This is a genomic window from Sphingobium sp. JAI105 (assembly GCF_015752145.1).
Lineage (GTDB): Bacteria > Pseudomonadota > Alphaproteobacteria > Sphingomonadales > Sphingomonadaceae > Sphingobium > Sphingobium xenophagum.
In genome coordinates, this window is sequence record NZ_JADOUC010000001.1 from 1 (window position 1) to 112,434 (window position 112,434).

Genomic DNA, 112,434 nt, shown 5'->3' on the forward strand with positions numbered 1-112,434 from the left:
TGCCTATCTGCCCGAAGCGACCGCTGTTCGGCGACGATCTGGGCTTTGCCGGTGTCGATCCTGCCGCCGCTGGCTGCCGTTGATTGGGATGAGCAGCCCGGCTGATGGCGGAGGACTGGCCGAACTGGAACGATGGCTTGGCCGTATCATGGCGGGCCTTGCGCCCGCGCGCCGTCGCTCTGCCACACTGAAGCTGGGGCAGGCGCTGCGCCGTGCCAACATCCAGCGCATCGGTGCCAATGTCGAGCCGGAGGGCGGCGCTATGGAAAAGCGCAAGCCGGGCAGGGTCCGTCAAAAGGCAGGCGGGCGCATGTTCCGTCGCCTTCGTCTGGCGAAGGCCTGGAAGATAGACGCCAGCGCCGATGGCTTGGAAATCATGCCTTCGTCTTCATCCATCGACCGTGTCGCCGCAGTCCATCATTTCGGAGAACCGATACGGTGGGTCGCCTGCGCGATGGCCGCGTGATCCGCACCAAATATCCCCAGCGCCGCCTGCTCGGCTTTGCTGATGAAGACCGTGCTCTGGTGGCCGAAATCGCCGCATCGATGCTCGATCCCGACGCCGATTGAAGCTACCGGCGGTAGCAAGGCCTGCTACCCGGCCAACCCCTTCGCGCGCGCGTTCCGGCGGGCAACAAGCGGCCCATGGCTTCATCTCCCTCCATCGTCACGGCTGTAGACCTGTCGCGCCTGCCTGCCCCGGCGGTAGTCGAACAATTGTCCTACGACGCGATCCGCACCCTGATGATCGCGAAATTTCAGGAATTGATGCCCGAACATGATGCGATCGTGGAAAGCGATCCGGTCATCAAGGCGCTGGAAGTCGGCGCCTACCAGGTGCTGCTGCTGCGCCAGAATTTCAACGAGCGGGCCGTGTCGATGCTGTTGGCGAAGGCGGCAGGGACCGACCTCGATCATCTCGCCGCCTTTTACGGTGTCGCCCGACTGGAAGTCTCACCTGCCAACCCGACCACCGGTGCTACGGCGGTCATGGAAGATGACGATCGACTGCGCCGCCGCGTCCAGCTTGCGCCCGATGGCTTTTCAGTCGCCGGTCCCGTTACCGCCTATATCTTTCACGCCCTGACTGCTGACGCGACCGTTCTGGATGCCAGCGCCACCTCGCCCGTGCCGCGGGAAGTGGTGGTCAGCCTGCTCGGCAGCACAGGGGACGGCACGGCCACACCGCAGCAGATCGCCGCGGTTGAAGCTGTGTTGACCCATGACGAAGTGCGTCCGCTCACCGATCTGGTCGCTGTCCAGAGCGCGACGATCATCCCTTTTGATATCGTTGCAACCTTGTTCCTCAATACCGGGCCAGATCCGGCGATCATCCTTGCCGCCGCGCAGGCCGCCTTGGCTGCCTATCTCGCCTCGCGTCGAAAAATAGGTCGCCTGATCAGCGCGACGGGCATTGCCGGTGCCTTGCAGGTCGAAGGCGTCGAAACCGTGCAGCTCGTCAGTCCGGCGGCGGATATCATCATCGGTGATACGCAGGCCGGTCACGCGGCCACCATCAGCATCGGGGTTGCCTGATGCCCGTCGAACAGCTCCTTCCCCCAATGCGACAAAGTTGGAACGGGCCATGGTCGGCGCGTTTGACGCGGCGCTGGCCGACGTGCCGGTGGCGATCGACCGGCTCTGGAATCCTGCCACTTGTCCTGTGGAATTATTGCCCTGGCTGGCTTGGGGCCTGTCGATTGACCTGTGGGACGCGGATTGGACCGAGCCGGTCAAGCGCGCCGCCATTGCCGACGCTATCCGCTTCCAACAGATGAAGGGGACCAAGGCGTCGCTGCGGACTGTCCTCGATCGCTTTGACCCGCTGATCGGCATTGTCGAATGGTTTGAGGATCGTGATAATCTCGACCCGGCGACCTTCCGGCTCGAACTGCCGCTCGCAGCGGACAGCGACGTACAGCTGGACGAAGCCATGGTCGCCCGCATCCTTCGTGACATTGCTGCTGTCAAACCTGCCAGCGCCCACATGTTTGCGGTTCACCGCCTGCGCGCGCAAGCGGAAGCCTGGCTTATTTCGGCCGCATCGCTGGCGGGCTTCGAGCGGTTCGACATGGCGGCGGACATCAGCAGTGCGCTCAGTCCGAACTGGCTCAATTATCTGCAGACCGAAGATGGCGAACCGATCGAGGCCGAAAACGGTCCATTTCTGGAGGTTGTGTGATGGCGATCGAGCTTTTGATCACCACCGCTGGTCTCGACGCGTTGGTGGATGCCCAGGCTGGCGAAACCGATGCTATCAGGGTGATAGAGGTTGGCCTGACCGCCAATGCCTTCACCATGGCCCCGACAATCACGGTACTGCCTGGCGAACTCAAGCGGATCGATGCCGTGTCGGGACAGGCGGTCAGCGAAACCATCATCCACATGACGGCGCTGGACAGCTCGAACGATGTCTATGATCTGCGCGGCATCGGTCTTTATCTGGACGACGGCACGCTGTTTGCCGTCTACGCCCAGCCTGATCCGATCTTCCGCAAGGTGTCGATCGCCAGCTTCCTGCTGGCGCTCGATGTCGCCTTCGCCAACGGCGCGGCGGCCGACATCATCTTTGGCGAATCCGCATTTCTGTTTCCCCCGGCAACCGAAACGGTGAAGGGCGTCGCGGAAATCGCAACCGGTACCGAAGTGGCAGCCGGAACCGATGACAGCCGCGTTGTCACACCGCTCAAACTCAAACAGCGGCTCGATACCCTGTTGGATCCGCTCGGGATCAGTCTGGATGCGATCAATGCCGCTCTTCTCGCTTTTGGCGCTCGCACCATCGTCGGGGAAGGCCTGGCGACTGGCGGGGGCGATCTGTCAGGCAACCGTGTCATTACAGTTGCCGGAGCGTCTACGGCGGAGGCAGCTGCCGGTTCATCGGTGGACAAAGCGGTCACACCTGCCAGCCTGATTGGCGCACTCAGTCAGTGGGGGGGGTGGAATGCGACCATTCCGCTCTTCAAAATCCCCGGCACACCGATCATCGTTCAGCTGGGCTATTATCGTGCGATCCATACGGCTGAAGTCGTAGTGCCGATCACCTTTGCGGACGCATTTCCCAATTCATGCCTCTTTGTCGCACCGATCCCCTATATTTCTGCCGCTGACAATCTGCGCGACATGTTCGTGCAGATGCGTGATCGCAGCTCAACCGGGTTTCAGGCCTACATTCAGGCACCAGACGCGGTCGATAACCGGATCGACGGCTTCGACTGGCTGGCGATCGGGGTTTGACATGAAGCTGTTCTTTTCCCCTTCGACGTCCGGCTTTTATTCGACGGACCTGCACGACAGCATGCCGGCGGATGCTGTGCAGATTACTGCAGCGCGTCGTCGCTCCTTGCTGGAAGGACAGGCGCAGGGACGCAAAATCATTGTCGGGGCTGACGGCCATCCAATGCTGCAGCGGCCTTCCAGTTCGACCTTGACCCACAAGCGGCTGCTTCGCTCCCAAGAGGTAAAGCGCGCAGCCGCACTAAGGATCGACGCGATTTCGCCGCTGTGGCGCCAGTGCAACGATCTGCGTGCGCCATCTGCCGCTGGGGATGGCCGTTTCGCTGCGATCGACGCCATCCGCGCAGCTTCCGACGCCATCGAAAAGCAGATCGAACGCATGACCGGCGCCGAACTGGAGGCGCTGGACATTGGCGGTCACCCCGCGTGGAAAGAAGCAGAATGAGCAAGATTTCCGACTTGCCGGCAGCCGTGCCCACCGGCGGTGAACGGGTGGTCATGGTCCAGAACAACAAGACCGTTGGCGCGCCGCTGGGGAGCATCGTCAACGCGCTGGCGCAGCCGCTGGTCGAAGCGGCCGAGGACAGTGCGCACCGCGCCGAACTGGCTGCGCTCGCTGTCCAGCTCTCGGCTCCCCTGTTTGACACATTGGCCGAAGGTGAGGCGGCGACTGCCAATGGTGACATTTTCAGTGTCCGGGGCGGTGGCGAGGAGTTTGCAACCCTGCATCGCCGCACTGTGTCGGGATCGGAGGAACTGGGCAGCTATCCGTCATCTCTGGCGGTGGCCCATCGCGTCCGTCTTTCAGATTTGCAGTCGAACGCAGCCGACAAGGGCGCGGCGCTGGTGGGTTTTGACTTCAATGCCGAATATCCCGACGGCTCGTTAGGAGCAGCGATCAAACTCTATCGCGGGACCTTCGATTACGGCATCTGGACGCCCGACGGCGAAGTCGTCGATCTGGGAGAATGGGCCTCGCTCAAAGCGCCTTGGACGCTGGGTTTCCCTGCGCGCTCTATCTTCGTTGCTGTGGTCGCCATCGTCTTTGCCGAGACGGTCGATGGCCAGACGGTGAGCGCTGAGGGGTTGAGTTATGTGCGAAAGAGCGGGGCAACGGCGATCCCCGATTTGCCGGGCTGGGTGCCAGCAGGCCCTGTTCATGCAGGGCACTTCGGCTTCGTTGGCATCGGGACGCGCGCGGATACGCTCAAGCTGACGACCAGCGCCTTCGCCTATCTTCATTCGCTCGGCGGCGGCACCCTGCATTTCACCGCCGGTTTGTTCCTGATCGGCAACACCAATAGCGACACGACGCGCAGCGGTGGCAACTGGGACAACCAGGCCGGGCTGTGGGTGAAGCATGATAATATCCGCCTGAAAGGTGCAGGCGAGAATGTTACGATCCTGCAGCTGGCCGATGGCCAGGACGCCCACGTTCTCAAATTCGGTCAGCGTGTCGGCGCGTCGATCGCAGTCAAAGGCTGCGGTTTCAGCGACCTGACGATTGACGGCAATCGCGACAATCAGACGCCAGCCAATCAGGCTACATATTTTAATAATTCCGGCGTGGATATCTCAACCGGCTGCACGGACTTCCTGGGCGAACGGGCGACCATCAAGGAATGCCAATGGTACGGCATCGGCGTCCAGCGCGATGACTTCCATAATATCATCCTGCGCCAAATCACCTTTTACCGCACCGGCTCGGATGCAGTCGATGCAAAGGGCGACAGCAGCAGAAACACCCGCAATGTGCTGGAAAGCCCGCGCGCCAGAGAGTGGGGGCTTGCCGAACCAGGCACGCAATCGGCGGCGTATGACATGCGCTCCGGGTGGCTCGTCATCGATCCGTTTTTGGAGATCGATGCAGACGACCCGATCACCTATCCGCGCGACGGCATCCGCATCCAGGACTCCGCCAGCGACCCAGACCCGACCCCCAAGCAAGCGACGGCGATCGTCAATGGCAAGGCTTATGGCGGGAGATCGCAGACGACGACGATTAGCGGCAGCGCGGGCGTGCGCGCAAAGACACGGTGGGCGCGCATCCAGGGCGGCGAATATGTTGGCTGGAACCACGGTTTTGACCTCGCCAATCCAGATTGCTTCGTCACGGACGCGATCGTGCGCAGTTGCTACAAGGGCGCATATCTGTGGCAGGACAGCTACTCCGATGTGGGTGCGGAGGCTGATCAGTCCCGTCTGCGCTTTGTCGCGCGCAACAACGTCTTCGGCGTCCACCTCGACAGTGTGGATAATGCCACGATCGACTGTGTGATCGTAGGCAATGGCACCAATCTTTGGATCGGCGAGGGCTGCACCAAAATTCGTGTGCGTGGCGAGATATTTGGCGGCACTACTGCCAATCTCGTCAATGAAGGTACCGGAACCTCGTTGCTCAACGTCGCCGGTATCAGCACAAGTTCCAAACGCGTCGTAGCTATCCCCGTCGACAGCATCGGCCTCAAAACCGGATCGGTCGAGCACCATCTCGGGGTGGAGCCGAAAGCCGACGATGTACTCGTCTCCCCTCTACGGGGCACAGATGTTTCCGACTATGCCTACGCTTTCTTCCGCGTCGCATCGGTGGATGCGACGCACATTGATTATGAGGTCATGATTTCAACTGCTTCCGCGACCGCAGATGCGAATATGAACCTGCTGCTCGTCACCCGCGCATTGGAGTTTTAAGAATGGCGGAACTTCGCGTTTCACGGGGATACTCGGCAGTACTATCCGGCCAGCTGTTCAAGCCTGGCGCATTTATCTTCGATATGGACCTCGAAAGGTTTCGTGGCGGCACGGGCGGCAAGTTCGGCGGCGAAGTGCTTGCGACCTGGAGCGACTTGGCCGTAATCACCCTAACGCCGATGCAATTCGGCGCGACCGGCCTTGGGACCGGCAACGATGGCCCCGCGCTCAATGCGATGTTCGATCGCGTGCGTGAGCTGCTCACCGAAAACCCATTCACCATTATCGTCGTCAATGGCGGTAACCGCCTGTATCGCACGACCGACAGCATCAATGTCACCAACATTTCGGCATGGAACCTGACCGTCGAGAATCTGTACCTCGTTGGGGCTTGCACCGGCAAGGCGGTGATCGACGCGATCGGGACGCGCGGCTACACGTTCAAGAGCGTCGGCATCTGGGGCGAAAAGGCCAACCGTCCCGCCGCTGGCTTTCAAGCGCAGCGCGGCACGGCCGGCGGCTTTTGCGATAATGCCAGCTTCAAGGAATGCTTCACGGACGGCTATTTCACGCGCGCTGCTGCGCATGATTATGGGCAGGAAACAGTCCAGTGGGACCATTGCACGATCTACAATCGCGACCATACCGCCCGCGTCGCCATCCATGAGGGCTATGACGCCCATGAAATGACGTCGGACTATGCGTCGGTGATGACCGGGGCTACCAGCTTCATCAACAAGCAGTTCCTCAATTGCGACTGGCGCTATCTGCCAGCGGATGAAAATATCGCGGCGATCACCAATGTCGTGAAGGGCGCAACGACCGTGGTGACAGCGCCGGGACACCAGTTCCAGACCGGCGATAAAGTCTGCTTCCAGTATGTCGGCGGCATGACCAACATGATGGGATCGAGGCCCACGGTCATTGCGCGCACGAGCACGACACTGACCGTCGATCTCGATACGACCAGCTATCCGGCCTATACGGGCGGCGGCGTCGTCATCCGGCAAGCGGAACAATCGCCAATCTATATCGCGCGCACAGAAGGCTTTTCGACGGAAAGCTGCTATGTCGTGTCCTATGGTCAGCCGCCGGTCGAGGTAGGATTCCCTGATCCCGGCTTCCCGCGCTGCGAGCAATTGCAGCTGCTCAACATACTGTTCGAGGGAGCGGGGCAGGAATGCGCGGTCAAATTCAGCAATGAAAATTCCGTCACAGTTCAGGGTTTTGCTCTGACGACCTATAACGGGCATCAGTATGGCTCCCTGCTGGGCGGTGGTGCTGATGGCGAAGTGGTGACGTTGTATGCCCCGCGAATCGAGAGCGTCGATCCGATCTTCAATGTCCCGCTGGTTCCTGACCCCAAAAACCGTTTCGCGGCATTCGGGGCCAGCATGCTCTACTACAGCCTCGGCTTGGTCGCGCCGCAGGATTGGGCCGATTTTAATGGCCAGATAACATCCATCGTGACGGGCAAGAACACACTCTACGTCTCCGACGCGCTTTATCTGAATGATCATAAGACCAAGCTGGTCGGCACGTTTGGCACTGGCGCAGCTGTGCCAACGTTGGGCGCGAACAAACCCGGCACCACCAGCGATCCGGCATTGTGGATGGATGTCGAAATTGAAGGCGTGACTTACTGTTACCCGGTTTGGAGCAAGACATGATGACAGTGTTTGAACAGCTCGTTCGCAAGGCCGAAACGGGGAAACTCGACGAAGCGCAGCTGGAGGCTGACCTTCCCAAGGTGCAGGCGGAAGTGCGCGCCAATGCGGTCAGGACAGTCGAAGCCCCTGTCGAAACCGACACGCCGGACTGAACGGCGGTAACAGCGCTTTTTACCGCCAGACACCCTTCGCGCGCGGGAACCCATGCGCCATGCCAGCGGTCAGCCGACGAAAGCGAGACCGCCATGAAGTTTGAAGACATTATCCTCTGGCTGGTTTCCTTGATCGGCGGGCTGGCGATGGTCGGGGCGCGGCTTGGCTGGATGTTGTTCGGCGTCGCCCCTGAACCGCCCGACGATCCGGTGGCGTTCGGCATGTGGCAGCGCAAGCGGCGCTGGCTGATTTTTTCCGAACTCTCGGCGCTTCCCGCCTTTGCGATGTTGGCTGTCATGGTCGGGCGGCTCAAGGGCTGGCCCGACCTTGCCGTGATCCTGTTCGCCATGGCGTTGGGCGGGTTGGGCTTCGCTTTTCTCCTCGACGCACTGCAATTCCTTTTCCGCAAGCGCCTGGGGATCGGGGGAGATGTCCGGTGAGCGACCTGTCTGCCATCCTGATTATGCTGGCATCGGCCATGTGCGCTGCGCTTGCCTATGCCCGCGCCCGCCATTTCCATTCCCGTGTCTTGCGGATCGATCCGCTTTGCGCGTGGAAACGCCGCAATCCCTTTCGCCATCATTGCCGCCAGCGCGGCTCTAAGGACCGGTAATGACTATCGAAACCCTGATTGATGAAGTGATCGGCCGCGAAGGCGGTTATAGCAACCATCCCGCTGATCGCGGAGGCGAAACCAACTTTGGCATCACCAAGGCGGTCGCCCGTGAAAATGGTTATGCCGGTGACATGCGCGCCTTGCCGCGCGCCACGGCGGTCAGCATCTATCGGCGGCTTTATTGGGAACAGCCCGGCTATGGCCTGGTCGCGCAGGTTGCGCCGACGATCGCCTTTGAATTGTTCGACACTGCCGTCAACATGGGCGTCGCAACTGCCAGCGGCTTTCTTCAGCGCGCCCTGAATGCCCTTAACCGTAACGCCCGCGATTACCCCGAACTGAAAGTCGACCGGGCGATCGGGCCTCGCACGATCGAAGCGCTCAAGGCGTTCCGGGCGTTGCGCGGGCCAGCAGGTGACAAGGTGTTACTCAAGGCGCTGGAGGCGATGCAGGGCGAACGGTACATCGCGCTGGCCGAAAGCCGCCCGGCCAATGAAGCCTTCCTCTATGGCTGGCTGGCCAATCGGGTCGGTCTGCAATGATGCCATTCTTCGCCGGGGTCGGTGCCGTCCTGCTGGTCGAAGGCGGGCTGCTGGCGATCCTGGTCTATTCCGTCTGGAAAAGGACACTGAAATGGTGACCCGTCTTCTCCCGCTGCTGCTGCTCCTTAGTGGCTGCACCACTGCCCGCTCCTACGCTACCTGCGACAATGCCAGGGTTGCGGCGGAACTGGCGCAGCGGGCGGTCGCGCGGATCTGCCCCATCGCGCCGTGACGCGGGCGGCAGAGGATATTCCGGCCGACCTGTCGGAACTGATCCGCCTTGGCACGATCGCCTCGGTCGATCTGGCCGCCGCCACCTGCACCGTGCGATATGGCGATCCGGATGATGACGATGGCGGGGCCGAAACACCGTCTATCCGCTGGCTGGCCCAGCGCGCAGGCAAGACGCGCATCTGGTCACCGCCCAGCATTGGCGAACAGGCGCTGCTTCTCGTTCCGGACGGACAGCTGGCCGCTGCCGTCGCCCTTGTCGGCATTTGGCAGGACAGCTTTCCGCCGCCCGGTGCCACGTTGGCGGAACTGGTCGAATATGAGGATGGCGCGCAAGTCGCCTACGACCCGGAAAATCACGCGCTCACCGCGATTCTGCCCGACGGCGCGACCGCGCTGGTCGAAGCCCCCGGCGGCCTGACCATCCGCGCCGACGTGACGATCGAGGGTAACGTGACCCTGACCGGGCGGATGGACGCCAGCGATGATGTGACCGCCGATGGTATCAGCCTGAAAACCCACAAGCATGGCGATGTTGAAGCAGGCGTTGCGCAGACCGGTGTCCCTACGTTCTAAACAGAATTTATGGCCAATCAAGCGCCTGCACAGATTGTCAGCGTTAATCCTCTAATAGAGCTGAGAACTCCTCAATGATTTGGTAAACTGAATCATCGCAATGAATGCGAAATGGTTTCTTAATGCTAGATCCGGACTTTATTGGCCAAATTGTAACAAGCCCAAGCCTTGTTGCGTAATCTTCGAACGAAAATTGGTGCGTGAACTCAGAGTAACTGGCTACTGCGATCATCTTTCCAAAAACAAAAGCCGTGATTTGTCCAAGGCGATGCCCATTCCAGTCAGGTTGGCCCCACAACTGAATACCCCTGTGAAAGGTTGGTTCTACCCCGGGGGCGCCTTCAACGTAGCCAATAGCAATATCCCAGTTTTCCGAGAGTATTCCCGTTCTTCGAAAATCATCGCGCTCGCGTTGAGAAACGCAAACAGTATCTCTATCCGCATATTCAAAGCTCATTGTAAACAGGGCTATCCATTTTGCTAAAATATATTGCGACTCTAAAGAAATACTTCCCCAATATCCGGAAGTTAGTGGCTTCAATAATGGTATAGATTCGTCAACAATACCTTTCATCCAGCCATTGTTGCACTTTTTACAAGCAATTTTTAATGTAAGTGATCTTATATTTCCAGGTCTATCTATTGCTCCTTTTCTTACAATAGGATCGTCTGTAAACAAGCCCCTTGGAAATCTTTGTAGTCTATGCGTAGTTCTTGGTGGCTTTTCATTTAATTTGGGTGGCTGGTATTTACGCGACCATGCTCCGCGAATGTGTTCTTTGGTAACGCCCAATTGGCCGCAATATATGCAGGCATTCCGAGGTTTAGACATGACGAAACCGATCCGTATTAGGGTTCCTATTTTGAATTACAAATGTCGGCTAGATTGCTAGCTAGTGCAAGAATTTGATCGCCAAAACAATAGTGACGCGGGCGACCATCTGATCACCAAGGACCTCACCCGCCGCTGGTAGCAACCCGGTAGCAAGGCCTCTTACCTCCGCATCCCCTTTCGCGCGCGCGACCGGCTGCGCATCAGTGATTTTGCTGCGCGGAAGGATGACGAGATGGTTGCACGGATACTGAAACAGACGCTGACCCAGATGCACGCCATCGCCTTTGGCGCGCCGGGCGAAACGCCCCAATCCATCAGCCAGGCGTCACCTTTGCCCATTGGCGGCAAGCAGGAAAGCTTCGCCCTTGCCAATAACAACGTCGCGTCAGCCGCCGTAACAGTCTATGGCGGCGACTATATCTTCGCCCAGCAGGCGAGTGCCTATGGTACGGTGAAGCTGCAGATCCGCGCCCCGGACGACGTGACCTGGCTCGATCTGCTGAGCAAGAATGCCAGCGACGCCAACGGTGCAGGACAGGGCGTCGCCCTGCCATCAAATGCGGAGTTGCACGTTGTCCTGACCGGCACGGCCGCTGCGTTCGCGACCCTTAAACGGGTGCCCTGAATGCGCAGCCGCTACCTTGATCGGACGCTGCCGACGTGGATCAATCTTCGCGGGCGGCTAGGCCCTAGTCCTGTTACTCCGGTGGCCACATGGATGGCCGCAGCGACGCGGGGCGAGGTTGCCACATCGACCGGATCGACCGGAGCAAACCCGCGCTTCATGTGTCGCACCCGCCATGTCATGGGGCAGGGCGTCTACCTTGGCTTCAGTCCGGTTTTTGCCAATTATTTCGTTGGAACGACAAACCGGGAGGATGGCCCGGTTGCCCCCGCGACACTGATTGTCGGGCTGGAAATTCCCGGTGCGCCAACGCAGACGGTCGAATTGAAATGGTCAGGCGCGGGCAGCGTGGTCATGGCTGGCGGCGCGGCATGGGTCGAATGCGACGCGCTACTGCCCGCGCAATTCGGCCTGCTATATTTCGCGCCCGGCACAGTGTTCTGGATGCGGACGATCCGCGATAATGTGAATGGCGACATCCGCGTCTATAATGGCACGGTCGGCAGCGTGCCTGGCGAAAGCGCCTACACATGCCCGGCAACCGGCGCGGGCACCGACCAGCATATGGGGACGGGCCCGTTGACGCTGCCGACAGGCGGTGCCTCCAGCACCAATCTTTACATGCCGTTGATGTTCAAAGGTCTTTCCAGTTCGCATGGAAAGGCGATTCTCGCTCCTGGCGACAGCATCAATTTCGCTCAGGGCGAAGGTTTGCTGGGTGCGAATGACGGAGAATATCAGGGCGGTGCAGTGCGCAAGGCGGCTTATGCGCTTGGCCTGCCATGGACGTCGATCGCGCGGCCAGCGACATCGGTATCCACCTATATCATGTCCGATAGCGGAGTGCCGCGTAACGCCAAGCGGGCGCTGCTCTATCCCTACTTCACTGATGTTTACGAGAATTACGGCACCAACGATTTGGGCAACACCAACACATCGACCGGCAGCGCGCGGACGGCGACGCAAATTCTCGCGGATCGCAAGACGATGTACGACCAGATACTTGCCGCCAACCCGACCGCCAAAATCCACCCGATCAAGATGACGCCGCGCGTGTCCGCCGGCACCTATACACTCGCCCCGGCATCGCAGGTGCCGGTGGGCAATTATGCGACGAACGACATTGGCGGGCGCACTGATGTCAACAACGGCCTGGTCGCCGCGATCGGGACGCATGGTATCGTGTCGGTGGTTGATACGTCGACCAATGCCATGGCGGACGCAACCCTGACCGATCGCATCGCCCAGATCGGCGGATCGCCGGGCAGCGCGGATGGCCTGCACGCCACATCGGGGATGTATCTACTCATGAAAGCGCCCGTGCAGGCGGACATGGCCGCATAGGAGCGCAACGTGCAGATCGAATATGGACAGCTTTACACCAACGCAGTCGGCGACGTGCGCGAGGTGCTGGCGATTACCGGTGATGTGATCGACTATCTCGAACACACAGGAGAAGATCCCCAGCAGTGTCGATGTTCAGGCGCGGAGTTTGACCGCTGGGTAACGGGGCAGTGACCATAGCCGCATACCTGTCCCGCCCGCTGGCTGCGCTCAGGCCGGGTGACACGTTTATCCTGCCCGATGGCGATATCATCGGCAATATCGCCCTGCCGCGCGCGCTGTCCGGGGCGAAAGGCAAGCCGATTACCATAAGGGGAGGCAAGAACACGCGCGTTTTCGGGACCGACAACCGGGCCGCGGCGATCGGCGGCGGTGGCTGCAAGTGGATGCTGCTGCGCGGGATTACCACGGTCGGCGGCTTGAACGGCTTTCATTTCGGGCAAAATGGCGACGATTACGATCCGGCCAAGATGATCGAGCAGATCTATCTGGTCGACTGTCATGCGATCGACCCGCTGGATGACTGCTTCAAGCTCAATGGAGGCAGCGAGGCGCACATGAACCTGTGTTCGGGGCGCGGCGGTCGTGATCAGATTGTCGACTTTCTGGGCATCCGGCGCGGGAGCATCCGGCGGTCCAAGTTTTCGGACGCAACCTGTGCGATCACATGCAAGGGCGGGACGCAGGCGATCGAGATCAGGGCCAATGATATCCGTGATTGCGGCGATGGCATCCACTATGGCGAGAAAACCGCGCCGCGCTGGCAGGCGCCATGGACCGAACACAGCGCCGAGCGGATCACGATCGCCAATAATGACATATCGGTCACCGGCAACCCGATCGCGCTGAGCAAGGGCGCAGATGCCGACGTGGCGCAGCTGCTGCGCGACAATCGGCTGACGACGACGAAACGCGCCAAGGGGCAGATGGCGCGACTGGTCGAGGTCTACGGCTAGCCTCGCCGCAGCCTTCGCCGGTAGCAGCCCGCGCTACCCCGCCAACCCCTTCGCGCGCGCGTTCTGCCGGGCCATGCGTCAGGGATGAACGGAATGAACGCCAGCACTGGTAAGCCTCTCGGCGGCGCTGATCATCTCGCGCAGTCGATCGCTGACATTCTCGGCACCCCGCTGGGTAGCCGGGTCATGCTGCGCGACTATGGGTCGCTGCTGTTCAAACTGGTCGACCAGCCTCTCAATGCGGCGACAGCCATGTTGCTGCGCGCGGCCAGCGCCGTTGCCCTCCGCCGGTGGGAACCGCGCTTCCGGCTTGCCCAGGTCACCCTGTCCGGTTCCCCTGTGGCGGGCAATCTGGTCATCACTTTGTCCGGCACCCGCACGGATGTTCCCGCCGCGACGGCGCGCACCACCCTGTCCATCCCGCTTCCTGCCACCATCGCCTGAAGGATTTGTCATGCACGGTATCACCATCAACGAAACCGCCACCGGCGCGCGCACGATCCGGCAGGCTAGCCTGGCCGTCATCGGCCTGATCGCCACCGCCACCGCCGAAGCGGGCGCAGCAACCACGGCCCTGAACGCGGCCTTCCCGCTCAACACGCCGGTGCTGGTGACCGACGTGGATGCAGCGGTCGGCAATGCCGGGACCGGCGGCACGCTTAAAGCCGCGCTCGAGGCGATCGGCGATCAGACAAGCCCCATTGCCGTCGTTGTGCGCGTGGCTGAAGGCGAGGATCAGGAGGAAACCGACGCGAATGTCATCGGTGTGACGGACGGCAACAGCTATACCGGCATTCAGGCGCTGCTGGCCGCGCAGTCAGTCCTGGGCGTCCGTCCCCGCATTCTGGGCGCGCCGGGGCTGGACACGCAGGAAGTTACAGCGGAGCTGGTGATTGCCGCCAAAAAGCTGCGCGCCATGGTCTATGCCGCTGCGATCGGCGATGATGTGGCGGAGGTCATCACCTACCGCGACAATTTTGGTGACCGGGAACTGATGCTGATCTGGCCCGATACCTCCGCCGATACACCCGGCGATGCCGTTGCCCGGGCGCTGGGTCTGCGCGCCATGATCGATGAGCAGCAGGGTTGGCACAAGACGCTGTCCAATGTGACGATCGGCGGCGTCACCCGCCTGACCAAAGATGTGCATTTTGACCTGCAGGATGAATCGACCCCCGCCGGGTTGCTCAATGCGGCGCATGTCACGACCCTGATCCGCAACGAAGGCTTCCGCTTCTGGGGCAACCGCACCTGCGCCAGCGAACAGCAGCCCGAATTCAGCTTTGAAAGTGCGGTGCGGACCAGCCATGCCCTGCAGGACATGATTGTCTCCGCTTTGGGGCCGTTCATGGACCAGCCCATGACGGTCGGCCTGGTCAAGGATCTGCTCGAAACCGTCAACGCGCAGCTGCGCCAGCTGACGGTCGAAGGGCGCATCATCGGCGCACTGGCCTATTATGATCCGTCGAAGAACGGCCCGACCCAGCTGGCGGCAGGCCGTCCGACGATCAGCCTGAAATATACGCCAGCGGCTCCGCTGGAAAACCCGATCATCGAGCTGATCAACACCGCCGAATATTATGAAGGCTTCGCCGAACAGCTCGCCTGACCCACTTTAAGCAAAGGATAGCGCCATGGGCCTGCCTCGCACACTTGTGAACGTCAACGCCTATGCCAAGGGCATGTCCTATCTGGGCGTCATTTCGGAATTCGAACAGCCAAAGCTCGCCATCGCGACCGAAGACTGGCGCGGCGGCGGGATGCCCGGTTCGGTCAAGCTCGACAAGGGGCTGGAGCCGATGGAAGCCACGCTCACCATGGGTGGGCATGAAAAGGCGTTGATCCGCGAATTTGGCACCACCAGCGTCGAAGGCACCCGCCTGCGCCTGGTCGCGGCCTACCGGGCCGACGATGGCAGCGCGGCGCAGGCTGTCGAAATCTACCTTGGCGGGCGCTTCACCGAAATCGACATGGGCAAGGACAAGCCCGGCGACCAGACCGAGCATAAATATAGTTGCGCAGTCGCCTACTACCGCCGCGTCGTGGATGGCCGCACGGAAGTCGAGATCGACATGGTGCAGGGCATCTTCATGGTCGACGGCGTCGATCGCTATGCGGAGATCATGGCGATCCTGCTGGGCTGATCCCTATTGCAGATCCGCCGGGCGGCCCAATGCGGGGCGGTCATCCGGTGGCGGGCCGATAGGGGTATTCCTCTCCTGTTAACCCTATCGGCCCAATCCGCCCCGCCGCCCAGGAGGAACCCCGCATGAGCGACCCCGCCGAAATTGCCGCCGTCACCCAACCGAACAATCGCTTCGAAACCGTTACTCTCGCCACGCCCATCCAGCGCGGGGAAACCACCATCGAAAAGCTGACCCTGCGAAAGCCCAAGGGCGGTGAGCTTCGCCGTCTATCGCTGCAGGATATTCTGACCAGCGACGTCGGCACGATCCTGACCCTAATCCCTCGCATTTCCGATCCGATCCTGACCGAAGATGAAGCCGAAGCGCTGGAAGCCGACGACCTGGCTGAAATCGGCGGGGTGATCCGTGGTTTTTTTATGACGGCGGCGGAGAAGAAGGCGATCGAAAGCTACGTCGCCAATCAACTCCCGAAGACTTGATGGCCAATATTGCGGCGGTGTTCCACTGGCCGCTGTCCGAATTGCGCGATCTGGCGCTGGATGAACTGATCGAGTGGAGCGGGCGGGCAACCGACCGCTTCAACGCCATGTGGGGCGGAAAGGACGGCGGGAAATGAACAACAAACTGTCCCTGCTTGTAAACTTCGTCGGCGTCGACAAGATGTCCGGTGCGATGAAGAATATCATCGGCTTGGGCAACAAAGGGTCAAAGTCACTTCGCGCCCTGGCCGGCGATTCTCGGAAGCTGACAAACGAGCTGAAATCCGTGCAGCGCGAAATAGCCAAGGGCGCAGGCAACATTACCCAGCTGGTCGATCGCGAACGGGATCTCGAACGCCAGCTCGTACAAACCAACAGGCACCTGGAGCGGCAGAAGCATCTGGCCGCGATTGATGCGGACAAGGCCGCCATGCAACGCCGTGGCGAGCATCTGAAAGGCAAAGGTCGCGACAATGTCGTGGGCGGCGCAACCATGGCCGCGCCAATCATCCTGGCGGTCAAGGCGGCCGCTGATTTTTCCAGCGGCATGGTGGATATCCAGCAAAAGGCGGACCTGTCGGATGCGGCGACCCGGCGCATGGCTGACAATATCGTCAACGCTGCGGCCGCCGCCAAGCAGATGCCCGAAGCGATGCGCGCGGGCGTCGACGTCCTGTCCGGCTTCGGCATCGATCCGCGCCTCGCCACCCGCATGATCGCGCCGATCGGACGGCTCGGCACCGCGTTCAAGGTCGAGATCGCGGACGGCGCGGCTGCGGCTTATGCCAATCTCAATAACCTGAAAGTGCCGGTTGGCCAGACCGCCCGCGCGCTCGACGTCATGGCCGCCGCTGGCAATGCCGGTGCGTTCGAGGTCAAGGACATGGCCCGCCATTTTCCTGGCCTGACCGCGCAAATGCAGGCGCTGGGGCAAAAGGGCGTCCCTGCAGTGGCGGACCTGTCGGCGGCGCTCCAGATCGCGCGACGCGGGGCTGGGGATGCCGACGAAGCGGCCAACAACGTCCAGAACCTGCTGAGCAAGATCAATGCCCCCGGCACGGTCAAGGCTTTCCAGAAGAATTTTGGCATCGATCTGCCTGCCGCCCTGAAAGCGGCTTACGCCAAGGGGAAGACGCCACTCGAAGCCATCGCCGAACTATCCAAAAAGGCGACCGGCGGTGACATGACGAAGCTTGGCTATCTGTTCGAGGATATGCAGGCGCAGTCCGCCCTGCGATCGATGATCCTGAATATGCAGGATTTCCAGAAGATGCGCGCGCAGATCGCAGCATCCTCCGGCACCGTCGATCGCGCGTTCAATCAGCGGGTCGCAGCCGATGCCACCGTGCAATGGCGCGCCTTCCTTGGCACGGCCTCTCGCCTGGCGATCGTGCTGGGGACGACGCTGTTGCCGGTCGCCACGCAAGTCCTTGGAATGATGTCGGGCGCTGCGGAAAGCGTGGCGGCATGGGCGCAGGCCAATCCCGGTCTGGCTGCGGGCATCATGAAGGGCGCGGCGGCGCTGATCACTCTGCGCATCGGCCTCGGCGTGGCGCAATATGCGCTTGGCGCGGTGCTGGGTCCGCTGGGCAGCGTGATCGCCATCGCCCGTAAAGCCGCGCCGGTGCTGGGCATCCTACGCACGGCCGCCCTGTTTCTGGCCCGTGGCGTATTGCAGGCGGGCGCAATGATGCTGGCCAACCCCATGGTGCTGGCGATCACCGCCATTGTCCTGGCGATCGGCGGCGCGGCCTATTTGATCTATACCCATTGGGACAAAATCAAGGCGGCATTCTTTGGTGGGGTCGCTGCGGTGAAGGGGCTGCTCAACGGCTTCCCAGCCTGGATGAAGAATATTGGATCGATGATGATGAGCGGGCTTTTGTCGGCCATCAATCCGGTGGCGCTGGGTTCGCGGCTGATCAGCATGGCCAAGCACGGCATCACCGCCTTCAAAAACTATCTCGGCATCAAAAGTCCGTCCCGTGTTTTCATGGCGCTCGGCGGGCATGTCGCGGGCGGTCTGGAACGCGGTATAGACGGCAACCGCAACGGCCCCGTCCGCGCCGCTGGGCGCATGGCGGCAGGCGTATTGGCGGCGGGATCGATGGCCATGGCCCCGGCAGGCGCAGCCGGGCGCGGCGCTGGCGGCGCAGGCAGGGCAGGGGGGGACACCTACCACATCACCCTGCAGATCCAGCAGCTGCCCGGCGAAGATGCCGAAGCGCTGGCCCGGCGCGTGATGGAAAAGATCGAGCAGCTGAAGGCACGCAAGTCCCGTTCAAGCTATGAGGATGATCGCTGATGGCATCCCTCCCGCTCAGCCCCGCCCACCTGATGACGCTCGGCATGTTCATCTTCGGCATGGACTCCATCCCCTATCAGGATCTGCAACGCCGCATGAGCTGGCGGCATGAAGAGAGTGAACGCTTCGGCAGGCGTGCCGCCAGCCAGTTTGCCGGGCCGGGGGATGACGCCATCACCATCGCCGCGCTGGTCGTGCCGGAAGTGGCGGGCAGCTATGGCGCGATCGATAGGCTGGTCGAGATGGCCGATACGGGCGACAATTGGCCGTTGGTCGATGGGCTGGGCCGGGTGCTTGGCCAATATCGCATCGAAACGATCGACATAGGCCATGTCGGCATCATGGCGGGCGGTCTGCCACGCGGCCAGAATTTCACCATGGAATTGAAGCGGGTCGACGGATGACCGCGAACAGGGCCGGTGCGCGCCTGACGCTCGACGGTGTCGATCTGGCCGACAAGATCAACCCGCGCCTGGTGGAACTCACTCTCACCGAAAAGCGCGGCGGGGAGGCGGACGAACTGTCCGTCACCCTCCAAAATGCCGATGGCAAGCTGGCGATGCCAGACCCCGGCAAGGTGCTGGCGCTGGCGCTGGGATGGGAACAGGGCGACGATGTGCCGGTCGGCCTGGTCGACAAGGGCCGCTTCAAGGTGGATGAGGTAGAGGCATCCGGCCCGCCAGACCGGATCATGATCCGCGCCCGCTCCGCCGATCTCTCGGGCAGCTACCGCCAGCGCCGCACCAAAAGCTGGAAGGCGACAACGCTGGGCGCGGTACTGAGTGAGATCGCGGCGCGCCATGGCATCACTGCGCAGGTCCATCCCGATCTGGCCGGAAAGCCGATCGCCGCGCTGGATCAGAACGGCAAGAGCGACATGGCCATGGTCCGCGATCTGGGCAGCCGCTACGACGCCGTCGCGACATGGAAAGACAGGCGGCTGATCTTCATGCCCGTGGGCAGCGCGACGACGGCGGGCGGCAAGCCGATCCCGTCCCGCACTCTGACCCGGCAGGATGGCTGGACATGGACTTTCACCCGCGCCGAGCGGGATGAGAATGACGGGGTGGAGGCCGAATATCACGACCAGGCCGCCGGTCGCCGCAAAAAGCACAAGACCGGCGGGAACAACCCCAAACGCCTGAAGCGTGTCTATGCGACGGAGGCTGACGCCAAACAGGCGGCGACGGCGGAAGCGAAGAAGCGCGCGCGCGGCGGCTTCAAATTCGAATATGATCTGGCCATCGCGGACTGCCGTATCCAGCCCAACCAGCGCATCACCCTGTCGGGCTGGAGCAAGGCGATCGATGCGGTCAAATGGCTGGTCGATACCGTTGAAACCACCCATAATAGCGGCGGCATCCGTCAGAAGGTCACATTGGAGGGCGCGCCTGCATCATAATCAGTCGGTCGCGTGGCCTATCACTTATCAGCATCTACCAAAATATACGGCGTGTTGATGCCTAATTTTGTTAAATTGATGTGGGCATGACATCCACCGTCGAATTGTGCACCTCCTCCGAACGAGCAATCGATCCCTTGGGCGATCAGATACTTGTACAACTGTTCGGCCTGTCGCATGGATTCTGGATTTGACCCATGCACGCCGACACCAAACTTGTGAGGGTAATCTTTCATTTTTTGGAACCACGACGCCAAGACGTCCTCGGTCATCGTTGACGGTTGTTTGCCGAGGTTAACAATGTTGTCCCCATTTACATTGTTTTGACTAAAAGTGTCTCCCATCACGGCCTCCGTTCAATTATCATTTGGTTCGGGCCATTTATATTGTTCTGTTCGTAATGCTCTCCGCTGGGCCTTTGAGAATTGTTTAGGAAGCCGGTCTCCTGATTTTCGATTTTTCGAGGCTTCATCCAGATGCACCAGCACATAATACCCCATAGGATCAGGCCCAGAACAAGCGCCGCGATCGCTGTAGCCTGCCTTCCAGTGATGTTGACCTTCAACGCTTCTCCGATCGATTTCGCAGGTGCATCTAAGACACCCCAAGCGTCAAAGATCTTGCCAGCGAAAATGCTCAGGACGCCGGAGACCGCCGCACCGACAACGGTTACCGCCGTTTTGCTCGATAAGCTCATGCACACTCCCTGACGCCGGGCACAATCACACCTTTCGCACGATCGCCACGACTCGCCCGACAATATTCATCTCGCCATCATAGGCGACCTCTTCGGGCCAGTCGGGATTGATCGACAATATCCGCATCCCGCCCTCCTTGGTCGGCCGTAGCGCCTTGATCATCCCCATGCCGTGCATGTCGATCGCCCAGAACTGATCCCACATGCGCGGCGTATTCTGCATTGTGTCGATCAGCAGGATGTCATGCTCCAATATGGCGGGCATCATCGATATGCCGTTGCCCGTTGCCCAGAACAGATTGTCGAAAGGCGAGTCGCTAAACTGCCTTATCCACGCACGCGAAAAGGTGCGCATCCGGCTCTTCACGCTCATGTCGTGGATATAGGCACCGCCCAGCCCATAGGCGACGTTGAACTCGGCCAGCTCCACCGTGTCGCTATGGTCCGAAACGGCTGTCGGTTTATGTTCAAGAAGCTGATGTGGTTTGCTTAACTTCTTGCGACCTGTGCCCGCGCGGATGGCGGCGAGATCGTCTTCTGTGATTTCAGTGCCAGTATCATCGAACATGTCGATTTTTTCGTCAGTTAGGCCTGCAAGCCACCGCAGGTTGACGGCAAGATTTTCCGCAATTTTTGGAAGGAGCCGGGAGTTTCGAGTGGCACCCGTCAAAATTTGACTGATTGCTCCCTGAGTGGCCCCAACAGCTGCCGCCAAATCTTCTTGTGTCGAACCTATCTCTTCCATGCGCTCTCGCAGGCGGATCGCGGTCAGAGGGAGCTTTTGAGACATAGGTTTAGGGCATACCGAACGAGCGCTAATATTTATCATTAGTTTCCTCTTGACCGATCATTAGATCACTAATATGCACTAATGCATGAACATGAAACTCACCCGCTTTGAAGCGCTTAGGCTCGCAATTGAGGCCTACGGCACACAGGAGGCCGCCGCCGATGCGTTCGGGGTATCGCAGTCGTCCGTCAGCCGGTGGCTCAGTCATTCCAAACAGATGCCTGTTGATCATGTGCTGCAGGCGGAAGCGGATACCGGCATTTCCCGTCATATTCTGCGCCCCGATATTTATCCTGATGAGCCGAGCGCATCCCAGTCCCGCAGGATTTCCACGGATCAGTTCGCCGACATTCGTTTCGTAGGTACGGATCGTCGTGCAGGTAACGGCAATCGGGCTACCAATTTGGACAATGCGGGGGCAGTTGGGTGACCAAAGATCGTCGGCCTCTCACGCCCTATCGCGCGCTGTCCCGTATTGCCGACCTGCTGGGTTGGGATGGGTGCGCTGAAGTCATCGGCAAATCTGAATGGTCAGTTCGCAAATTTAGCGATCCCGACGCCGGGCGCTCGATTAGCCTGCACGACGCCATCAGGCTTGATATTGCATTTCGTAATGCGGGAGGATCTGGCGCACCCCTCTTTGAATGCTACGCCAGTCGGCTCGATCTCCTGTTCGGAACGGAAGATGGGCATCTTGCTTGCTTGCTCGACGTGTCTGGCAAAGCCGCCAAGGAAGCGGGGGAGGCTGTGGCGGCTGCATTGAACGCAGCCGCCAACACCTGCGATCCATCAGCTCGCCTCAAGGCTATCACTGAAATCGAAGAAGGCATTGCGGCTTTCCAAACGGTGCGTGCCACACTCGGACGGGGAGGCTTTGATGACCAAGGAGCGTGATCCCGCAACTGTTGAGCAGGCGGTTTTCCTCGTAAGCGAAAGGATCGGTTGGCAACGAATGGCCGAGATATGTGGTCTCCGGTCCGAACAGGCAGTTCGCTATTGGTCCGACCCCGATAATCCAACCTGCGTCACGGTTGAAAATGCAGCCAGGCTTGATGCCGCCTTTCTGCAGGATGGGGGGCTATATGCCCCGATAAGCTTGGCCATGGCTGCTCGTATTAGGCTGATCGTCGCGCAGGCTGAGTTGAACCAAATCGAACCGCATGATGCCGCCAGCCAGCTTGCGTTTTCAAGTGGGGCAGCCGTCGTCGAACTGATTGCGATGAATAACGCGCGCGGCCCCAAGGGATCGAAAATTCGGCAGCGTGCCAAGCGCGCAATGGAAAATGCTTTGATGGCTTTGTTGGGCGGCCTCGCCGCGCTTGACCTTCAGGAAAAGGGAAACCTGTCATGACCCGCCCTTTGATCGAAGCGCCCCTCCAATTCCGCACCAGCTCTGGCGGCGAACGCGCCAAGCATAATGCGCTGATCACCTGCCCGAAATGCGAAGCGCCCAGCTTCATCCGGCGCAGCACCCGCGTGACCGAACGGGTCAAGCATATCGACGCGCACTGCACGAACACCGGTTGCGGCCACACCTTCGGCCTCGAACTGGTGTTCCGCCATTCCTACAATCCCGGTCTGCTTGAACGGCCCGACCTCGATTTGCCGGTCTGTCCGCGCGATCAGGTGCCGCATATCCTGCCGCCAGAACGTGGCCGGGACGATCCGAACCAGATCACCATGTTCGGCTCCGGCTGACCGCCGCACCGCATCCATCGATCCAGACCAGATTTCAATGACGCCCGCGCTGCGGGCGAGGGGGACGCTTTGCCTGTTACCAATCAACCGCCCTGCGACGGCTGCGGCACCCGCTACCGCACTTTGTTCAACGCCTTCATGTCTGGTCGCGGTTTCGTCGCGCTCTGCGGCGCCTGCGTTGAACCCGCGCGCGGCCTGGCCCGCGCTTACACCGGTCCTTACCCGATCCGCTCACCCAAAACCAATGCACCTGACCTGCGCCTTATCGCCGGGGGCGCGCACCGGTGAGCCTTGAAGCCGACATTCTCAAAAGCCTGAACGACCGTTTCCGCTTCAAAAAGACGAAAGGGGATTGGCTGCAGGAAGGGATTTGCCCGGATTGCAAAAAGCCCGAACTCTTTTGTTCGGCCAAAGACCCCAAGATCGTCCGTTGCGGGCGGCAGGAACGCTGTGGTTGGGAAGACAGCGTCCGCAACCTGTTCCCCGACCTGTTCGAAAACTGGTCCAGGCGCTTCCCGGCGACCGATGCCAATCCCAACGCTGCCGCCGACGCCTATCTGTCACACGAACGCGGCTTCGATCTACAGCATCTGCGCGGTGCCTACACGCAGGAAACCTATGCGGAGGGCAACCAGTCGGCCGCGACCGTGCGTTTTCCCATCGGCCCGACCTATTGGGAACGCATCATCGATCGTCCCGGGCGCTTCGGCAAGAAGGCGCACTTCCAGCGCGGCGGCAAGCCCGGCGGGCATTGCTGGATGCCGCCCAGGCGCTCGATCGAGGACTACGCCCAGGCGGACAGCATCTGGATCTGCGAAGGCATCTTCAACGCCATTGCTCTCGACCAGGGCGCTGGCCAGCTCGCCGTGTCGGCCATGTCCTGCAACTACTGGCCCGAACATTTCCTTGATCAGGTCAAGGAAGCCCTGCGCACCCTGAAGCGCGCCACCCGACCCGAATTGGTCTTCGCCTTCGATCCCGGCGGCGCTGGCGTCAAATGGGCGCGCAAATTCGTCGACCGCGCTCATGTCGAAGGGTGGCAGGCCACAGCCGCGCAGGTCCGCCCTGATGGCGAAGGCACCACGCTCGACTGGAATGACCTCCTCCTGCGCCACCAGCAATGGAAGGATGATCCCGAACTCGCGCCCCTCGGCCCCGCGAAAATCGAGGAGTATCTGTGGAACGGCGCGGTCACCATTGCCAAGACGCCGCGCGAAAAGGCCAAGCTGATCTACGAACGCACGAAGCTGGCCAGCTTCGATTTCCGCCATGGCAACCGCCTGTGGTGGTGCCGCGTCACCTATGACGAAGATCAGACCCGCAACCTGCTGGTCGATGAAATCGCCAACTGCGCCTTTCGGATGCTCTATCGCGAACGGGACGAAGTTGCCGACGAAACCAACTATTTCCTGCAGGTCGATTTCCCTGATCAGCCCACGGTAAAAGCCCGCTTCACCGCCGCCGCCTGTTCCAACTCCGCTGAATTCAAGAAGCGGATGATGGCCTTTGCGGGCATGTGGAGCGGGACGGGCGACCAGCTGGACCGGCTGATCCGCAACCAGACGCGCAAGCTGAAGGTCGTCGAACCCATCCCCTTCACCGGCTATTCCGCGCCCCACCGCGCCTGGCTGTTCGGTGACTTTGCCGTGCGGGAAGGGCGCGTCGAACGGATCAACACCGAAAATTATTTCGACTTCGGCAAGCAGGCGGTGAAGCTGCGCAGCCCCGAAAAGCTGCTCGATATCCATTACGACCCCGACCGGATCAAATTCGATTGGGTCGATGACATTTGGACCGCCTTCGGGCCAAAGGGCCTGATCACGCTTTCCTTTTTCGTGATGAGCTTCTTCGCGGTGCAGATCCGCGAACGCAATAAATCGCTCGGCTTCCTTGAACTGACCGGCCCTCCCGGTTCCGGCAAATCGACCCTGATCGAATTCTGCTGGAAGCTGGCAGGTCGCGCCGGATATGAAGGCTTCGACCCGAACAAGGGCACCACCGCCTTTATCGCGCGCAGCTTCCTCAAGGTCAGCAACCTGCCGGTCGGCCTCATGGAAAGCGGCCGCGACGAAGAAAAGCGCAGCGGCAATCGCCAGTTCGATCCCAACGAACTGCTGATCCTCTACGGCGGACGCTCCCCGCGCGGCCTGGGCCAGAAGTCCGGCGGCTATGAAACCACCGAGCCGCCCTTTCTCGGCTCGATCTACCTCATGCAGAATGAACGGATCGACGCCCATCCGGCGGTGCTGGAACGGCTCATGTCCATGGCGATCGACAAGTCGCGCTGGTCCGAAACGACCCGCGACGCCGCCATCAGGCTTGAACAATGGCCGATCGAGGACGTGTCCGGCACCATCGTTCATGTCGTGCGGAGCGAGGCGAAATTCCTCCCCTTCTTCTTTGAACGCTTCACCCACCACGATCGGGACATGCCCAAGCGCGTTCCCGGCCTGGTCAACAGCCGCCCGATAAAGACCCATTCGCAACTTGCCGCCGCCGTCGAAGCGCTGCCCCGGCTGTTCCCCACCATTCGCCCCGAATGGACTGCCGAAACGCTCCAGATGGTCGATGCCATGGCGCTCGATCGCCAGAACAGTTGCGGCGGCGACCACCCGCTGGTGTCCCGCTTCTGGGAACAGGTCGATTACCTGCTCGATCGCGAACGCACGGACGATCACGCCAGCGGCAAATCGCTCAACCAGCACCGCGATCCCAACCTGATTGCCATCCGCCTGGTCGATTACGAAGCCCGCTGCCGCAACGCGGGCCTCCAGCCCCCTGAAATGGACAAGCTGCGTAAACTGCTGCGCGGCTCCAAGTCGCGCAAGTTCGTCGCGACCAAGCCCGTCAACAACCCCGTGGAGCATGTCGTCCACTGCTGGGTCTTCGACAATCCCCAAAAGCCGGAGAATATCCTGTGACCAAGCGAAGCATCGCCGGGCCGTCGCATGCCGACGCCGCCATCCCCAGCACCTTCATCTGCGCCGCCTGTGAAGCCGAACATATCAGCGCCGACGCCACCCTGCCGCAGGGCTGGGCGATCCGCCACGGCGTCGCCCGCTGTCCCGACTGCCGTCCCACTAAAAGGAGATTGCCATGTCACGCATCCACCGTTGCGACGTCCCCGGCTGTACCCGCACCCGCGCCAGCTGGCAGCGCCTCTGCACCCCATGCTTCGAAGCGCTCCCGCGCGAAATCCGCAACCGCATCATCGAAACCCGCCGCCTCGGCCGCAACCCGGACTGGCGCGCCGCCTGCAAAAAAGCAGCCCGCTACCTCGCCCAGATCGCGCGCCCACCCCGTGCGCCCATCCGCCCACGGGTAACCCCGCAACAAGCCTTCGCCAATCAGCAGCGCCTGCTCGGTGAGCAGGACTGAAGCGGAAAGATACGCTCATGATCCACGTCATAATGCCCCGCAAGTGCGGCAAAACCACTGGGCCGGTCTCGCTGGTGACACCCGACGATATCGCCGTCGCCCGCATCGCACTCTATGTTGCCTCGATCCTCCGCAATGTCGATCAGGTGGCTCTGCGCGATCTGAGTGACCGCTTGGCTACCGCCGCGCGCGATGATTGCATCCCCCGCTATGCCGACAACAGCCAGCTCGTCCGCATCATGCAGCGGCTTGGCTGGCGTAAACACGGTTATGTCGGGGAGGGGCGCGGTCGCAGCCCACTCTACCGCCGTGTCTCCAGCGGTGTCCTAACCCCGATCCGCCGCCCGGCGCCTGCGCCTCGACCCGCGCCGATGGGTGACGAATGCCCTTGCGAAGATTGCGCAGGTCCACACTCGGCAGGTGCGCCGCGATGACGCCCCCCCCTCCCGTTCACCCCGCCGCCGCCCTCGCAATCGGTATCGCATCCGCCTTGCTCTGGCTGGCCACATTTCCCGCGCTTCGCTGGCTTTGCATCAGCGTCGACAGCCTTTTTTCAAGGATTATCCCGTGAAAGATCATCCCCGCACACGAACCGGCTTTGACGCCGATGACCTTCCCGCACCCAATTGCTGGCGGACGACAGAACTCGCGATCCTCGATCGCGAATATCCCACCGGCGGCTCCGCTACCGTGCATCGCCTGCTGCCCCACCGGACGCGCCGGACCATCCAGCAGGTCGCCTGGACACGCGGCATCCGCAAACAGCGCCGACAGGCGCAAGGGGAAGCCCGCGCATGATTACCGATCAGCAAAAGGTCGATCTGCAGATGCTCTGGCTCAATGGCTGGCCCGTCTATTCGGCGGCGACGCAGCTGGGCATCCGCCATTCGATCGCGCGCCGCCTCATCGACAAGACGAAGCGGCAGCTCACCCGCGACGGCAAGCCATGGCCTCGCGCCCTCGGCCCGACCGAGCGCCCCTTGGCAACCCTGGTGTTGCCCAAGAGGACGGCACCTCCGAGATTGGCAACACCGCCTGCGCCGCCAGCCCCGCCGCCTCCGCCACCATCGGTGCCTTTGGCCGCGCCGCCCGCCCAACCCGCCCCTCCATCGCGCGCCCGCCCGACGTTCGAAGAACAACTCGCCCGCATCGCCGCCGGCGCGCGCCTGACCCGCAAATTCAAGCCGCCGAGCCCCGACCACCCCTTCACCCTGGGCGGCGTCGGCTCCTCCCTGCTCTGAAAGGTAACCCGCATGACTAGATTCACTTTGATCCACGGCCCGATTCGCAGCGGCAAGACATTCCATAGCGATAAATTCCGGCGGCACTTTCATTGCCACGCGGCAATCGACCTGGACGACCTCCCCAAACTGCATCGCAAGGCTCAAAAAGATGGCCTGCTGTTGCTGACCAATTTGGCACCAGACATCGCAGAAAAGCGCATTCGCGAAATAGTGCGTGATGCTGATATCGACATCATCGACATCAAGACTGCCCGCCGCGCCATTGGTGTGTCGGCAGCGTGGGAGGGCGCACAATGAAAGCCCTCACCATCTGGCAGCCATGGGCTTCCCTCATCATCGCCGGGGCAAAGCCCTATGAATTCCGCAAAAACCGCGCACCGCGTTCGATCATCGATCAGCGCATCGTCATCCACGCCGGAAAACACGCCATTGAGCGGGATGAAGTGGAGGATATGCTCTGCCTCCTGACTCTGCGCCACGAACCCGATTTCACGCAGGACGCCGCCCAACTCTGCCTTCATCCCAGTAAGGCCATCCCCGTGCTGGAAGCATTCATGCGCGGCGAACTGCCCATTGGCGCGGGAATTGGCACCGCGATCGTCGGGCCATCGCGAATAGGCACAGACATCGCAGCCGAATTTGGCGTCACCCGCGCCAACGACAGCATCCGTGATGACCAGGCAAATTGGGGCTGGTCGATGCTGGACGTGCAAGAATGGAACGCACCGGTCCCCGCGCGCGGGATGCAAGGCCTGTGGCCATGGCCTGCCGCCGCCAGCTTCGCGGGGACGCTATGACCCAGCCCTTCGACCAATTCACCCGCTGGCTCTGCCCAAAATGCGGACTTGCCGGAATAGACAGCTGGAACAAGGCGCTGTTCGACGGCATCGATCATGGCGATGCACCGCTGCCCGATCCATGGATTTTGGGCACGCAATGCGACCGCTGCGTTTGGCCATGCGTGGTCAGCTACGCGAGATTTGACGTGCAGCCCACGGCGATCTTCGGCCCTTTATCAGCCGGGGCCGGATGCTTCGCCTATGAAGATAAGGCGATGGCTGCAATCTTGGCCGACCGCACCGCTGGCGAAATGCTGGCTCCCTCCGATCGACGCGATTTTGACTGGAGCCGGGGATGCTTGGCGGCAAGGGGGCAACTCCAATGACCGTCCCCGCCTTTCAAAAATCCTTCGTCGGCTTCGACCCGGCAAAGTCCGGCAGCGAACGCCATGTCGTGTCGATCGCGAGGCAGAATGTCGTGATCGCAACCCTCTACTGCGGCGACGCCTACGTCATCCGCCCGACGCTCGGCTTCATGGACGCCGACGTCATGGACCCGCCCTATGTGATCCGCGCCACCGGCGCGGGCAAATACCGCAAGCGCCGCCCGATGTTCGATCAGCTGATCGCCGACAATCTGCATCAGGGCTTCGACATGGACATCATCAACCCGCAGACCTGCGGCGCGGCGATCGTCTTTGCCCATAATGATCAGCTGGCCCAGCTACTTGCCCGCATTCAGGCCTTCCATCGCCATGCCCTGTGCGTCTGGCAAAAGACCAACCCGCAGCCCGTCGCCAACAAACATTATCGGCCTGACGTGGAATTCTACGTCCACGCATGGCAGCGCGGCTATCACCCTCAGGGCGCGGCCACCGACAAGCTGCGCGTCAGCCGCATTACATCCCCGCGCGGCCCGGCCCGCTTCGACCATCCCACCACCAAGCCCGACGAACTCATGACGAAGATCATGCGCAACGTCGCCGGTAACAGGATCTGCGACCCCTTCATGGGAACCGGCAGCACCGGCGTCGCCGCCATCCGCGCGGGAAAACACTTCGTCGGCATCGAACACAACCCCCGCCATTTCGAAACCGCCGTCACCCGCATCACCGCGGCGATCGAGGAGATGAACAATGCCGACTGATTGGGCCTGGCATGCAGGCGTCGAAGGCGAATGGTCCTACGACCTCGCCACGGAAGAGCCGACCCGCGAAGCCGCTATCGCGCAGGCGCTCCGCAATGCGGAAGATGGTGAAACCATCCAGATCGTAGAAGCGAGAATGTCGACCGCTCTTAAATATGACGACGCAGACGAAATCCCGTTCACCCACACCCGCAACCACGAAATCATCGGGACAAAGGGACCGGCGGGACTGATCGGCGGTACCGCATGACCGACCCAATCGCTGACATCCGCGCCCGCTTCGCGACGATACTCGCCGAAGTCGAAGGCGCGCTGGCGCGCCGCGAAGAACAATATCCCGCTCTCGTGCAGGCAGGCCGCATGGACCAGCAGGCCGCAATCCGCGAGATAGAGATATGGAGCGCCATCGTTGCCGACTGGCAGCGCGTCGTGACCGGCATTGGGCCGCAAGGCACACAGGCGACCCTGCAGGAAAAGATCGAGATACTGATCGAAGGCATCGCCCGCTATGGCCCCGCGCTCGGCCGCGAGATCGCCACCCTGTCAGACAACATCCGCCAGGACTGTCTGGAGATCAGCGATCACGCCTACCTGGCCGATCGCCACGGCCAGCGCGTCGCCCGCTACATCGAACTGGCCACCAGTCGCGACCGCCTCATGGATATGGCGATCCTCTACCACAGCGAACTGCCCGGCGCGCCGCTTTGGCGCGGCTTCTGGCGCGGCATCGACGCCTATCTATCCTTCCATCAAAACGCCCGCACCGCCGGAGCGCAGCGCGAAGCGGCATGACGTCATTGAGCATCCTAGATTTGGCAATTGCCATTGCGGACGACATGGCCGCCGAGGATGCTACACGCGAAGCCGAATCGCGCGGAAAGGGAATGCATGAGCTGGGCACCGGAAGGCCGTCGCGTCGCCATATACGCGCGCTTCAGCACGGACATGCAGAACGCCCTGTCAGCCGAAGATCAGATCAGGCTGTGCAAAAGCTACGCTGATCGGCAGGGGTGGGTGGTAGTCGATGCCTATTCCGACGCCGCGATTTCCGGCCAGAACAACCACCGCCCCGGATTAAACGCCATGCTTGCCGCCGCCGATCGGCGCGACGTAGATATCATTCTGGCTGAATCGCTCGACCGCATAGCCCGCGACCTGGGCGACACCGCCCATATCTTCAAACGCCTCGAATTTGCCCGCGTTGCCCTGTTCACCTGCGCCGACAACCGTGTGACGGAAATGCATATCGGCTTCATTGGCACGATGAGCGCGCTGCAGATCCGCGACCTCGGCGCGAAGGTGCGGCGTGGATCGGTCGGTCAGGTATCGCGGGGCAAGGTGCCTGGCGGTCGCTGCTATGGCTATGATGTCGCCCCTGTGATCCATGCCGACGGCAGTGTGGAATACGGCCACCGCAAGATAAATGAGGACCAAGCCGCGATCGTGCGCCGCATATTTGCTGAATATGCAGCGGGCGAAACGCCCCGAACGATCGCCCATGGCCTTAACCGCGACGGCATTCCATCCCCGCGCGGGTCGGAATGGCGGGCATCCACGATCAACGGATCAGCCGCCCGCGACTATGGCATATTGCGCAACCCCATTTATGTCGGCCGCATCCGCTATGGCCGCGTCCGCATGGTGCGCGATCCTGAAAGTCGCAAACGCTTGTCGCGCGTAGATCCGGCACCCGACCTGACAGAAGGAGCTGCACCCCATTTGCGCATCATTGACGATGCGATCTGGGAAAAGGTGCAGGCCCGCAAGCAGGCGGGAGAGCGTGTCCCATATAATTTGCAGCGCGGGCCGCGCCACCTGCTCAGCGGGCTGGTCCGTTGCGGACAGTGCGGCGGCACTTATGCTGTGATTTCCAGCGGCAGGTGGGGTTGTATGCGCCACCGCGAATCTGGCTCATGCACCAATGGCCGCCGCATAGGCACCGATCGGCTTGAACAGCGCGTATTTACCGGCCTTCAGGCTCAGCTGCTTGCCCCGGATGTCATTAGCGCCGTCGTCAAACGCTATCATGATGAACGCACCCGCTTGCGCGCGCAGCTGCAATCCTCCCGCTTTACGGCGGAACACCGGGTGGACCAACTCAAGGAAGAGATCCGTAATCTGGTCAATGCACTGGCCGCCGGGGCAGACGTTCAGGAAATCCGCGACGCGATCGAGGATCGCAAGGCAGCGCTTGCGCAGGTCGAAGCGATCCTGGCCGAACATGATGCGCTGCCAGCCATCATCCTGCATCCCCAGATCGTCACGGAATATCGCCGCCGCATCGACCTTCTTGGTCGCGCCATCGCCCAGGGCGAAAAGGCAAAGCGCTTCCTGCCTATAATCCGCAGCCTGATAGAAAGCGTCATCATCAACGACGCCCCCAACGCACCCGACCGGGCATCGCTGGAAGTAATAGGCAGCCTTGCAAGTGTCCTGGCCATAGCCACCGGCCAAAATCCCACAAAACCATCCCGGATGATTCAAGTGGTAGCGGAGGAGGGACTTGAACCCCCGACACGCGGATTATGATTCCGCTGCTCTAACCAGCTGAGCTACTCCGCCCCATGGGGCCGCGCGGGGCGTGTGGCCCTGCGGTGAGGCGGCGCTATACGCAGCAGGGGCGGGTCGGTCAACGGGGGTAATGCGGGTAGAACGCAACTTATTTGCGACGCACGCTCCAGCCTGGCGGCAGGGCCGCAGGATAAGCCGCGATCGTGCCCGAATCGATCGCGCCGACGGCTTCGTTCACCAGCGGGCCAAGCTGGCTCATGTCCGCATTATGGCCCGCGCCCGGCATGGTCAGCAAGGTAGCGGGCGTCTCCGCGGCATCGAACAGCGCGTCGGCCTGACTCAATTCCACCCGGTCGTCGGCAGTGCCCAGCATCATCACCAGCGGAGCGTGGATCTTGGTCGCGGCATCCAGATTGTTCCATTTGTCTGGCAGCAGCAGGCCGATTGCGCCCGGTGCCGATTCCGCCAGCTTGTCGAAGGTCGACAGGGTGACCACACCGGTTACCGGCGCTGTCGCCCCGACATGCAGCGCCACCGCGCCGCCCAGCGAATGGCCGACCAGAAAGACATGGGCGTCCGTTCCGACAAGTTGCCGCGCCCGCGCGACGAAGGCGCGGCCATCGGCCACCAGTCCTGCCTGTGTCGGGCTGCCCGGATTGCCGCCAAAGCCGCGATAGGACACGACGATGACATGATCGCCATGCCCAGTCAGATGTTCGGCATAGCGGGCGGCGACCCCCTGGTTCGATCCGCGCCCGTGGAAGAAGAGGATGACGTCATGATCGCCTGGATCACCCGGCCAATAATAGCCGGTCAGCGACAAACCGTCCTCGGTCCGTACCGGCAAAGGCTGGGGCGGCGCCTTGGTCCATTGGGCGACGCTGATGGGCGTGGCGTCGGCCTTGTATATCTGTTCGCGTATGCCCGAAGCGCAGGACGCCAGCATCAATGCCGCCGCGACCAGCCCTGTTTTTCTGCCCTGCATCATCATTCCCATGCCGTTTGGAGGCGGGAATAGCGTAATGGCGGGCGTCTGCGCGATTTTTCTGTTGCAATCTTTTTTGCGCCACGTCCTAATGTTGCAACGCACAACCAGCCATATTGGCTGAGGGAGGATCGACAACTTGCCCTTCCATGAAATGTTTGAGCCTGATGGTTCGATACGCCCCTGCTACGCTGAAGTGCAGAAATGGGTGGAGCGAACGGGCATTTCCGGGCTTAACCGTCGACTGGACGAGGCAGAGGCGATCTTCCGCCGCATCGGCATCACCTTTGCCGTCTATGGGGAGGGGGGCGATCCTGAACGACTGATCCCCTTCGACCTGCTGCCGCGCATCTTCACCGCGCAGGAATGGCGTGTGCTGGACAAGGGCATTCGCCAGCGCGCCCGTGCGCTCAACGCCTTCCTGCACGACGTCTATCATCGCGGGGAGATTGTGAAGGCCGGCATCATGCCCGCCGACATCATCTACCAGAACAGCGCCTATCTGGCCGAAATGGCCGACTTTTCGCCCCCCGGCAAAGTCTATAGCCATATTGTGGGCATCGACATCGTTCGCACCGGGCCGGGCAGTTTCGAAGTGCTGGAGGATAATTGCCGCACCCCGTCGGGCGTGTCCTACATGCTCGAAAATCGCGACATCATGACGCGCATGTTCCCTGAACTGTTCGCGCAGGGAATTGTCGCGCCGGTCGACGACTATCCCGCCGAGCTGTTGAAGAGCCTGAAAGAAGTCGCGCCGCCCGCCTGCACCGGCGATCCGGTCGTCGTCGTGCTGACGCCCGGATCGCTCAACAGCGCCTATTATGAGCATAGTTTCCTCGCCGACCTGATGGGCGTCGAACTGGTCGAACCGGCGGACTTGTTCGTCGATGAAGGCCGGGTGTGGATGAAAACCACGCTGGGACCAAAGGCCGTCGACGTCATCTATCGCCGTATCGACGACGAATATCTCGACCCGCTGGTGTTCCGCCCGGACAGTCTGCTGGGCGTGCCGGGCATTTTCAACGTCTATCGTAATGGCGGCGTGACGCTGGCTTCGGCACCCGGATCGGGCATCGCCGATGACAAGGCGGTCTATATCTACGTGCCCGAAATGATCCGCTTCTATCTGGGCGAGGTGCCGATCCTGGACAATATCCAGACCTGGCAATGCAGCAAGCCGGACGAATGCGCCTATGTGCTGGAAAATCTGCACGATCTGGTGGCCAAGGAAGTCCATGGATCGGGCGGCTACGGCATGTTGATCGGGCCGAAATCGTCGAAAGACGAAGTGGAGGCCTATGCCGCGCGCATCCGCGCCGATCCGGGCAAGTTCATTGCGCAACCGACGCTGGACCTGTCCACCGTCCCCACGCTCGGCCCCGCCAGCGTCGTGGGTCGTCACGCCGATTTCCGTCCCTATTGCCTGGTCGGCAAGCAATTGCGGCTGGTGCCGGGCGGCCTGACCCGCGTTGCGCTGACCGAAGGGTCGCTGGTCGTCAATTCCAGTCAGGGCGGCGGCGTGAAGGACACATGGGTCATGCAGGATTGATGATGGCTCGCCACACACACCCACATCCGTTCGGGCTGAGCTTGTCGAAGCCCTGCACGTCTCTTCAAGAAAGAACAGCCGCCTTCGGCGAAGCTCAGGACAGGCTTCGACAGGCTCAGGGCGAATGGGGAAGGGGGTATCCCACATGCTGAGCCGGACCGCCGAAAATCTCTACTGGATGGCGCGCTATATGGAGCGGGCCGAAGCCACCGCCCGGCTGCTGACCATGGGGCAGCGCATGGCGATATTGCCCGGCGCGCATCATCGCGACGAATGGCGTTCCGTCGTGCGCGCAACTGGCAGCGGCCACCAGTTTCCCGAAGGGGTGCAGGTGACGGAAAGCGATGTCGTCTCCTTCCTGATGCTGGACCTCGACAATCCCAGCTCGATCCGCTCCTGCCTGCTCAAAGCGCGGTCCAACGCCAAATCGGCGCGCACCATGCTGACGCAGGATATGTGGGAAGCCTTGAATGATGGCTGGCGCAAGCTGGACAGCTATGATCTGTCGGAAGCGCGGCAGCAACTTCCGGTCCTTATCGACTGGGTCAAGACCCGCGTCATGACCTTTCGCGGTGCCACCCATTCGGGCCAGCTGCGCAATGAAGGCCATGATTTCCTGCGCTGCGGCTCCGCGCTGGAACGGGCGCAGATGACGCTGCGGCTGCTTGACGTCAAATATTATGTCCTGCTGCCGGAAACCGAAGTCATCGGCGGCAATCGCGACCATTATCAATGGACATCGGTGCTGCATGCGCTGTCGGGCAGCCGTGCCTATCATCATGTCTATGGCGGCACTTATACGCCGTGGCAGATCACCGATTTCCTGATGCTCAACCGCATGTTTCCGCGCAGCGTCGCCTATTGCTACGACCAGCTGGCCTATCGCCTGCACCGGCTGGAAGGGTGGCACGGCACGCGCAATCCCTGCCATGAGACGGTGCAGCAGATGGTGACCGCGCTCGAACAGCTCGACAGTGGGGAAATCTTCCGCTTCGGCCTGCATGAAACGGTGCAGCATGGCCTGCAAATGACCAATCAACTGGGCATGGAAATCGCCCAGGCCTATCATTTCGGCTAGAAGGGGGAAGGGGGGCCTTTCATGAAATTGCTTGTCCGCCACCAGACCGTCTATCGCTATGACGCATCGGCAGGGCGCGTGGCGATGCGGCTGAAGCTGATGCCGGTTGATACCCCGGCGCAGACCGTGCTGGATTGGCAGGTCAGCGTGAATGGCGATGTGCTGACGGATTTTCGTCCCAACAGCTATGGTGAGATGGAAACGATCTGGATTCGCCACGATCGGCAGGACAATGCCGTCATCGTCGCCGAAGGGCTGGTCGAAACCCGCGAGACTCACGGAGTCGTCGGTGCGCCCGTCAGCCGGGTCAATCCGCGCTATTTCCTGCGCGAAACGCCACTCACCCGCGCGTCGGACGGTATCGCCGCCATGGCCCGCGCCACGCCAGAAGGCGATGGCCCGCTCGCCCGGCTGCACGCGCTGTCCGCCGCCGTCATCGACGCCGTTGGCTATCGCGCGGGCGTCACGACATCGGCCACCACCGCCGCGCAAGCCTTTGCGCTGGGGGCAGGGGTGTGTCAGGACCATGCCCAGATTTTCATCGCCGGGGCGCGTTCGCTCGGCATCCCGGCGCGCTATGTGTCGGGCTATCTGCTGGCTGGTGATGGCAGCGAATTGCACGAAACCCATGGCTGGGCCGAAGCATTGGTGCCCGAACTGGGGTGGGTCGGCTTCGATCCGTCCAACCGTGTCTGCGTGACCGAACGCTATCTGCGCGTCGCCAGCGGACTGGACGCGGATGAGGCCGCGCCGATCCGGGGCACGATCACGGTTGCGGGCGATATCTCGATTGACGCGGACGTCCGTATCGCGCAGGCGGTTGATGGCGTCGAGGAACGGCAGTTGCAGCGGCAACAGCAGCAGTCTATCCCGCCGTCCAACGCGCAGCTTTGATTCAGCTTTCGGGGACCGGGACGAATGACCTATTGTGTGGCGGTGCGGGTTGACCAGGGGCTGGTCATGCTGTCCGACACCCGCACCAATGCGGGCATGGACAATATCGCCCGCTTTCGTAAGAGCTTCACCTATCTGGTCGAGGGCGAACGGGCGATCACCCTGCTTTGTTCAGGTAACCTGTCGATCACGCAGGGGGTGAAGGCCACGCTCAGCAAGGCGATCAAGGACGCCAAGCTCGACCCCGACATCGAAACCATCCTCAATTGCAGCACCATGCACCGCGTCGCGCAGATCGTGGGCGATGCGATGCGCGCGATGCAGACGCGATACCGCGAAAGCATCGAAATGGGCGGTTCGGGCGCCAGCGCCTCTATCATGATCGCGGGCCAGCGCCGGGGCGGCAAGCCGCGGCTCTACCTCGTCTACAGCGCGGGCAATTTCATCGAAGCGACCGAGGACACGCCTTTCTTCCAGATCGGCGAGCATAAATATGGCAAGCCGATTCTGGACCGCATCATCACGCGCGACACGACGCTGGAGGACGCGACGAAGGCGGTGCTGGTGTCGATGGATTCGACCCTGCGCTCAAACCTGTCCGTCGGCATGCCGCTTGACCTGACGGTCATCCCGACCGACAGGTTCGACTTCCGCGTCCGCACCCGCATCGAAGCCGACAATGAAGAATTCGCCATGATCTCCCAGGGCTGGAGCGCCGCGCTGCGCAAGGGTTTCGAGGATTTGCCCAACGTATTGGATTGAGCAGGGCCGGAGGGGGAGGCGACGCGGCCCCGTTTTCGCCACAGGGCTGCGCTGATCGACGGCGGCGGATGGATCATCCCTCTCGCTACCCACACCCCCGCTTCGCACCGCCCAAGCAAATCCTTCGCTTGCCTGCGCGCCGTCACCGCCTATCTCTCCCATCAACACGAATCGCAGCTGAAAGCCTGATATGACCGCCACCCATTCGACCCGTATGCTCATCCTCGGTTCCGGCCCGGCTGGCCTGTCCGCCGCCATTTATGGCGCGCGTGCGGGACTGGCGCCGATCGTGGTGCAGGGGATGCAGCCGGGCGGGCAGCTCACCATCACCACCGACGTCGAAAATTACCCCGGTTTCAAGGATGTGATCCAGGGGCCATGGCTGATGGAGCAGATGCAGGCGCAGGCCGAGCATGTCGGCGCGCAGATGATGTATGACCAGATTGTCGATGTGGACCTGGCGCAGCGGCCCTTTCGCCTGACCGGGGACGGCGGCGTGGTCTATGTCGCCGATACGCTGGTCATCTGCACCGGCGCGCAGGCCAAATGGCTGGGCGTAGAAGGGGAAGAGCATTTGCAGGGCAAGGGCGTCAGTGCCTGCGCCACCTGCGACGGCTTTTTCTATCGCGGCAAGAAGGTCGTCGTGATCGGCGGCGGCAATACCGCAGTCGAGGAAGCGCTGTACCTCACCAACCACAGCCATGACGTCACCCTGATCCATCGCCGAGACACGCTGCGCGCCGAAAAGATCTTGCAGGAACGGCTCCACGCCCATCCAAATATCAAGGTGCTGTGGAACAAGGCGGTCGATAAATTTGTCGGCGGCGGCACGCCTGAAGGGCTGGTCGGCGTGGACCTTATCGACACGGTAACCGGCGAAAAGTCGCATGAGCCGACCGACGGCGGCTTCGTCGCGATCGGCCATCATCCCGCGACCGAACTCTTTACCGGCAAGTTGCCGATGGATGAGGGCTATTTGCTGGTCGAAAAGGGCACCACCCGCACCTCGATCCCCGGCGTGTTCGCGGCAGGCGACGTGACCGACAAAATCTATCGCCAGGCGGTGACCGCGGCGGGCATGGGCTGCATGGCGGCGCTGGACGTGGAAAAATTCCTGGCCGAAGCCGATTTTGAGGCGATGGTCGAAGCGTGACTACTTGCCGTTCGGGCTGAGCGAAGTCGAAGCCTTCCACTGAGCGGAGCGAAGTGGTCTCCCTATCGGTTGGCCGAGCCCTTCGACTTCGCTCAGGTCGAACGGATATTACTGCGCCACCTTGCTCCGCGCAAAGGCGACCAGCGATCCGAACGTCTCGAACGTGTCGCCGTCGATGTCGTCATCCTCGATCAATATGTCGAAACGATCTTCCATCTCGGTCAGCAAGCCAGCAACCGCCATCGAATCCAGCTCCGGCAGCGCGCCGAACAGGGGCGTGTCAGCCGCGAACCCGTCGACCTGATCCTGCGAAAGGCCCAGCACGTCGCGCAACAGCGCCCGCGTCAGAAGCTCGATGTCATCGGTCCGGTCGACCGGCTGAGGAGATTGCGCCCGCATGATGGGCGTCGTCCTAGTCATTCCCGCCCTATCCGACAAGCGCGGAAATGGCTGTCCGGGCCGCAGGCAGCCAGTTGGACGCATGGCGCGGGTTGAAGGCGTCGATGCGGTGGAGCGGTACTCGCTCCTCCATCCAGTCGCTCTTGTAGGGATTGTCGCCTGTGCCATAGTCGATCGTCGCGACCCGATCGCCATCGATCGCTTGGGCAAACATCGCATGGCTCAGCAGCGTGCCGGGCGATCCCGCGTCATGAGCGCGATCATGGGACAGTTTGTGGATGAGCGCGACGCCATTTTCCACCGTCCATAATTGGGTGGCGACCGCGCGGCCCCTGTTCCCCTCGGCCTCCCGCGCAAAACCCAGCCGCAACGTCCCGGCTTCGCTTTCCTGCTGGACCAGCGCGCGCAGGAAATTCAGACCGGGTTCCGCCTCCTTCCAGCTGCGCCCGTGCACATCGACATAGTCGCGCCACAGATCGTCGGTCAGCCGGTCGCTGATCGACAGGTCATAGCGGTTGGCCCGCGCCCGGCGCCTGACGAGCGTGCGCAGCCGACCGGGGCGGCTGGCCCAATAGGTCGCGAAATCCCGCCCGGCGATCGGCAGAATATGCCGCCCGCCCATTGGCCGCGACAGCGCAAACCATCCGGTCCGGCGCAGGCTGGCCAGCAGTTCGACGCTCGATTCGACCGGATAGAGGTCGATCTGGCTGGCGCTGCGCAACAGGTGGCGGCTCAAAGTGTCGAGCAGGTGCGCCCGCTGCGCCGCATCGGGCTTGCCCGTGAAAAGCGGCGACCAGTCGAAACTATACCAGTTGGCCAGCGCAGACAGACGACGGCTTTCATGTTCCAGCAGGAACAGCCAGGCCTGTGCGCCATTATCTTCTGACATGACCACCCGCACCGGGACATCGGCCAGACAATGACGATGCAGCAGATCGAACCAGTCGAACCGGCCAAACAAGCCGGGCATGGCGTCGCGGTCGAGACGGCCTTGCAGCGCGTCCCGCACTTGCGCGAGGCTGTGATATTCCCTTGTCGTCGGCAACCGACTATCTCCGCATGCGTGAAGGTGAGGCTTAGGGGCAAAGTCTGGAAATGGAGTTAAGCATGCGCCAGACAGACCAGACCATGGCGATCCTGCCGATCGACCACCTGCTGCTGCGTGGCTATCGGGACCGGGCGGCGCTGGACGGGCGGTCGGGCAGCTATAATTTTGCCGAGCTGGAAGAAACGCTGGGGCGGCTTGCAGGCTGGCTGGCGGGGTTTGGACTGGAACCGGGTGCACGGGTGGCGAGCTGGATCGCCAAGGGGCCGGTGGCGGCGCTGATGCCGCTCGCCGCGCCGCGTGCGGGTTTTGTCCATGTCCCGGTCAATCCGCTGCTCAAACATGCGCAGGTGGCGCATATTCTGGCCGATAGCGGCGCGGCGCTGTTGATCGGCACGACGGCGCGACTCGCGACGCTGGCACCGGGCGATGTGCCGCAGGGGTGCCAGTTGCATCGGGAGGATGACGCCGCCTGCGCCATGAGTGGGGGGGCGGCGCTTGCCCCCTCGACCGCGACCCCGGACGATCTCGCCGCCATCCTCTACACCAGCGGATCGACCGGGCGGCCCAAGGGGGTGATGCTCAGCCACGCCAATCTCTGGCTGGGCGCGGTCGCGGTCGCCGACTATCTGGGTCTGACGCCGCAGGACCGCACCGCCTGCGTCCTGCCGTTCAGCTTCGATTATGGCCAGAATCAGCTGCTCTCAACCTGGTTTGCCGGCGGCTGCGTCTATCCGCTCGACTATCTGACGGCCCGTGACGTCATGAAGCTGGTCGACCGGCGCGACATCACGACGCTGGCTGGCGTACCACCGCTCTGGGTTCAACTGACCGAACTGGATTGGCCGCCGGAGGTCGCGGCCAAACTCAAACGCCTGACCAACAGTGGTGGCGCGCTGACCCGGCCGCTGGTAGCCCGGCTGCGCGCGCTGTTTCCCAAGGCCGATCTTTATCCCATGTACGGCCTGACCGAAGCCTTCCGCTCCACCTACCTGCCGCCCGCCCTGGTTGAGAGCCACCCCGACTCGATGGGGTCGGCGATCCCCTTTGCCGAGATACTGGTGGTCCGCCCCGATGGCAGCATCACTGACGATGACGAACCGGGCGAACTGGTCCATTGCGGCCCGCTCGTCGCCCAGGGGTATTGGCGCGACGCGGCCCGTACCGCCGAGCGCTTCAAGCCCGCGCCATCCGCTTCCCGCTATGGCGGCATGGCGGTCTGGTCCGGCGACACGGTGCGACGCGATGCCGATGGCCTGCTCTATTTCGTCGGGCGCGACGATGCGATGATCAAGTCGGCGGGCAACCGGATCAGCCCGACCGAGATAGAGGAGGCTGCGGTGGCGGTGCCGGGCGTCGCCGAAGCGGTGGCGCTGGGGGTGAAGGATGAACGGCTGGGGCAGGCGGTCAAATTGCTGATCCGCTCCGCCGACCCGGACGTGGCCCAGGCGGTCGCCACGCACATCAAGGCGGAACTGCCCAATTTCATGCAACCGCGCGAAATCCTTGTGCTGGCGGCATTTCCCCGCAATCCCAACGGCAAGATTGATCGAGTCGCGCTGGCGCGGGAGTATGGCATTTGAAACCGATGGGACCGATCCCGGCCTGGTTTGCGGGCGAAGAGGGGATGCTGCTGATCGGCGGCTATGGCGCGGCGAGTCTGGTCGACGAAGTGGGCGATACGCCGCTCTTTGCCTATGACATGGACATTGTCCGGGCGCAGATCCGCCGTTTCCGCGAAGCCATGCCACAGGCGCTTCACCTCCATTATGCGATCAAGGCGAACCCCTATGCGCCGCTGCTGACGGCGATGGCGGAGCAGGTGGACGGCTTCGACATTGCGTCGGGCGGTGAGTTGGAGATGGCGCTGGCGGCGGGCATGGACCCGGCACGGATCAGCTTTGCCGGGCCGGGCAAGCGCAATGACGAACTGGAAGCGGCGATCTTTGCCGGGGTCACGCTGAACCTTGAATCCGAAGGGGAGGGGCGGCGCGCGCTCGCCATCGGCCAGCGGATCGGCAAGACCCCGCGCGTCGCCGTGCGGGTGAACCCGGACTTTGATCTCAAAGGATCAGGGATGCGGATGGGCGGCGGGGCCAAGCCCTTTGGCGTCGATGCCGATCGCGCAGCCGCGCTTGCCCGCGCAATGATCGATGGCGGTGCGGACTGGCGCGGCTGGCACATCTTTGCCGGCAGCCAGAATCTCGATGCGATGGCGATCATCGAAACGCAGGCGGCGACGATCGCGCTGGCCGCCCGCCTATCCGAAGCGGTGGGCGTCACGCCGCCGCTGGTCAATCTGGGCGGCGGCTTTGGCCTTGCCTATTTCCCCGGCGACGTGCCGCTCGACATCCGCCCGATCGGCGTTGCGCTCGACACAGCGTTCGAATCGCTGCCGGATATTCTCAAGGGCAGCGCCTTTGCGATCGAACTGGGCCGCTGGCTGGTCGGGGAAGCGGGTGTCTATCTGACCCGCGTGATCGATGTGAAGATCAGCCAGGGCGAAGCCTTCGTTATCGTCGATGGCGGGCTGCATCATCAACTGGCGGCCAGCGGCAATTTCGGCACGGTGGTTCGCCGCAACTATCCGATCGCACTCGCCAACCATTTCGGCGCGCCGCCAGCCGCCGATCCCGTGACGGTCGTTGGCTGCCTCTGCACGCCCATCGACCGGCTGGGCGACAGGATCGCGCTGCCACCTGTGCAGGAAGGCGACCTGATCGCCATTTTCCTTGCCGGTGCCTATGGCGCATCGGCCAGTCCGGCGGCATTTCTTGGTCATCCAAGTCCTCGCGAAGTTTTACTTGGCTGAGTTGTTGGTGACTTAACTCCTAACGGTATCTTTACCCTTTCCCGGCAAGAAGAGCTCGGAAGCCCTGTGCTGACCGGCCCGCCTTGCCCTCTTTGGCGGCTGGTCGCGCATGGCCGCACAAAGAGGTGAGATTATGCGTTTCGTGTCGGTTTCCAGGCTCCTGATCGGTGCATCGCTGCCCGCGCTTGTCCTGTCGGGCTGCGCTGCGGGTGGTGCCAGCGGACCGCAATTGCCGCCAGCCTCTTTCGTGTCGACCCGCGAAGGGCCGGGCGAGGAATATGTGATCGGCCCGCTCGATGACCTCACCATTTTCGTGTGGCGCAACCCCGAACTGGGGGCAAAGGTTCAGGTGCGCCCGGATGGCCGCATCACCACGCCGCTGATCACCGACATGCCGGCGGTGGGCAAGACACCCAAAATGCTGGCCGATGACATCAAGCTGGCGCTGACCCAATATATCGAAAACCCTCTGGTTTCGGTGATCGTCAACAATTTCAGCGGAACGTTCAGCCAGCAGGTGCGGATCGTGGGCGCGACGGAAAAGCCCGCCTCCATCCCCTATCGTGCCAATATGACGCTGCTCGATGCGATGATCTCTGTCGGCGGCCTGTCGGAATTTGCAGCGGGCAACCGCGCGCGGCTGGTCCGCTTCAACAAGAATACCGGCAAGCAGCAGGAATATCAGGTCCGCATCAACGATCTGCTGAAAAAGGGCGATACGAAGGCGAACGTCATGCTCGCGCCCGGCGACGTCATCATCATCCCTGAAAGCATGTTCTGATCATGGCCGGTCTCTACGAAGAATTGCTGTTGCTGCTCCACGGAGTCTGGAGTCGACGCTGGATCGCGCTCGGCGTGGCCTGGGGCGTATGCATGCTCGGCTGGCTGGGCGTCGCCCTGATCCCCAACAGCTACCAGTCGAAGGCGCGGGTCTATGTGAACACCCAGTCGCTGCTGGAGGACAAGATGGGCATCACCCAGGTCCAGTCGCAGCAGGATCTCGACCGGGTCCGCAATACGCTGGCCAGCGCGGAAAATCTGGAAAAGGTCGTGCGCAACACCGACCTGTCGCAGAGCGTGTCCGGCCCCCGCGACATCGCGGCCAAGATCACGAAGCTGCGCGAGAATATCACGGTGATGGCGCAGGCTGATCCCAGCATGATCGACATCAGCGCGATTTCCGCGGACAGCAGCCTGTCGGACGGCGCGAATGCGCGGATTTCGCAGCAGATCGTGCAGAAGCTGATCGATATTTTCCAGGAGGAGAATCTCTCCGGCGACCGCAATGAAACCAAGCAGAGCCTTGCCTTCCTGGACCAGCAGATCGCGGCGCGGGGCAAGCAGCTGGAAGCCGCCGACCAGCGCCGCGTTGAATTTGCGCAACGCTATGTCGGCCTCTTGCCTGGTGCTGGCTCGATCAGCCAGCGGATGGATGCCGCGCGGCAGGAAATCAACACGATCGATTCGCAACTGGTTCAGGCGCAAAGCGCGCTCAGTGCCATGAACGGCCAGCTGGCGGGTACGCCGCAAAGCCTGCCGGGCGTCGGCCCTTCGGGCGGCCCTTCGGCGCTGGGTCAGGCGCAGGCCAATCTGGCCGCAATGCGCGCGCGCGGCTGGACCGCGCAACACCCCGACGTGATCGCTGCCCAGCGTGAAGTGGACGCCCTGCGCAAGTCCGGCGGCGGCGCCGGTTCGGGCGGTGGTGGCACCCCCAATCCTGCCTATCTGTCGATCAAGTCGATGCAGGCCGAACGCGCCGCCACGGTGCAGGCGCTTTCGACCCGCAAGGCGCAGCTACAGGCCGATCTCAACACGATGATGGCCAAGCAGGTCGATGAACCGGGCATCGCGTCGGAGCAGGAAAAGCTGGACCGCGACTATGAGGTTCTGAAAACCCAATATGACAAGCTGCTGGCCGATCGGGAGGAGATCCGTCTGCGTGGCGAGGTAAAGACCGAGACAGGCTCCGTCCAGTTCCGGGTCATCAACCCGCCCAGCATGCCGACCGCGCCTGCAGCACCCAACCGGCCGCTGCTGTTGCTGGCTGTGCTGGTCCTGGGGATCGGTGCGGGCGTCGGCGTGGCTTTCGCCATGGGGCAGCTCAAGGGAACATTCCCCACCGCCGCGCGACTGGAACGGGCGATCGGCCTGCCGGTCGCAGGCTCCATCAGCCAGACGATCAGCGCCGCGCAGGTCGCCATCGACAAGCAGCGGATGAAATGGTTCGCAGGCGCCAGCGGTGGTCTGGCCGCTGTCTGCCTGCTGCTGATCGTCGTCGAATTCGTCCAGCGCGGTATGGCGTGAAGGAGGCAGGAACCATGAACCAGCATAGCTCCATCAAGGGCGGATCGCTGATCGAGCGGGCGACGGAGATTTACGATTTCTCGGCTGCCCTGCGCGGTCGTGCCGCCCCGGCCGTCGATATTCCGGCGGACCTGCCGCCAGCGCCGGTCATCGCCGACCCTGTGTCGCCTTCACCGTCAGCCTTTCGCGCTCTGCCCTGGACCGGCCCGGTCCAGCCGATCGATCGCATCAAGCTGGAGGAGGCCGGTTTCCTGCGCCCCGACGGCGCAGTCACCGCGATGAGCGAGGAGTTCCGCCTGCTCAAGCGCGATCTGCTCGCCCAGTTGCAGGGGCAGGAGCGCGGCAATCGCATCCTCATCTGTTCGGCCCATAGCGGCGATGGCAAGACATTCTGCGCCATCAATCTGGCGCTCAGCCTGGCGGCGGAGAAAGACCGCGAAATCCTGCTGGTGGATGCGGATTTCGGCAAGCCCGGCATCCCCGAAACGCTGGGTCTGGAAAGCGGCCCCGGCCTGATGGACGCGCTCGCCGATCCGATGATCGCGATTGAGGATATCATCATCCGCACGGACCTGCCGTCGCTGTCAGTGCTGCCTGCCGGGCAGCGCAGCAATGCCGACACGGAATATCTTGCGTCCGCGCGCACCGAACAATTGCTGTCGCGGCTGACCGAAGGACGGCCCGAACGCATCATCATTTTCGATTCGCCGCCGTTATTGGCGGCATCGCCCGCCGCCGTGCTGGCCAGCCATGTCGCGATCGCGCTGCTGGTCGTGCGCGCCGACAGCACATCGGAAAGCGCGCTGCGCGATGCTGCCGGGATGCTCAAGGGCGGCGCACAGGTTCAGCTTCTGCTCAACGCGGTCCGCTTCAACGGCGGCGGTCGCCGGTTCGGCAGCTATTATGCCAAGGGGAAGAGTTCGTCATGACTGTCCGTCAGTGGATCAGCGGCGCATCGCTCGCCGTGCTGGCCGCGGGGAGTGCCCCTGCGCTCGCCCAGACGACCAGCGCGGACCGGCGCGTCAATGTCACGCCCTATCTGGGCGTTGATCAGGTGGTGATGGCGCCGCTCAAGGGCGATGGCGACGTGCTGACCTACACCAATGTCACCGCAGGCGTGACGGCGCAGGTCCAGACCCGCCGGGTCGAAGCCGCCGTCGATCTGCAATATAATCACAGCTTCAGCTGGAGCAACCAGATCGGTGACCAGGATGTGCTGAGCGGCATCGCCAACGCGACCGTCAATGTCGCGCGCGGCCTGTCCATCCACACTGGTGGGCTGGCATCGCGGGTGCGGACGGATGGACTGTCGGGCGCATCGACGCTCAACGACAGCTACACCAGTCAGGTCTATGCCGGTTATATCGGCCCGGCCTACACGACGCAGATCGGTGACATCACCGTCAACGCTTCCTATCGGCTCGGCTATGCGCGGGTCGAGGACGATCTGGATTCCAACCTTTCCAACGCTCCTGTCAGCGGATCTTTCGCGGACAGCTGGACGCATAATCTGATGGGATCGGTGGGCTTTGGCCCCGGCACCTTGCTGCCCGTCGGCCTGACCGCCAGCGCAGGTTACGACCGTGAAGATGCCAGCCAGCTCGATCAGCGGTTCGAGGACAAATGGGGCCGCGTCGACGCCACGCTGCCGGTATCGCGCACCGTCGCGCTGATCGGTGGTCTTGGCTATGAGCAGATCGAAATCAGCCAGCGTTCGCCGCTGCTGGATTCGACGGGCGTGCCCGTCATCCGCAACGGCCGCTATGTCACTGACAAAAGCTCGCCGCGCGCGCTGGTCTATGAATTTGACGATATTATCTGGGACGCGGGCGTGTTGTGGCGGCCCAGCCGTCGCACGTCGCTTCAGGCACAGGTCGGTCAGCGCTATGGCGGCATGACCTATCAGGGCAGCTTTACCTGGCAGGGCGCGAACAGCAGCTTTGCCGTGATCCTGTTCGACGGCATCGACAGCTTCGGTCGTCTGATCACCGCCAATGCGGCCGCGCTGTCGGGCAGCAGCTTTGACGTGGCACGCAATCCCTTCACCGGCGACATTACCGGTTGCGCCTTCTCCACCACCGGTGGCGGGCAATGTTTCAATGATGCGCTGTCGGGCATCACTGACGCCAATTTCCGCTATCGCGGCGTTTCGGCGCAATATTCGCTGCGCCGCGGCCAGTGGGGCTGGGGCGTGGGCGCCGGTTATTCGCAGCGCAAGTTCGTCACGCCGCAGGGACAGACTGTCCTGGTGCGCGGGTCGAAGGACGAGAACTGGTACGGCAATGCGTCGATGACCTATATGTTGGGCAATCGCGACAACATCGATACGGTTGTCTACGTCAATTATTTCGACGCCAGCGACGCGCGCCCCGACGTTCTCAACTATGGCGGGTTCACCAGCTATTACAAGGGTTTGACCCGTCGCCTTTCGGCGTCGGCATCGGTCGGTGTGGATGGCGTTAAGGCGGATGATCTCGACACGGTGATCAGCGCGATGGGGCAGGTCGGCCTGCGTTACAGTTTCTAACGGGTCGGTTGGAGAATTTTGATGTACGATCAATATTATGGATTGCAGAGCCGCCCGTTCCAGCTGACGCCGGACCCGCATTATTATTTTGAAAGCGCCACCCATCGCAAGGCCTTGTCCTATCTGGGCTATGGCTTGGCGCAGGGCGAAGGCTTCATCGTCATTACCGGCGACATCGGCGCGGGCAAGACGACGCTGGTCGGCCATCTGATGCAGACGATCGACCCCGCGCGGTTGACCGCGGTCAAGATCGTGTCGACCCAGGTGGGCGGCGATGACATGCTGCGCCTCGCCGCGCAGAGCTTCGGTCTGGCGACCGTTGGCTTGTCCAAGGCCGTGACGCTGCAAAAGGTCGAAGCCTTCCTCCATGGCCAGGCGCGCGCCGGACGGCGCACGCTGCTGATCGTGGACGAGGCGCAGAACCTGCCTGTGTCCGCGATCGAGGAATTGCGGATGCTGTCCAATTTTCAGCTTGGCGGACAATCGCTGCTCCAGATTTTTCTGCTGGGCCAGCCCGAATTTCGCGACCTGCTCAAATCGCCCCAGCTTGAGCAATTGCGCCAGCGCGTCATTGCCACCCATCATCTCGAACCGATGATGGCCAAAGAGGTCGAGCCTTACATCATCCATCGCCTGACGGTCGCGGGATGGGTGGGCAACCCGACATTCACCCCCGCCGCGTTCGACGCGCTCTACGCTGCGACGGGTGGCGTGCCGCGTCGCCTGAACGCTTTGGTCAGCCGCGTGCTGCTGATGGGCGCGATCGACCAGTTGCGCGAGATTGACGCGGATGTGGTGCAGGCTGTCGTGGCCGATATGGGGCTGGACGTCGATGTCGCACCCGAACCGGTCGCGCCGTCGCCGCTCGATAGCGTTGCGGAGGTCGAGGAGGCACCCGCCGCTGAGATCGCAGATGAAGCCGACAACGAGGTTGTCGCCGGGCAGGAAGAGGCGGAAGCTACCGCGCCTGCGCCTTTCGCGGCACCCTTTGCCGCGCCGCAGGTCGACGAGTCGCCGGTGGCAGAGGCGTCTCCGGACGCTGAAATCGGCGAACCCTTCTACACGGCATTCGATGCTGTCGAGGAGCCGGTCGAAGCTTGGGACGCGCAGGAAGCGGAGGAGGAGCCAGAGATGATGGAACCAGAGATGGTGGAATCGGCGACCTTCGAACAGTCACAGCCTGAACAGATCGAGCCGCAACCTGTCGCCACGATCGACGCGGATCAGGTCGACGCCCTGCGCCACGACATGCTGGCCGAGATTGAAGCGCTGCGCGCGGAAATTTCCTCGCTGCGGGCAGTGCAGGCCCATGTGCCTTTCACGCCGGCACAGACAGTCGATCCCGAAGCGCTCAAGGATTGCTTCACCCTGATCGAGGAGCGGTTGCAATCGCTGGAATTTCGCGCCGAGGAACAGGACACGGCACTGCGCCGCGTGCTGACCCTGCTGGTCGATTGGGTCGAGCGGGAAGAACGAATGGCGGCGCCGCGCGACAGCGCTGCTGCCTGACACATGGCTTGCCCCATGCGGGCAGCCCGGCCAAGGTGCGCCATATGATACAGAACGCCCTGTCCGTCGATGTCGAGGACTGGTTTCAGGTCGGCGCGTTCGAGCGCACGATCCGGCGCGCCGACTGGGACGGCCTGACTCACCGCGTCGAGCGCAATACCGATGCGGTGCTGGACCTGTTCGCGCAAGCGGGTGTGACGGGCACCTTCTTCACGCTTGGCTGGGTCGCCGAACGCTATCCCGCATTGATGCGCCGCATTGCCGACGCGGGGCATGAGGTCGCCAGCCACGGCTATGATCATGCGCGGGTGTTCACCTTCACGCCCGATCAGTTCCGTGCCGACCTGCGCAAATCGCGCGCGATCTTGGAGGATGCCAGCGGGCAGGCGGTCACCGGCTATCGCGCGCCCAGCTTCTCCATCGACCCGCGCACGCCATGGGCGCATACCATATTGGCGGAGGAGGGCTATCGCTATTCCTCCAGCGTCGCACCGATCCGGCACGATCATTATGGCTGGCCCGATTCGCCGCGCTTTGCATGGAAGCCGGTGACCGGGTCCGATCTGGTCGAGCTGCCCGTGACGACCGCGAAGCTTGGCAAGCGGACGCTGGCGGCGGGGGGCGGGGGCTTTTTCCGGCTGCTGCCCTATCAATTTTCCCGCTGGGCGATCCGGCAGGTCAATGAGCAAGCGGGGCGGCCCGCGATCATCTATTTCCATCCATGGGAGATCGATCCCGGCCAGCCGCGCCGCACCGACGCGCCTCTGCGCTCACGGCTGCGCCATTATACCAACCTGTCGGTCATGGCGGCCAAGCTGCGCCGCCTGACCCGCGATTTCGCCTGGACACGGGTGGATGCGCTGGCTGACGCGCAGGCGGCGCTCGCGCCATGATGCTGGGTAATGGCGCTGACCTGGCCGTCATCCTGATGGACCTGAATGATCCGGCGCAGGCGCGCGCGGTCGATGCCTTCGTGCTCGCGCATGCCGACGGATTGCCTTTCCATCGTCCCGCCTGGCTGCACGCGATCGAGCGGGCGACCGGCAATCGCGCACTCTTGCTGGCAGCGGTCGGGCCGTCGGGCCGGATCAGGGGCATCCTGCCTCTGCATCATGTGCGCAGCCGCCTGTTCGGCGCCGCGCTCGTGTCCACGGCTTTCGCGGTCGGTGGCGGCATATTGGCGGAGGATGATCGCGCCATTGCCGTGCTGGCGGCGGCGGCGGAGGGGCTGGCGGGCGAACGCGGCGGCCTGTCGCTGGAACTGCGCGGCGGTCCCGCGCCCGGCGACAATTGGCAAAGGCTGGATGGAGCGCATGTCGGTTTCGTGCGTCCGCTGGCCGTGGACGATGATGCGGAACTCCTCGCCGTCCCGCGCAAGCATCGCGCGGAACTGCGCAAGGCGCTCGCCAATCCGGCGCTCAGCGTAGAGATCGGTCGCGATGCGCGCCATTTGCGGGACCATTATAACATTTACGCCACGAGCGTCCGCAACCTTGGCACGCCGGTTTTCCCGCGACGCCTGTTCCGCGCCGTGCTGGACCAGTTTGGCGCGGATGCCGATATTCTGATCGTTCGGGAAGGCGACCGACCCGTTTCCGCAGTGCTGACGCTTTACCATCAGGGCCGGGTCATGCCCTATTGGGGCGGTGGCCTTGCCGATGCACGGCGGCTGCGCTCCAATGAACTCATGTACTATCGCCTGATGACCCATGGCCGTGCGCGCGGCATGACGCTGTTCGACTTCGGCCGGTCGAAGGCGGGCAGCGGACAGGCGGCGTGGAAAAAGAGTTTCGGCTTTGATCCCTTGCCCCTCGTCTATCACGCCTGGTCGGAGGACGGCGCGCAGCGCGACATCGATCCGGGCAGCGCCCGCTATCAGCGCCGCGTAGCGCTCTGGAAAAAACTGCCGCTACCGATCGCCAATTTCATCGGCCCGTTCATTTCGCGCGGACTGGGTTGAAACGGATACGAAATGTTCAGCCTCCACGCGTAGATCGTTGGCGGGGCGACAATAGGAACAACGTCGATGAATATGATGAGCGGACTGACAGTCATCGTCGAGCAGGCGCGTCTCACGGATGCAGCCTGCGTCGCCGAACTGGACGCATGGGTCTGCGCGCATCCCGATTCGACGCCCTTTCAACGCCCCGCCTGGATCATGGGCGTAGAGGCCGGGACGGGCCAGAAAGCGAAGATGCTGGTGGCGCGCCGGGCGGGCGGCGACATTGTCGGCGTGCTGCCGCTCACCTATATCCGTTCCGCCCTGTTTGGTCGTGCGCTGGTCGGCAGTGGCTTTGCGGTCGATGGCGGACTGCTGACCACGCATCGCAAGGCTGGCCCCGCGCTCGCCGACGCGGCCTGGACGCTGGCGGAACAACTGGGCTGTTCCACGCTGGAACTGCGTGGGGGCGAAGCGCCCGATGGCGCGGTGTGGCAGGAAAAGGCTGACGCCTATCTGGGCTTCTCCCGACCGCTGGCCGCCGATGACGAAGCGGAGTTGAAGGCCGTGCCCAAGCGTCATCGCGCCGAAATCCGCAAAGGGCTGGGCAACGACCTGACCTTTGAATGTGGCCGGGACAAAAGGCTGCGCGACATTCATTACCGCCTCTATGCGCACAGCGTGCATAATCTGGGCACGCCGGTATTTCCCCGTGGGCTGTTCGACGCCATGCTCGACCATATGGGGAGGGATGCCGACATCGCGATCGTATCGAAGGACGGCAAGCCGCTGTCGGCGGTGATCAGCCTCTATCATCACGGCGCCTGCATGCCCTATTGGCATGGCGCGGCGGAGGGCGCACGGGCGATGCGCTCCAACGAAGTCCTCTATTTCCTGCTGATGCGGCAATCGCGCGAACGTGGACTGACGACATTTGATTTCGGCCGATCAAAGGTCGGCACTGGCCCGGCGGCCTGGAAAAAGACCTGGGGCTTTGCCGGTGAACCGCTCGGCTATTATCTGCGCACGGCGCCCGGCAAGGAGACGCGCGATGTCAATCCGCTCTCGCCGCAATATCGGCGCAAGGTGGAGCTTTGGAAGAAGCTGCCCGAAGCGATCGCGACCTTGATCGGCCCGCACATTGCGCGGGGGCTGGGATGACCGGCGACATATTGTTCCTGTGTCACCGTATCCCGTTCCCGCCCGATCGCGGCGACAAGATCCGCTCCTATCATTTGCTTCAGCGTCTGGCCCAGATTGCGCCGGTCCATGTCGGCTGCTTTGGCGATGACGATCGCGACATGGACTATGCGGGCGATCTGGCGCAGCTGGCCGCCAGCCAGTGCCTGCTGCGGCGCGATCGGTCGAAAGTCGTGGCCGGGCTGACCGGCCTCGCCAAAGGCCAGTCGTTGCTGGTCTCCCTGTTCGACCATCCCGGCCTGCATCAATGGGTGGCACAGACATTGGCGCAGCGGCCGATCGCGGCGGTGGTCGCCTATTCGGCGCAAATGGCGCATTTCGTGCCCCAACTTGCGCCCCAGATCCGTTTTCTGATGGATTTCGTGGACTTTGATTCGGCCAAATATGCCGCCTATGGCGCGGAAGGCACTGGCCCCATGGCCTGGATCAACCGGCGCGAGGGGCGGGTGCTGCTCGATTTCGAACGCGCCATAGCCGCTCGCGCCGACGCCTGCTCCTTCGTCAGCGAAGCAGAAGCCGCGCTGTTCCGCACCGCGTCCGGGCTGGGACCAGACCGTATCGTGGCACTCGAAAATGGCGTGGCGCTCGATTATTTCGATCCCGCCGCCGCCTTTTCCGCCATTGACCATGGCACTGGCCCGCTGCTCGTCTTTACAGGGCAGATGGATTATCGCCCCAATATCGAGGCGGTGGAAAGTTTCGCGCGACAGACCTTGCCTGCCATCCAGACCGTCCACCCGCAGGCGCGCTTTGCCATTGTCGGGCGTAACCCGACCAAAGCGGTCGAAGCGCTGGCTGATCGGCCCGGCGTGATCGTCACCGGCGGCGTGCCTGATGTGCGCGGCTGGCTGGCAGCGGCCGATATTGTCGTCGCCCCGCTGCGGATCGCGCGCGGCATCCAGAACAAGGTGCTGGAAGCCATGGCGATGGCCCGGCCCGTCGTGGCCTCGCCACAGGCTGCGGAGGGGATCGACGCAGCCGATGACAGCGAATTTCTGGTTGCCGCCAACCCGGCTGAAGAGGCCGCGAAGGTCATCGCCCTGCTTGCCGACCCCGCCCGCGCCGCCCGGATCGGTCTGGCTGGCCGCGCCCGGATGGAGGCGCGCTACCGCTGGTCGGCAACACTTGCCGGATTGCCCGATCTGCTGTTCGGCCACGACGCGGGGTCGCAGGCGGCATGAGCGTTCGGGCGCTTTCGCTTGGCCGGGTGCCGCTGATCGACCGGACCGGATGGCGCGGCCATCTGACCGCGCTGGGCATCGTTGCCTCTGCCATATTGGCGCTGTTCCATGCCGATCTCTGGTCGATGGTCACCATCTGGTGGACGGCCTCCACCTTTGGCCATTGCCTTTTCATCCCTTTGCTCGTCGCCTGGCTGGTGCAGCAACGCCTGCCCGGCCTGCGCCAACTGGAGCCGGTGGCATGGCCGCCGGGGCTGGTCTGGCTGGCGCTGGGAGCGCTGGCCTGGCTGGTTGGCGCGGCGGCTGGCGTGGCGATGGTTCGCCATGGCGCGCTCGTCATGATGTTGCAGGGCGTGACGATCGCGCTACTCGGCCCGGCGGTCGCGCGCGCGCTCATCTTCCCGCTCTTCTATGCCTTCTTCATGGTCCCCTTTGGTGAGGAGATCGTTCCGCCGCTTCAGCTGGTGACGGCCCGCCTTGCCATGTTCTTCCTCGACCTGTCGGGGGTGCCTGCCCATATGGAGGGCATCTTCATCACGACGCCGACAGGCTATTTCGAGGTGGCCGAGGCCTGCTCCGGGGCAAAATTCCTGATCGCGATGACGGCCTATGGCGTGCTGGTGTGCAATGTCTGCTTCCGCACATGGCCGCGCCGCATCATCTTCATGACCGGCGCGCTGGGCCTGTCGGTGCTGGCCAATGGCGTGCGCGCCTTCGCCACCATCCTCGTCGCCCATCTGACCAGCGTGGACGCGGCGGTCGGTTTCGACCATGTGGTCTATGGCTGGATATTCTTCGCGATCATCATGATCGTCGTGATGGCCACCGCCTGGCCCTTTTTCGATCGCAAGCCGGGCGATCCATGGTTCGATCCGGCGCAGTTGCAGGGGGCGGTGCGGCATCGGACGTCGGCTGGCACAGTGGCCGGCATCGCCCTGGTGCTGATTATCGCTGCGCCGCTCTGGCTCGCCGCGACCGCCGCCACCGCCGATCCGCTGCCCTCGCGCATCGATCTGCCGCTGGTCGATGGCTGGACCCGCACCGCTTCGGCCCAAAGCTATCCCTGGACACCCCGCTTCGACGGTGCGGATCATCGCGTCACTGGCCATTATCGCAATGGCAAGGGGCAGGTCGTCGACCTGACCATCATTGCCTATGCCCGGCAGGATGAAGGCCGCGAACTGGTCGGCTTTGGTCAGGGCGCGGCGGACCCGGACAGTCAATGGGTCTGGTCCTCACCCGCCCGCGCGCCCGCCAATGCGCGTGGCGAACAGATCACGGCGCCCGGCCCTGTGGTCCGTCATGTCGTGAGCTTCTATGTCGTGGGGGCAGGAAACCCCACGGGCAGCCGCCCTGCGGTCAAGATCGAAACGATGAAAGCGCGCCTGTTGGGACAGGATCAGCGCGCCGTCGCCATCCTCATTTCCGCGCAAGAGGGCGAAGGCGAGTCCGCCGACGCTGCCATCAATGCTTTCCTGGGCGATATGGGTGATGTGAAGCTTTTGGCTGACCGCGCGATGGGCTTGCGCTAGGGCGGTCACCATGTGCGGCATAGCAGGTATCTTTCATCTCGAAACGGCCAAGCCGGTCGATCCCGCGCGCGTGCGCGCCATGCTCGACGCGATGCCGCATCGCGGGCCGGACGGCAGCGGCATCTGGACCGCGCCGGGCGTGGGCCTCGGCCATCTGCGCCTGTCGATCATCGACCTGGAGGCCGGTGCGCAGCCCATGCTGACCGAGGACGAAAGCCTGGCGGTCATATTCAACGGTGAAATCTACAATTTCGGCGAAGTCCGCGCGGAACTGGAGGCCAAGGGCCACATCTTCCGCACCCATAGCGACACCGAAGTCATCCTCCACGGCTATCGCCAATGGGGCGAGGACTGCGTCCACCGCTTCAACGGCATGTTCGCCTTCGCCCTGTTCGATGCGCGGGCGCAATCGCTCTGGCTGGTGCGCGACCGGCTGGGGGTCAAGCCGCTCCATTATGCCCTGCTGTCCGACGGCAGCCTGATCTTCGGATCGGAACTGAAAAGCCTGCTCGCCCATCCCTTGCTGCGCCGCGCGCCGGATCTGAGCGCGGTCGAGGATTATATGGCCTATGGCTATGTCCCCGACGACGCCTGCATGGTCGCGGGCGTGCGCAAGCTGGGTGCGGGCGAAACGCTGCGGCTGGTGCGCGGTCGCCCTTTGCCCCAGCCCCAACGCTATTGGGACGTCAGCTTCGCCGATCGGACCAAGGCGAAACCGCAGGAACTGGAGGAAGAACTGGTCGCCCTGATGCGGCAGGCCGTCCGGTCCCGCATGGTCGCGGACGTGCCGCTGGGCGCCTTCCTGTCAGGCGGGGTGGACAGCAGCAGCGTGGTCGCGCTGATGGCGGAAGCTTCGTCCCAAGCGGTCAAGACCTGCACCATCGGTTTCGATGTCGCCTCGCTCGACGAAACCGCCTTTGCCGATCGCATAGCTCGCCGCTTTGCGACCGACCATCGCACCCGTATCGTGTCGCCAGACGACTATGGCCTGATCGACCGGCTTGCCTTCCATTTCGACGAACCCTTTGCCGACGCCTCCGCCTTGCCGACTTTCCGGGTCTGCGAACTGGCGCGGGAACAGGTCATAGTGGCGCTGTCGGGCGATGGCGCGGACGAAGCATTCGCGGGCTATCGCCGCCATCGCTTCCAGATGCAGGGGGAGCGGATACGCGGCCTCATCCCGGCCTCAGTCCGTCAGCCCCTGTTCGGCGCGCTCGGCAAATATTATCCCAAGGCGGACTGGGCGCCGCGCGCGCTGCGGGCCAAATCGACCTTCCTTGAACTGGCGGGGGAGGGCGGGGCTGCCTATGCCGCGTCGGTCGGGGTAACGCCGCATGCGCTGCGCCACCGGCTCTACGATCAGGACATGAAAAGCCGTTTGGGCGCCTATCGCGCCGAAGATCGCTACATCAAGGCAATGGCCGAAGCGCCCGCGCGCGATCCGCTTGACCGCGCCCAATATGCCGACATCCGCATCTGGCTGCCCGGCGACATCCTCACCAAGACCGACCGGATGAGCATGGCCGTCAGCCTGGAGGCACGCGAGCCATTGCTCGACCATCGCCTCGTCGAATTTGCCGCGCGCCTGCCGGTCAATCAGCGGATCAGGGGCAATAGCGGCAAATATCTGCTGAAAAAGGCGATGGAACCCTATTTGCCGCAGGACATACTCTATCGCCAGAAAATGGGCTTCGTCACCCCCATCAGCGCCTGGTTCCGCGGCGCGCTTGCGGGCGAGGCGACGGCGATCGCAGGCGGATCGTCGCTGGCGCGCACGGGATGGTTCGATCCCAAGGCTTTGGCCAAAATCGCGGCGGACCATAAATCCGGCATGGCCGATCATGGCCGGCTGCTGTGGCAATTGCTGATGCTCGACAAGTCGCTGGAACGGCTGTTCGGGATATGAGCAACGCGTTGCGCAATTCGCTGGGGTTCTGCGTAATGTTAGTCGCACCTTGGTTGATCTGGCTGGCGTTTGCGCATTTTGTTCGACCTTGGTGGCATGGAGAAGTTGCGACTCTGATCACTGCTTCGCTTTCGGTCGCCTTAGGAATGAGCGGATTCTGGCTCCTCGGATCGCCATTCGTGCGCTGGCACGAGAAGTATTTGCTAGCGCTACTGGCAACTTACGCAGTGTTGACCGTAATGGCTCAACCTTTCATTGGCCTGTTGTCTGTATGCACGACCGGCGATTGCATCTAGCGCCCCTTGCAACCGCTCGCGCCCGGTGCCAACGGGGCACATGGCGATAAGCAGGGCGCATCAGTGACAGTCTCCAAGGAAATGGTCCGGCTGCGGCTCTATGCCCTGAGCCTGGCTGGCGACATGGCAGGGCTGGTGTGCGCGTTTCTGGCGGCCAACTGGTTCGTGCTGGGCGCGCTGTGGGGGGAACCGGGCAAGCCCCACGGCCTCGTCATGTTCGCGATGATCGCGCCGCTCTATGCGCTGCTTGGCGTGCAGGGCGGCGGCTATGGCATCCACAGCCTGGAAAATGTCCGGCGCGGCATTTCGCGCGCGCTGCTGGCGCTGGCGCAGGCGGCCTTGCTGATGCTGCTGATCGTCTATCTGGGCAAGATCGCCGAACAGCTTTCGCGCCTGACCTTCATTGTTGGGCTGGGATTGGGCGCAATAGCGGTCGTGCTGGTGCGGCTTCTGGTCGTGCGACTTGCCAGGCGCCTGCTGGGCGAAGTACCGCACCTGACCGCCGTCATCATGGACGGCGTCGCTGTGGAAACCGGCCCCCACATGCTGATCATCGAAGCGGCCGCCGCCGATCTGCGCCCCGAACGGCATGACGCCGACATGGCGGCGCGGCTGGCGCAGGCGGTCGGCATGGCCGAACGGGTCATCGTCGCCTGTCCGCTCGACCGGATGGATGGATGGTCTGCCGCGCTCAAATCCCTGTCGGCGCGCGGCGAAATCATCGTGCCCGAACTGCTCCGCTTCGCGCCTGCGCGGGTCGATGAATTTGACGGCCAGCCGACCATCATCGTCGCGGGCGGCCCGCTCCAGTTCCGCGATCGCCTGATCAAGCGCCTGTTTGATCTCATCGTCGCGGGCGCGGCGGCGATCATCCTGTCGCCAATTCTCATTGTCGCTGCGCTGGCGGTGAAGCTGACCAGCCCCGGCCCCGTCATCTTCCGCCAGCCGCGCATCGGCAAGGACGGGCGGTCCTTCCAGATCTACAAATTTCGCTCGATGCGCGCCGAGGCGAGCGACAGCAGGGCGGAGACTTTGACCGCGCGCGACGATGACCGGGTCACCCGCGTCGGCGCCTTCCTGCGCAAATCCAGCATCGATGAACTCCCTCAGCTTTTCAACGTATTGAACGGCGATATGAGCATTGTCGGCCCGCGTCCTCACGCCGCAGCGGCGAAGGCAGGCGATACGCTCTATTGGGAAGTCGATGCCCGCTACTGGGCGCGCCATTGCATCAAGCCGGGCATGACTGGTCTCGCACAGGTGCGCGGCCATCGCGGATCGACCGATCATCATCAGGATCTGATCGACCGGCTGCAATCGGACCTTGAATATGTCACCGCCTGGTCGGTCTGGCGCGACCTGCGGATCATCGTCGCGACGCTGGGCGTGCTTTTCCATCACAAGGCCTATTGAGCATGACCGACCTCTGGCTGGGCGCGCTCCTTCTCGTCTCGCTGGTCGCGGTGCTGTGGCCGTTCCTCTTCTATCCGCTCGTCTTGCGCGCATTGCCGACAAAGCCCGAACGGCCCATCGCGGCGCCGACGCCCAGCGCCTCGCTGCTGTTCTGCGCCTATAACGAGGCGGATGCGATGCCCGAAAAGCTCGCCAATCTGGCCATGCTCAAACGCCAGCATCCCAGCCTGGAACTACTGGCCTTCGATGACGGATCGTCCGACGGCACGGGCGATCTGATCGCGGCGCAGGGCGATCTCGTCACGCTGATCCGTGGCCCCGGTCGCAGCGGCAAGGCCCATGGCATGAAGCAACTCGCGGCGCGCGCGCGCGGCGACATATTGATCTTCACCGACGCCAATGTCCTGCTCGATCCCGAAGCGATCGACAATCTGCTCGCCCGCTATGCTGACCCGGATATTGGCGGCGTGCTGGGGTCGCTCCATTATGTTGGCCAGGATGAAAGTGCGACCGCATCAGTCGGCTCGCTCTACTGGCGGATCGAGGAGCGGTTGAAGGACGAGGAATCGCGCACCGGCAATGTGCTGGGCGCGGACGGCTCGATTTTCTCGATCCGCCGCAACCTCTATCCCGATTTCCCCGACAGCGTGCTCGACGACCTCACCGTCTCCATGGCGGTGGTGTTCGCGGGGAAACGGTTGGTGAAGGCAAAGGATGTGATCGCGCGCGAACGGCTGGTCACGGCTCGCAAGGACGAATATCGGCGCAAGGTACGCATCGCTGCGCGCGCCTGGCACACGCACAGCCATCTTCGCCCGCAATTGTGCCGCATGGCCGCGATCGACCGCTTCAAATATGCCTCGCGCAAGATTGTCCGCTGGTTCGGCGGGCTGTTCATCCTGACCGGCGCGGTCGCGGCGGGCACATTGGCGCTGCGCATATCGCCGATGCTCTATCTGATCGGCGCGCTGTTCGTCGCCTTGGTCATCTGGCGCGGCATCCGTGCCCGAAGCGGCCCCTTCGCCGCACTGGTCGACGTGCTGATCGCCTATGCCGCGACCCTGCAAGGCGTGGCCAAGGCGATGACCGGCCGCACCGTCACCATCTGGAATCCGGCCAAGTCGCGCTGACCCTCTCGTCAAAGCCGTGCGATCTTGTATAGCGCCAATGCTGTTCCCCATCGGAGAATGACGTGATTACTGTTCAGCGGGTGGCCAAGGCTGTCGGCAAGCATCTGACCCGAACCGCGCTGAAACTGCGCAAGGCGCTGGGCGCGCGGGCTAACCGCGGCTGTCCGGCCTGTGGCGCGACGGTCGTCGGTTTCTTTCGCTATGGCGACAATGGCGAATGGGGGTGCCCGGAATGCGGCGCATCGCCGCGCGAACGGCTGATGAACTGGCTGATGGCCCAGGGGACGCTGATGGTGCCGACCGACGGCGCGATCCTGCACATGGCGCCAAATGAAGCCAGCCTTGTCCGCCGCTTTGCCGCCGCTGCCGACTATATCCCTGCTGATCTGGACCCGTCGCGCTACACTGTGCCGAACATGCACCGCGTCGACCTGATGGAACTTGCCGATACCGATCGCTACGACCTGTTCTACGCCAGCCATGTGATGGAGCATGTGCCTGACGACATGGCCGTGCTGCGTAACATTTTGCGCGCGCTGAAACCCGGCGGTGAAGCCTGGCTGATCGTGCCTTTGTGGGAAAAGCCGACCGAGGATGGCAGCTTCGCCATGCCCCCGCGCGAGCGGGAGCGCCGCTTTGGCCAGTGGGACCATGTCCGGCAATATGGGCCGGATTTTGCCGATCGCATCCGTGCGGCGGGTTTCGATCTGGAGGAAATCGACGCTGCCAGCATCGACGTCGCGACCCGCCATTTCTATGCGCTGGACGACCGGCTGTTTCGCGCCCGCAAACCCGGCGGGGCTGCCTCGCGGTGAGCAGCCTCGCGCGGATGGAGGCGTCCGCCCGTATCCTCGCGCTGGCGAAGCTTGCCAATGTCGGCCTGATCCTCATCTGGGGTTTTGCCGTCACCTTCGTGTTCGTGCGCGCACTGCCGCTGGCAGAATTCCAGTCCTTCCTGCTGCTCGTCGCCTTCGGCAATTTCACCATTTCGGCCGAATTCGGGCTGACCAGCATCATCTACGCCCGACTGCGACGCCACTGGCTGGGCGGCAGTGAAGGCGACATAGGCGCGTTCCGCCTGGAGGAAATGGGGGTGCTGTTCCTGTTCCTTGGCCTGATCGTCGCGGGCGGTACGATCATCCTGCTCGTCGCGCTGGCGGCGGGATGGATCGGCACGGCCATGCCCTTGCTGTTCATCCTCTTTTTCCTGTCCGCCTGCCTCAACCTGCCGGGCTTGCTGGCCAAGCGGGCGCTGGCGGCGGTGGACGGCAATTTCCTGTGGGAAGCGCTCGATTGCGGGCGGCGGGTCGTTACCATCGCGCTGCTGCTGTCGATCCTGGCCGGGCTGGACCCGCGCCTGTCGCTTGCCCTGCAACTCCTGGTCAGCCTCCTCGTCATCGGCTGGGCCATCGCCCATGTTCACCATCGCCTTGGCATGCGGCCGCGCCACTGGATCGCCTTCCGAGTGGGCGGTGGCCATGTCCGCACTCATTATTTGCGCGACATAGGGGCGTCGGCGGCTTTCACCATTTCCGACATCATCGCCTATAACGCCCCCTATTTCACGATTGCGCTGGCGACCGGCGACGCCCGGCCGATGCTGCTGTTCGATTTCTTCTTCAAGATGTCGAGGTCACTGTCGATGTTGGTCCGCGCCTTGGTGGAAGCCGCGCTCCCTCGCATCACCCGCGCCTATCATGCGGGCGACGTGGTACGGCTGCGCCAGTTGCTTGGCCGGGCGCTGGGGGCGGCGACGGTCTTCGCCCTGGCGCTGTCCGCCCTGCTGCTGGCCGCTGGCGACCGGCTGTTCGCCATATTGTTTGACGGTCGCGCCAGCATCGATCGCGCCGATCTCATCCTGATCGTCGTCGCGCTCCTTGCTCTCGCGCTGCTGTGCGTGTCGGTCTATGTGCAGGGCGCGCTGGGCCGCTTTTCGCATTTGCTCGCCCGTTCGCTTCCCTTCCTCGCCGGGTCGCTGCTCAGCGTGCCGCTCGCCCACCTGCTCTGGCCGGATCGTTTCGATCTTGCCTTCCTTGGTCTCTATGCGCTGACGCTGCTGCTGGCCGCGGCCCTGCATGCTGTCTCGCTGCGCCGGTTGGTGCGGCGATGAAGGTCGCGATGCTTGATCCCTCGCTCTTTACTGGGCGCTATGACGACAGCCTCTGCGCGGCGTTGGCCGGGGCGGGGGCGGACGTGACCCTGCTTGCCCGCCCGATGCGCGCGACCGACGCGATCGACCCGCAGGGCTATCGCTATGTCCCGCATTTCTTCCGCCACAGTGAGGCGCTGCGCAACCTGATCGGCGAAGGCCGCCCCTTCCGCGTCGCCAAGGCGATGGAATATGCGCTGTCCTGCGCGCTCGGCGACATCGGGCCGCTTGCGCGCGCCGATGTCGTCCATGTCCAGTGGCTGCCGCTGGCGCCTGCCGACCGGCTGATGCTGCGCCGGTTGAAGGGCCGCGCCGCGCTGGTCCACACCGTCCACAATGCCGACGCCTATCATGCCGATGCCGGGGTGCAGGGCAGGGGCTATCGGGCGTTGCTCGATCAGTTCGACGCGCTGGTCGTCCATGGCGACACCACGCGCGCCGCGCTGGTGGGGCAGGGGATCGATCCCGCCCATATCCATGTAACGCCGCACCCGCCGATGCAGTTGATGACGGCCGCCGCCGCAGACCTTGCCTCCGTCCCCGATCCAGCCGTGCCGCGCATCCTCTTCTTCGGCACGATCCGTCCCTATAAGGGCGTCGATCTGCTGATCGATGCCTGCCTTCAGCAATGGCAGGCGGGCCACACCTTTGAACTTGTGCTGGCGGGCAAACCCTTCATGGATGTCGCGCCCTTGCTCCAGAAGGTCCGCGCCGCTGGCTTTGCCGATCGTCTGCTGACCGACTTCGGCTTCCTGACCGAAGGCCGGCTCGACGCGCATATGGTCAAGTCCGATGTCATCGCCTTCCCCTATCGCCATATCGATTCCAGCGGCGCGTTCCTGTCCGCGCTGCACCATGGCAAGGCGATGGTGACGTCGGACGCTGGCATGTTCGGCCAATTGCCCGAAGGCGTAGCGACCCGCTTTCCGGCGGGAAATGCATCGGCGCTCGCCCAAGCCCTCTTGCCGCTGGTACAAAGCGCCGCCATCAGGCAAAAACAGGGCGGCCAGGCGCGCGCCTATGGGACGATAATGGGGGACTGGAAGGACATGGCGGTGGCGACGATCGGCATCTACAACGCAGTGCTGGCCGCGCGCCCATGAACCGCTATGTTCGTGAGGCCGCCGATCGCCTGCTTGCGCTGCGCCTGGCGCTGGCCGGTCGCGTGCATCAATATCCCGAAATTCAGGCGTTGAAGCGCTTTCTGTCGGGGTTCAAGGTCGACTGCCTGTTCGACGTCGGCGCCAATCGCGGCCAATATGCGACGATGGCGCGCAAGGATGCGGGCTATCGCGGCCTGATCCTTTCCTTCGAGCCGAACCCGGCCGTGTTCGCCGAACTGCAAAGGCGCGCGGCTTCGGACCGCCACTGGCATGTGTTCAACATGGCGCTGTCGGATTTTGACGGCACCGCCGATTTCAACATCATGGCCGCCGATCAATTTTCCTCGCTCAAGGCGCCGTCCAGCGCACAGGACGATATTTTCGCGCACCGTAACAAGGTGACGCAGACAGTAGCGACGCCCTGTCGCCGCCTCGATACGCTGCTGCCGGAAATGCAGGCCCAACATGGTTTTTCCCGACCGTTCCTGAAAATGGATACGCAGGGCCATGACCTGTCGGTCTGCGAAGGGGCAGGCGCGGCACTGGCGCAGATGACGGGCGTGCAGACCGAACTGGGGGTGCGGCCCATTTACGAAGGCGGCACCGGCTATCGCGCGATGATCGAGTGGCTGGATGCGCGCGCCTTCATCCCTTCGGCCTTCTTCGCCAATAATAAGGGGCATTTCCCGCTACTGGTCGAAATGGACGGCATTTTCGTCAACCGGGCGCTGGTTCAGGATTGATCATGGAGTCGCCCGCGTCCTTTTTCAGCGCGCGTCGCCTGTTCCTGGCGGGGGCGATCGGCCTGACATTGTGGCTGGGTGCGACTTTCCTGTGGCACGTCACCTATCGTCAGGGGATCAGCCTGGCAGTCATCCTGTTTCTGGATCAGGATTTCCCCGCCCTGATCATGCCCTTGCTGCTGCTGGCGCTCGCCGCACCTTTTGCCGAAGGGCGCGGGATCATCCTGCCGCGACCCACCGCGCGGATCGTCGTGCCGCTGATCGTGCTGATGGGACTTGCGGCGTGGGCGGGCCATTACGCCCTGTTTCAGGATTACGCCATTTCCCGCGATGAGGAGGTCGCCCGTTTCGCCGCCGCCTATATGCGCGAAGGGCTGTTCGCCCGGCCGATCCCGATCGAATGGGAACCCTATCGCCGCGCGATCATGCCCGAATTCTTTTCCCCCTTCGGCGCGGCGGATTATTGGACGGCGGCCTATCTGCCGGTGAACAGCGCGATCCAGGCGCTATTCTGGCAATTGGGCGATCCCAACATGGCGGGCCCGGTATTGCTGATCACTGGCCTGTTCGCCCTCTGGCGCGTCGCGCTGCACCTGATGCCCGATCGGCCCGATGCGGTGTGGGTGACCGTCCTGCTGGGTTGTTCGTCCAGCCAGTTGTGGATCACGGCGATGACGCCCTATGCCATGACCGGGCATTTCGCGCTCAACATGGTGTGGCTGGCGCTGGTGCTGCGGGGCGGGGTGCTCGGCCATGTCAGCGCGGGTATCGTAGCGCTGGTCGCCGCCGGGCTGCACCAGTGGCATTTCCCGCCCATCTTCATCGCGCCGTTCATCCTGTGGATGCTGCTTGCTCGTCGCTGGACGGTGGCGGCCTTCCATGCGCTGACCCTTGTGGCGATCGTCATCGTCTGGGCCAAGATCTGGCCGGCCTTCCTGCTCGATATGCTCGGCGCGCCAGCGGACGTCCGTCCCTCCGCCGGCGTCGCGGACAAGGTTGGCAGCCTGTTCCAGCGGCTTGGCGACCGCTGGCAGCCGCTGGTCAATCTCAGCCGCTTCGTCGCCTGGAATAATATATTGATGGTGCCGCTGGCCGCGCTCGGCATCGCTGCAATGCGGTGGAAGCGGGCGATCAGGGGGCAGGAAATTGCGTTGCCGCTGGCGCTTGGCTGTCTAGCCGGATGCGCGCTGGCGCTGGCTCAGGGCTATGGCTGGGGCTTTCGCTATGCCCATGGCTATATCGGCCCCTTCTGCCTGCTGGCCGGGCTTGGCTGGGCGCGTTTCCGGCCGCGCGATGCGCTCAGGCCGCTGATCATCGGCCTTTTCATCACTGGCCTTGCCAGCATCTTTCTGGTCTGGCGCACCCATACATTCGTCGCGCCCTACGCCGCCAGCCATCGGCTGATCGATTCCAGCCAGGCCGATGTCGTGCTGGTCGATCCGCGTGGCGGCCTTTACGTCACGGATCTGGTGCGCGGCCGCAATGGCGTGCCGGGCAAGCCGATGGTCATGAATATGGGGATGCTGACGCTCGATCAGGTCGATGAGCTATGCCATAATTATGTCGTCGAACTGTTCGATCGCGCCGAATTCCGACCCCTGGGCGTGCCGCTGGCGCGGTGGAACCTGGGCCGCATGGACGCCCTGCGCGCGCATATGAAGGAAGAAGGCTGCGACAAGCCGGTTCAGCCGCCGCTGCCTGAAACATTCGAGGACGCGCTCCAGGCGGCCGACAACGCCATGTGAAGCGGGCTATTGCCCCTTCACATAGACCCGCTTGCCGCCAATCCATGTTTCCAGCACTTGCGTCGCGCGAATGTCGGCCGGGCGGGCGGTGGCAATGTCCCGATCAATCAGCAGGAAATCCGCCCGCTGCCCCGGCACCAGACTGCCAAAGCGTTTTTCCGCGAAACCGGCATAGGCGGCCTGGCGGGTGAAGCCGTCCAGTGCCGCCTCGAAACTTATCTTTTGCTGCGGCAACCATCCGCCGACCGGTTCACCCTTGGCATCCTCGCGGCTCATCGCGACGGCTATGCCGACGAAGGGATTGGGGCTTTCGACCGGCACGTCGGAGCCAAAGGCCAGCGGCACCCGGTTATCCAGCATTGCCTTCCACGCATAGGCACCCGCCAGTCGCGCCTCGCCCAGCCGCGCGGTCGCCATGCGCCAGTCGGACGCTTCATGCACGGGTTGCATCGATGCGATGATACCGAACTGCGCGAAGCGCGGCAGGTCGGACGGGCTGACAATCTGCGCATGTTCGATCCGCCAGCGCCGGTCGCCCTTATAGGTTTCCGACAATTCCTGGATCGCGTCCAATATCTCGCTGTTTGCCGCATCGCCGATGGCATGGGTGGCGATCTGGAAATTGTCCATCGCCGCGCGGCTCATGATGTTGCGCAGTTGCGTGTCGGGGATCATCGGCAGACCGCGTTGCCCCGGCGCGTCCGCATAGTCCGCCTTCAGCCACGCGCCGCGTGATCCCAGCGCCCCGTCCAGCACCAGCTTGATCCCGCCCAGCCGCAGCCGGTCATCATACAGCCATGGCGTCGGTTCCGGCCCGGCGATCAGGGTCATATTGCCGATGCCCGCCGCATAGGCCATGATCCGCACCCGCAATGCGCCCCGGTCGGCGGATCGGCGGAATGCCTGCCAATCCTCTATGCTCGTCCCCATGTCGGCAATGCCGGTGATCCCGGTCGCCAGCAACGCGCGTTGCGCCTTTTCAAAGGCGATGTCGCGGTCCTTGGGCGCAGGGGCGGGGACGACCTTTGCGATCAGGTCCATCGCCTTGTCCACGAACACGCCAGCAGGCTTGCCCGCCGCCATTTCGATCCGGCCCCCGACGGGCGCTTTTGTCGCCGCCGTTACGCCCGCCGCGCGGATCGCGGCGCTGTTGGCCCAGCCCGCATGGCCATCCACCCGCTCCAGCCATACCGGAATATCGCTGACCGCCGCGTCCAGATCCGCCGCCGTCGGGAATCGGCCCAGCCCCCATCGTTCCTGATTCCACCCCGTGCCGATGATCCATTTGCGGCCAGCGCCATCCTGCGCATAGGCTCTGATCTTGGCCTGCGCCTCCGCCAAAGACTTGGTATCTGACAGGTCCAGCGTGATGAGCGACAGGCCCAGCCCCATGACATGACCGTGCGCGTCGATCAGGCCGGGGATCAGCGTCTTGCCCCCCGCATCCATCCGGAAGGACAGCCCCTTGGGCCGTTCGGGCCAGGGTTGGCCCTTTTTGGGCTTTTTGGGCTTATATTCCGGCTCCTGATAGCGATCAGGCAGCAATTTTTCGACCTTGCCGTCATCGTCGATCAGCAGCGCGCGAAAATGTACGATCTTGCCATTGGGATCGACCGCCATGCCGTTGACGTTATCGATGACCCCGGACGCGAAGGCAGGAAGGGTGGTGGCGGCCAGAGCCGCGATCGTCAAGCAACCAGCGCGGGCCAATGCAGCAGCGCGAACCATATGAATGTCAGCCTTCACGCCCGCGTGATCCTTCGCACCAGCGCGCTCGTGTCCTGCCGGCTGCCGCCCAGCGCCTGCACGTCTGCGTAAAATTGATCGACCATCGCCGTCACCGGCAGGGTGGCGCCGTTCGCCCGCGCCTCTTCCAGTGCCAGCCCCAGATCCTTGCGCATCCAATCGACTGCGAAGCCGAAATCGAAACTGTCCTGCGCCATCGTTTTCCAGCGATTGTCCATTTGCCAGCTCTGCGCCGCGCCGCCGGAGATCGCTTCGAACACCGCGTCCAGATCCAGTTCCGCCGCCTGCGCAAAGCGCAGCGCTTCGGCCAGCCCTTGCAACACGCCGCCGATGCAGATCTGATTCACCATTTTGGTCGTCTGGCCAGCCCCCGCGCCGCCGACATGGACGATCCGCGCGGCATAGGCGTTCATCACGATCTTCGCGGCGGTGACTGCCGGTTCGCTGCCGCCGCACATGATCGACAGTCGGCCATTTTCCGCGCCTGCCTGACCGCCCGATACCGGCGCGTCGACGCTGTGGATGCCCCGGCTTTCGCCTTCGACGAACAATTGCCGCGCGATTCGGGCCGATACCGTCGTATGGTCGATGAACAGCCCGCCCGGCTTCATCGTGCGAAATGCGCCTTCGCGCCCCAGCGTCACTTGGGCCAGATCGTCGTCATTACCCACGCAACTGATGACGATGTCCGCTTCCTCGGCCGCCTTGGCCGGGCTGATCGCCACCGTGCCGCCATAGGCTTCCGCCCAGCTTTTCGCCTTGCCGATGGAACGGTTATAGACGGTGAGGTTATGCTCCGCCTTTGCCAGATGGCCTGCGATCGGGCCGCCCATGACGCCCAGGCCGATAAACGCGATATTAGCCATATGCCCCGTATATTTAGTGCGCCAGACCAAGCCATAGGGCCAGTTTTCCGACAGTGCCAGTTTCTTCACGCGCAATTTTCCGCTAGGGGGCGGGCCATGAACAGCTTAGCGAAGATAGAGAGCGCCTTGCCGCTGCCGATCACCGTCGATGACATTCTTGCCGCGCGGACCCGGATTGCCGGTTCGATCGTCAAGACGCCGACGCTGATCAGCCAGACTCTGTCGACGATGCTGGGCTGCAAGGTCTATCTGAAGTTTGAAAATCTTCAATTCACCGCAGCTTATAAGGAACGCGGCGCACTCAACCGTCTGTTGCAGTTGGACGACGCGGCCAAGGCCAAGGGTGTCATAGCCGCGTCGGCGGGCAATCATGCGCAGGGGCTGGCCTATCATGGCAAGCGGCTGGGCGTGCCTGTCACCATCGTCATGCCCACGACGACGCCCACGGTGAAGGTTACCCAGACCCAGGGTCATGGCGCGACCGTGGTGCAATATGGCGAAAAGTTCGATGACGCCTATGCCCATGCGCGGCTGCTGGAGGTGGAGCAGGGGTTGACCTTCATCCATCCCTTTGACGAGCCGGACATCATGGCGGGGCAGGGGACGGTCGCGCTCGAAATGCTGGAGGATGCGCCGGAGATCGATACGCTGATCATTCCGATCGGCGGCGGCGGGCTGTTTTCCGGCATGGCGACTGCCGCACGGGCGATGAAGCCGGATATAAGGCTGGTCGGCGTGCAGGCCGAACTTTATCCGTCCATGTATGATTTCATCAAGGGCGCGGACCTTGCCTGTGACGGTGACACGCTGGCGGAAGGCATTGCGGTCAAGCAGCCGGGCGAATTGACGCGCCGCTTTGTAGAACGGTTGGCGGACGATGTGCTGCTGGTTGACGAACGGCGGCTGGAGGAGGCGCTGAGCCTCTTGCTCCAGATTGAAAAGACCGTGGTGGAAGGGGCAGGGGCGGCGGGCCTTGCCGCGCTGCTGACCTATCGCGACCAATTTGTCGGCCGCAATGTCGGGCTGATCCTGACCGGCGGCAATATCGATACCCGACTGCTGGCCAATGTTCTGCTGCGCGACCTGGCCCGGTCGGGCCGTCTGGCGCGGTTGCGGATCATTCTGCAGGACCGGCCGGGCGCGCTGTTCCATGTGGCCAAGATTTTCGATCAGGAAGCGGTCAACATATTGGAACTGGCGCATCAGCGTATTTTCACGAACCTGCCGGCCAAAGGACTAAGCCTGGACGTGGAATGCGAGACGCGCGATCGCGCCCATCTCCAGCGGCTCATCGCGGCACTGGGCGAGGCGGGTTACGAGGTTGCGCCGATCGAGGTTGCGTGACGCGCGAACGATCTCTTAACATTTCGTGGTAAACGCTCTTTTCATAGGCGCGTCGCAACGGCATAGTCGCGGCATGATCCACCCGCGCCGCCGCCACGAAGGGGATATTGGAGCGTGACTGCACCTTTTCGTTTTCCCCGCTTTTTCGTGACCAATCCGTCGCCCTGCCCCTATCTGCCGGGGCGCAGCGAACGGAAGGTGTTTACCGAACTGAACGGGGACAACGCCGCCGAACTCAACGATGCACTGGGCCGCATCGGCTTTCGCCGCAGCCAGAATGTCGCCTATCGCCCCAGCTGCGCTGATTGTTCGGCCTGTGTTTCGGTGCGTGTCGTCACGGACGAATTTCGCCCCAACGCGACCCAGCGCAAGCTGATCCGCCGCAACAGCGACCTGACGGTCACCGCCTGCAAGCCATGGTCGACCGAAGAACAATATGCGCTGCTCCAGCGCTATCTGTCGGCACGTCATCCCGGCGGCGGCATGACCGAGATGGACGAGATGGATTTTGCCGACATGGTCGAACAGACCCCGGTCGACAGCCATGTCGTTGAATATCGCGAACCCGGCGTCGACGGGCGCGTCGGCAAGCTGGTCGGCGCTTGCCTGACGGACCGGCAGGGCGATGGCCTGTCGATGATTTACAGCTTCTTCGACACAGAGTTGGACAATCGTCCGGGGCTGGGCAATTTCATCATCATGGACCATATCCTGCGCGCTTCGGCGGCGGGCCTGCCCTATGTCTATCTGGGTTACTGGGTCGATGGTTCGGCGCGGATGCAATATAAGGTCCGCTATCGACCGCTCGAAAAGCTGAGCCGGGCCGGCTGGGTCCGGTTCGATCCTGATGAGCAGGATCAGGCTATTCGTCACGTTGCGCAGCGGGACGAGCCACCGCTGCCAATCGAACTGGCGAGCATGTTTCGCAAATAGCGGCCCTATTCCATAGATTTGCTGTTATTTTCGTGCGCGCAGCAAGTAAATCCGACCAGAATGACAGAGTGTGAGGAGGTTGTTTAACTTTCTCGGCTAGTCCTGCCATGATGAACGCAATGATGGCGACATGGGCGGAGGCTGGCGATGGATCGCTTTGCTGAACGCCGGTTCGATGATTTCCGGCGAGCGCTGGATGACGGTCAGCGGATCGACATGTCATTACATGATCGAAATGAAATACTGTTTTCGCCGGTTTTTGATCATTTGTCGCCTTCCTTGTCGCGTTGGATCGCCGATGCACGGGGCCGGATATTGGCGACTGACCAGGATGCTGGTTTGGCCGGCAAGGCATGGCGTGCATTGCTGGACCGCGCGGACCGTCGCGTCCTGCTGAAGGCCGCGATCGCGGAGGAACAGCCGCAGCCCCTGACCGTGCGATTGCCGGGCACGGACGGTCAGCGGCGTTGGTGCCTTGTTCGAATGCGGCGGATGACCAGCACGGATGGCCTGGTCCGCTATTATGGCACGTTGGAAGATGTGCACGATCGCCACGATAGCCAGGCACGCGCGCTGGAAAGAGCGTTGGCCGAAAGCCGGGAGCATTATCGCTGGTCAGTCGAACTGAGCCCGCAGGTGCCGTGGACCGCTGCCCCCGATGGCGCGATTGAAGAAGTTGGACCGCGCTGGCTGAACCTGACCGGCATGGTCGCGAAGAAGGCGCTGGGAACCGGCTGGCTTGTCGCGCTTCACCCGGACGATCTGCCCCGGACTATCACCATTTGGACCAAGCATCTGGCATCTGGCGCGCCGATCGACATCGATTATCGTATCCGGCTGCGCGATGGCGGCTATCGCTGGATGCGTGCCCGCGCGGCGGCGCGCCGCGACGAGCAGGGGCAGATTGTCCGCTGGTATGGCACGCTGGAGGATGTGCACGCGCAAAAGCTCGCCCTGCGCGCGCTGGCGGACAGTGAGGAACGTTCGCGTCTGGCGGTGCAGGCGGCGCGGCTGGGCATTTGGGATTTCGACGTCGCGACTGGCGAACGCCGCTGGTCGGCCGAATTTCGCGCGATGCTGGGTCTGAGCGAGGATCAACCTGCGACCAGCGAACTGGCGCTGTCGATCGTCCATCCTGATGACCGTGAGACCCTGCGGGTCATGCTGGACGCGGTCGCTTCCGGCGCCGTTCCGCCCCGTTTCGAGGCGACATTGCGGGTCCACCGTGCCAGTGATGGCGCCTTGCGCTGGATCAGGAGCAGCGGCTGGACCACACGATCTGAATCCGGACGGGCGCAGCGCGTCATCGTGACATTTCTGGACGTGACCGATCAGCGTGATGCCGAGGACCGCATCCGCTGGGCCGCAACGCATGATCCCATGACCCGCTTGCCAAACCGCGCCTTATGGCAGGCGACGCTCGACGATATGGCCGAACGACAGGGGCAAACCGGCAAACGCTTTGGCCTGCTTCTGCTCGACATTGACGATCTCAAGCGCACGAATGATTCGCTGGGCCATGACGCGGGCGATGCCTTGCTATGCGCCTTTGCCGGACGCCTTGCGGCGATCGCCCCGCCGGACGCGCTGCTGGGACGGCTGGGGGGTGACGAGTTCGGCCTGATCGCGCCGTCATTGACCGACGGCGCGGCGCTGGAGGCGTGGAGCGCCAAGCTGATCGAAAGCCTGCGCACGCCCCATGTCCATAATGGCCGTTCGATCGATTGCGGGGTCAGCATCGGCGGCGCGGTGTTTGGCGATCATGGCGATCGGGCGGAGGATCTGCTTAAAGCGGCGGATCTGGCGCTCTATGCGTCGAAAGCCGCCGGCCGTGGTCGCCTGACCCTGTTCCATTCCGATCTGCGCGCGCAGGCACAGCAGCGCAGTTCAATGATCGGCATGGCCCGGAGCATCATCGCCGATCGGCTGGTGACACCCTATTATCAACCCAAGGTTGATCTGCGTAATGGCCAGATATTGGGTTATGAAGCGCTGTTGCGCTGGCATCATCCGCGTTTGGGCCTGCAATTGCCCGGCAGCATAGCGGCTGGTTTTGAACATGCCGAAATTGCCGTGGCGTTGACCGAACAGATGCTCGACAGCGTTTTGCGCGATGTGCGCGGATGGTTGCAGGCCGGTCATGATCCCGGTCGCGTCGCGATCAATGCGTCCGCTGCCGATTTTGCGCGGGGGGACTTTGCGGATCGGGTGCTGGAACAACTTGCGCTGTTCGCCGTGCCGCCGGAACATCTGGAAATAGAGGTGACCGAGACTGTTTTCCTGGGCCGCGGCGCCGGGCAGGTGGAGCGGGCGTTGCAGCATTTTTCAGAGGCGGGGGTGCGCATCGCGCTGGACGATTTCGGCACCGGCTTTGCCTCGCTCAGCCACCTCAAACAATATCCGGTCGATATATTGAAGATCGATCGCAGCTTTGTCTCTAACATCGAAGAGGATGCGGGTGACGCGGCCATTGTCGACGCCATCGTCAAGCTGGGCGGCAGTTTCGGCATGGATGTCGTCGCCGAAGGGGTGGAGAGCGCAGCGCAGGCCGACCGGCTTCTGGCCCATGGCTGTATCATCGGCCAGGGCTTTCATCTGGGCCGTCCGCAGCCCCGTGCCGCCATCACGCCGCCTCTGGCAACATGACAGGGCCTCGCCCGTTGCAAGGCGCGGCCCCGATGTGCTGCCCCCAAATGCCTATTTGCAGCGACACGCCCGGCGCGCTGGCTTGCGATGGCCCACGCGCTGGGTGACATAGGTGGTTGTCGTTGTCGTCGTCACCTCCGGCTCGATCGTCACCGTGGTCACGATCGGTGCGGGGTAATAATAGCCCCCCGATATATAGCCGCCACCGCCCTGGGTCGTGACCTGCATCGGACCCTGCGACCAATGCGGCTGACCCATATAGGCTGGCGGATCATAATCGACGCCCGCGCCGCGCACTTCGCCCTCGAAACGGCCTTCATATGTGCCGCTGGTCCGCTTGCCATCGGCGGTCGTCCAGGTGCCGGTCCAGCGCCCTTCATAGTCGTTCTGCGTGGTCACGCTGTCGTCGGCATAGCCATAGCCATAATCATAGCCAGCGCCCGGACGACGCGGCGGCGGCGCGGCGCCGCGACGGGGTGCATCCTCCGCCTTGTCGATCATCGCGCCAGCCACTGCGCCGACGCCAGCGCCAATCAGCGTGCCAGCAGTGCGGTTGCCGCGTCCGGCGATGCGGTTGCCCGCCACGCCGCCGACTACTGCGCCGATCGCTGCGCCGCCAAGGCCATTGTCGGGACGACGATACCCATCGCGATCGTCATAATAGCCATCGTCGCCATAGCCGCCCTCATAACGGTCCCACGCGATGTTGCTGCGGCTGTCATAAACCCGGCCATAACGGTCGGTCATCACCGCATCGTCATAATAGCGCGACCAGCCATATCCGGCCGCCGGGGCGGGCAGGCCATAGGCGCCATAATTGCCGATATAATAAGCCGGGCTGATCCAGTAGCGCGGCAGGACATAGCCATAGACCGGGCGCTGATAGCCGTTCCAGCCACCTGGCGCGCGCCAGCCCGCATACCAGCGACCGTTCTGACGCGGACCCCAGCGATGCCCGCCATTCCAGGTCATGCCGGGTCGGGGCGCGTGGGTCATCGGTCGGCCGCCACCCTTCCATCCGCCGCCAGACCAGCCGCCTTTGGCGCCATGGCTCATGCCGGGGCCGTTGCCTGCCAGTGCCGGGCTAGCCGCGCCCGCCAGCGCGATGCTCGCCCCCAGAAGTAGAAGGCCGGATGTCCGCATGGTTAACGCTCCCTGTTTTCCCACAGCGGAAAGGCGCCGCGCGGGTCAAATTGCTAACGCTCTGTTTAGCATGGTGATCCAGGGCTATCCATGAGCGCGAGGGTTAAATCCTGTCCCGAAACGGGGCGAAACAGGCGACCGTGGCGGGAAAGAGGGTTAACGCCTTCAGCAGATCCGGGCGGCAATCCGAGCGACCAGAGCTTGCAACCCGTGCGCGTCGTCCGAGTCGAAGCGCGCGGGACGCGGGCTGTCGAGATCCAGCACACCGATCACCGCGCCATAGCTGAGGATCGGCACGACGATTTCCGAGGCGCTGGCAGCGTCGCAGGCGATGTGGCCGGGAAAGGCGTGGACGTCCGCCACAAGTTGCGTCTCGCCCGTCGCCGCCGCGGTGCCGCATACCCCGCGACCCAGCGGGATACGGATGCAGGCAGGCTTGCCCTGAAACGGCCCCAGCACCAGCTCGCCCTCCACCATGCGATAGAATCCCGCCCAGTTGAGGTCGGGCAAAAATTGCCAAAGCAGCGCGGCGATATTGGCCATGTTGGCGACATGGTCCGCCTCATCGCGCGTCAACGCATCGGCGGCGGAGAGCAGGTCAGCATAGAGCGTCGCCTTGTCGGCGGTATCGGTGGGTGCGAAGTCGAACATGGGGCGGATATAGGCTTGGTGATGGGGCAGGGCCAGAGGGTGAATTCAGACATTGGTAACCTTGTTTTGCTAGCGCGTGATGAGCCAGCGGAGCAGCAGCATGAATATATTGAAATCCAACCTTCCGCCGGAGATCAGTATTTCGCTATTGATGATCACGGTGATGGTCGCTCTTGCTGCAAATTTTCAATTGCCGATAGTGTATCCCACAGGTGAACGTGCTGCATTTGTTGGCATACATTATCTATATCCGCTCATGGGTGTCGGGGTTTGGGGTGCATTTGCTTTTTACGGGCAAAGACGCGCGATAGCGCGAACATTTCTGATCGCGCTTCCATGCTACGTTGTTGTTTTATTTGTATATTTTAACATAAAGCTATGGATACCGCATATCAATCCATATTTATTCGACGAATTTTATTGGGAAATAGATCAAAAATTTAGGCCATTGGTAGACATATGCATGGTCTTGCGCCGATCGATGACGGTATTTATTCCCTATGAAGCCAATTTCTATATGATTGGCTATATTGCGATGTTCTATGGAAGCTTTTGCTATCATGCATTTCGCACGCCGGACAAATTTTCGGAATTGGTTATTGCCGCGCTGCTTCTGCAAGGCTTGGGAACATTAGCCTATATTGTTGCGCCTGCGATCGGTCCATTCATCTATGAAGCCGGGTTGAATCCAATGGTGACGGCGGGCCAGCATAGCATGTTGGACTTCTACAATCAGTCGGTCGCGGAAGGGCCGATTTGGCTGGCGCGCAATGGGGGGAAAGCCTTCACTGTAGGCTTGGCCGCCATGCCATCGCTCCATTCCGCAGCGGCGTTTCTTTTTCTGAGCTTCGCCTGGAAGCACGGACGAATTCTGGTGCCGCTTTATGCCTTCATCACCTTCTTCATTTTCGTGACCGCTGTCGCTACCCGCTGGCATTATCTGATTGACGTGCCAATCGGTGTCTTGATTGCATGGGTAAGCCTCAAGGGAGCGGAGCGCTTGTCGCGGGCCCCGTCTATGGAAACCGCGACACTGTCTCGACCTTTGGCGGAACAACCCGCCTAATCCACCCGCACCTTGCCGCGTCCCTGTTTGATCGTCGCGCGTTTTACCTTGCCCTCTACCCTGCGTTTTTGCGAGGCTTTGGTGGGTTTTGTCGGGCGGCGTTTTTTGGGGACGATGGTGGCTTCGCGGATCAGCGCGATCAGCCGGTCGCGCACATCCTGGCGGTTGAGCAGTTGCGACCGCGCGCCTTCGCTGCGCAGGATCAATATGCCCTCGCGCGTCATGCGTGTTCCTGCAAGGTCCGCCAGACGATTTTTCACAGCGTCTGGCAGGCCGGGCGAATTGGCGACATCGAAGCGCAGCATCACGGCGCTGTCGGTTGTGTTGACGTGCTGGCCGCCCGGACCCGATGCGCGGGTATAGCTTTCGATAATCTCGTCGCTATCGATGGAAATCGAGCGTGTGATGGCGATGGCGACCATGGCGTGACTGTATCGGCTCGATCGCGCCCGTCAAAGCCCGGCTTGGTCCAGCAATTCCTGTCCGAACCCGGCCGCGGCAAAGGTGGCGGGCAAGGGAGCGGTCGCCTCCGCCGCTGGCTTGTCGCCGCGCGGGATGCTGAGAAAGCGGCTGTGGAGCAGCATCGGCACGCCACCTGTCCCATAGACCGGATCGCCCACGATGCCAAAGCCCAGGCCATGGAGCGCGTGGACGCGGATCTGATGCGTGCGCCCGGTCTGCGGCGTGAAGGCGATGAGCGCGCGGCCGTCCTTTTCAGCAACCTTGCGCCAGTGGGTGACGGCGACCTTGCCTGCCTTGGCCGGGATCATGCGCCAGCCGTCGCTCGCGCTGCTGATCTTCGACAGAGACAGTTCGATCGTGCCGCCTTCTTCCGCAGGGATGCCGTCAACGACCGCGACATAGCGTTTGGCGACAGTCCCGGCCTCGAACGCGCCGGCGAAGCGCTTATGTGCCTTGGGATTGCGGGCAAGCAGCAGGCAACCGCTGGTGTCGCGGTCCAGCCTGTGGACGGGCAGCGGCCAGCGGGCAAAGCCGAAGGTCAGCGATTGCAGATGGTTTTCGAGCGCGATGGACCCGTCGCGCGGCGCATCGACCGGCAGGCCCGCTGGCTTGTCTAGAATGATGGCCTCGCCATCGATGAAGAGGACATGGTCGGTAAGCAGTGCCAAGGAAAGGGTCCGATCGGGAAACAGGGCTGGGGCGCATTGACGCGCGCGTCCCGTCCTATAGGGCGTGGAGGCTATGGAGCATAGGGGGGAGAATGGCGGCGGCAACAAGGCCGCCGGGGATCGGCTCGATTGGGTCGATGTCGCGCGCGGCATTGGCATTGTCGCGGTCGTTGTCGGCCATGTCTGGACGCGCGGACCGTTGCGCGATGCGCTCTACAGTTTTCATATGCCGCTCTTCTTCCTTCTGTCCGGCATGCTGTCGCGGCCACAGCCGATCGGCGCTTTCACCCGCCGCCAACTGGCCGCGCAGATGCGGCCCTACGCCATCTTCCTGACGCTGCTGATCGTCGCGGATCAGATTATCGAGCCGCTAAAGGGTGGTCGTCCGATCTTTCACCAATGGCCCGGCGATCTGTTGCCGATCCTGCTGGGTGGCTCCTGGCTGCGCGGGCCTTATACGATCTTCTGGTTCATTCCCTGCCTGATGGTCGCCCGCATCCTGTTCAACGTCGCGTTGACGCGCTGGCCCGATGCACTGGACCGGCGCTGGGCGATGCTGCTGATCCTGATGACGGGTCTGGCCTATGGGCTGGACATGATAACGCAGGCGTCGCCACTGGGGCTGCTCAGCGTCCCGATGGCGCTTGTGTTGCTCTGGATCGGCGCGGCATGGGCGCGGGTGGGCTGGCGCAACGGCTTGATTGCGCCGCTGGCCATGCTGTCGATCGCGGGCCTGGCGGGCTGGTTCCCGACGCTGAACATGAAGGTCGCCGATTATGGCTGGCCGCTGCTGTCGATCGGGTCGGCAATCGCCACATCACTGCTGATCGTCGTTATCGCCCGCCCGGTCGCGCCCTATGCCGCGCCGCTGGCGTCGCTGGGCCGGGCGTCGCTGGTGATCATGTATCTGCATGTGGCGTTCATCCATTATCTCTCGCCCTATCTGGGCAAGCCATGGCTGACGGCGATCGCATTGCTGGTGCCGTTTGCGATGTTCTGGCTGATCCGTCGATCGCCGCGCGCGACCCGGCTGCTGCTTTAGCGGTCAGACGTCCTGCGCGATCCGCCCGTACAGGTCGGGCCGCCGGTCGCGAAAGAAGCCCATGCCCGCCCGATGCGTCCGCGCCTGCGCCAGATCGAGCGTCGCGACGAGCGCGCCCATATCCCTGGCATCGGCTTCGGCAGCGAAATCGCCCCAATGGTCTGTGATGAAGCTGTGGCCGTAAAAGCTCTGGCCATCCTCTTCGCCAATGCGGTTGGCGGCGATCACGGGCATGCAGTTGGACACGGCATGGCCGATCATCGCCCGCCGCCACATCCGGCTGGTGTCGAGGTCTGCATCATAGGGTTCGGAGCCGATCGCGGTCGGGTAGAACAGCATTTCCGCGCCCATCAGCGCCATGATCCGCGCGCATTCGGGATACCATTGGTCCCAGCAGATGCCGACGCCGATCGTGCCATATCTGGTCGGCCAGACCTTAAAGCCGCTATTGCCGGGGCGGAAATAATATTTCTCCTCATAACCCGGCCCGTCTGGAATATGGCTCTTGCGATAGACGCCCATGATGTCGCCCTGATCGTCGATCATAGCGAGCGAATTATAATGATGCTGCCCGTCGCGCTCGAAAAAGCTGGTCGGGATATAGACGCCCAGATCCTTGGCCAGCTTGCGCATTTCCTGCACGGCGGGATGCTCGTCCACCGGCTGCGCCCGCGCGAACAGGGCCTCGTCCTCGACGCGGCAGAAATAGGGGCCTTCGAACAGTTCGGGCGGCAGGATGATCTTCGCCCCGCGCGCGGCGGCCTTGGCCACATGGGTCGCCACCCGGTCGATATTCTCGCTCATATCGTCTGTGAAGGCGAGCTGGAGCGCGGCAACGGTAACTTTGGTCATGCTGTTCGTTTCTCCGTTCGCCCTGAGCCTGTCGAAGAGCTCCATCGAGCGATTGCGAGGTGCCTTCGCTTGCGCTCGGGCGCGGGCTTCGACGTCGCTCGGCCCGAACGGTTGAGGTTAGACACTCGGCATTTGCTGGCTGCAACAATGAAAGCTGCCGCCGCCTGACAATATGGCATCGCTGCGCAGCCCGACAATATCCCGACCTGGAAAGAAGGGGCGCAGGGCATCGAGAGCGGCCTGATCATTGGGCTGGCCATAGATGGGCACGATGACGGCTGCGTTGCCGATATAGAAATTCATGTAGCTGGCGGGGATCGCCGCGCCATCCACGATCACCAGCCCCGGCGACGGGATGTCCACGACCTCTATGCCATGGGCCTTTGCCCGCGCGCGTGCATCGGCGTAGATCGCCGCATTGGGATCATCATCGGTCGTTGCGATTGGCAGCGCCAGCAGGCCATCGCCGACGAAGCGGGCCAGATTGTCGACATGGCCGTCGGTATGATCGTTCATCAACCCGTCGCCCAGCCAGAGCATGTCGGAAAGGCCAAGGCTTCCGGCAAGCAGAGTTTCGATCTTGCCGCGATCCAGATCAGGGTTGCGATTGGGGTTCAGCAGGCATTGCTCGGTCGTCACGAACAGGCCGCTGCCATCGGTATCCACCGCGCCCCCTTCGAATATCCAGTTCTGGGCCGAAGTCGGCAGGCCGGTCGTGGCCGCCAGCCGCGCGCCAATATCCTCGTCGCCGGGCATCTGATATTTGCCGCCCCAGCCATTGAAGCCGAAATCGACGAGCGCCCGCGCCTTGCCGTTCAGCACCGCGATGGGCGCAGTGTCGCGCAGCCAGACGTCGCCCAGCCGGTGCTCGACAATCGTGACGCCCGGCGCGACCAATGCCCGTGCGGCCTCCGCATCCGCTGCGTTGGCGGTGACCAGCCGAACATCTTCCCCCTTGCCCCCGGCATGGAGTGCGCTCGCAAAGGCGGCGATTTGCGTTCGCGCGGCTTCGAAAGCGCCGGGCCATTCGGCCGGGTTGGTCGGAAAGCCGATCCAGGTCCAGTCGTGCGGCGCCCATTCGGCGGGCATACGGAATGTCATGATATGGTCCTTGCTCGGCAGCGGCGCCGATCCGTGATAGCGGGCGTTATGCGCGCTCCATAGCGTGCCGGATCGGGTCTGGACAGAGGGCGAAAGCCGTGAAGAGAAGAGTTTCGATGGTTGCCGCCGCCCTTTTGCTGGCATTGTCCGCAACAGCGCGTGCGGGCGAATTGCCCGACTGGCTGACGGGCGAATGGCTGCAAGTGCGGGACGATCGCTGGACCGAGGAGGTGTGGACACTGCCGCGCGGGGGCGTGATGATCGGCGTGGGGCGGACCGGGCGTGGTGGCGTGCTGCGATCGTGGGAAGTCATGCGGATCGTGCGGGCGGCTGACGGATCGCTCGCCTTCCACGGCGCACCCGAAGGCGGGACAGCGACGATATTCCCGGCCATTGCAGAAGGCGTGCGGGACATCAGCTTCGCCAATCCCGACCATGATTATCCGCAACGCATCCGCTATTGGCGGGAGGGGCGGCTGCTGATGGCCGAAACGGCGAAAATGGATGGCAGCCAGACACAAAGCTGGACATATGCGCCGATGGGCGAGTGAATGACCAACCGCCGCTCGCTTCGAGCATAGTCGAGAAGCCGCCTACACAAATGCAGCGCTTATCGACTTCGCTCGAAACGAACGGAGGCGGGACGGATTACTTCCCCGCCCGGTCCTTGTCCCGAATGGCGCGGAACTCGTCGCCCTCCACCCAATTGGGCCAGTCGCTGCCGGTCGCCAGATCGCGGCCGACACTATAATAGAGTTTCAGGTCGGCCAGCACCCCGGTCCAGTCCCAATTGGGATCATATTCGTCCTTGGGCCCATGATAGCGGTTCTTGGTATAATCCTCCGCCGCGGCGTTGCCTGCTGCCGTGCCGCCGTTGACCAGATCCTCGCCCCCCTCGAAATAGAGCATCGGCAGGCCATGCTTGGCAAAGCTGAAATGGTCGGAGCGGTAATAATGGCCCTTCTCCGGCGTCGGCTCCAGCGTCGCGACGCGTCCCTGTGCGCTGAGCGCCCGGTCGAGATAGGCATCAAGCTGCGACTTGCCCTTGCCGATCACCACGACATTTTTGGCGAGGCCCGCGACCGAGAGGGCGTCCATATTCACGCCGCCCACGGTCTGCGCGAAGGGGAACACCGGGTTGCTGCCATAATAGGCCGATCCAAGCAGCCCCGATTCCTCTGCCGTCACCGCCAGAAACACCTGGCTGCGATCGGTCGGCCCGGCCTTCACATTGGCTTCCGCCAGGGCCACCAGCGCCGCCGTGCCGGTCGCATTGTCGACGGCGCCGTTGCAGATGTCGTCGCCGTCCGGCGCCTGACAATGGCCCAGATGGTCCCAATGGGCGCTGTAAAGCACATATTCGTCGGGTCGCGTCTTGCCGGGCAGCAGCGCCACGACATTTTTGGACATATGTTTGCGCAGGTCATTGTCGAACGACACCGACGCCTTGACCGCGCCCAGCGGCACGGCCTTGAAGCCCGGCTTCCTGGCCGCTACCATCTGCGCATCAAGGTCCATCCCCGCGCTGGCGAACAGGGCCTTCGCCTTGTCCTTCTGGATCCAGCCGATTGCGGCGGAAAGGCCGGCATTGCCGTCCGCACTGTCGGCGACATGCTGCGCGCCGGTCCAGCTCGACTGCACCACATTCCAGCCATAGGCGGCAGGCACCGTGTCGTGCACGATGATCGCGGCGGCGGCACCCTGCCGCGCCGCTTCCTCATATTTATAGGTCCAGCGGCCATAATAGGTCATCGCCCGGCCATTGAACGGCCCGGTCAGTCCCGGCGTTTCATAATCGGGATCATTGACCAGGATGATGACCGTCTTGCCCTTCACATCCACGCCGGCATAATCGTTCCACCCTTTTTCAGGGGCGTTGATGCCATAGCCGACAAACACGACCGGGCTGTCCTTGACCGCGATGTTCGGCTGCGTGGTGCGATAGGTGCCGATCACCATTTCCGGGCCATAGGTCGCGCTGACCGCGGTCTTGCCGCCGGTGAAACTGAGCGGCGACACATTTTTCGCGGTAATCTCGACCAGCGGGACATCCTGAAACCAGCTGCCCTTGTTACCGGGTTTCAGGCCCAGCTTGCCGAATTCGGCCGCGAGCAGGGCCAGAGTCTTTTCCTCGCCAGCCGAACCGGGCGCGCGGCCTTCATAGGCGTCGGACGAAAGCTCCTGCACCAGCCGTTTCATCGTGTCGATCGACGGTTCGACCGCAGCCGGAGTCGTCGCCGATGCCGAAGCGGGCGGCGTGTCGGCTCCGTCGCTGGAACAAGCGGCGAGCGGGAGGGCGAGGGCGGCCGCAAGGGCCAGCAGCGACGTTCGCATCAGGGCATATCCCCTATCTGAGAGTTGTTATTGTACGATTGTAATGCCCCGTGATGCCATTGTGAGAGAGCAAGGGCAAGCAAGGCAGTTGCGCGCGTCACCCGCTTCGCTTAGCCCCTGAACCAACAGGAAAATTCGGGGGGAATTCGGGCATGGTCCGTTTCGGTAAGGCAATGATGTTGGCGCTGCTGGCGGCGGGGACAGCGCAGGGCGCGCTCGCCCAGACGCAACCCGATGCGCTGGCGAAAGCCTTTGGCGCGCGCGAGACAGTGATTTCCGCCAGCCTCTCGCCGGATGGATCGAAAATCGCGTTGGTTTCCGCCGGGCCGGGGCGAAGCAGTCGCGCTTATGTGCTTGAGGCCAAGGAAGGCGCTGAACTGGTTGCGGCCGCGACGACGTCCGGCAATCCGGATTATATGTCCCGCTGCGACTGGGTCGCTGCCGCCCGACTCGCTTGCCAGATTTATAGTGAAACGCGCTACGCTGACGATGTGTATGGATCCAGCAATGTGTTCGCGGTCGATGCGTCAGGCGGCAATACCAAGCTGCTGAGCCAGCGGCGCGGCCAGAACGCGCTATCCTACGACTTTCGCGGTGGTGACATCGTGGATCTGCTGCCGGGAGAGGACGGCGCGATCCTGATGACCCGTTCCTATGTTCCGGAAGCGAAAATCGGCAGTCTTATCGAAAAACGCCTGGAGGGCCTGGGGGTCGACCGAATCGACACGCGCAGCGGCAGCGGGAAGCGGGTCGAGACGCCGGCCAAATTGGCGATCGATTATATCTCCGATGGGGTCGGTAACGTTCGCGTCATGGGGATGCAGGAGATCAAGGGAACGGGCTATTCCAAGGGGACCTATAAATTCCTCTATCGGCCGCAGGGAAAGTCGGGCTGGAGCGATCTGTCCACGTACGACGTGCGCGACAATAGCGGCTTCTATCCGCTCGCTGTCGATCCGCAGAAGAACATCGTCTATGGCTTTGAAAAGACTGACGGGCGCGATGCGCTGGTGTCGATTTCGCTGGACCCGGCGCTTGAAAAGAAGGTCGTTTTTGCCCATCCGCAGGTGGACGTGACCGGGCTGATCCGCGTCGGGCGTGACCGGCGGGTTGTCGGCGCGAGCTATGCGCTCGACCATCGCGAAGCCATCTATTTTGACCCGACGGTGTCGTCGCTGGTCACATCGCTGGGCAAGGCGCTGGGCGGCAAGTCCATCCATATCGGCGACATGAGCAGCGACGGCCAAAAAGTGTTGGTGTGGGCGGGTAGCGACATCGATCCGGGCCAATATTATCTGTTCGACCGCACGGCGCGCAAATTGTCGCCGCTGATGCCTGATCGTCCCGAACTGGCCGATCGCCAGTTGGCGAAAATGCAGTCCGTCAGTTTCAAGGCGGGCGATGGCGTCACGATCCCGGCCTATCTGACACTGCCGCCCGGCAAGGAAACGGCCAAGGGGTTGCCAGCAATCGTGATGCCGCATGGCGGTCCGGAGGCGCGCGACGAATGGGGCTTTGACTGGATGGTGCAATATTATGCCGCGCGCGGCTTTGCCGTTATCCAGCCGCAATTTCGCGGGTCGGCTGGCTTTGGTGAGCAATGGCTGATGCGCAACGGCTATCGCTCGTGGCGCAAGGCGATCAACGACGTTGTCGATGCCGGACGGTGGCTTGTCGCGCAGGGCATTGCCGATCCCGCCAGACTGACGATCGCTGGCTGGTCCTATGGGGGCTATGCCGCGCTACAGGCGCAGGTGATCGATCCCGATCTTTTCAAGGCTGTCGTCGCGATTGCCCCCGTTACCGATTTTGGCGATCGGCTGCGGCGTGCCCAGTTTGATAGCAGCTATCTGGTGCAGCAGCAGCGCATGGGCACGGGAACGGAAGCCGAGGAAGCGTCCCCTCCAGCCACGCTGCGCAGTTCCGCGCGCCGGTGCTGATGTTCCACGGCACCGCCGACGGCAATGTCGACATCACCCAGGCGAAGATCATGCAGGGCAAGCTGGAAGGGGCGGGCAAGCGCAGCCGCCTCGTCATTTATGACGGGCTTGCGCATGGCCTGAACGATAGTGATGCCCGCGCCGACATGCTGCAACAGAGCGCTGACTTCCTGCTCGCCGCCGGGAAATAGGCGATGGAAAAGGAGGCTGGCGCACAGTCCTTACGCACCAGCCTCCGCGGCTTGCCTTCACCTTGGTACGACCCGGAGGCTCGGCAGCTGCAACTTACAGACGATGTGATCGGCCGATAACCGTCAGCCGTGCAGTTTGATCGCGGTTTCCGCGATCCGGCGGCCCTGATAGCGCGCGCCGTCCAGTTCCTCTTCGGACGGCTGGCGGCTGCCGTCGCTGTCGGCCAGCGTGGTAGCGCCATAGGGCGATCCGCCGCGCACCTTGTCCACGCCCATCTGGCCCTGGAAGCCATAGTCCAGACCCACGATGGTCATGCCGAAATGCAGCAGGTTGGTGATGATCGAAAACAGCGTGGTTTCCTGTCCGCCATGCTGGCTGGCGGTCGAGGTGAACGCCCCGCCGACCTTGCCATTGAGCGCGCCGCGCGCCCACAGCCCGCCGGCCTGGTCCAGGAAGGCCGCCATCTGGCTGGATATGCGGCCAAAACGGGTGCCGGTGCCGACGATGATCGCGTCGTAGCCCGCCAGCTCTTCCACGCTCGCGACGGGGGCGTCCTGATCCAGTTTGAAATGCGCGTTCTTGGCGACTTCGAGCGGCGCGGTTTCGGGTACGCGCTTGATGTCGACCTGCGCGCCCGTGGCGGCAGCGCCTTCGGCGACTGCCTTGGCCATCGTTTCGACATGCCCATAGGAGGAATAATAGAGAACCAGAACCTTAGCCATGATGTGCTCCTTGGTTGAAGGGGAGAAGGGGTGCCGCCCGCGCAAGGGGAGGGGGAGAATGCGCGGGCGGCGGCCAGCCCGTCCGGGGGAAGGACGGGCCGGAAAGCCTAGATGCTGTCGACCAGGACGATTTCGGCATCCTCGATCGCGGTGATGGTGATGGGCGCGCCGCCAATGATCGCCGCGCCATCGCGTGCTTCGAACGTCTCGCCATCGATAGTGATCCGTCCCGTCGCGGGCACGAGATAGAGATGGCGTCCTTCAGCGCTGTCATAGGTCACGCTCTCACCCGCACGGATTGTGCCGCCCAGCAGGCGCGCGTCGGCGCGGATGCGCAGGGCTTCGGCGTCCTCGTCATAGCCGCTGGCCAGCACGACCAGCTTGCCCGACCGCTCGCCACGCGGAAACGGCTTGGCGCCCCAGCTTGGGCTGCCGCCGCGTGCGCGCGGGATGACCCAGATCTGGAACAGGGTGGTCGTTACGTCCTCCAGATTATATTCGGCGTGACGGATGCCGGTGCCGGCCGACATGACCTGAACATCGCCCGCCTGCGTGCGGCCCTGATTGCCCAGGCTGTCCTTGTGCGTGATCGCGCCGGTGCGGACATAGGTGATGATTTCCATGTCGGCATGGGGGTGGGGCGGAAAGCCCGAACGCGGGCCGATCTCGTCGTCATTCCATACCCGGATCGCACCCCAGTGCATGCGGTCGTCGTCATGATAATCGGCGAATGAAAAATGGTGGCGGGCATTCAGCCAGCCATGATCGGCATGACCCAGCGACGCGAAGGGGCGGCGCTCGATACGGTTTGCGGTATGCGTGTTCATATCCTTGCCTTTCCAAATATCGACCGGACTTCCGGCTTGCTTTCCGCCAATCTAGTGATCAGGATCGTTTCCGAAACACGCAGCATCGAAACGGATTGTTTCCCCATGCGACTACCTGATTTTGAGGCCTGGGCGATGTTCGCCGCCGTGGTCGAACATCGCAGCTTCACCGACGCGGCGAGAGCGCTGAGCGTGTCGAAAGCCACCGTGTCCAAGGCCGTGACCCGGCTGGAAGAGCATCTGGATACCAGCCTGTTCAACCGCACCAGCCGCCGTCTGGCGCTGACCGAAAGCGGCAAGAGGCTGGCCGACCATGCCCATCGCATATTGGCCGAAGGGCAGGCGGCGGAGGAAGCCGCGCGCGAGGAAACCGCCGACCTGTCGGGTGTCGTCCGGCTTGGCGCGCCGATGAGCTTTGGCCTGTTGCGCATCGCCCCGCTGATCGCCCGCTTCACGCAGGAACATCCGCTGGTCGATATCGACCTGCATCTGTCCGACGCGCATATCGACCTTATCGAAATGGGACTGGATGCGACCATCCGCATCGCCGACATGCCCGACAGTTCGCTCCGCGCCCGCCGTCTGGCCGACGTGGATATTCATGTCGTCGCGTCACCCGCCTATCTGGCGGCGCGGGGACGGCCCATGCATCCGTCCGATCTGAGCGGTCATGACTGCTTTTGTTATTCCAACGTCACCACGCCGGACGTGTGGCGCTTTGCCGGACCGGGGCAACAAAATGTGGTGGTGCAGGTCCGATCGCGCCTGACCGTCAATAGCGGCGACGCGATGTTGCCGGCCCTGCGCGCCGGCGTGGGCATCGCCCGGCTGCCCGATTTCATCGTGGGTGAAGCGCTGGCCAGCGGCGAACTGGAGGAGGTGCTGGTCGATTGGCGCGCGCCGCCCTTCGGCCTCCATCTCGTCACGCCGCCGTCGCGATTGCGCCCCGCCCGCGTTGATGCGCTGCTGGATTTCATCACCCGGCACCATGGCTGCTGATGCTCGTTTCGCAGGTGAATCATTCTTGACTCGTGGAGAATCGTTTCGGCCTCAACTCTTTGTAAATAGATTCGTTTTTTGGCGACTCGTGGATTTCTGCGGGTTAGCGAAAAATTAACCTTTGTCCTTCAGAAGTTTTTTGGTTAATGAATTGGAGTAGATGCCGTTCTGGTGGGGTGAACGGACCTGCGACGCAAAGGGGCTTCACATGCGCGTGCTGCTGATTGAGGATGAACCGACCACCGCCAAGGCGATTGAGCTTATGCTCACGACCGAAGGTTTCAATGTCTACACAACCGATCTGGGCGAGGAAGGTCTCGATCTCGGCAAGCTGTATGATTACGACATCATCTGCCTGGATCTCAACCTGCCCGACATGCACGGCTATGACGTGCTGAAGAAGCTCCGCGCTGCCAAGGTGCAGACGCCGGTGCTGATCCTGTCGGGTATTGCCGAAATGGACAGCAAGGTCCGCTCCTTCGGCTTTGGCGCCGACGATTATGTGACCAAGCCCTTCCATCGCGAAGAGCTGATCGCCCGTATCCACGCCGTGGTGCGCCGGTCGAAGGGCCATTCGCAATCGGTCATCCGTACCGGCAAGCTGGCCGTCAACCTGGACGCCAAGACGGTGGAAGTGGACGGCAACCGCGTTCACCTGACCGGCAAGGAATATGCCATGCTGGAACTGCTCTCGCTCCGCAAGGGCACGACCCTGACCAAGGAAATGTTCCTCAACCATCTTTATGGCGGGATGGACGAGCCGGAACTCAAGATCATCGACGTGTTCATCTGCAAGCTGCGCAAGAAACTGGCGCTGGCCTGCAACGGCGACAATTATATCGAAACCGTCTGGGGCCGTGGCTATGTGCTGCGCGATCCGGAAGAGGCGCTGGAAGAACAGGCCAAGGTCGCCTGACGCTTTCGCGCGTCATGCGCTAAACGGGGGGTGTAAAGGCCGGTGATCCGACAGGATCATCGGCCTTTTCCGTTGTGACGGGGCCGGGCCTGCCATAGGAGAATGTCCGCCAAGGATATAATTTCCCAGGAGAGGCCATGACGACCCGCCATCTGATTGATCCAGAAATCGTCCCCGTGCTCGATTTTCTGCCAGATCTGGACCTGAGCCACGATGTGCTGCCGATCATGCGGGCGGGCATGGCTGCGATGGAACGGCCTGGGCCGGTGGCAATTCCCGACATTCGCATGATCCCCGGTCGCGATGGCGCGCCGGATGTGCCGCTTCATATCTTCAATGCCGATCCTGCCGCTCGGCCCCGTCCAGCCATATTGCACATCCATGGCGGTGGCATGGTGATGGGGACGGCTGATGCGGCGAGCCGCTCGATCGGGCCGATGGCAGAGGCCATGGGGTTCGTCGCCGCCTCCGTCGATTATCGACTGGCGCCCGAAACAGCCTTTCCGGGGCCACAGGAGGATTGCTACGCCGCGCTAGACTGGCTGGTGGCACAGGCCGATACGCTTGGCATCGATCCGCAGCGCATCGTCGTGTTGGGGGAAAGCGCCGGGGGCGGGCTGGCGGCGGCGCTGGCGCTGATGGTGCGGGACCGGGGCGACATGGCGCTGGCGGGCCAAATCCTCATCTATCCCATGCTGGACCATCGCACCGGCGGAGCGGAATGCCGCTGGCAATCGGCAGGCACCGGCGAATTCATCTGGACCCGCGCTTCCAACCAGTTTTGCTGGGACGCATTGCGCGGCGATTATGGCTGCGACGATGCGCGCAAGGGCTGGTTCTCTCCGGCGCTGGCGGATGATCTGGCTGGATTGCCGCCGACCTATGTGGCGGTCGGGGCGCTCGATCTGTTTCTTGACGAGGATCTGGATTTCGCACGGCGTCTGGCCGGGGCAGGGGTGCCGGTGGAATGTCATGTCTATCCGGGCGCGATCCATGCTTTCGACATTGTGGCGACCGCGCGCGTCGCGCAGCAATCGCGCAATGACCTGACCTGCGCAATCCGCCGGATGCTTGCCCTCGATTGATGCAAAATGGGCCGACGATCCGGTCTGGATCGTCGGCCCGGTCAGGCGACGGGGCGGGATATGACGGCTTGGAACTTGGCCGCCATCCCCCTTTCCCCTGCGGGGTCAATCTTCCGCCTGACTTTCAGGAGCGGCGCTGGTCGAACCAGCAGTTTGTCCACCCCCTGAAACCTGGCCGCTGGCGTCGATCGATGCAGCGCCGTTTACAGCGCCGGTTGCGCTGCCAACGGTCGATCCTGTCCGATCACGAACCGCGCCAACGGCCTGTCCAGCCCGGTCCTTGGTTGTACTGACGGCACCGTTCGCCCGATCCCGTACTGCCCCGACGCCATTGGCGGCCCGATCACGCACATTGCCCACGGCGTTACGCGCATCGCTGGTACCCAGCGTGTCGACCGCCAGACTGCCGCCCGCCGATCCGCTGGCCGAACCCGACGCGCTGCCGCTGCGGCTCTTGTCCCGGTGGGTCAGCGAACCGCTGGCATTGCCATCGGCCCGGCCATTGCCCGATCCGTTCGCGCCGACCCGGCCATTGTCGAGGTCGATGCTGCGGTCGAGGCCGATGCCACCGCTGCCCGACCCGCCCAGCGTGCCTCCCAAGCTGCTGCCTACGCCGCCGATCGACCCGCCCAGCAGACCACCACCGCCGCCACCGCCGCCCAGCAACTGGGCCGATGCGGGAACCGCGGTCAGCGTTGCGATACAGGCCGCCACGATCATGAACTGGCTCTTCATCGCTCATCTCCTTGTTGACTGTCGATGCAATGCAGGGACAACGGGAGGAGACAGGCGTTTAATCCCGCGCTGACGGAAAAAATCGTAACTGGCTAAAAATCAGTCATTATTTCTGCATGTGGCGCAGATGATGCCCTTGCCGAAGCCGCGCGCCTTGCCCTTTGGCGCCTCCGCTTCAGCCAGCAGCGCATTCAGGCTGCCCCGCACCAGCAGCCGCCCCGCGACCAGCGGCGCGGCAAAGCTGGTGCCGCGTACCGCGCCCTTGCCGCCGTCACTGCGCGCTGCGTTCAGGTCCGCACCCGGTGCGGCAAAATTCACATGGGCGGCGCGGCCCGCTTCGGGCAACAGGCGTCCGCGTCCGTCAATGCCGGTGACGGCGACCACATCCGCATAGGAAGCGGGGTAGGCGGGCGGTGCTGCCGGGCCGTCATTGCCCACCGCTGCGACCACCGTGACGCCCTTGTCGCGCGCCAGCCGGATCGCGCCCGCCAATAGCGGATTGTCCGGTCCGACCAGACTGACCGTGACCACCGGCACACCGCGCGCCGCCATCCAGCCCAGCGCGCGCACGATCGCAAAGGCGCCGCCGCCCGCCGGATCATCGCCATAGACGTCCGCGACCAGCAAGGGCGCACCCGGCGCCGCGCCGCGCACGCTGCCTGTCCCGCTGATCAGCGAAGCGACCGCCGTGCCATGGGCGCTTGCGCGCGGCGCACCACGCGCGAAGCCACGCTGTTCGACCGGCCCCGTCAGCGCCGGATGGCGCGCGACGCCGCCGTCGATCAGTCCCGCTGCGCCGCGTCCAACCGTACCGCCTCCAGCCAGTACCCCCAATGCCGCGCCATTGGCCGACCCGCCGGGGAAGTAGAGATTGTCGGCGCTCGCCTGCGCCCTGGGCGCTATCCTGCGCACATCCTTCAGCGCCCGTGCCAGACTGCGGCCCTGCGGCACTTGCAACCGCACAATGGTCAGGTCCAGCCCGTCCACCGCCTCGTTCTCCACGCCAAAACCCGCGGCTTTGAGCGCGTCGAGACTGGCGGCATCCGCGCCGGTCAGCAATATCACTCCCCGCTGCGCCGGTTCGCGCCGGTCGTCCAGTTCGACCCTGTCGCCATGCCGCCGCAGCAGATCGCCCACCCGTGTCGCGCGCGCCGATGCCAGCCGATCGGCCAGCCGCGCCGGGGACAGGCGCTCCAGTCCGCTGCCCTCGACCAGCCCGTCGACCCGGTTCAGCACATCGGGTACCACCTGACCCACAGGCCCGCTACCGCCCAGCAGTTGCGCCTGTGCGCCCGGCGCAATCAGGATCAGCCCGGCGATCATCCAGGGGCGGGTCAATTTCATGGCGTCGTCACCGGTCCTTTCGGGTGCATGATAAACCATCGCACGAATATTTCCGTTTTTTCCTCGGCTGTGGGATGAAACGACCTGGCAGGCTCGTTTCATCCCAGGAACATTGTACGGAGCCCCGATGTCGTTCGAGCATGATTTGCTGGCGATCCTGCCCAGGCTGCGGCGCTTTGCCGCCAGCCTGTCGCGCGATCGTGCCGATGGCGACGATCTGTGCCAGGCCGCGCTGGAGCGGGCGCTCAAGGCGCGCGACCAATGGCAGCCGGGCACGCGCCTCGACAGTTGGATATATCGGATCATGCGCAACCTGTGGATCGACGAAGCTCGCGCGCGCCAGCGGGCGGCCAAGACATTCGCGCCGGAGGAAGCGGGCGAGCATGTCGGCCATGCCGGCGATCATGACATCGAAGCGCATATGCACCTGTCCGACGTGGATCGGGCGATGCAGGCGCTGCCGGACGAACAGCGCGAAGCCATCGCGCTCGTGCTGGTGGAGGGCCTGTCCTACAAGGAGGCTGCCGCCGTGCTGGGGGTGCCGATGGGGACGCTGACATCGCGGCTGGTGCGCGGGCGCGGGGCGCTCATTGAACTGATGGGGGAAGCGGCATGACCGACATTGACGAAGCCATGCTGATCGCACTGGTCGATGGCGAACTGGATGATGTGACCCGCCGCCGCGTTGAACGCGCCATGGCGGAAGACCCTGCGCTGGCGGAACGGGTGGCGATGCACCGCCGGTTGCGGGAGCGGCTGGCGGGCCATTATGCGCCGATCGCGCAGGAACCGCTGCCGCGGGCAATGCGCGCTCTGGTGGAGGATAGCGCCAGGGTCGTGCCTCTGGCGCGTCCCGCGCCGCGCTGGCGGGGATGGGTGACGGGCGGTGCGATCGCCGCAAGCCTCGTGCTGGGCCTTGGCCTTGGTCGCCTGAGCGGTGGGGAAGGTGGACCGATCGGTGTGCAGAATGGCGTCATGATCGCGCAGGGCGGGCTGGCGCAGGCGCTCGACACGCAATTGGCCTCGGCACAGGGCGATGGCGCGATCCGCATCGGCCTCACCTTCCAGCGCAAGGGTGGCGGCTGGTGTCGTAGCTTCGACGGGACACTCGCGGGCGTTGCTTGTCGTGAGGGCGATGGCTGGCAAGTGCAACAGGCGCTGCCCGGCGCGGGGCAGGCGCATGGCTATCGTCAGGCGTCGTCAGCCGATGCGCGGGTCATGGCGACGGTCGACGCGCTGATCGATGGCGCGCCCGTTGACGCGGCGGGGGAGAAGGCCGCGAAGGCGAAGGACTGGCGTTAGGAACCACTGCCCGTTCGCTCTTCGCATCGCTATTCCTGATGGCGTTTCAGTCCGCCGCCAGCCTAGACATGCTCTACCGCATGGCCCGCACAACATGCGGCCCGGCTCGATTCCACATATTCGGCATCGTGCCACCAGAAATGCTGGTGTGCATCGGCCAGCATGGGCAGCACGGGCGTCAGGTCCGCTTGCGGCTTGGCTCCCACGAACGGGGCCATCAGCGTTTCTGGCGTATGCGCTACGCCATTGGCCACCACCTGCCGCACATTGGCGACGGCGCTGACATCCCTCAACGGATCGCCCTCCACCAGGATCAGGTCCGCCAACATGCCGCGTTCGATCCGGCCGATCGGCTCGTTCAGAAATTCACCCGACCAGCGCGTCGTCATCATCAGCGCGTCGAGCGGAGACACGCCATATTTCACCATGCCCCGCAGGTTGAGGTGCAGGCTGATCGCGGTCAGATCAATCGGCGCGTCGGTGCCGGACAGGGGGTGCCATCCCGCCGCCAGCATCTGCTTGATCTGCGCCACCTGCCGTTCCAGCGACGCCAGCATCACCGTGCCGCCTTCGCCCGACATGGCCTTGACCCGTCCGGTCAGCTTGGCGAACTCCCAGTCGGGATAGAGGGTGGTGATCCGGGGATCGTGCGTGAAGCTGTCGTCCAGCCCCAGCAGCGCGGTCGCGGCGAACAATGTTGGCGTCCGCCCGGCCCTGGCGGCAGAGAACAGATCATTGACGTCATGATAGCCACCGCCCAGCCCCGTGACGGTGCGCGAATAGCCGTAGCGGTTGGTCGCGCCGATATGCTCCATGCAGTCCATGCCGCTGTGAAGCGCGGGATAATGATAATGGGATGACAAGGGCATCCCCATCCGGTGCGATGCGTCGACCACTTCCTTCTGCGTGTCGTGGCGCAGGCGGACATAGGTTTTGACCATGTCATAATCGAGCAGGCGCGCCCGCTCCAGTTCCAGCGTCATCTGCCCCGGCTCGGTCACTGGCCGCATGAAATTGTAGAAGATGCGCCCGCCATCGATTGCTTCGCCCGTGGCGTAATGGCGCGCGGCGATCCGCTTGCCGCTCTGGATCGCTTCGCGGTCCTCGACCATATGATAGGCCGGGCATCCCGGTGATCGCGTCGCGGTGATACCCATGGCGAGCCAGAGACGCCCCATCCGGTCGCCATAGCCATAGCCCGCCATCTGCCGGTGGGTGTGCATGTCGATAAGGCCCGGCATCAGCGTCAGGTCCGGCGCGTCGATGAAGCGGGCATTGGCGTCGGACGGCGCGCCGCCATCATGCGGCGTGACCGCGGTGATGACGTTGCCATCGATCACCACGTCGACGCCGCTCTTGTAGGCCGGGGACAGCGCGTCCCAGACTTTGCCAGCCCTGATGACGGTGCGACCCGAAGGCTTGGCATTGGCCCATGTCAGGCGGCAAGGCACGGTCTGCGGCTTGCCGCCTGAGACCGGCACAAGCCGCAATTTTCCGCCGCTCAGATAGAGGATTGAGCGCGAATCCCCGCTCCAGCTTGGCGCATCGGCGAGTTCGGTGCTGACCTGGCGCGGCGCGCCGGTGAAGCTGCCGTCCGGTGCGACGGGCGCGACCCACAGCGTGCTGGCGAACACAAAGGCCATTGCTTTGCCATCGGGCGACCAGACCGGCCCGTCATGGCCGCGCGTGCCGAGCGACTTGCCGTCGAACACCGGGCGATAGGTGCCTTTGCCGGTCGCCAGATCGATCGACAATATCTGGCTTGCCCCTTCGCGATAGCGGCCCGTCACCGGCTTGAAGGCGGCATAGGCGATGGTCTTGCCATCGGGACCGAAACTGGGCCGCCCCGGTTCCCAGATCGCATCGAAGCGCTTGCGCACCGTGCCGGTTGCCACCTCGACGGTATGGAGCGCGCCTTCCTGATCCAGAAAGGCGATCAGCTTTCCGTCCTGCGACCAGCTGCCCCAGGCGACGGCCTTGTCCGGGATGTTGGTCAGTTGCCGTTCCTTGCCGGTGCTGACGTCATGCAGCCACAGGTCCAGCGTGCCGCCCCGGTCGCAACTATAGGCGATGGTCCGGCCGTCTGGCGACCAGGCCGGATCGCATTTGTGGAAGGCGTCGCCCACGATGATGCGGGGCGTCCCGCCGACCGGCATCAGATAAAGATCATTGAGCGCGGCAAAGACGATCTGCTTGCCGTCGGGCGACAGCATCGGTGCGGCAATGCCCAGGACGGGTTTTGGCGTCGTGGAGGTGAAATCGCGTGCCTTCTTGCTGTAATCGGGCGTCGTCACCGGAACTTGCGTGGTGAAGGGCACGACCGTCGCCTTACCGGCCTGCCAGCGCCGCAACTTGCCGCCGGAGCCATAGAGGATCGCACCATCCGCCGTGAAAGCGGGGCGGAAGGGGTAGAGATCTTCGCCCGCAACCACATCCTTGCCGTCCACGACCAGCGTTACGGAACCGGGCTGGACGCGCGTATAGGCGATACGGCCGTCCGGCGCGAAGGTCGGGGCCATGATGGCCGACGGATTGAAGCGATCGGGGGACGGAGGCACTGATGCCGCCTCGCTGACCGCGCCGGTCGCGACATCGGCGATAACCAGTTTCGTACCGCCCGCCACATAGGCGATCCGCTGGCCATCGGGCGACCAGCACGGTTCGCTGTCATTGCTCGTTCCGCTGGACAGCGGCGTCACCCGGCCTGACGCCACATCCAGCAGATAGATGGCGTAGCGCCCGTCCGCCCGATCGCTGGAAAAGGCGATGGTCCGTCCATCGGGCGACCAGCGCGGTTCACGATCGTCCAGCAGCCCGTCCGTATGCTGGCGCATGTCACTGCCATCGGCCGCGACCGACCAGATGTGGAAATTGCCGCTGCGATAGGATTGGAACGCAATGCGCTTGCCATCGGGCGACCAGTCGGGCTGGGCCAGATCGTCAAAATCGCCGGTCAGCCGTTGCAGCGGTCCGCCCGCGACCGGCATCGTCCACAAGATGCCGAGCAGGTCGAAGGCGATCCGGCTACCATCGGGCGACAAGGAGAGTGCGACATTGGTGGCGTCCTCTACACGCACCATCGTCTCCTTGCCTGCCCCCGGCGCGCCTTCCGATTGCGCGACCGACGCAACGCTGCCCGCCGCCAGCAAGCCGATCCCGCCCGCCGCAATCGCCTCGCGCCGGCTCACGCCCGGTTCGTTCTTCATGCCTAGAACTCCAGATTCAGGCGGCCATAATAAAAGCCCCCGCTAATGCCATAGGGGGCATAGCTGTTGTAGAGAAAGCCGACGAATTGGTTTACCGGCTTCAACTTGTTGGGATAGGTATTCAGCAGATTGTTCGCGCCAACCGAAAGCTTGATCCCCTTGGTCAATTTATACCCGATCTCCAGATCGACGATGACCTTGGGCTTCAATTCTTCGTCCACAAAGTCGCGGAAGCAGACAGGGCTCACGACATTGACTGCGCACGCGGTAAAGTCGGCCGTGTGAAAGGCGGTGGCATTCGCGCGCTGCGTGATCTTGCCAAAGCGCGTGGCACGCAGGTTCATGTTGAAATCATCCTTTTCCCAAAGGATGTTGGCGATGAACTTGTTGCGCGGCGTGCCCTCGGTCAGGTCGCCCTGCTTGGTTCGGCCGATCAGCGCCAGACCGGATGCGGCAATCGGTCCGGGGACAGGATCGATATGGGTGAAAATGGTCTTGTTGAAATTGGCCGACAGGCTGATCGTCGCCAGGCCCATGTCACCAAGTCCCGCCCGATAGGTGCCGACAATGTCCAGGCCGCGAGTCCGCGTGTCGGCAGCATTGGAGAAGATCAGGCCACCGGCGATCCCGTAAATGCCGGCTGCTTCCAGCGCATTGATGACTACCGGGCCGCTCAGCGTTTCGCTCAGCAATATGCGGTCCTTGATCTTTATCTGATAGGCATCGACCGTAATGTTCAGGTTCGGCGCGGGCGTCAGCACGATGCCCGCAGAGAAGTTGACGGACTTTTCAGGCTTGAGTGGCACCGCGCCCAAAGCCTTGGCCGCCGCACCCTCGACCGGCAATGCCTGCACGGGCAACAGGACGCTGACGCCGTTCTGGATCACGCCGATGGTGGAGGATGACGCGTAATGCTGCTGTTGCAGGGTGGGTGCGCGAAAGCCGGTGCTGGCCGTGCCACGGATGGCGAAGCCGCGCATCGGTTCGATGCGCAGCGACGCCTTGCCGGTGTCGGTGGTGCCAAAGTCGGTATAATCCTCGTGCCGCCCGGCGAGGCCGAATTCCAGCCCTTCGACGATCGTGCCTTCCAGGTTGAGATAGGCGCTCCAGTTGCTGCGGCTCCAGCTTCCCGTGCCTTCGGGAACGAAACCCGTCACGCCCTGCGCGCCGACGCCGGTACGTTGCTGACCTGCGAGCCAGGCACCCGGCGGCGACACATATTTGCCGTCGATATAGGATTCCGGATCGCCAGCGCCGATCATGAACTTGTTTTTCTTATATTCCGCCCCGACCGCGACAGATAGCGGCCCGGCCAGGCCGACATCCAATTCCTTGCTGAAATCCAGATTGTTGGTCCATTCGTCGAACCGGATCTTGCCCAGATAGAAGTTCGTCGGACTCGCCGTGCCCATGGACGGGTTGAGCGACGTCGTTTGCTTATATTTCACCTCATTCTGCGAATAGGTGGAACTCAGGTCGAAATGCACGCCGCCGCCGATTTCCCCGCGCACGCCCAGCGCATATTGGAAATCCTCGTCATAGACATGGATGCGCGGGATATAGCCTTCGGGATAAATTTCGATGATATTATTGAGCGCGGCGGGCGTGCGATAGGTCAGCCAGCCTGCGGCGTGGCGCTTGGAATATGTGCCAAAGCTATAGGCTTCCACGCTGCCACCGATCGGCAGCATGGCGTCGTAACTGACATTGCCGCCGATGACTTCGGGCTGGCCGGCCTTGCCGCGGTAGCGATCCAGATCGGGATTGTTGTTCCGCGGATCGCCGGTGGGATAATAGGTGCCAGCGATCGGCGAGCCCTTCACGATCGTCCCGGCCTGTAGAACGCCATCGGCCGCAAGGTGAATATAGCCGCCGTCCGGGCCGATCGCGAAGCCATTGTCCAACTGCCAACGGCCCTGTTCGCCGCCATTGTCCATCGTGGTGCCCAGCGTCAGCGCCGCACCCCCGGCCGTATCGTTTTTCAGGATGATGTTGACCACGCCGGCAATGGCGTCAGAACCATATTGCGCCGATGCGCCATCGCGCAGCACCTCGATCCGCTGGATCGCATTGCCGGGGATCAGGTCCAGGTCCGGCGGCGACTGGCCATTCTGCACTGACCCGTTGATGAACAACGTCGCCGAATTATGCCGCCGCTTGCCGTTCACCAACACAAGCAACTGGTCCCCGCCAAGGCCGCGCAGCGACAGGGTACGCACCGCCCAACTGGCGCCCGCACCATTGTTCGACACGTTGATGGACGGAACCAGCGTGCCCAGCAGGTCGCGGACCGACTGTTTGCCGCTCGCTTCCAGATCCTTGGTGCCCAGAACGTCGATCGGCGCCAGGCTGTCAGCGACAGTGCGGTTGGTCGCGCGCGTCCCGGTGACGATGATCGGCGTTGAATCCTCGATCGGTTCGGGGGCGGGGGCGAGCGCGGCCGGGGCGACGCTGCCCGCTGTGCCAGCCTGCGCGAACTGGAGCGAGAGCGGACTGCGACGCGCCGCGCTGCGATTGGCCGGGGCGGCCAGCGCGATCACGCCCGCGCCCGCCTGTTCCATTTTCAGGTCAGTGCCCGCCAGCAGACGCCCCAGCGCCTCCTGCGTCGACAGCCAGCCCTGGATGCGGCGACTGCGGATCGCGGCCACCTCGTCATAGGGGAACAGGATACGCACGCCCGATTGCGTGGAAAGCTGGCGCAGCGCGCTGCTGAGCGGCTGGACATGAATGTCGAACTTGTGACGCTGAGTGAGCGCCAAGTCCTGTTTTGCAGCTGCGAAGGCTTGAGATGAAGGCACGAGGCATGACGCCAGGCAAAGCCCGGTTAACGCATGAATAGCACGCATGATCTGTTCCCCTGGATGGCAGCATCTGGGCCGCTCTGTCCTTTAGAAACGAAGCAAAGGTAGCAATCCGCTATGGATTTTCCTGGCCGCGAATCGGCACCCGACTTTCAACAGCCTGGGACCGCCGCCGCAGCATCATCAGCATGCTGCGCCGCAGAAAATAATGAGAGACCAGTCAGTCGTTGGTCTGGAGAAACCAGCGCTCTGTACCTTGCAGGCCGATCGCCGTCAGTCGCCCCGAATAATAGGCGCCCGTGTCGATGCCGATCCGGTTGGGGTGAAGATCGACATCATCAGTGATGCTATGGCCATGCACGACCATCTTGGGATGCGCGCCTTCATGATCCAGAAATTCGCGTCTTATCCAGCGCAGATCGGCCCCGTTCTGCGCGTCGATCGCCACACCCGGCCGGATACCGGCATGAACGAACAGATAATCGTCCATTTCGACCTGATCGGGCAGGGCGTCGAGAAAATCGACATGCTCACGCGGAACATTGTTCAGCATCCATGCCACGACCTCTTCATCGGTCATGACGCCGAACAATAATGGGTCAAGCCCGTAACTGGCCAGAGTCGCCGCACCTTCCATCCGGCGGAAAACAGGTACCGCCCGGACTTCGCCTCGCGCTGCCAGGACGAAAATCTCCTCATGATTGCCTTTCAGGCAACGCACGTCGCCGCCTGATGCGACCATGGCCATCACCCGGTCGATCACCTGTCGGGATGATGGGCCGCGATCGACCAGATCGCCCAGCAGGATGATGTGCGGGGGCATCGCGCCCCGTTGGGCGTCATCCTGCGCAATCAATATAAGCAGCGCGTCGAGCAGGCTGGCGCGGCCATGCACATCGCCAATCGCGTAAACGCGGCGGTCGCCTATGCTCGGCGGGGGCAATGCTTCAGTCGGCGTTCCGCGTGCCAGCCATGTCCGCAACCATTTCATGAGCCATAGTCTGGCACGTCGTCACAGGCGCGGCAACGTCACGCCCTGCTGCCCCATATATTTACCTGCCCGGTCGGCATAGCTGACCTCGCACGGTTCATTGCCCTTCAGGAACAGGAACTGGCATGCGCCTTCATTGGCGTAGATCTTGGCAGGCAGGGGCGTCGTGTTGGAAAATTCCAGCGTAACATGCCCCTCCCAGCCCGGTTCCAGCGGGGTGACGTTGACGATGATGCCGCAGCGGGCATAGGTCGATTTGCCCAGGCAAATCACCAGCACGTCGCGCGGCACGCGGAAATATTCGACCGTGCGGGCCAGCGCGAAGCTGTTGGGCGGGATGATGCAGCAGTCGGTCTTGCGATCGACAAAGCTGTTGGTGTCGAAATTCTTCGGATCGACGATGGTGCTGTCGATATTGGTGAAAATCTTGAACTCGTCCGCCACCCGCGCGTCATAGCCATAGGAGGACAGGCCATAGCTGATGCAATTGTCGCGCCGCTGGCTCTCCACGAACGGCTCGATCATGGCGTTGCTCAGTGCCTGTTCGCGAATCCATTTATCCGACAATATCGACATGGGCAGTTCAGTTCTTCCTGACAGGAGTGATGCCAAGGTCCGCCGGACCAAAGGCATGGGGCAGCAATGCCGCGACGCTATGTTCGACTATCTGTCCGCCATCGGGCGTCGCGCAATAGATGGCCAGCGGGCGTCCGGCCATCTGTTCGGCTTCGTTCATGACCTGGCGGCAGCGGCCGCATGGGGTGACGATCGCCTGGCCAGCGCCATCCATGGCGCCACCCACCACGGCGATGGCGGCGACATCGGCGAAGCGGCCCTGCGCATTGACCGTCGCCAGTGCGACCGTTTCGGCGCACAGCGACAGGCCATAGCTTGCATTTTCGAAATTGCAGCCGGTGACGATGCTGCCATCGGTCAGCCGCACCGCAGCGCCCACGGCAAAGCGGCTATAGGGCGCATGGGCGTTGGCCATCGCTTCGCGCGCAGCCGCCACCAGTTCCGCAATTTCCGCCTCGCGCGTCATGGCGCCACCACATCCCATCTGACCGGACCGTCGACCCCGTCGATATGCCGCATGTCGCTGGCTGTCCACATCACCCAGCGCCTGGTGGCGTAATCGGGCGGGAAGAAATTGCCGTCCAGCCATAGCGTGCGGTTGATGCCAGAACCGATGTCATAGCTTTTGTCGAAATCCTCGGTCACGTTGAGCAAGACCGTCTTGCCCGCATGGCTTTCGACCAGATTGACCAGCGTATTGAGTTCCGACAGCAATAGGTCGCGCCCCGGTCGCGCGGTGCAGGTGGGGTCGAACGCCAGGCGGATAACCGGGGGCAGGGCGGCATTGTCGCGCGGCACCGTGGTCATGAAGCGGGTCGCCTGATCGCTGGCCAGCCGACACAGGCTGAATTCCAGCATCGCGCCATAACGCATCCCGGCGGTGCGCGCGCCGCGCCAGTTAACGGCAAAGTCCGGGTCGCGCCAGTCTGCGCCCTTGGCCGCACGGATATAGGCGAAATCCGCCCCCTGCGCCGCCAGCGTCCCCCAGTCGATCGGGCCATTGTCGGAACTGACGGTCAGCCCCTGCACGGGATAATCGTCCCGGCTCGGCGCCCAGTTGCGCGCATAAAAGAACAGCGCCAGCGCCAGCACGGCGACCAGCGTGAGCGCCAGCGCGACACGGACCAGCAATCCCCCCAGAGTCAGTCGCCCGATTGTCCCTACCCCTTGATATGCAGCACGCAGATCAGCGTGAACAAGCGACGCGCCGTATCGAAATCGACCTCGATCTTGCCCTCCAGCCGCTCACGCAGCATTTCCGCCGCGTCATTGTGAATGCCGCGCCGGGCCATGTCGACCGTTTCGATCTGCGCGGGCGAGGCATTGCTGATCGCCTGATAATAGCTGTCGCATATGGCGAAATATTCGCGAATCGGTCGCCGGAACCGGCCCAGCCCCAGGATGACGGCTTCGAGCGGGCTGTCATCGTCGCGGTTGATCTCTATCACCAACCGGCCTTCCTCGACCCGCAGCACGACCTTGTAAGGCCCGGCATAGCCGTCGGGATGCACGCGCTGGGGCGCGAACATATTATCCTCCAGCAGGTCGAAGATCGCGATGCGCCGTTCCTGTTCGACGTCGGCATTGCGCCACAGGATCGTCCGCTCGTCGAGCTTGATGTCTATGATGCGCGGGTCGGCCATATTGCGATCAGCCTCAGTGCGGCGACGGCCCGCGAAATGCAAGCAGGACTTGGCGATCATGCGCAAATGCGCGGCGGGCATCGCAGGGGCGGGCACTTATCCACAGCTAGCCATCGTCGTTTCAACCTTGGGCCTTGCACGCGGGCGGCGGGGGGAGGAATAGAGGGGCATGGTCGAACTCGTAAAAATGAACAATGCCGCCGAAACCGGCGCGCCTGAACTCCCCCGCAATGTGGAGGCGGAAGCAGCCCTGCTCGGCGCGCTGATGATCGACAACCGGCTGGCGGAGGATGTTCAGCTCAAGATCAAGGCAGAGCATTTTTTCGAGCCGATGCATGGCCGCATCTATGACGCGATCATGAAGCTGCTGGACCGCGACATGGTCGCCAATCCAGTGACGCTCAAACCCATGCTGGATCAAGACCCGGCGCTCAGGGAACTGGGCGGGGCGGGCTATCTGGCGCAGCTGACCGGCAATGGCGCTGCGCTGATCGGCGCGCGCGATTTCGCATCGCAGATCTACGACCTGGCCCTGCTGCGACAGCTTGTCAGCGTTGGCCGGGAACTGGTTGAAAATGCAATGGATACGAGCGAGGATGTCAATCCCCGCGAACAGATAGAGGCAGCCGAAGTCGCGCTCTATAAAGTATCCGAAGGGGAAGGCGAGGGTGGATCGGTCAAGAGCTTTCTGGCCGCCTCTACCGCCGCCGTGCAGGTTGCCGAACGCGCGCTCAACAGTGGCGGTCATGTGTCGGGTATCACGACCGGCATCAACAGCCTGAACGCGAAAATCGGTGGTCTGCATAATTCGGACTTGATGATTCTGGCCGGACGCCCCGGCATGGGCAAGACCTCGCTCGCCACCAACATCGCCTATAATGCCGCGTCCCGCTGGCTGCGCGACAATGCGGACGGCATCCCGCCCGAAAAGAATATGGGGGCCAAGACTGCCTTCTTCTCGCTCGAAATGTCCGCCGATCAGCTGGCGACCCGCGTGCTGGCGGAGCAATCGGGGATCAGCGGCGAAGCGCTGCGCATGGGCAAGATCAGCCGCGCCGATTTCCAGAACCTGTCCCGCGCCGCGCGCGAATTGCAGGAACTGCCTTTGTTCATCGACGATACGCCGGGCCTGACCATCGCGGCCCTGCGCACCCGCGCCCGCCGGTTGAAGCGCCGCCACGATGTCGGCTTCATCGTCGTCGATTATCTTCAGCTGTTGCAGGGCACGGGGCGCGGCAACGAGAATCGCGTCAACGAAATTTCCGAAATTTCCCGTGGTCTCAAGACCTTGGCGAAGGAACTTCATGTGCCGGTGCTGGCCCTGTCGCAGCTAAGCCGCGCGGTCGAACAGCGCGAGGACAAGCGACCGCAACTGTCCGACCTGCGCGAATCCGGCTCGATCGAACAGGACGCGGACATGGTCTGGTTCGTGTTCCGCGAAGATTATTATGAAGCGGCCAAGGAACCCAAGGTCGAGGATGAAGCGGCCTATGCTGTCTGGCGCGAGAATATGGACCGCATCTACGGCCTGGCGGAAGTCATCGTCGCCAAGCAGCGCCACGGTTCGACCGGCCGCATCCGCATGAAGTTCGACGCGCGCATCACACGCTTTTCCGACATCGCGGACGACAGCTATCAGGATCTGGACTACGAGTAATTCCTCCCCGGCACGGGGAGGGGGACCGTTTGAGTAGCAAATGGTGGAGGGGTGTCGCCCTATCGTTGGGGTGACACCCCTCCGTCTGACCTTTGGTCAGCCACCTCCCCTTGCAGGGGAGGATTTAGAAGTTATCCCATCTTCGCCCGCGCCGCGACGCGCGCTTCCAGCATCGACAGCGGCATCGCACCTTCCTCAAGGATGGCGTGGAACTGCTTGATATCGAAGCGGTCGCCCATGGCCGCTTGCGCCGCGGCGCGCGCTTTGGTCCATACGCCATGACCAACCTTGTAGCTGGTCGCCTGGCCCGGCTGGGTGCAGTAACGTTCGACCTCTCGCTGGCAACGCGCTTGGGTGAAGCCTGTCTTTTCAACCATATAGGCGGTGGCCTTTTCACGGCTCCATTGCTTCGAATGAATGCCGGTGTCGACCACCAGCCGCGCTGCGCGGAACAGGAAGGATTGCAGATAGCCCGCCCGGTCGAGCGGGGTGGCGTAGCCTTTCAACTCGTCCGACAATTGCTCGGCATAGAGCGCCCAGCCTTCGCTATAGGCGCTCATGAAGGCGGTCTTGCGCAGCATGGGAATGTCGCCTGCCGTCTGCGCAGTCGAAATCTGAAGGTGATGCCCCGGCACCCCTTCATGATAGTTGAGCGCGGGCAGCGTATATTTGGGCCAGTCGCCAATCGCCTTCAGATTGATGAAGAAGATGGCCGGGCGTGACCCGTCCAGCGCCGCGCGGTTATAATAGCCGTTCGATGCGCCATCCTGAATTTCGACCGGCACTGCGCGGATTTCCAGCGGCGTGTCGGGGATCGTGGCAAAGGCCTGCGGCAATTTCGCCTGCATCAGCTTGGCTTCGGCATTGAGTGCGGCAATCAGGTCGCTGCGCCCCTGCGCGGTATCGGGATAGAGCTGCGACGGATCGGCATTGAGCGCGGCCAGCCGTTCGCCGACGCTTCCCTTGCTATAGCCCGCACCTTGCAGGATCGTGTCGAGCTGCCCACTGATGTCGGCCACCTGCTCGATGCCCATGGCGTGAATCTCCGCCGCTGACAGGTCGGTCGTGGTCGCGCTCTTCAACGCGGCGGCATAAATCTCCTCGCCGCGCGGGGTGCGCCATACCCCGTCGCCGGCCGCCGTCCTGGGCCGCAGCCCCTCGATCATCGCAATCTGTGCGTCGAGCGCGGGGTAGATGCTCTTTTCCACGATCGCCGCCGCCGGGCCCTGCCAGTCGCCGCTGATGCCCTTCGCCGCCGCGCGCTTGACCAGCGACTGGACCAGGCTGCTGCTCGCGGCAGGCTGGTCGCGCAGCTTCTTCATCTGCACCAGCGTCAGGTCGAGCGACCAGCCCGGCGCCAGATAGCCGCGTGCCGCCTCGTCCCTTTGCATCGCGCTGTCGGTGCGCAGGTTGCGGGCGAAGGCCTCCAGCCGCGCCAGATAGGCGTCGCAATCGGCGGCGGCGTTGATGGTGTGGGCGGTGTTCAGGAAATCGGGCGTCGAAAAATAGCTGCCGCCCTGCTGAAAGATGCGATAGGGGCGCACCGCGCTATTGAGGCCGAAGGTCGCGGGAGCAACCGTCTGCTGCCCCAGCGAATAGAGGATCACGTCCAGGTTAAGCTGCTGCGGGGCGGACAGATTGGCTGTTTTGAACCCCTCCAGTTCCTTGATCGCCGCCTGCGTCATCGCCAGCCGCTTCATCATCGCCGACTTGCTATTGTCGTCCAACTGGCTCTTCGCCCCGGCCCGCGCACCCTTGTCCAGCCCCAGGCTGGTTACGAAGGCAGGGGACAGGTCCAGTTGCCGATCGAAAATGGCGGTGAAAGCCGCCGATAGCCGCGCATCGTCGCTGCCTTGCGCAAGGGCGCGGGGGGCAGCGACGGCAATGGCGACGGCGCCGGAGGAGAGCAGAAAATCACGACGGTCCATGGCAGAGGCTCCCTTATCTTTGAATAGGGGAGACTCTTAAGCCGCAGATGCGATCCGTCCAGAGGCTTGTAATAAAGTTACGCAGCCACAATGGAAGATTACGCAGCGCCGTCAGAATACCGGCATATTGGCGGGGTCTTCCGGGTCCACGATCGGGATCGGCGTGACGGGCGAGTGGATCCCGCATTCCACCTTGTCCCATCCACGCCAGCGCCCCGCGCGCGGATCTTCACCCGGCAGAACCTTCGACGTGCAGGGTTCGCAGCCGATCGACAGATAGCCTTGGGCCTCCAGAGGGTGGCGGGGCAGGGCATGTTCGGCGAAATAGGCCTCCAGATCATCCTTGGTCCAGTCGCCCAGCGGATTGATCTTGAGACGTCCGTCCTCGACCTCGAAACGGGGGAGATTCTGGCGGGTCACTGATTGAAACGCCTTGCGCCCGGAAATCCAGGCGTCCAGCCCGTCCTTGGCGCGCTTCAACGGCTCCACCTTGCGGATGTCGCAGCAGCCATCGGGATCATAGGACCAGCGCAGGCCGGTCTCGTCCTTCTTTGCGATCACGTCGGCAATCGGCGTCACCGTGCGGCTGTCGGTAAAACCGAAAGCGTCGATCAGCGTGTCGCGATAGGCCAGGGTTTCGGCAAACATCTTGAGCGTATCGACGAAAATGACCGGCACGCTCTTGTCCGCCTCCGCCACCAAATGCAGCAGCACTGCGCTTTCGGTGCCAAAGGAGGAAACGACCGCGACATTGCCCGCCAGCCCTTCGGCAAAGACGGATTTGAGCATGTCCAGCGTACCTGCACCCTCAAACCGTGCATTGAGCGCGTCCGCATCTGCCTGCGTAAAGGCGGGGCGGGCGTCGATGATGTCGAGCGTGCGGGCGGCTTCAGCCATTGTGTGTCTCCGGGTGCCGCTTTGCCCAAATGGGGGTGCGGCCATCGATCGCCTTTTGATAGACGTCGTCATAGCGGTTGAGGGCGCGATCGACGGCGGCATCGTCCAGCGCCTTGGCGGGATGAAAGCTGTCAAAGCCGCAGCGGCGCATGGCGACGATCTGGTCGACCAGCACATCGCCTACCGCGCGCAATTCGCCGGTATAGCCCGCTTCGCGCAGGATACGCGCCGCCGAATAGCCGCGTCCGTCGCCAAAACCGGGGAAATTGACCTCGACCAGCGAAAGGCGGTCCAGATGCGGCAGCAATTCGCGCGCATCCTCGCCCGGTTCGATGCGGACGGCGGTGGCGTTGGACTGGCCAGTGAAGGATTCCACCGTCACGGCGGGTTCCTGCGTGGACTCGCCGTCGCGGAAGGAGAGAAATTCAACCATCTTACAATTTCCGTTCGGGCTGAGCGAAGTCGAAGCCTTTGCCAGAGCGAAGCGAAGGCGCTTCACTACGTTCAGCGGAACCCTTCGACAGGCTCAGGGCGAACGTCTGTTGTGTATAATCAACCATAGATCGCCTCCTTGAAGGGCTTCATGCCGATGCGGCGATAGGTGTCGAGGAAGCGTTCGCCGCTTTCCCGCTCGGCCAGATAAATGTCGGTGACCTTCTCGATCGCATCGACCACGCCGTCCTCGGAAAAGCCCGGCCCGGTGATCTGGCCCAGTGACGCATCCTCCGCGCCCGATCCGCCCAGCAGCAACTGGAAATTTTCCACGCCCCTGCGGTCCACGCCCAAAATGCCGATATGCCCGGCATGATGATGGCCGCAGGCGTTGATGCAGCCGGAAATTTTGAGCTTCAATTCGCCAATCTCCGCCTGCCGATCCGCAGCGGCGAAGCGGGACGCGATCTTCTGCGCCAGGGGAATTGAGCGCGCATTGGCCAGCGCGCAATAGTCCAGGCCAGGGCAGGCGATGATGTCGGTGATCAGGTCCAGATTGGCCTCTGCCAGGCCCGCCGCGACCAGCTTCTGCCAGACGGCACGCAGGTCCGCCTTCCTCACATGCGGCAGCGCCAGATTCTGCGCATGGGTGACGCGCAGTTCATCGAAGGAATATGTCTCGGCCAGATCGGCGACCAGCGCCATCTGCTCTGCCGACGCATCGCCGGGGATGCCGTCAATCGGCTTCAGGCTGATGTTGACGATGGCATAGCCGGGCGCCTTGTGGGCCGCGACCTGACGGTCGATCCACAGAGCGAAAGCCCGGTCGCTCCGGTCGATCTCGTCGGACAGGCCGCTTTCATAAGCGGGCGCGGCGAAGAAGTCGCGGATGCGCGCCAGTTCCTCGACCGGCGGATTGAGGCCCAACGCGCGCATATGCGCAAATTCTTCCTCGACCTGCCGCTTATACTCCTCGACGCCGATTTCATGGACCAGGATCTTGATCCGCGCCTTGTACTTATTGTCGCGGCGGCCGTAGCGATTATAGACGCGCAGGCAGGCTTCCAGATAAGAAATAATCTCATCTTCGGCCACGAAGTCTCTGATAAGCGGGGCAACCATTGGCGTGCGCCCCATGCCGCCGCCGGCATAGACTTCCGCGCCGACCACACCATCGCGCTCGACCAGTTTCAGCCCGATGTCATGCAGCCGCATCGCCGCGCGATCATCGTCCGACGCGATCACCGCAATCTTGAACTTGCGCGGCAGATAGGTGAATTCCGGGTGGAAGCTCGACCATTGGCGCAGCAGTTCGGCCCAGGGGCGCGGGTCCGCGACTTCATCGGCGGAAACGCCCGCATATTGATCGGAACTGATATTGCGGATGCAATTGCCGCTGGTCTGGATGGCGTGCATCTCCACCGTCGCCAGTTCGGCAAGGATGTCCGGCGCATCGGCCAGCTTGATCCAGTTATATTGCAGATTCTGGCGCGTGGTGAAGTGGCCGTAGCCCTTGTCATATTTGCCAGCAATCTCGCCCAGCTTGCGCATCTGTTTGCCCGACAGCGTGCCATAGGGGATGGCGACGCGCAGCATATAGGCGTGCAGCTGGAGATAGAGGCCGTTCATCAACCGAAGCGGCTTGAACTGATCCTCGGTCAGCGCGCCGGTCAGGCGGCGCTGCGTCTGGTCGCGAAATTCCTCGACGCGGGCGTCGACGATGGCCTGGTCATAGCTGTCATAACGATACATGGTTCAGATCACCCACTTGCCGATGTCGGCTTCGGTTGGTTGTTCGACAAGGTCGGGGCGCACGGTCGGCCCGAACGCGCGGATGCGGTCCTTGATATGCGCCGGGCGGACGCCATCCTCGTCACGCGTCGCATCGATCACATAGGCGCCCACGACGCGCAGCGCGGCCTCTTCCGCGCGCGCCAGTTCATCGCCATGCGTCCCGACATCGGTCGCATCGCTCACCTGCCGTGACCAGCCGTCGCCAGCCCACCAGATGACATCGCCCGACGCCAGATCATTACCCGTCAAAATCTTCACGAACGCGTCTCCGCCCCATATTCCTGTCTTTGCGCCCACCCCGCCAGCACATCGCGTGCCAGCGCATAGCGCGCCACTTCACCCACGACGATCAGCGCCGGGCTGACCACCGCTTCACGTTCCACCATGTCGCCAAGGTCGGCGAGCAAGGTGCGCAGCGTGCGCATGTCTGCGCGCGTGCCATTTTCCAGCACTGCGACCGGCAAAGCCGGTGACACGCCATCGGCGATCAGCTTGTCGGCGATCTGCGCCGCCGTCGCCACGCCCATATAGATGACGAGCGTGCGGCCCTTGCCCGCCAGCCCGGACCAGTCCTGATCGCTCAGTCCCTTGCATTGGCCCGCCACGAAACTCACTGCGCTGGATGCATCGCGATGGGTCAGCGGCAGTTGCGCCTGCGCCGCGCTGCCGATCGCAGCGCTGACGCCTGGTACGATCTCCACCGGCACACCCGCCGCGCGGCATGCTTCCAGTTCCTCGCCACCGCGCCCGAAGATGAACGGATCGCCGCCTTTCAACCGGACGACGCTTTCGCCCGCCAGCGCAGAACGCACCAGCAGCGCGTTGATCGCATCCTGCGGCATCGAATAGCGACTGCGCTGCTTGGCGACGCTGATCAGTTCCGCGTCCGGGGATGCCAGCGCCAGAATCTCGTCCGACACCAGCCCGTCATGCACGATCAGTCGCGCGTCGCGGATCAGCCGCACCGCCTTGATCGTCAGCAGTTCCGGGTCGCCCGGTCCCGCGCCGACCAGATGGACGGTGGCGTGGGTGGCAGGATCGGATGGTTGGTCAGCCATGGTCGCCATGTGGACAAGGCGCAGGCGAAGTTCAATTCAGAATGGGTATGCGGGGGACTAGGAAATCTTGTCGGGGCGGGGTCAATCGCCCATGGCGCTGACATCAATGTCCTTTAGCCCGACGCCGATCGAGGCGCGCGGCTGCTCTATTTCGGCCGACACGACCGGATAGGCGCAATAATCGGCGGCATAATAGGCGCTTGGCCGGTGATTGCCCGAAATGCCCACGCCCCCGAACGGGGCGGAGGATGATGCGCCATTGGTCGGGCGGTTCCAGTTGATGCCGCCCGCGCGAACATTGGCCCAGAACTGGTTATATTGGTCGGGCGTCCCGCCGATCAGCGAGGCGGACAGGCCGTAGCGCGTATTGTTGGCCTCCGCGATGGCATCGCCAAATTCCGCGACGCGGATCACCTGGAGCAACGGCCCGAACAGTTCGACATCGGGCCGTTCCGTCATGGCGGTCACGTCGATGATGGCGGGACTGACAAAGGGCAGACCCTTTTTGGGCCGCACCATATGCTTGATCGGCTTGCCGCCATTGCTCATCAGCCACAGGAAACTCTCGGTCAGCCCGTCGGCGGTCGGATTGTCGATCACCGGACCCATATAGGGGGTGGGATCGGCATGGGGATGATCGACGATCAGCCGGTCGGCCAGCTTCTTGACCTCGGCGATAACGGCGTCGGCTATGCTTTCCTTCACGATCAGGCGGCTGGCCGCCGTGCATCGCTGCCCGCCCGACAGGAAGGCCGACTGCACCACCAGCACGGCGGCAGCATTGATTTCCGGCGTATCCCACACGACGATGGGATTGTTGCCGCCCATTTCGAGCGCCAGAATCTTGGATGGCTGCGCGGCAAATTGCCGGTTGATCGCAATCCCGGTCTGCGCGGACCCGGTGAATAATATGCCGCCCACATCAGGATGCGCCGCCAGCGCCTTGCCCGCGTCCGGCCCGCCCAGCAGCAGCCGCATGGCATCCACCGGCACGCCTGCCTCATGGTAGAGCTTCACCAGCATCTCGCCCACGGCAGGCGTTTTTTCCGACGGTTTGAACACGACAGCATTGCCCGCCAGCAGGGCCGGGACGATATGCCCGTTGGGCAGATGGGCAGGGAAATTATAGGGGCCAAGGACGGCCATGACGCCATGGGGCTTGTGCCGCACCGATTGCCGCGCACCCAGCGCCGCCTCCAGCCGCTTTTGCCCGGTGCGTTCGGAATAGGCCGCGACCGAAATATCCACCTTGCCCATCACGCCGGCGACTTCGGTGCGCGCGTCCCATAACGGCTTGCCGGTTTCACGCGCAATCAGGTCGGCCAGCGCATCCTCGTTCCGCCGCACGACATTGACGAAGCGCCGCAGCGTCTCGATCCGGTAAGCGATCGGTTGCGCCGCCCAGCGCGGCCAGGCCCCTCGCGCCCGCGCAACCTCTGCTTCCACATCCCCCGCCTCGCCCTGCCAGAGCAAAACGCCGGTGGCGGGTTCATGGGATGTAAGCGGTGCGACCATTTGGTGTGAACCATGGCAGAAATTGGTTAAGGAAACAGCTATCAATCATGGTCGGCGCTCCAGTCCCGGCGATTCCGCCGATGACCGGAGCGAGCCATATGCTTCGCCCATCCGCCGGATCGCCGCGACCTTGGCGTGCAACGGGCTCCAATCGTCTCTTTCCGCAATTGCGGCCCAGATCGCCTCGACCTCGTCAATATGCATGGAGCAGGGCGCATCGTCCGACCAATAGTCATGATCCCGCGCGCCCGGCACAGGCGCGCATCCCACCAGAGCCTCGCGAAATGCGCCCCAGGCCGGGTCGCTATAGTCCGCGCCTTCGCGCTGAACCCCGCCGCGCCAGTCATGGAAAAAGCGGTCTATCCCGGTGCCGCTTGTCACCATGCCGCGCACTGCCGCTTCGACCATCGCGTTGACGCCGTCCCCCGGCACAACCCCCAGCCGCCAGCAAAAGCGGCGCGCCATCGCCTCGCCGTATAAAGCCGGAAACCGCTCCAGTTCCGCGATAAGCGGCTCGGCCTCGACCAGCGCACGCAGCGACACGGCCAGTTGCGCCACGTCCCAATGGATCGCCTCGGCCTGTCGCCCGAAGGCATAAAGGCCCTGATGGTCAAAATAGGCGGCGGTAAAGCCCGCGTCCCACAAGGGCGTAAAGCGCCACGGGCCATAATCGAAACTCTCGCCCGTCACGTTGATATTGTCGCTGTTCAACACCCCATGCACGAAACCGGCTACCATATAGCTAGCCGCCAGGTCCGCGGTTCGCTCGACCACCCGGCCCAGCAGTTGCGCGGGCGGATTGTCGCCCGGCTGTTCGTCGTAGAGCCGCGTCAGGGCATAGTCGGTCAGCCGCTTCAGCAGCGCCTTGTCCTCATGAAAGGCCGCCCGCTGAAAGCTGCCGATGCGGATGTGCGAATGGGACAGGCGCACCATCGCCGCGCCGCGCGTGGGCGATGGCTCGTCATTGCGCTCCAGCGCTTCGCCGGTTTCGATGATCGAGAAGGTGCGTGATGTGGGCACGCCCAGCGCCTCCAGCATCTCGGTCGCCAAAATCTCGCGCACCCCGCCTTTCAGCGTCAGCCGCCCATCGCCAAAGCGGCTGTAGGGCGTCTGGCCAGACCCCTTGGTGCCCAGGTCCATCAAGCGCCCCGCGCCATCGCGCAACTGCGCGAACAGGAATCCGCGCCCGTCGCCAATGTCGGGATTATAATGGCGGAACTGGTGACCATGATATTTCATCGCGAGCGGCTGGGGCAGCGATCCGTCTAGTGGCGCAAACCGCCCGAAATGGGCGATCCATTGGTCATCGCTCAGCCCATCCAGCCCGACGCTTGCCGCCGCCCGATCATTGCGAAAGCGCAGGATTGTCTGCGGAAAGTCCGCAGCGGTCACCGGATCGGCTATATCGGGCATCAGCAGGTCGATTTCGCGGACGGGGCTGAATTTGGCGGCTTGCGGGATATGGATCATAAGGCGATATGGGGGTGCGACACCTGAAGGATCAAGCTTGGTCGACTATAGCGACGGATATTGGTGGTCCCCCGACGGGCTGCGGCTACACTATCGGGATTATGCCGGGGGGCATGATGGCCGCCCGCCGCTGCTCTGCCTGC

117 protein-coding genes, 1 tRNA gene and 1 pseudogene (1 of these 119 only partly in view) are annotated in these 112,434 nt (G+C 63.0%); 83 read left to right on the forward strand and 36 right to left on the reverse strand.

What is annotated here, in order from left to right:
- Window positions 1-88: 88 nt before the first annotated feature.
- The 14 genes from IWY39_RS00005 to IWY39_RS00065 all read left to right on the forward strand — a co-directional run bounded on the left by IWY39_RS00005 (window position 89) and on the right by IWY39_RS00065 (window position 9,716).
- Window positions 89-466, forward strand: a complete 378-nt coding sequence (locus tag IWY39_RS00005; protein ID WP_196871253.1) for a phage virion morphogenesis protein — start codon at window positions 89-91, stop codon at window positions 464-466.
- Window positions 439-570 carry a hypothetical protein gene (locus IWY39_RS24260; RefSeq protein WP_269207972.1) on the forward strand — a complete coding sequence of 44 codons (132 nt, stop codon included), beginning with the start codon at window positions 439-441 and terminating at the stop codon, window positions 568-570. The genes IWY39_RS00005 and IWY39_RS24260 overlap by 28 nt, the downstream gene beginning before the upstream one ends.
- 75 nt (window positions 571-645) lie before the next feature.
- The gene (locus IWY39_RS00010) at window positions 646-1,536 is read left to right on the forward strand and encodes a baseplate assembly protein (protein ID WP_196871254.1); all 891 of its coding nucleotides are present in this window, start codon (window positions 646-648) and stop codon (window positions 1,534-1,536) included.
- Complete coding sequence (locus IWY39_RS00015) at window positions 1,487-2,182, forward strand: phage tail protein I (protein ID WP_331274465.1); 696 nt, start codon at window positions 1,487-1,489, stop codon at window positions 2,180-2,182. Before IWY39_RS00010 ends, IWY39_RS00015 begins: the two co-directional genes overlap by 50 nt.
- Window positions 2,182-3,237: a gp53-like domain-containing protein gene (locus tag IWY39_RS00020; RefSeq protein ID WP_196871256.1), complete on the forward strand. Its 1,056-nt coding sequence runs from the start codon at window positions 2,182-2,184 to the stop codon at window positions 3,235-3,237. The genes IWY39_RS00015 and IWY39_RS00020 overlap by 1 nt, the downstream gene beginning before the upstream one ends.
- A 1-nt stretch (window position 3,238) precedes the next feature.
- Window positions 3,239-3,682, forward strand: coding sequence for a hypothetical protein (locus IWY39_RS00025; protein WP_196871257.1), 444 nt, complete (start codon window positions 3,239-3,241; stop codon window positions 3,680-3,682).
- Window positions 3,679-5,928: a hypothetical protein gene (locus tag IWY39_RS00030; protein WP_196871258.1), complete on the forward strand. Its 2,250-nt coding sequence runs from the start codon at window positions 3,679-3,681 to the stop codon at window positions 5,926-5,928. Before IWY39_RS00025 ends, IWY39_RS00030 begins: the two co-directional genes overlap by 4 nt.
- A gap of 83 nt (window positions 5,929-6,011) precedes the next feature.
- A complete protein-coding gene (locus IWY39_RS00035; protein WP_196871259.1) occupies window positions 6,012-7,598 on the forward strand; it encodes a ubiquitin-activating E1 FCCH domain-containing protein in 1,587 nt (528 codons plus the stop codon).
- On the forward strand, window positions 7,595-7,750 hold the full coding sequence (locus tag IWY39_RS00040) for a hypothetical protein (protein WP_196871260.1): 156 nt from the start codon (window positions 7,595-7,597) through the stop codon (window positions 7,748-7,750). Before IWY39_RS00035 ends, IWY39_RS00040 begins: the two co-directional genes overlap by 4 nt.
- A gap of 93 nt (window positions 7,751-7,843) precedes the next feature.
- Window positions 7,844-8,191: a hypothetical protein gene (locus tag IWY39_RS00045; protein WP_196871261.1), complete on the forward strand. Its 348-nt coding sequence runs from the start codon at window positions 7,844-7,846 to the stop codon at window positions 8,189-8,191.
- Window positions 8,188-8,364 (forward strand): hypothetical protein, encoded by a 177-nt coding sequence (locus tag IWY39_RS00050; RefSeq protein WP_196871262.1) that lies wholly within the window; start codon window positions 8,188-8,190, stop codon window positions 8,362-8,364. Before IWY39_RS00045 ends, IWY39_RS00050 begins: the two co-directional genes overlap by 4 nt.
- A complete protein-coding gene (locus IWY39_RS00055) occupies window positions 8,364-8,909 on the forward strand; it encodes a glycoside hydrolase family 108 protein (protein ID WP_196871263.1) in 546 nt (181 codons plus the stop codon). Before IWY39_RS00050 ends, IWY39_RS00055 begins: the two co-directional genes overlap by 1 nt.
- A 91-nt stretch (window positions 8,910-9,000) precedes the next feature.
- Window positions 9,001-9,141: a hypothetical protein gene (locus IWY39_RS00060; RefSeq protein ID WP_196871264.1), complete on the forward strand. Its 141-nt coding sequence runs from the start codon at window positions 9,001-9,003 to the stop codon at window positions 9,139-9,141.
- The gene (locus IWY39_RS00065) at window positions 9,138-9,716 is read left to right on the forward strand and encodes a phage baseplate assembly protein V (RefSeq protein WP_196871265.1); all 579 of its coding nucleotides are present in this window, start codon (window positions 9,138-9,140) and stop codon (window positions 9,714-9,716) included. Before IWY39_RS00060 ends, IWY39_RS00065 begins: the two co-directional genes overlap by 4 nt.
- Window positions 9,717-9,759: 43 nt before the next feature.
- Here IWY39_RS00065 and IWY39_RS00070 read toward each other — a convergent pair whose 3' ends face one another.
- A complete protein-coding gene (locus IWY39_RS00070) occupies window positions 9,760-10,395 on the reverse strand; it encodes a hypothetical protein (RefSeq protein WP_196871266.1) in 636 nt (211 codons plus the stop codon).
- Between the two features lie 388 nt (window positions 10,396-10,783).
- Between IWY39_RS00070 and IWY39_RS00075 the strand changes: the two genes are divergently transcribed.
- The 12 genes from IWY39_RS00075 to IWY39_RS00130 all read left to right on the forward strand — a co-directional run bounded on the left by IWY39_RS00075 (window position 10,784) and on the right by IWY39_RS00130 (window position 19,809).
- Complete coding sequence (locus tag IWY39_RS00075) at window positions 10,784-11,176, forward strand: hypothetical protein (RefSeq protein WP_196871267.1); 393 nt, start codon at window positions 10,784-10,786, stop codon at window positions 11,174-11,176.
- Window positions 11,177-11,257: 81 nt separating this feature from the next.
- Window positions 11,258-12,520: an SGNH/GDSL hydrolase family protein gene (locus IWY39_RS00080; RefSeq protein ID WP_331274466.1), complete on the forward strand. Its 1,263-nt coding sequence runs from the start codon at window positions 11,258-11,260 to the stop codon at window positions 12,518-12,520.
- Window positions 12,521-12,529: 9 nt separating this feature from the next.
- Window positions 12,530-12,694: a hypothetical protein gene (locus tag IWY39_RS00085; RefSeq protein WP_196871268.1), complete on the forward strand. Its 165-nt coding sequence runs from the start codon at window positions 12,530-12,532 to the stop codon at window positions 12,692-12,694.
- On the forward strand, window positions 12,691-13,476 hold the full coding sequence (locus IWY39_RS00090; RefSeq protein ID WP_196871269.1) for a hypothetical protein: 786 nt from the start codon (window positions 12,691-12,693) through the stop codon (window positions 13,474-13,476). Before IWY39_RS00085 ends, IWY39_RS00090 begins: the two co-directional genes overlap by 4 nt.
- Before the next feature lie 93 nt (window positions 13,477-13,569).
- The gene (locus IWY39_RS00095; protein ID WP_231377469.1) at window positions 13,570-13,920 is read left to right on the forward strand and encodes a GPW/gp25 family protein; all 351 of its coding nucleotides are present in this window, start codon (window positions 13,570-13,572) and stop codon (window positions 13,918-13,920) included.
- 10 nt (window positions 13,921-13,930) lie between these two features.
- The gene (locus tag IWY39_RS00100; RefSeq protein WP_196871271.1) at window positions 13,931-15,085 is read left to right on the forward strand and encodes a phage tail sheath subtilisin-like domain-containing protein; all 1,155 of its coding nucleotides are present in this window, start codon (window positions 13,931-13,933) and stop codon (window positions 15,083-15,085) included.
- Window positions 15,086-15,110: 25 nt separating this feature from the next.
- A complete protein-coding gene (locus IWY39_RS00105; RefSeq protein WP_196871272.1) occupies window positions 15,111-15,620 on the forward strand; it encodes a phage major tail tube protein in 510 nt (169 codons plus the stop codon).
- Window positions 15,621-15,745: 125 nt separating this feature from the next.
- Window positions 15,746-16,102 (forward strand): phage tail assembly protein, encoded by a 357-nt coding sequence (locus IWY39_RS00110; RefSeq protein WP_196871273.1) that lies wholly within the window; start codon window positions 15,746-15,748, stop codon window positions 16,100-16,102.
- A complete protein-coding gene (locus IWY39_RS00115) occupies window positions 16,102-16,239 on the forward strand; it encodes a GpE family phage tail protein (RefSeq protein WP_196871274.1) in 138 nt (45 codons plus the stop codon). Before IWY39_RS00110 ends, IWY39_RS00115 begins: the two co-directional genes overlap by 1 nt.
- A complete protein-coding gene (locus tag IWY39_RS00120) occupies window positions 16,236-18,407 on the forward strand; it encodes a phage tail tape measure protein (RefSeq protein WP_196871275.1) in 2,172 nt (723 codons plus the stop codon). The genes IWY39_RS00115 and IWY39_RS00120 overlap by 4 nt, the downstream gene beginning before the upstream one ends.
- On the forward strand, window positions 18,407-18,811 hold the full coding sequence (locus tag IWY39_RS00125; protein ID WP_231377470.1) for a phage tail protein: 405 nt from the start codon (window positions 18,407-18,409) through the stop codon (window positions 18,809-18,811). Before IWY39_RS00120 ends, IWY39_RS00125 begins: the two co-directional genes overlap by 1 nt.
- Window positions 18,808-19,809 (forward strand): contractile injection system protein, VgrG/Pvc8 family, encoded by a 1,002-nt coding sequence (locus tag IWY39_RS00130; RefSeq protein ID WP_196871276.1) that lies wholly within the window; start codon window positions 18,808-18,810, stop codon window positions 19,807-19,809. The genes IWY39_RS00125 and IWY39_RS00130 overlap by 4 nt, the downstream gene beginning before the upstream one ends.
- 20 nt (window positions 19,810-19,829) lie before the next feature.
- On the opposite strand, the gene IWY39_RS00135 is transcribed toward IWY39_RS00130, so the two are convergent.
- From IWY39_RS00135 to IWY39_RS00145, 3 genes are read right to left on the reverse strand one after another with little or no spacing between them, the layout of a single operon-like run.
- Window positions 19,830-20,156: a hypothetical protein gene (locus IWY39_RS00135; RefSeq protein WP_196871277.1), complete on the reverse strand. Its 327-nt coding sequence runs from the start codon at window positions 20,154-20,156 to the stop codon at window positions 19,830-19,832.
- Entirely contained in the window at window positions 20,153-20,506 is a 354-nt protein-coding gene (locus tag IWY39_RS00140) for a hypothetical protein (RefSeq protein ID WP_196871278.1), read from the reverse strand. Before IWY39_RS00140 ends, IWY39_RS00135 begins: the two co-directional genes overlap by 4 nt.
- A 25-nt stretch (window positions 20,507-20,531) precedes the next feature.
- Window positions 20,532-21,296 carry an XRE family transcriptional regulator gene (locus IWY39_RS00145; RefSeq protein ID WP_196871279.1) on the reverse strand — a complete coding sequence of 255 codons (765 nt, stop codon included), beginning with the start codon at window positions 21,294-21,296 and terminating at the stop codon, window positions 20,532-20,534.
- A gap of 85 nt (window positions 21,297-21,381) precedes the next feature.
- Between IWY39_RS00145 and IWY39_RS00150 the strand changes: the two genes are divergently transcribed.
- The 17 genes from IWY39_RS00150 to IWY39_RS24505 all read left to right on the forward strand — a co-directional run bounded on the left by IWY39_RS00150 (window position 21,382) and on the right by IWY39_RS24505 (window position 32,071).
- A complete protein-coding gene (locus tag IWY39_RS00150; RefSeq protein WP_196871280.1) occupies window positions 21,382-21,726 on the forward strand; it encodes a transcriptional regulator in 345 nt (114 codons plus the stop codon).
- Window positions 21,723-22,190, forward strand: coding sequence for a hypothetical protein (locus tag IWY39_RS00155; RefSeq protein WP_196871281.1), 468 nt, complete (start codon window positions 21,723-21,725; stop codon window positions 22,188-22,190). Before IWY39_RS00150 ends, IWY39_RS00155 begins: the two co-directional genes overlap by 4 nt.
- Window positions 22,174-22,647, forward strand: a complete 474-nt coding sequence (locus IWY39_RS00160) for a hypothetical protein (RefSeq protein WP_196871282.1) — start codon at window positions 22,174-22,176, stop codon at window positions 22,645-22,647. Before IWY39_RS00155 ends, IWY39_RS00160 begins: the two co-directional genes overlap by 17 nt.
- Window positions 22,644-22,994, forward strand: coding sequence for an ogr/Delta-like zinc finger family protein (locus IWY39_RS00165; RefSeq protein ID WP_196871283.1), 351 nt, complete (start codon window positions 22,644-22,646; stop codon window positions 22,992-22,994). The genes IWY39_RS00160 and IWY39_RS00165 overlap by 4 nt, the downstream gene beginning before the upstream one ends.
- A gap of 69 nt (window positions 22,995-23,063) precedes the next feature.
- Window positions 23,064-23,282 carry a hypothetical protein gene (locus IWY39_RS00170; RefSeq protein ID WP_196871284.1) on the forward strand — a complete coding sequence of 73 codons (219 nt, stop codon included), beginning with the start codon at window positions 23,064-23,066 and terminating at the stop codon, window positions 23,280-23,282.
- The gene (locus IWY39_RS00175; RefSeq protein WP_196871285.1) at window positions 23,279-25,915 is read left to right on the forward strand and encodes a toprim domain-containing protein; all 2,637 of its coding nucleotides are present in this window, start codon (window positions 23,279-23,281) and stop codon (window positions 25,913-25,915) included. Before IWY39_RS00170 ends, IWY39_RS00175 begins: the two co-directional genes overlap by 4 nt.
- A 175-nt stretch (window positions 25,916-26,090) precedes the next feature.
- A complete protein-coding gene (locus tag IWY39_RS00180; protein ID WP_196871286.1) occupies window positions 26,091-26,372 on the forward strand; it encodes a hypothetical protein in 282 nt (93 codons plus the stop codon).
- Window positions 26,373-26,389: 17 nt separating this feature from the next.
- Window positions 26,390-26,806, forward strand: a complete 417-nt coding sequence (locus IWY39_RS00185) for a hypothetical protein (protein ID WP_196871287.1) — start codon at window positions 26,390-26,392, stop codon at window positions 26,804-26,806.
- A 133-nt stretch (window positions 26,807-26,939) separates the two neighbouring features.
- Window positions 26,940-27,170, forward strand: coding sequence for a hypothetical protein (locus tag IWY39_RS00190; RefSeq protein ID WP_196871288.1), 231 nt, complete (start codon window positions 26,940-26,942; stop codon window positions 27,168-27,170).
- Window positions 27,167-27,613, forward strand: a complete 447-nt coding sequence (locus IWY39_RS00195) for a hypothetical protein (RefSeq protein WP_196871289.1) — start codon at window positions 27,167-27,169, stop codon at window positions 27,611-27,613. Before IWY39_RS00190 ends, IWY39_RS00195 begins: the two co-directional genes overlap by 4 nt.
- Window positions 27,614-27,625: 12 nt before the next feature.
- On the forward strand, window positions 27,626-27,913 hold the full coding sequence (locus tag IWY39_RS00200; RefSeq protein WP_196871290.1) for a hypothetical protein: 288 nt from the start codon (window positions 27,626-27,628) through the stop codon (window positions 27,911-27,913).
- On the forward strand, window positions 27,910-28,413 hold the full coding sequence (locus tag IWY39_RS00205) for an ASCH domain-containing protein (RefSeq protein ID WP_196871291.1): 504 nt from the start codon (window positions 27,910-27,912) through the stop codon (window positions 28,411-28,413). The genes IWY39_RS00200 and IWY39_RS00205 overlap by 4 nt, the downstream gene beginning before the upstream one ends.
- Complete coding sequence (locus tag IWY39_RS00210) at window positions 28,410-28,781, forward strand: hypothetical protein (protein ID WP_196871292.1); 372 nt, start codon at window positions 28,410-28,412, stop codon at window positions 28,779-28,781. Before IWY39_RS00205 ends, IWY39_RS00210 begins: the two co-directional genes overlap by 4 nt.
- On the forward strand, window positions 28,778-29,542 hold the full coding sequence (locus tag IWY39_RS00215; protein ID WP_196871293.1) for a DNA methyltransferase: 765 nt from the start codon (window positions 28,778-28,780) through the stop codon (window positions 29,540-29,542). Before IWY39_RS00210 ends, IWY39_RS00215 begins: the two co-directional genes overlap by 4 nt.
- Complete coding sequence (locus IWY39_RS00220; protein ID WP_196871294.1) at window positions 29,532-29,792, forward strand: hypothetical protein; 261 nt, start codon at window positions 29,532-29,534, stop codon at window positions 29,790-29,792. The genes IWY39_RS00215 and IWY39_RS00220 overlap by 11 nt, the downstream gene beginning before the upstream one ends.
- Entirely contained in the window at window positions 29,789-30,334 is a 546-nt protein-coding gene (locus tag IWY39_RS00225) for a hypothetical protein (protein ID WP_196871295.1), read from the forward strand. Before IWY39_RS00220 ends, IWY39_RS00225 begins: the two co-directional genes overlap by 4 nt.
- Before the next feature lie 153 nt (window positions 30,335-30,487).
- The gene (locus IWY39_RS24505; RefSeq protein ID WP_443019992.1) at window positions 30,488-32,071 is read left to right on the forward strand and encodes a recombinase family protein; all 1,584 of its coding nucleotides are present in this window, start codon (window positions 30,488-30,490) and stop codon (window positions 32,069-32,071) included.
- Here the strand turns inward: IWY39_RS24505 and IWY39_RS00240 are convergent.
- Window positions 32,028-32,104 (reverse strand) — tRNA-Met (locus IWY39_RS00240). The genes IWY39_RS24505 and IWY39_RS00240 overlap by 44 nt on opposite strands.
- A 97-nt stretch (window positions 32,105-32,201) precedes the next feature.
- Window positions 32,202-33,044, reverse strand: a complete 843-nt coding sequence (locus tag IWY39_RS00245) for an alpha/beta hydrolase (RefSeq protein WP_107123613.1) — start codon at window positions 33,042-33,044, stop codon at window positions 32,202-32,204.
- Between the two features lie 133 nt (window positions 33,045-33,177).
- Between IWY39_RS00245 and IWY39_RS00250 the strand changes: the two genes are divergently transcribed.
- The 5 genes from IWY39_RS00250 (at window position 33,178) to trxB (ending at window position 38,474) form a co-directional block, all read left to right on the forward strand.
- Entirely contained in the window at window positions 33,178-34,587 is a 1,410-nt protein-coding gene (locus IWY39_RS00250) for a circularly permuted type 2 ATP-grasp protein (RefSeq protein WP_026002081.1), read from the forward strand.
- 145 nt (window positions 34,588-34,732) lie between these two features.
- Entirely contained in the window at window positions 34,733-35,665 is a 933-nt protein-coding gene (locus tag IWY39_RS00255; RefSeq protein WP_107123612.1) for an alpha-E domain-containing protein, read from the forward strand.
- Between the two features lie 21 nt (window positions 35,666-35,686).
- The gene (locus IWY39_RS00260; RefSeq protein WP_017181330.1) at window positions 35,687-36,559 is read left to right on the forward strand and encodes a transglutaminase family protein; all 873 of its coding nucleotides are present in this window, start codon (window positions 35,687-35,689) and stop codon (window positions 36,557-36,559) included.
- Between the two features lie 24 nt (window positions 36,560-36,583).
- On the forward strand, window positions 36,584-37,321 hold the full coding sequence (locus IWY39_RS00265) for a peptidase (RefSeq protein WP_017181329.1): 738 nt from the start codon (window positions 36,584-36,586) through the stop codon (window positions 37,319-37,321).
- Window positions 37,322-37,511: 190 nt separating this feature from the next.
- Window positions 37,512-38,474: a thioredoxin-disulfide reductase gene (gene trxB, locus IWY39_RS00270; protein WP_107123611.1), complete on the forward strand. Its 963-nt coding sequence runs from the start codon at window positions 37,512-37,514 to the stop codon at window positions 38,472-38,474.
- Window positions 38,475-38,582: 108 nt separating this feature from the next.
- On the opposite strand, the gene IWY39_RS00275 is transcribed toward trxB, so the two are convergent.
- A complete protein-coding gene (locus IWY39_RS00275; protein ID WP_017181327.1) occupies window positions 38,583-38,873 on the reverse strand; it encodes a phosphopantetheine-binding protein in 291 nt (96 codons plus the stop codon).
- A gap of 28 nt (window positions 38,874-38,901) precedes the next feature.
- The gene (locus IWY39_RS00280; RefSeq protein ID WP_229380570.1) at window positions 38,902-39,918 is read right to left on the reverse strand and encodes a GNAT family N-acetyltransferase; all 1,017 of its coding nucleotides are present in this window, start codon (window positions 39,916-39,918) and stop codon (window positions 38,902-38,904) included.
- Window positions 39,919-39,980: 62 nt separating this feature from the next.
- On the opposite strand from IWY39_RS00280, the gene IWY39_RS00285 reads away from it, so the two are divergent.
- The 21 genes from IWY39_RS00285 to IWY39_RS00385 all read left to right on the forward strand — a co-directional run bounded on the left by IWY39_RS00285 (window position 39,981) and on the right by IWY39_RS00385 (window position 65,407).
- The gene (locus tag IWY39_RS00285; RefSeq protein WP_107123609.1) at window positions 39,981-41,501 is read left to right on the forward strand and encodes an acyl-CoA ligase (AMP-forming), exosortase A system-associated; all 1,521 of its coding nucleotides are present in this window, start codon (window positions 39,981-39,983) and stop codon (window positions 41,499-41,501) included.
- Window positions 41,498-42,730, forward strand: a complete 1,233-nt coding sequence (locus tag IWY39_RS00290) for a pyridoxal-dependent decarboxylase, exosortase A system-associated (protein ID WP_181316577.1) — start codon at window positions 41,498-41,500, stop codon at window positions 42,728-42,730. Before IWY39_RS00285 ends, IWY39_RS00290 begins: the two co-directional genes overlap by 4 nt.
- A 133-nt stretch (window positions 42,731-42,863) precedes the next feature.
- Window positions 42,864-43,511 (forward strand): XrtA/PEP-CTERM system exopolysaccharide export protein, encoded by a 648-nt coding sequence (locus IWY39_RS00295; RefSeq protein ID WP_017181323.1) that lies wholly within the window; start codon window positions 42,864-42,866, stop codon window positions 43,509-43,511.
- A gap of 2 nt (window positions 43,512-43,513) precedes the next feature.
- Window positions 43,514-45,034 (forward strand): XrtA system polysaccharide chain length determinant, encoded by a 1,521-nt coding sequence (locus IWY39_RS00300; protein WP_107123608.1) that lies wholly within the window; start codon window positions 43,514-43,516, stop codon window positions 45,032-45,034.
- 14 nt (window positions 45,035-45,048) lie between these two features.
- Window positions 45,049-45,963 (forward strand): AAA family ATPase, encoded by a 915-nt coding sequence (locus tag IWY39_RS00305; RefSeq protein ID WP_107123607.1) that lies wholly within the window; start codon window positions 45,049-45,051, stop codon window positions 45,961-45,963.
- Window positions 45,960-47,561: a hypothetical protein gene (locus IWY39_RS00310; RefSeq protein WP_107123606.1), complete on the forward strand. Its 1,602-nt coding sequence runs from the start codon at window positions 45,960-45,962 to the stop codon at window positions 47,559-47,561. Before IWY39_RS00305 ends, IWY39_RS00310 begins: the two co-directional genes overlap by 4 nt.
- A gap of 21 nt (window positions 47,562-47,582) precedes the next feature.
- A complete protein-coding gene (locus IWY39_RS00315) occupies window positions 47,583-49,070 on the forward strand; it encodes an XrtA/PEP-CTERM system-associated ATPase (protein ID WP_107123605.1) in 1,488 nt (495 codons plus the stop codon).
- Between the two features lie 44 nt (window positions 49,071-49,114).
- Entirely contained in the window at window positions 49,115-49,963 is an 849-nt protein-coding gene (locus tag IWY39_RS00320; RefSeq protein WP_026149817.1) for an XrtA system polysaccharide deacetylase, read from the forward strand.
- Complete coding sequence (locus IWY39_RS00325; RefSeq protein WP_107123604.1) at window positions 49,960-51,030, forward strand: FemAB family XrtA/PEP-CTERM system-associated protein; 1,071 nt, start codon at window positions 49,960-49,962, stop codon at window positions 51,028-51,030. The genes IWY39_RS00320 and IWY39_RS00325 overlap by 4 nt, the downstream gene beginning before the upstream one ends.
- 66 nt (window positions 51,031-51,096) lie before the next feature.
- A complete protein-coding gene (locus tag IWY39_RS00330) occupies window positions 51,097-52,170 on the forward strand; it encodes a FemAB family XrtA/PEP-CTERM system-associated protein (protein ID WP_107123603.1) in 1,074 nt (357 codons plus the stop codon).
- Complete coding sequence (locus IWY39_RS00335) at window positions 52,167-53,390, forward strand: TIGR03087 family PEP-CTERM/XrtA system glycosyltransferase (protein ID WP_107123602.1); 1,224 nt, start codon at window positions 52,167-52,169, stop codon at window positions 53,388-53,390. The genes IWY39_RS00330 and IWY39_RS00335 overlap by 4 nt, the downstream gene beginning before the upstream one ends.
- A complete protein-coding gene (gene xrtA / locus IWY39_RS00340) occupies window positions 53,387-54,922 on the forward strand; it encodes an exosortase A (protein WP_107123601.1) in 1,536 nt (511 codons plus the stop codon). Before IWY39_RS00335 ends, xrtA begins: the two co-directional genes overlap by 4 nt.
- A gap of 10 nt (window positions 54,923-54,932) precedes the next feature.
- On the forward strand, window positions 54,933-56,828 hold the full coding sequence (locus tag IWY39_RS00345) for an XrtA/PEP-CTERM system amidotransferase (protein ID WP_107123600.1): 1,896 nt from the start codon (window positions 54,933-54,935) through the stop codon (window positions 56,826-56,828).
- Window positions 56,825-57,124, forward strand: a complete 300-nt coding sequence (locus tag IWY39_RS00350) for a hypothetical protein (RefSeq protein ID WP_107123599.1) — start codon at window positions 56,825-56,827, stop codon at window positions 57,122-57,124. The genes IWY39_RS00345 and IWY39_RS00350 overlap by 4 nt, the downstream gene beginning before the upstream one ends.
- 81 nt (window positions 57,125-57,205) lie before the next feature.
- Entirely contained in the window at window positions 57,206-58,537 is a 1,332-nt protein-coding gene (locus IWY39_RS00355) for a sugar transferase (RefSeq protein WP_181316586.1), read from the forward strand.
- A 2-nt stretch (window positions 58,538-58,539) separates the two neighbouring features.
- Window positions 58,540-59,667 (forward strand): glycosyltransferase family 2 protein, encoded by a 1,128-nt coding sequence (locus IWY39_RS00360; protein WP_107123598.1) that lies wholly within the window; start codon window positions 58,540-58,542, stop codon window positions 59,665-59,667.
- A gap of 62 nt (window positions 59,668-59,729) precedes the next feature.
- Window positions 59,730-60,482: a class I SAM-dependent methyltransferase gene (locus IWY39_RS00365; protein ID WP_107123597.1), complete on the forward strand. Its 753-nt coding sequence runs from the start codon at window positions 59,730-59,732 to the stop codon at window positions 60,480-60,482.
- Between the two features lie 14 nt (window positions 60,483-60,496).
- Window positions 60,497-61,777 carry a hypothetical protein gene (locus IWY39_RS00370; protein ID WP_107123758.1) on the forward strand — a complete coding sequence of 427 codons (1,281 nt, stop codon included), beginning with the start codon at window positions 60,497-60,499 and terminating at the stop codon, window positions 61,775-61,777.
- On the forward strand, window positions 61,774-62,919 hold the full coding sequence (locus IWY39_RS00375) for a glycosyltransferase family 4 protein (RefSeq protein ID WP_107123596.1): 1,146 nt from the start codon (window positions 61,774-61,776) through the stop codon (window positions 62,917-62,919). The genes IWY39_RS00370 and IWY39_RS00375 overlap by 4 nt, the downstream gene beginning before the upstream one ends.
- A complete protein-coding gene (locus IWY39_RS00380; protein ID WP_107123595.1) occupies window positions 62,916-63,662 on the forward strand; it encodes an FkbM family methyltransferase in 747 nt (248 codons plus the stop codon). The genes IWY39_RS00375 and IWY39_RS00380 overlap by 4 nt, the downstream gene beginning before the upstream one ends.
- Window positions 63,663-63,664: 2 nt before the next feature.
- Entirely contained in the window at window positions 63,665-65,407 is a 1,743-nt protein-coding gene (locus IWY39_RS00385) for an MFS transporter (protein ID WP_107123594.1), read from the forward strand.
- 6 nt (window positions 65,408-65,413) lie between these two features.
- On the opposite strand, the gene IWY39_RS00390 is transcribed toward IWY39_RS00385, so the two are convergent.
- Window positions 65,414-67,135: an amidohydrolase gene (locus IWY39_RS00390; protein WP_107123593.1), complete on the reverse strand. Its 1,722-nt coding sequence runs from the start codon at window positions 67,133-67,135 to the stop codon at window positions 65,414-65,416.
- A 14-nt stretch (window positions 67,136-67,149) separates the two neighbouring features.
- Window positions 67,150-68,019: an NAD(P)-dependent oxidoreductase gene (locus IWY39_RS00395; protein WP_107123757.1), complete on the reverse strand. Its 870-nt coding sequence runs from the start codon at window positions 68,017-68,019 to the stop codon at window positions 67,150-67,152.
- Between the two features lie 96 nt (window positions 68,020-68,115).
- Here IWY39_RS00395 and IWY39_RS00400 point away from each other — a divergent pair, with 96 nt between their 5' ends.
- The 3 genes from IWY39_RS00400 to IWY39_RS00410 all read left to right on the forward strand — a co-directional run bounded on the left by IWY39_RS00400 (window position 68,116) and on the right by IWY39_RS00410 (window position 72,942).
- Window positions 68,116-69,363 (forward strand): threonine ammonia-lyase, encoded by a 1,248-nt coding sequence (locus IWY39_RS00400; protein WP_017182542.1) that lies wholly within the window; start codon window positions 68,116-68,118, stop codon window positions 69,361-69,363.
- A 114-nt stretch (window positions 69,364-69,477) separates the two neighbouring features.
- Window positions 69,478-70,296 carry an arginyltransferase gene (locus IWY39_RS00405; RefSeq protein ID WP_017182541.1) on the forward strand — a complete coding sequence of 273 codons (819 nt, stop codon included), beginning with the start codon at window positions 69,478-69,480 and terminating at the stop codon, window positions 70,294-70,296.
- Window positions 70,297-70,443: 147 nt separating this feature from the next.
- Complete coding sequence (locus IWY39_RS00410; RefSeq protein WP_107123592.1) at window positions 70,444-72,942, forward strand: sensor domain-containing protein; 2,499 nt, start codon at window positions 70,444-70,446, stop codon at window positions 72,940-72,942.
- A 51-nt stretch (window positions 72,943-72,993) separates the two neighbouring features.
- Here IWY39_RS00410 and IWY39_RS00415 read toward each other — a convergent pair whose 3' ends face one another.
- Both IWY39_RS00415 and IWY39_RS00420 read right to left on the reverse strand, forming a co-directional pair.
- A complete protein-coding gene (locus tag IWY39_RS00415) occupies window positions 72,994-74,085 on the reverse strand; it encodes an RcnB family protein (RefSeq protein WP_107123591.1) in 1,092 nt (363 codons plus the stop codon).
- Between the two features lie 165 nt (window positions 74,086-74,250).
- Window positions 74,251-74,736, reverse strand: a complete 486-nt coding sequence (locus tag IWY39_RS00420) for a GAF domain-containing protein (RefSeq protein ID WP_107123590.1) — start codon at window positions 74,734-74,736, stop codon at window positions 74,251-74,253.
- A 100-nt stretch (window positions 74,737-74,836) separates the two neighbouring features.
- Here IWY39_RS00420 and IWY39_RS23925 point away from each other — a divergent pair, with 100 nt between their 5' ends.
- Window positions 74,837-75,802: a phosphatase PAP2 family protein gene (locus IWY39_RS23925; RefSeq protein ID WP_229380569.1), complete on the forward strand. Its 966-nt coding sequence runs from the start codon at window positions 74,837-74,839 to the stop codon at window positions 75,800-75,802.
- Here IWY39_RS23925 and arfB read toward each other — a convergent pair.
- Window positions 75,799-76,224: an alternative ribosome rescue aminoacyl-tRNA hydrolase ArfB gene (arfB, locus tag IWY39_RS00430; RefSeq protein ID WP_017182536.1), complete on the reverse strand. Its 426-nt coding sequence runs from the start codon at window positions 76,222-76,224 to the stop codon at window positions 75,799-75,801. The two genes, IWY39_RS23925 and arfB, sit on opposite strands and share 4 nt — an antisense overlap.
- Window positions 76,225-76,254: 30 nt before the next feature.
- The gene (locus tag IWY39_RS00435; protein WP_196871296.1) at window positions 76,255-76,932 is read right to left on the reverse strand and encodes an RluA family pseudouridine synthase; all 678 of its coding nucleotides are present in this window, start codon (window positions 76,930-76,932) and stop codon (window positions 76,255-76,257) included.
- 73 nt (window positions 76,933-77,005) lie between these two features.
- On the opposite strand from IWY39_RS00435, the gene IWY39_RS00440 reads away from it, so the two are divergent.
- The gene (locus tag IWY39_RS00440; protein ID WP_107123587.1) at window positions 77,006-77,974 is read left to right on the forward strand and encodes an acyltransferase family protein; all 969 of its coding nucleotides are present in this window, start codon (window positions 77,006-77,008) and stop codon (window positions 77,972-77,974) included.
- Window positions 77,975-77,977: 3 nt separating this feature from the next.
- Here the strand turns inward: IWY39_RS00440 and aguB are convergent, their stop codons facing one another.
- Together aguB and IWY39_RS00450 are read right to left on the reverse strand one after the other, a co-directional pair.
- Complete coding sequence (aguB, locus tag IWY39_RS00445; RefSeq protein ID WP_107123586.1) at window positions 77,978-78,826, reverse strand: N-carbamoylputrescine amidase; 849 nt, start codon at window positions 78,824-78,826, stop codon at window positions 77,978-77,980.
- 117 nt (window positions 78,827-78,943) lie between these two features.
- Window positions 78,944-79,927, reverse strand: a complete 984-nt coding sequence (locus IWY39_RS00450; protein ID WP_107123585.1) for an agmatine deiminase family protein — start codon at window positions 79,925-79,927, stop codon at window positions 78,944-78,946.
- A 116-nt stretch (window positions 79,928-80,043) separates the two neighbouring features.
- On the opposite strand from IWY39_RS00450, the gene IWY39_RS00455 reads away from it, so the two are divergent.
- Window positions 80,044-80,478, forward strand: a complete 435-nt coding sequence (locus IWY39_RS00455; RefSeq protein ID WP_017182531.1) for a DUF6265 family protein — start codon at window positions 80,044-80,046, stop codon at window positions 80,476-80,478.
- Window positions 80,479-80,575: 97 nt separating this feature from the next.
- On the opposite strand, the gene IWY39_RS00460 is transcribed toward IWY39_RS00455, so the two are convergent.
- Window positions 80,576-82,261 carry a M28 family peptidase gene (locus tag IWY39_RS00460; RefSeq protein ID WP_107123584.1) on the reverse strand — a complete coding sequence of 562 codons (1,686 nt, stop codon included), beginning with the start codon at window positions 82,259-82,261 and terminating at the stop codon, window positions 80,576-80,578.
- A 173-nt stretch (window positions 82,262-82,434) separates the two neighbouring features.
- Between IWY39_RS00460 and IWY39_RS00465 the strand changes: the two are divergent.
- Window positions 82,435-84,392: pseudogene (locus tag IWY39_RS00465) on the forward strand (alpha/beta fold hydrolase).
- A gap of 123 nt (window positions 84,393-84,515) precedes the next feature.
- Here the strand turns inward: IWY39_RS00465 and wrbA are convergent.
- Together wrbA and IWY39_RS00475 are read right to left on the reverse strand one after the other, a co-directional pair.
- Window positions 84,516-85,115, reverse strand: coding sequence for an NAD(P)H:quinone oxidoreductase (gene wrbA, locus IWY39_RS00470; protein WP_019053237.1), 600 nt, complete (start codon window positions 85,113-85,115; stop codon window positions 84,516-84,518).
- 107 nt (window positions 85,116-85,222) lie between these two features.
- Window positions 85,223-85,942, reverse strand: a complete 720-nt coding sequence (locus tag IWY39_RS00475; RefSeq protein ID WP_019053238.1) for a pirin family protein — start codon at window positions 85,940-85,942, stop codon at window positions 85,223-85,225.
- Between the two features lie 105 nt (window positions 85,943-86,047).
- On the opposite strand from IWY39_RS00475, the gene IWY39_RS00480 reads away from it, so the two are divergent.
- From IWY39_RS00480 to IWY39_RS00490, 3 genes are all read left to right on the forward strand, one after another.
- A complete protein-coding gene (locus IWY39_RS00480) occupies window positions 86,048-86,941 on the forward strand; it encodes a LysR family transcriptional regulator (RefSeq protein ID WP_107123756.1) in 894 nt (297 codons plus the stop codon).
- A 208-nt stretch (window positions 86,942-87,149) separates the two neighbouring features.
- Entirely contained in the window at window positions 87,150-87,857 is a 708-nt protein-coding gene (ctrA, locus tag IWY39_RS00485; RefSeq protein WP_017182525.1) for a response regulator transcription factor CtrA, read from the forward strand.
- Between the two features lie 137 nt (window positions 87,858-87,994).
- Window positions 87,995-88,942, forward strand: coding sequence for an alpha/beta hydrolase (locus tag IWY39_RS00490; RefSeq protein ID WP_107123583.1), 948 nt, complete (start codon window positions 87,995-87,997; stop codon window positions 88,940-88,942).
- Window positions 88,943-89,047: 105 nt separating this feature from the next.
- Here IWY39_RS00490 and IWY39_RS00495 read toward each other — a convergent pair whose 3' ends face one another.
- Window positions 89,048-89,677: a hypothetical protein gene (locus tag IWY39_RS00495; RefSeq protein ID WP_107123582.1), complete on the reverse strand. Its 630-nt coding sequence runs from the start codon at window positions 89,675-89,677 to the stop codon at window positions 89,048-89,050.
- A gap of 99 nt (window positions 89,678-89,776) precedes the next feature.
- The gene (locus tag IWY39_RS00500) at window positions 89,777-91,060 is read right to left on the reverse strand and encodes a S8 family serine peptidase (protein WP_107123581.1); all 1,284 of its coding nucleotides are present in this window, start codon (window positions 91,058-91,060) and stop codon (window positions 89,777-89,779) included.
- 88 nt (window positions 91,061-91,148) lie between these two features.
- On the opposite strand from IWY39_RS00500, the gene IWY39_RS00505 reads away from it, so the two are divergent.
- Both IWY39_RS00505 and IWY39_RS00510 read left to right on the forward strand, forming a co-directional pair.
- Complete coding sequence (locus IWY39_RS00505) at window positions 91,149-91,637, forward strand: RNA polymerase sigma factor (RefSeq protein ID WP_107123580.1); 489 nt, start codon at window positions 91,149-91,151, stop codon at window positions 91,635-91,637.
- Window positions 91,634-92,323, forward strand: a complete 690-nt coding sequence (locus tag IWY39_RS00510; protein WP_107123579.1) for an anti-sigma factor family protein — start codon at window positions 91,634-91,636, stop codon at window positions 92,321-92,323. Before IWY39_RS00505 ends, IWY39_RS00510 begins: the two co-directional genes overlap by 4 nt.
- Window positions 92,324-92,385: 62 nt before the next feature.
- Here the strand turns inward: IWY39_RS00510 and IWY39_RS00515 are convergent, their stop codons facing one another.
- The 7 genes from IWY39_RS00515 to IWY39_RS00545 form a co-directional block, all read right to left on the reverse strand.
- On the reverse strand, window positions 92,386-95,529 hold the full coding sequence (locus IWY39_RS00515; protein WP_107123578.1) for an amidohydrolase family protein: 3,144 nt from the start codon (window positions 95,527-95,529) through the stop codon (window positions 92,386-92,388).
- Window positions 95,530-95,531: 2 nt separating this feature from the next.
- Window positions 95,532-98,288, reverse strand: a complete 2,757-nt coding sequence (locus IWY39_RS00520) for a TonB-dependent receptor (RefSeq protein WP_107123577.1) — start codon at window positions 98,286-98,288, stop codon at window positions 95,532-95,534.
- A 262-nt stretch (window positions 98,289-98,550) separates the two neighbouring features.
- Window positions 98,551-99,321, reverse strand: a complete 771-nt coding sequence (locus tag IWY39_RS00525; RefSeq protein WP_019053247.1) for a metallophosphoesterase — start codon at window positions 99,319-99,321, stop codon at window positions 98,551-98,553.
- Between the two features lie 21 nt (window positions 99,322-99,342).
- Window positions 99,343-99,897 (reverse strand): dCTP deaminase, encoded by a 555-nt coding sequence (gene dcd / locus IWY39_RS00530; RefSeq protein ID WP_017182516.1) that lies wholly within the window; start codon window positions 99,895-99,897, stop codon window positions 99,343-99,345.
- A gap of 7 nt (window positions 99,898-99,904) precedes the next feature.
- On the reverse strand, window positions 99,905-100,363 hold the full coding sequence (locus tag IWY39_RS00535) for a cytidine deaminase (RefSeq protein ID WP_107123576.1): 459 nt from the start codon (window positions 100,361-100,363) through the stop codon (window positions 99,905-99,907).
- Entirely contained in the window at window positions 100,360-101,028 is a 669-nt protein-coding gene (locus IWY39_RS00540) for a GH25 family lysozyme (protein WP_107123575.1), read from the reverse strand. The genes IWY39_RS00535 and IWY39_RS00540 overlap by 4 nt, the downstream gene beginning before the upstream one ends.
- Before the next feature lie 29 nt (window positions 101,029-101,057).
- Complete coding sequence (locus IWY39_RS00545) at window positions 101,058-101,540, reverse strand: UPF0262 family protein (RefSeq protein WP_026002280.1); 483 nt, start codon at window positions 101,538-101,540, stop codon at window positions 101,058-101,060.
- 169 nt (window positions 101,541-101,709) lie between these two features.
- On the opposite strand from IWY39_RS00545, the gene IWY39_RS00550 reads away from it, so the two are divergent.
- The gene (locus tag IWY39_RS00550; protein ID WP_017182512.1) at window positions 101,710-103,197 is read left to right on the forward strand and encodes a replicative DNA helicase; all 1,488 of its coding nucleotides are present in this window, start codon (window positions 101,710-101,712) and stop codon (window positions 103,195-103,197) included.
- Window positions 103,198-103,328: 131 nt separating this feature from the next.
- On the opposite strand, the gene IWY39_RS00555 is transcribed toward IWY39_RS00550, so the two are convergent.
- The 8 genes from IWY39_RS00555 to IWY39_RS00590 form a co-directional block, all read right to left on the reverse strand.
- The gene (locus IWY39_RS00555; protein ID WP_107123574.1) at window positions 103,329-105,125 is read right to left on the reverse strand and encodes a DUF885 domain-containing protein; all 1,797 of its coding nucleotides are present in this window, start codon (window positions 105,123-105,125) and stop codon (window positions 103,329-103,331) included.
- Between the two features lie 111 nt (window positions 105,126-105,236).
- Window positions 105,237-106,022, reverse strand: coding sequence for a phosphoadenylyl-sulfate reductase (locus IWY39_RS00560; RefSeq protein WP_107123573.1), 786 nt, complete (start codon window positions 106,020-106,022; stop codon window positions 105,237-105,239).
- On the reverse strand, window positions 106,015-106,455 hold the full coding sequence (locus IWY39_RS00565; RefSeq protein ID WP_017182509.1) for a DUF934 domain-containing protein: 441 nt from the start codon (window positions 106,453-106,455) through the stop codon (window positions 106,015-106,017). Before IWY39_RS00565 ends, IWY39_RS00560 begins: the two co-directional genes overlap by 8 nt.
- Window positions 106,456-106,574: 119 nt before the next feature.
- Window positions 106,575-108,206: a nitrite/sulfite reductase gene (locus tag IWY39_RS00570; RefSeq protein WP_107123572.1), complete on the reverse strand. Its 1,632-nt coding sequence runs from the start codon at window positions 108,204-108,206 to the stop codon at window positions 106,575-106,577.
- 3 nt (window positions 108,207-108,209) lie between these two features.
- Window positions 108,210-108,506: a DUF2849 domain-containing protein gene (locus IWY39_RS00575; protein ID WP_017182507.1), complete on the reverse strand. Its 297-nt coding sequence runs from the start codon at window positions 108,504-108,506 to the stop codon at window positions 108,210-108,212.
- Window positions 108,503-109,315 (reverse strand): uroporphyrinogen-III C-methyltransferase, encoded by an 813-nt coding sequence (gene cobA / locus IWY39_RS00580; protein WP_196871297.1) that lies wholly within the window; start codon window positions 109,313-109,315, stop codon window positions 108,503-108,505. Before cobA ends, IWY39_RS00575 begins: the two co-directional genes overlap by 4 nt.
- 72 nt (window positions 109,316-109,387) lie before the next feature.
- Window positions 109,388-110,821 (reverse strand): succinylglutamate-semialdehyde dehydrogenase, encoded by a 1,434-nt coding sequence (gene astD, locus IWY39_RS00585; protein ID WP_107123570.1) that lies wholly within the window; start codon window positions 110,819-110,821, stop codon window positions 109,388-109,390.
- 45 nt (window positions 110,822-110,866) lie between these two features.
- Window positions 110,867-112,291, reverse strand: a complete 1,425-nt coding sequence (locus tag IWY39_RS00590) for a protein adenylyltransferase SelO (protein WP_107123569.1) — start codon at window positions 112,289-112,291, stop codon at window positions 110,867-110,869.
- 37 nt (window positions 112,292-112,328) lie between these two features.
- On the opposite strand from IWY39_RS00590, the gene IWY39_RS00595 reads away from it, so the two are divergent.
- Window positions 112,329-112,434 carry the start of an alpha/beta fold hydrolase gene (locus IWY39_RS00595; protein ID WP_019053257.1) on the forward strand. It continues 764 nt past the right edge of the window, so only the first 106 of its 870 coding nucleotides appear in the window; its start codon is at window positions 112,329-112,331; the stop codon falls past the right edge of the window.

Bases quoted from the DNA above. Each gene is read 5' to 3' on its own strand.
- IWY39_RS00005 (WP_196871253.1), top strand. From the start codon at position 89: ATGAGCAGCCCGGCTGATGGCGGAGGACTGGCCGAACTGGAACGATGG.
- IWY39_RS00010 (WP_196871254.1), top strand. From the start codon at position 646: ATGGCTTCATCTCCCTCCATCGTCACGGCTGTAGACCTGTCGCGCCTG.
- IWY39_RS00020 (WP_196871256.1), top strand. From the start codon at position 2,182: ATGGCGATCGAGCTTTTGATCACCACCGCTGGTCTCGACGCGTTGGTG.
- IWY39_RS00025 (WP_196871257.1), top strand. From the start codon at position 3,239: ATGAAGCTGTTCTTTTCCCCTTCGACGTCCGGCTTTTATTCGACGGAC.
- IWY39_RS00030 (WP_196871258.1), top strand. From the start codon at position 3,679: ATGAGCAAGATTTCCGACTTGCCGGCAGCCGTGCCCACCGGCGGTGAA.
- IWY39_RS00035 (WP_196871259.1), top strand. From the start codon at position 6,012: ATGGACCTCGAAAGGTTTCGTGGCGGCACGGGCGGCAAGTTCGGCGGC.
- IWY39_RS00040 (WP_196871260.1), top strand. From the start codon at position 7,595: ATGATGACAGTGTTTGAACAGCTCGTTCGCAAGGCCGAAACGGGGAAA.
- IWY39_RS00045 (WP_196871261.1), top strand. From the start codon at position 7,844: ATGAAGTTTGAAGACATTATCCTCTGGCTGGTTTCCTTGATCGGCGGG.
- IWY39_RS00055 (WP_196871263.1), top strand. From the start codon at position 8,364: ATGACTATCGAAACCCTGATTGATGAAGTGATCGGCCGCGAAGGCGGT.
- IWY39_RS00060 (WP_196871264.1), top strand. From the start codon at position 9,001: ATGGTGACCCGTCTTCTCCCGCTGCTGCTGCTCCTTAGTGGCTGCACC.
- IWY39_RS00075 (WP_196871267.1), top strand. From the start codon at position 10,784: ATGGTTGCACGGATACTGAAACAGACGCTGACCCAGATGCACGCCATC.
- IWY39_RS00095 (WP_231377469.1), top strand. From the start codon at position 13,570: ATGAACGCCAGCACTGGTAAGCCTCTCGGCGGCGCTGATCATCTCGCG.
- IWY39_RS00100 (WP_196871271.1), top strand. From the start codon at position 13,931: ATGCACGGTATCACCATCAACGAAACCGCCACCGGCGCGCGCACGATC.
- IWY39_RS00105 (WP_196871272.1), top strand. From the start codon at position 15,111: ATGGGCCTGCCTCGCACACTTGTGAACGTCAACGCCTATGCCAAGGGC.
- IWY39_RS00110 (WP_196871273.1), top strand. From the start codon at position 15,746: ATGAGCGACCCCGCCGAAATTGCCGCCGTCACCCAACCGAACAATCGC.
- IWY39_RS00115 (WP_196871274.1), top strand. From the start codon at position 16,102: ATGGCCAATATTGCGGCGGTGTTCCACTGGCCGCTGTCCGAATTGCGC.
- IWY39_RS00120 (WP_196871275.1), top strand. From the start codon at position 16,236: ATGAACAACAAACTGTCCCTGCTTGTAAACTTCGTCGGCGTCGACAAG.
- IWY39_RS00125 (WP_231377470.1), top strand. From the start codon at position 18,407: ATGGCATCCCTCCCGCTCAGCCCCGCCCACCTGATGACGCTCGGCATG.
- IWY39_RS00130 (WP_196871276.1), top strand. From the start codon at position 18,808: ATGACCGCGAACAGGGCCGGTGCGCGCCTGACGCTCGACGGTGTCGAT.
- IWY39_RS00140 (WP_196871278.1), bottom strand. From the start codon at position 20,506: ATGAGCTTATCGAGCAAAACGGCGGTAACCGTTGTCGGTGCGGCGGTC.
- IWY39_RS00145 (WP_196871279.1), bottom strand. From the start codon at position 21,296: ATGTCTCAAAAGCTCCCTCTGACCGCGATCCGCCTGCGAGAGCGCATG.
- IWY39_RS00150 (WP_196871280.1), top strand. From the start codon at position 21,382: ATGAACATGAAACTCACCCGCTTTGAAGCGCTTAGGCTCGCAATTGAG.
- IWY39_RS00160 (WP_196871282.1), top strand. From the start codon at position 22,174: ATGACCAAGGAGCGTGATCCCGCAACTGTTGAGCAGGCGGTTTTCCTC.
- IWY39_RS00165 (WP_196871283.1), top strand. From the start codon at position 22,644: ATGACCCGCCCTTTGATCGAAGCGCCCCTCCAATTCCGCACCAGCTCT.
- IWY39_RS00180 (WP_196871286.1), top strand. From the start codon at position 26,091: ATGTCACGCATCCACCGTTGCGACGTCCCCGGCTGTACCCGCACCCGC.
- IWY39_RS00185 (WP_196871287.1), top strand. From the start codon at position 26,390: ATGATCCACGTCATAATGCCCCGCAAGTGCGGCAAAACCACTGGGCCG.
- IWY39_RS00195 (WP_196871289.1), top strand. From the start codon at position 27,167: ATGATTACCGATCAGCAAAAGGTCGATCTGCAGATGCTCTGGCTCAAT.
- IWY39_RS00200 (WP_196871290.1), top strand. From the start codon at position 27,626: ATGACTAGATTCACTTTGATCCACGGCCCGATTCGCAGCGGCAAGACA.
- IWY39_RS00205 (WP_196871291.1), top strand. From the start codon at position 27,910: ATGAAAGCCCTCACCATCTGGCAGCCATGGGCTTCCCTCATCATCGCC.
- IWY39_RS00210 (WP_196871292.1), top strand. From the start codon at position 28,410: ATGACCCAGCCCTTCGACCAATTCACCCGCTGGCTCTGCCCAAAATGC.
- IWY39_RS00215 (WP_196871293.1), top strand. From the start codon at position 28,778: ATGACCGTCCCCGCCTTTCAAAAATCCTTCGTCGGCTTCGACCCGGCA.
- IWY39_RS00220 (WP_196871294.1), top strand. From the start codon at position 29,532: ATGCCGACTGATTGGGCCTGGCATGCAGGCGTCGAAGGCGAATGGTCC.
- IWY39_RS00225 (WP_196871295.1), top strand. From the start codon at position 29,789: ATGACCGACCCAATCGCTGACATCCGCGCCCGCTTCGCGACGATACTC.
- IWY39_RS24505 (WP_443019992.1), top strand. From the start codon at position 30,488: ATGCAGAACGCCCTGTCAGCCGAAGATCAGATCAGGCTGTGCAAAAGC.
- IWY39_RS00245 (WP_107123613.1), bottom strand. From the start codon at position 33,044: ATGATGATGCAGGGCAGAAAAACAGGGCTGGTCGCGGCGGCATTGATG.
- IWY39_RS00255 (WP_107123612.1), top strand. From the start codon at position 34,733: ATGCTGAGCCGGACCGCCGAAAATCTCTACTGGATGGCGCGCTATATG.
- IWY39_RS00260 (WP_017181330.1), top strand. From the start codon at position 35,687: ATGAAATTGCTTGTCCGCCACCAGACCGTCTATCGCTATGACGCATCG.
- IWY39_RS00265 (WP_017181329.1), top strand. From the start codon at position 36,584: ATGACCTATTGTGTGGCGGTGCGGGTTGACCAGGGGCTGGTCATGCTG.
- trxB (WP_107123611.1), top strand. From the start codon at position 37,512: ATGACCGCCACCCATTCGACCCGTATGCTCATCCTCGGTTCCGGCCCG.
- IWY39_RS00275 (WP_017181327.1), bottom strand. From the start codon at position 38,873: ATGCGGGCGCAATCTCCTCAGCCGGTCGACCGGACCGATGACATCGAG.
- IWY39_RS00285 (WP_107123609.1), top strand. From the start codon at position 39,981: ATGCGCCAGACAGACCAGACCATGGCGATCCTGCCGATCGACCACCTG.
- IWY39_RS00295 (WP_017181323.1), top strand. From the start codon at position 42,864: ATGCGTTTCGTGTCGGTTTCCAGGCTCCTGATCGGTGCATCGCTGCCC.
- IWY39_RS00300 (WP_107123608.1), top strand. From the start codon at position 43,514: ATGGCCGGTCTCTACGAAGAATTGCTGTTGCTGCTCCACGGAGTCTGG.
- IWY39_RS00305 (WP_107123607.1), top strand. From the start codon at position 45,049: ATGAACCAGCATAGCTCCATCAAGGGCGGATCGCTGATCGAGCGGGCG.
- IWY39_RS00310 (WP_107123606.1), top strand. From the start codon at position 45,960: ATGACTGTCCGTCAGTGGATCAGCGGCGCATCGCTCGCCGTGCTGGCC.
- IWY39_RS00315 (WP_107123605.1), top strand. From the start codon at position 47,583: ATGTACGATCAATATTATGGATTGCAGAGCCGCCCGTTCCAGCTGACG.
- IWY39_RS00320 (WP_026149817.1), top strand. From the start codon at position 49,115: ATGATACAGAACGCCCTGTCCGTCGATGTCGAGGACTGGTTTCAGGTC.
- IWY39_RS00325 (WP_107123604.1), top strand. From the start codon at position 49,960: ATGATGCTGGGTAATGGCGCTGACCTGGCCGTCATCCTGATGGACCTG.
- IWY39_RS00330 (WP_107123603.1), top strand. From the start codon at position 51,097: ATGAATATGATGAGCGGACTGACAGTCATCGTCGAGCAGGCGCGTCTC.
- IWY39_RS00335 (WP_107123602.1), top strand. From the start codon at position 52,167: ATGACCGGCGACATATTGTTCCTGTGTCACCGTATCCCGTTCCCGCCC.
- xrtA (WP_107123601.1), top strand. From the start codon at position 53,387: ATGAGCGTTCGGGCGCTTTCGCTTGGCCGGGTGCCGCTGATCGACCGG.
- IWY39_RS00345 (WP_107123600.1), top strand. From the start codon at position 54,933: ATGTGCGGCATAGCAGGTATCTTTCATCTCGAAACGGCCAAGCCGGTC.
- IWY39_RS00350 (WP_107123599.1), top strand. From the start codon at position 56,825: ATGAGCAACGCGTTGCGCAATTCGCTGGGGTTCTGCGTAATGTTAGTC.
- IWY39_RS00355 (WP_181316586.1), top strand. From the start codon at position 57,206: ATGGTCCGGCTGCGGCTCTATGCCCTGAGCCTGGCTGGCGACATGGCA.
- IWY39_RS00360 (WP_107123598.1), top strand. From the start codon at position 58,540: ATGACCGACCTCTGGCTGGGCGCGCTCCTTCTCGTCTCGCTGGTCGCG.
- IWY39_RS00370 (WP_107123758.1), top strand. From the start codon at position 60,497: ATGGAGGCGTCCGCCCGTATCCTCGCGCTGGCGAAGCTTGCCAATGTC.
- IWY39_RS00375 (WP_107123596.1), top strand. From the start codon at position 61,774: ATGAAGGTCGCGATGCTTGATCCCTCGCTCTTTACTGGGCGCTATGAC.
- IWY39_RS00380 (WP_107123595.1), top strand. From the start codon at position 62,916: ATGAACCGCTATGTTCGTGAGGCCGCCGATCGCCTGCTTGCGCTGCGC.
- IWY39_RS00385 (WP_107123594.1), top strand. From the start codon at position 63,665: ATGGAGTCGCCCGCGTCCTTTTTCAGCGCGCGTCGCCTGTTCCTGGCG.
- IWY39_RS00390 (WP_107123593.1), bottom strand. From the start codon at position 67,135: ATGGTTCGCGCTGCTGCATTGGCCCGCGCTGGTTGCTTGACGATCGCG.
- IWY39_RS00395 (WP_107123757.1), bottom strand. From the start codon at position 68,019: ATGGCTAATATCGCGTTTATCGGCCTGGGCGTCATGGGCGGCCCGATC.
- IWY39_RS00400 (WP_017182542.1), top strand. From the start codon at position 68,116: ATGAACAGCTTAGCGAAGATAGAGAGCGCCTTGCCGCTGCCGATCACC.
- IWY39_RS00410 (WP_107123592.1), top strand. From the start codon at position 70,444: ATGGATCGCTTTGCTGAACGCCGGTTCGATGATTTCCGGCGAGCGCTG.
- IWY39_RS00415 (WP_107123591.1), bottom strand. From the start codon at position 74,085: ATGCGGACATCCGGCCTTCTACTTCTGGGGGCGAGCATCGCGCTGGCG.
- IWY39_RS00420 (WP_107123590.1), bottom strand. From the start codon at position 74,736: ATGTTCGACTTCGCACCCACCGATACCGCCGACAAGGCGACGCTCTAT.
- IWY39_RS23925 (WP_229380569.1), top strand. From the start codon at position 74,837: ATGAATATATTGAAATCCAACCTTCCGCCGGAGATCAGTATTTCGCTA.
- arfB (WP_017182536.1), bottom strand. From the start codon at position 76,224: ATGGTCGCCATCGCCATCACACGCTCGATTTCCATCGATAGCGACGAG.
- IWY39_RS00440 (WP_107123587.1), top strand. From the start codon at position 77,006: ATGGAGCATAGGGGGGAGAATGGCGGCGGCAACAAGGCCGCCGGGGAT.
- aguB (WP_107123586.1), bottom strand. From the start codon at position 78,826: ATGACCAAAGTTACCGTTGCCGCGCTCCAGCTCGCCTTCACAGACGAT.
- IWY39_RS00450 (WP_107123585.1), bottom strand. From the start codon at position 79,927: ATGACATTCCGTATGCCCGCCGAATGGGCGCCGCACGACTGGACCTGG.
- IWY39_RS00455 (WP_017182531.1), top strand. From the start codon at position 80,044: ATGGTTGCCGCCGCCCTTTTGCTGGCATTGTCCGCAACAGCGCGTGCG.
- IWY39_RS00460 (WP_107123584.1), bottom strand. From the start codon at position 82,261: ATGCGAACGTCGCTGCTGGCCCTTGCGGCCGCCCTCGCCCTCCCGCTC.
- wrbA (WP_019053237.1), bottom strand. From the start codon at position 85,115: ATGGCTAAGGTTCTGGTTCTCTATTATTCCTCCTATGGGCATGTCGAA.
- IWY39_RS00475 (WP_019053238.1), bottom strand. From the start codon at position 85,942: ATGAACACGCATACCGCAAACCGTATCGAGCGCCGCCCCTTCGCGTCG.
- IWY39_RS00480 (WP_107123756.1), top strand. From the start codon at position 86,048: ATGCGACTACCTGATTTTGAGGCCTGGGCGATGTTCGCCGCCGTGGTC.
- ctrA (WP_017182525.1), top strand. From the start codon at position 87,150: ATGCGCGTGCTGCTGATTGAGGATGAACCGACCACCGCCAAGGCGATT.
- IWY39_RS00490 (WP_107123583.1), top strand. From the start codon at position 87,995: ATGACGACCCGCCATCTGATTGATCCAGAAATCGTCCCCGTGCTCGAT.
- IWY39_RS00495 (WP_107123582.1), bottom strand. From the start codon at position 89,677: ATGAAGAGCCAGTTCATGATCGTGGCGGCCTGTATCGCAACGCTGACC.
- IWY39_RS00500 (WP_107123581.1), bottom strand. From the start codon at position 91,060: ATGGTTTATCATGCACCCGAAAGGACCGGTGACGACGCCATGAAATTG.
- IWY39_RS00505 (WP_107123580.1), top strand. From the start codon at position 91,149: ATGTCGTTCGAGCATGATTTGCTGGCGATCCTGCCCAGGCTGCGGCGC.
- IWY39_RS00510 (WP_107123579.1), top strand. From the start codon at position 91,634: ATGACCGACATTGACGAAGCCATGCTGATCGCACTGGTCGATGGCGAA.
- IWY39_RS00515 (WP_107123578.1), bottom strand. From the start codon at position 95,529: ATGAAGAACGAACCGGGCGTGAGCCGGCGCGAGGCGATTGCGGCGGGC.
- IWY39_RS00525 (WP_019053247.1), bottom strand. From the start codon at position 99,321: ATGAAATGGTTGCGGACATGGCTGGCACGCGGAACGCCGACTGAAGCA.
- dcd (WP_017182516.1), bottom strand. From the start codon at position 99,897: ATGTCGATATTGTCGGATAAATGGATTCGCGAACAGGCACTGAGCAAC.
- IWY39_RS00535 (WP_107123576.1), bottom strand. From the start codon at position 100,363: ATGACGCGCGAGGCGGAAATTGCGGAACTGGTGGCGGCTGCGCGCGAA.
- IWY39_RS00545 (WP_026002280.1), bottom strand. From the start codon at position 101,540: ATGGCCGACCCGCGCATCATAGACATCAAGCTCGACGAGCGGACGATC.
- IWY39_RS00550 (WP_017182512.1), top strand. From the start codon at position 101,710: ATGGTCGAACTCGTAAAAATGAACAATGCCGCCGAAACCGGCGCGCCT.
- IWY39_RS00555 (WP_107123574.1), bottom strand. From the start codon at position 105,125: ATGGACCGTCGTGATTTTCTGCTCTCCTCCGGCGCCGTCGCCATTGCC.
- IWY39_RS00560 (WP_107123573.1), bottom strand. From the start codon at position 106,022: ATGGCTGAAGCCGCCCGCACGCTCGACATCATCGACGCCCGCCCCGCC.
- IWY39_RS00565 (WP_017182509.1), bottom strand. From the start codon at position 106,455: ATGGTTGAATTTCTCTCCTTCCGCGACGGCGAGTCCACGCAGGAACCC.
- IWY39_RS00570 (WP_107123572.1), bottom strand. From the start codon at position 108,206: ATGTATCGTTATGACAGCTATGACCAGGCCATCGTCGACGCCCGCGTC.
- cobA (WP_196871297.1), bottom strand. From the start codon at position 109,315: ATGGCGACCATGGCTGACCAACCATCCGATCCTGCCACCCACGCCACC.
- astD (WP_107123570.1), bottom strand. From the start codon at position 110,821: ATGGTCGCACCGCTTACATCCCATGAACCCGCCACCGGCGTTTTGCTC.
- IWY39_RS00590 (WP_107123569.1), bottom strand. From the start codon at position 112,291: ATGATCCATATCCCGCAAGCCGCCAAATTCAGCCCCGTCCGCGAAATC.